At 75.2% G+C, this 112,736-nt stretch carries 112 protein-coding genes, 2 tRNA genes, 2 pseudogenes and 1 riboswitch (1 of these 117 running past the window's edge); of the genes and pseudogenes, 76 read left to right on the top strand and 40 right to left on the bottom strand.

Features of this window, described 5'->3' with window-relative positions:
- Window positions 1-460: the 3' portion of an oxidoreductase gene (locus DQ241_RS19655; protein ID WP_113831895.1), read on the top strand. Its footprint begins 329 nt before the window's first position; 460 of the gene's 789 nt are visible here — the last part of the coding sequence; the start codon falls outside the window, past its left edge; it ends in the stop codon at window positions 458-460.
- Between the two features lie 13 nt (window positions 461-473).
- Here the strand turns inward: DQ241_RS19655 and DQ241_RS19650 are convergent, their stop codons facing one another.
- Complete coding sequence (locus tag DQ241_RS19650; protein ID WP_113831894.1) at window positions 474-746, bottom strand: hypothetical protein; 273 nt, start codon at window positions 744-746, stop codon at window positions 474-476.
- A gap of 57 nt (window positions 747-803) precedes the next feature.
- Complete coding sequence (locus DQ241_RS19645) at window positions 804-1,658, bottom strand: HAD family phosphatase (RefSeq protein WP_113831893.1); 855 nt, start codon at window positions 1,656-1,658, stop codon at window positions 804-806.
- A gap of 126 nt (window positions 1,659-1,784) precedes the next feature.
- On the opposite strand from DQ241_RS19645, the gene ssd reads away from it, so the two are divergent.
- From ssd to DQ241_RS21400, 7 genes and pseudogenes are all read left to right on the top strand, one after another.
- On the top strand, window positions 1,785-2,861 hold the full coding sequence (ssd, locus tag DQ241_RS19640) for a septum site-determining protein Ssd (protein WP_113831892.1): 1,077 nt from the start codon (window positions 1,785-1,787) through the stop codon (window positions 2,859-2,861).
- Window positions 2,858-3,997, top strand: coding sequence for a TadA family conjugal transfer-associated ATPase (locus DQ241_RS19635; RefSeq protein WP_113831891.1), 1,140 nt, complete (start codon window positions 2,858-2,860; stop codon window positions 3,995-3,997). The genes ssd and DQ241_RS19635 overlap by 4 nt, the downstream gene beginning before the upstream one ends.
- Window positions 3,994-4,776 carry a type II secretion system F family protein gene (locus DQ241_RS19630; protein WP_113831890.1) on the top strand — a complete coding sequence of 261 codons (783 nt, stop codon included), beginning with the start codon at window positions 3,994-3,996 and terminating at the stop codon, window positions 4,774-4,776. The genes DQ241_RS19635 and DQ241_RS19630 overlap by 4 nt, the downstream gene beginning before the upstream one ends.
- Before the next feature lie 4 nt (window positions 4,777-4,780).
- Complete coding sequence (locus DQ241_RS19625) at window positions 4,781-5,512, top strand: type II secretion system F family protein (RefSeq protein WP_233492582.1); 732 nt, start codon at window positions 4,781-4,783, stop codon at window positions 5,510-5,512.
- A 113-nt stretch (window positions 5,513-5,625) separates the two neighbouring features.
- Window positions 5,626-5,886, top strand: coding sequence for a DUF4244 domain-containing protein (locus tag DQ241_RS21215; protein WP_233492581.1), 261 nt, complete (start codon window positions 5,626-5,628; stop codon window positions 5,884-5,886).
- Window positions 5,887-5,930: 44 nt separating this feature from the next.
- The gene (locus tag DQ241_RS19615; RefSeq protein ID WP_113831889.1) at window positions 5,931-6,272 is read left to right on the top strand and encodes a TadE family type IV pilus minor pilin; all 342 of its coding nucleotides are present in this window, start codon (window positions 5,931-5,933) and stop codon (window positions 6,270-6,272) included.
- Window positions 6,269-6,550 (top strand): annotated as a pseudogene (locus tag DQ241_RS21400) (Rv3654c family TadE-like protein); the annotation flags it as partial. The gene DQ241_RS19615 and the pseudogene DQ241_RS21400, both read left to right, overlap by 4 nt.
- A gap of 68 nt (window positions 6,551-6,618) precedes the next feature.
- Here DQ241_RS21400 and DQ241_RS19605 read toward each other — a convergent pair.
- Window positions 6,619-9,027 (bottom strand): DEAD/DEAH box helicase, encoded by a 2,409-nt coding sequence (locus DQ241_RS19605; RefSeq protein WP_233492580.1) that lies wholly within the window; start codon window positions 9,025-9,027, stop codon window positions 6,619-6,621.
- Window positions 9,028-9,218: 191 nt separating this feature from the next.
- On the opposite strand from DQ241_RS19605, the gene DQ241_RS19600 reads away from it, so the two are divergent.
- From DQ241_RS19600 to topA, 4 genes are all read left to right on the top strand, one after another.
- Window positions 9,219-11,483 (top strand): sodium-translocating pyrophosphatase, encoded by a 2,265-nt coding sequence (locus DQ241_RS19600; protein WP_113831888.1) that lies wholly within the window; start codon window positions 9,219-9,221, stop codon window positions 11,481-11,483.
- Between the two features lie 170 nt (window positions 11,484-11,653).
- Window positions 11,654-11,977, top strand: coding sequence for a hypothetical protein (locus DQ241_RS20715; protein WP_158545986.1), 324 nt, complete (start codon window positions 11,654-11,656; stop codon window positions 11,975-11,977).
- Window positions 11,974-13,440, top strand: a complete 1,467-nt coding sequence (locus tag DQ241_RS19595; RefSeq protein WP_158545985.1) for an alpha/beta hydrolase — start codon at window positions 11,974-11,976, stop codon at window positions 13,438-13,440. Before DQ241_RS20715 ends, DQ241_RS19595 begins: the two co-directional genes overlap by 4 nt.
- A 243-nt stretch (window positions 13,441-13,683) precedes the next feature.
- A complete protein-coding gene (topA, locus tag DQ241_RS19590) occupies window positions 13,684-16,569 on the top strand; it encodes a type I DNA topoisomerase (RefSeq protein WP_113831886.1) in 2,886 nt (961 codons plus the stop codon).
- Window positions 16,570-16,630: 61 nt separating this feature from the next.
- On the opposite strand, the gene DQ241_RS19585 is transcribed toward topA, so the two are convergent.
- Window positions 16,631-17,440, bottom strand: a complete 810-nt coding sequence (locus DQ241_RS19585) for a trans-aconitate 2-methyltransferase (RefSeq protein WP_113831885.1) — start codon at window positions 17,438-17,440, stop codon at window positions 16,631-16,633.
- A 230-nt stretch (window positions 17,441-17,670) separates the two neighbouring features.
- Here DQ241_RS19585 and tmk point away from each other — a divergent pair, with 230 nt between their 5' ends.
- The 3 genes from tmk to DQ241_RS19570 all read left to right on the top strand — a co-directional run bounded on the left by tmk (window position 17,671) and on the right by DQ241_RS19570 (window position 21,179).
- Entirely contained in the window at window positions 17,671-19,872 is a 2,202-nt protein-coding gene (tmk, locus tag DQ241_RS19580; RefSeq protein WP_113831884.1) for a dTMP kinase, read from the top strand.
- A complete protein-coding gene (locus DQ241_RS19575; protein ID WP_113831883.1) occupies window positions 19,869-21,047 on the top strand; it encodes a DNA polymerase III subunit delta' in 1,179 nt (392 codons plus the stop codon). The genes tmk and DQ241_RS19575 overlap by 4 nt, the downstream gene beginning before the upstream one ends.
- 59 nt (window positions 21,048-21,106) lie before the next feature.
- Window positions 21,107-21,179: transfer RNA gene (locus DQ241_RS19570), tRNA-Thr, on the top strand.
- Window positions 21,180-21,337: 158 nt separating this feature from the next.
- On the opposite strand, the gene DQ241_RS19565 is transcribed toward DQ241_RS19570, so the two are convergent.
- Window positions 21,338-21,832 (bottom strand): inorganic diphosphatase, encoded by a 495-nt coding sequence (locus DQ241_RS19565; protein ID WP_113831882.1) that lies wholly within the window; start codon window positions 21,830-21,832, stop codon window positions 21,338-21,340.
- Window positions 21,833-21,889: 57 nt separating this feature from the next.
- Here DQ241_RS19565 and dacB point away from each other — a divergent pair, with 57 nt between their 5' ends.
- The 10 genes from dacB to DQ241_RS19515 all read left to right on the top strand — a co-directional run bounded on the left by dacB (window position 21,890) and on the right by DQ241_RS19515 (window position 31,264).
- Window positions 21,890-23,305, top strand: a complete 1,416-nt coding sequence (gene dacB, locus DQ241_RS19560) for a D-alanyl-D-alanine carboxypeptidase/D-alanyl-D-alanine-endopeptidase (RefSeq protein ID WP_113831881.1) — start codon at window positions 21,890-21,892, stop codon at window positions 23,303-23,305.
- Between the two features lie 101 nt (window positions 23,306-23,406).
- The gene (locus DQ241_RS19555; RefSeq protein ID WP_113831880.1) at window positions 23,407-24,492 is read left to right on the top strand and encodes a zinc-dependent metalloprotease; all 1,086 of its coding nucleotides are present in this window, start codon (window positions 23,407-23,409) and stop codon (window positions 24,490-24,492) included.
- A 5-nt stretch (window positions 24,493-24,497) separates the two neighbouring features.
- Window positions 24,498-25,499: a tRNA lysidine(34) synthetase TilS gene (gene tilS, locus DQ241_RS19550; protein ID WP_233492579.1), complete on the top strand. Its 1,002-nt coding sequence runs from the start codon at window positions 24,498-24,500 to the stop codon at window positions 25,497-25,499.
- Window positions 25,496-26,080, top strand: coding sequence for a hypoxanthine phosphoribosyltransferase (gene hpt, locus DQ241_RS19545; protein ID WP_113831879.1), 585 nt, complete (start codon window positions 25,496-25,498; stop codon window positions 26,078-26,080). Before tilS ends, hpt begins: the two co-directional genes overlap by 4 nt.
- A gap of 322 nt (window positions 26,081-26,402) precedes the next feature.
- Window positions 26,403-28,391 (top strand): ATP-dependent zinc metalloprotease FtsH, encoded by a 1,989-nt coding sequence (ftsH, locus tag DQ241_RS19540; RefSeq protein ID WP_113831878.1) that lies wholly within the window; start codon window positions 26,403-26,405, stop codon window positions 28,389-28,391.
- 10 nt (window positions 28,392-28,401) lie between these two features.
- The gene (gene folE, locus DQ241_RS19535) at window positions 28,402-29,019 is read left to right on the top strand and encodes a GTP cyclohydrolase I FolE (protein WP_113831926.1); all 618 of its coding nucleotides are present in this window, start codon (window positions 28,402-28,404) and stop codon (window positions 29,017-29,019) included.
- On the top strand, window positions 29,016-29,864 hold the full coding sequence (folP, locus tag DQ241_RS19530) for a dihydropteroate synthase (protein WP_233492578.1): 849 nt from the start codon (window positions 29,016-29,018) through the stop codon (window positions 29,862-29,864). Before folE ends, folP begins: the two co-directional genes overlap by 4 nt.
- Window positions 29,857-30,243 (top strand): dihydroneopterin aldolase, encoded by a 387-nt coding sequence (gene folB / locus DQ241_RS19525; protein ID WP_113831877.1) that lies wholly within the window; start codon window positions 29,857-29,859, stop codon window positions 30,241-30,243. Before folP ends, folB begins: the two co-directional genes overlap by 8 nt.
- Window positions 30,240-30,746, top strand: coding sequence for a 2-amino-4-hydroxy-6-hydroxymethyldihydropteridine diphosphokinase (gene folK, locus DQ241_RS19520; protein WP_113831876.1), 507 nt, complete (start codon window positions 30,240-30,242; stop codon window positions 30,744-30,746). The genes folB and folK overlap by 4 nt, the downstream gene beginning before the upstream one ends.
- A gap of 8 nt (window positions 30,747-30,754) precedes the next feature.
- Window positions 30,755-31,264 (top strand): DUF3180 domain-containing protein, encoded by a 510-nt coding sequence (locus DQ241_RS19515; protein ID WP_113831875.1) that lies wholly within the window; start codon window positions 30,755-30,757, stop codon window positions 31,262-31,264.
- On the opposite strand, the gene DQ241_RS19510 is transcribed toward DQ241_RS19515, so the two are convergent.
- Complete coding sequence (locus DQ241_RS19510) at window positions 31,265-32,452, bottom strand: ABC transporter ATP-binding protein (RefSeq protein ID WP_199584770.1); 1,188 nt, start codon at window positions 32,450-32,452, stop codon at window positions 31,265-31,267. It abuts the gene before it with no gap.
- 26 nt (window positions 32,453-32,478) lie between these two features.
- Here DQ241_RS19510 and DQ241_RS19505 point away from each other — a divergent pair, with 26 nt between their 5' ends.
- The 3 genes from DQ241_RS19505 to DQ241_RS19495 all read left to right on the top strand — a co-directional run bounded on the left by DQ241_RS19505 (window position 32,479) and on the right by DQ241_RS19495 (window position 35,023).
- Window positions 32,479-33,168, top strand: coding sequence for an ABC transporter permease (locus tag DQ241_RS19505; protein ID WP_199584766.1), 690 nt, complete (start codon window positions 32,479-32,481; stop codon window positions 33,166-33,168).
- Window positions 33,165-33,893, top strand: a complete 729-nt coding sequence (locus DQ241_RS19500; RefSeq protein ID WP_199584764.1) for an ABC transporter permease — start codon at window positions 33,165-33,167, stop codon at window positions 33,891-33,893. The genes DQ241_RS19505 and DQ241_RS19500 overlap by 4 nt, the downstream gene beginning before the upstream one ends.
- 137 nt (window positions 33,894-34,030) lie before the next feature.
- A complete protein-coding gene (locus tag DQ241_RS19495) occupies window positions 34,031-35,023 on the top strand; it encodes a glycine betaine ABC transporter substrate-binding protein (RefSeq protein ID WP_113831874.1) in 993 nt (330 codons plus the stop codon).
- Between the two features lie 4 nt (window positions 35,024-35,027).
- Here the strand turns inward: DQ241_RS19495 and DQ241_RS19490 are convergent, their stop codons facing one another.
- Window positions 35,028-35,624, bottom strand: a complete 597-nt coding sequence (locus tag DQ241_RS19490) for a DUF1684 domain-containing protein (RefSeq protein WP_113831873.1) — start codon at window positions 35,622-35,624, stop codon at window positions 35,028-35,030.
- Window positions 35,625-35,713: 89 nt separating this feature from the next.
- Between DQ241_RS19490 and DQ241_RS19485 the strand changes: the two genes are divergently transcribed.
- Window positions 35,714-37,081 carry a DUF6779 domain-containing protein gene (locus DQ241_RS19485; RefSeq protein ID WP_113831872.1) on the top strand — a complete coding sequence of 456 codons (1,368 nt, stop codon included), beginning with the start codon at window positions 35,714-35,716 and terminating at the stop codon, window positions 37,079-37,081.
- Between the two features lie 46 nt (window positions 37,082-37,127).
- Window positions 37,128-37,658 (top strand): hypothetical protein, encoded by a 531-nt coding sequence (locus DQ241_RS19480; RefSeq protein ID WP_147252415.1) that lies wholly within the window; start codon window positions 37,128-37,130, stop codon window positions 37,656-37,658.
- On the opposite strand, the gene DQ241_RS19475 is transcribed toward DQ241_RS19480, so the two are convergent.
- Window positions 37,603-38,355 carry an SDR family oxidoreductase gene (locus DQ241_RS19475; protein WP_113831870.1) on the bottom strand — a complete coding sequence of 251 codons (753 nt, stop codon included), beginning with the start codon at window positions 38,353-38,355 and terminating at the stop codon, window positions 37,603-37,605. The two genes, DQ241_RS19480 and DQ241_RS19475, sit on opposite strands and share 56 nt — an antisense overlap.
- 279 nt (window positions 38,356-38,634) lie before the next feature.
- Here DQ241_RS19475 and DQ241_RS19470 point away from each other — a divergent pair, with 279 nt between their 5' ends.
- The 7 genes from DQ241_RS19470 to DQ241_RS19440 all read left to right on the top strand — a co-directional run bounded on the left by DQ241_RS19470 (window position 38,635) and on the right by DQ241_RS19440 (window position 46,585).
- The gene (locus tag DQ241_RS19470) at window positions 38,635-39,579 is read left to right on the top strand and encodes a Rossmann-like and DUF2520 domain-containing protein (RefSeq protein ID WP_113831869.1); all 945 of its coding nucleotides are present in this window, start codon (window positions 38,635-38,637) and stop codon (window positions 39,577-39,579) included.
- The gene (gene panC / locus DQ241_RS19465; RefSeq protein ID WP_113831868.1) at window positions 39,576-40,424 is read left to right on the top strand and encodes a pantoate--beta-alanine ligase; all 849 of its coding nucleotides are present in this window, start codon (window positions 39,576-39,578) and stop codon (window positions 40,422-40,424) included. Before DQ241_RS19470 ends, panC begins: the two co-directional genes overlap by 4 nt.
- Window positions 40,421-40,846: an aspartate 1-decarboxylase gene (panD, locus tag DQ241_RS19460; RefSeq protein ID WP_113831867.1), complete on the top strand. Its 426-nt coding sequence runs from the start codon at window positions 40,421-40,423 to the stop codon at window positions 40,844-40,846. Before panC ends, panD begins: the two co-directional genes overlap by 4 nt.
- A complete protein-coding gene (locus DQ241_RS19455) occupies window positions 40,843-41,652 on the top strand; it encodes a type III pantothenate kinase (RefSeq protein ID WP_233492577.1) in 810 nt (269 codons plus the stop codon). Before panD ends, DQ241_RS19455 begins: the two co-directional genes overlap by 4 nt.
- Window positions 41,653-41,729: 77 nt before the next feature.
- Complete coding sequence (gene lysS / locus DQ241_RS19450; protein WP_113831921.1) at window positions 41,730-43,187, top strand: lysine--tRNA ligase; 1,458 nt, start codon at window positions 41,730-41,732, stop codon at window positions 43,185-43,187.
- Window positions 43,188-43,339: 152 nt separating this feature from the next.
- Window positions 43,340-43,687: an Lsr2 family protein gene (locus DQ241_RS19445; protein WP_113831866.1), complete on the top strand. Its 348-nt coding sequence runs from the start codon at window positions 43,340-43,342 to the stop codon at window positions 43,685-43,687.
- A gap of 375 nt (window positions 43,688-44,062) precedes the next feature.
- Window positions 44,063-46,585 (top strand): ATP-dependent Clp protease ATP-binding subunit, encoded by a 2,523-nt coding sequence (locus tag DQ241_RS19440; RefSeq protein WP_113831865.1) that lies wholly within the window; start codon window positions 44,063-44,065, stop codon window positions 46,583-46,585.
- Window positions 46,586-46,651: 66 nt separating this feature from the next.
- On the opposite strand, the gene DQ241_RS19435 is transcribed toward DQ241_RS19440, so the two are convergent.
- Entirely contained in the window at window positions 46,652-47,557 is a 906-nt protein-coding gene (locus DQ241_RS19435) for an A/G-specific adenine glycosylase (RefSeq protein ID WP_113831864.1), read from the bottom strand.
- Between the two features lie 75 nt (window positions 47,558-47,632).
- Here DQ241_RS19435 and DQ241_RS19430 point away from each other — a divergent pair, with 75 nt between their 5' ends.
- Window positions 47,633-48,313: a MucR family transcriptional regulator gene (locus DQ241_RS19430; protein ID WP_113831863.1), complete on the top strand. Its 681-nt coding sequence runs from the start codon at window positions 47,633-47,635 to the stop codon at window positions 48,311-48,313.
- Here the strand turns inward: DQ241_RS19430 and disA are convergent.
- The 3 genes from disA to DQ241_RS19415 form a co-directional block, all read right to left on the bottom strand.
- Complete coding sequence (gene disA / locus DQ241_RS19425) at window positions 48,310-49,395, bottom strand: DNA integrity scanning diadenylate cyclase DisA (protein WP_113831862.1); 1,086 nt, start codon at window positions 49,393-49,395, stop codon at window positions 48,310-48,312. The two genes, DQ241_RS19430 and disA, sit on opposite strands and share 4 nt — an antisense overlap.
- A gap of 115 nt (window positions 49,396-49,510) precedes the next feature.
- Window positions 49,511-50,878: a DNA repair protein RadA gene (radA, locus tag DQ241_RS19420; protein ID WP_233492575.1), complete on the bottom strand. Its 1,368-nt coding sequence runs from the start codon at window positions 50,876-50,878 to the stop codon at window positions 49,511-49,513.
- Between the two features lie 56 nt (window positions 50,879-50,934).
- Window positions 50,935-51,576, bottom strand: coding sequence for a copper chaperone PCu(A)C (locus tag DQ241_RS19415; protein ID WP_113831860.1), 642 nt, complete (start codon window positions 51,574-51,576; stop codon window positions 50,935-50,937).
- 235 nt (window positions 51,577-51,811) lie between these two features.
- Here DQ241_RS19415 and DQ241_RS19410 point away from each other — a divergent pair, with 235 nt between their 5' ends.
- Window positions 51,812-52,531, top strand: a complete 720-nt coding sequence (locus DQ241_RS19410) for a hypothetical protein (RefSeq protein ID WP_113831859.1) — start codon at window positions 51,812-51,814, stop codon at window positions 52,529-52,531.
- Window positions 52,532-52,540: 9 nt separating this feature from the next.
- Here DQ241_RS19410 and DQ241_RS19405 read toward each other — a convergent pair whose 3' ends face one another.
- On the bottom strand, window positions 52,541-53,311 hold the full coding sequence (locus DQ241_RS19405) for a UbiA family prenyltransferase (protein WP_233492574.1): 771 nt from the start codon (window positions 53,309-53,311) through the stop codon (window positions 52,541-52,543).
- A gap of 207 nt (window positions 53,312-53,518) precedes the next feature.
- Between DQ241_RS19405 and DQ241_RS19400 the strand changes: the two genes are divergently transcribed.
- Genes DQ241_RS19400 through DQ241_RS19375 form a run of 6 tightly spaced genes read left to right on the top strand, consistent with a single transcriptional unit; the run spans window position 53,519 to window position 58,004 of the window.
- A complete protein-coding gene (locus tag DQ241_RS19400) occupies window positions 53,519-54,001 on the top strand; it encodes a CarD family transcriptional regulator (protein ID WP_091929357.1) in 483 nt (160 codons plus the stop codon).
- A gap of 53 nt (window positions 54,002-54,054) precedes the next feature.
- Window positions 54,055-54,717 carry a 2-C-methyl-D-erythritol 4-phosphate cytidylyltransferase gene (ispD, locus tag DQ241_RS19395; protein WP_113831857.1) on the top strand — a complete coding sequence of 221 codons (663 nt, stop codon included), beginning with the start codon at window positions 54,055-54,057 and terminating at the stop codon, window positions 54,715-54,717.
- Complete coding sequence (gene ispF / locus DQ241_RS19390) at window positions 54,714-55,214, top strand: 2-C-methyl-D-erythritol 2,4-cyclodiphosphate synthase (RefSeq protein ID WP_113831856.1); 501 nt, start codon at window positions 54,714-54,716, stop codon at window positions 55,212-55,214. The genes ispD and ispF overlap by 4 nt, the downstream gene beginning before the upstream one ends.
- Window positions 55,215-55,245: 31 nt before the next feature.
- Window positions 55,246-56,646, top strand: a complete 1,401-nt coding sequence (gene cysS / locus DQ241_RS19385; RefSeq protein ID WP_113831855.1) for a cysteine--tRNA ligase — start codon at window positions 55,246-55,248, stop codon at window positions 56,644-56,646.
- A complete protein-coding gene (rlmB, locus tag DQ241_RS19380; RefSeq protein WP_233492573.1) occupies window positions 56,628-57,605 on the top strand; it encodes a 23S rRNA (guanosine(2251)-2'-O)-methyltransferase RlmB in 978 nt (325 codons plus the stop codon). The genes cysS and rlmB overlap by 19 nt, the downstream gene beginning before the upstream one ends.
- 42 nt (window positions 57,606-57,647) lie before the next feature.
- Entirely contained in the window at window positions 57,648-58,004 is a 357-nt protein-coding gene (locus DQ241_RS19375; RefSeq protein WP_113831853.1) for a hypothetical protein, read from the top strand.
- Here DQ241_RS19375 and DQ241_RS19370 read toward each other — a convergent pair whose 3' ends face one another.
- The 4 genes from DQ241_RS19370 to DQ241_RS19355 all read right to left on the bottom strand — a co-directional run bounded on the left by DQ241_RS19370 (window position 58,005) and on the right by DQ241_RS19355 (window position 62,566).
- Entirely contained in the window at window positions 58,005-59,285 is a 1,281-nt protein-coding gene (locus tag DQ241_RS19370; protein WP_233492572.1) for a DUF445 domain-containing protein, read from the bottom strand. It lies immediately after the preceding gene.
- 39 nt (window positions 59,286-59,324) lie between these two features.
- Complete coding sequence (locus DQ241_RS19365; RefSeq protein WP_233492571.1) at window positions 59,325-60,734, bottom strand: trypsin-like peptidase domain-containing protein; 1,410 nt, start codon at window positions 60,732-60,734, stop codon at window positions 59,325-59,327.
- 106 nt (window positions 60,735-60,840) lie between these two features.
- Window positions 60,841-61,617: an ABC transporter permease gene (locus tag DQ241_RS19360; RefSeq protein WP_113831852.1), complete on the bottom strand. Its 777-nt coding sequence runs from the start codon at window positions 61,615-61,617 to the stop codon at window positions 60,841-60,843.
- A gap of 43 nt (window positions 61,618-61,660) precedes the next feature.
- Complete coding sequence (locus tag DQ241_RS19355) at window positions 61,661-62,566, bottom strand: universal stress protein (protein WP_113831851.1); 906 nt, start codon at window positions 62,564-62,566, stop codon at window positions 61,661-61,663.
- 184 nt (window positions 62,567-62,750) lie between these two features.
- On the opposite strand from DQ241_RS19355, the gene DQ241_RS19350 reads away from it, so the two are divergent.
- The 4 genes from DQ241_RS19350 to DQ241_RS19335 all read left to right on the top strand — a co-directional run bounded on the left by DQ241_RS19350 (window position 62,751) and on the right by DQ241_RS19335 (window position 66,575).
- Entirely contained in the window at window positions 62,751-63,416 is a 666-nt protein-coding gene (locus DQ241_RS19350; protein WP_147252414.1) for a hypothetical protein, read from the top strand.
- 46 nt (window positions 63,417-63,462) lie between these two features.
- Window positions 63,463-63,535 (top strand) — tRNA-Thr (locus DQ241_RS19345).
- A gap of 67 nt (window positions 63,536-63,602) precedes the next feature.
- A complete protein-coding gene (locus DQ241_RS19340; RefSeq protein WP_113831849.1) occupies window positions 63,603-66,356 on the top strand; it encodes a LuxR family transcriptional regulator in 2,754 nt (917 codons plus the stop codon).
- Window positions 66,357-66,395: 39 nt separating this feature from the next.
- Complete coding sequence (locus tag DQ241_RS19335) at window positions 66,396-66,575, top strand: hypothetical protein (RefSeq protein ID WP_147252412.1); 180 nt, start codon at window positions 66,396-66,398, stop codon at window positions 66,573-66,575.
- Between the two features lie 6 nt (window positions 66,576-66,581).
- Here the strand turns inward: DQ241_RS19335 and DQ241_RS19330 are convergent, their stop codons facing one another.
- Window positions 66,582-67,157: an RNA polymerase sigma factor gene (locus DQ241_RS19330; protein WP_113831847.1), complete on the bottom strand. Its 576-nt coding sequence runs from the start codon at window positions 67,155-67,157 to the stop codon at window positions 66,582-66,584.
- A gap of 164 nt (window positions 67,158-67,321) precedes the next feature.
- Between DQ241_RS19330 and DQ241_RS19325 the strand changes: the two genes are divergently transcribed.
- Window positions 67,322-67,528: a dodecin gene (locus DQ241_RS19325; protein ID WP_113831846.1), complete on the top strand. Its 207-nt coding sequence runs from the start codon at window positions 67,322-67,324 to the stop codon at window positions 67,526-67,528.
- A gap of 1 nt (window position 67,529) precedes the next feature.
- Here DQ241_RS19325 and DQ241_RS19320 read toward each other — a convergent pair whose 3' ends face one another.
- The gene (locus DQ241_RS19320) at window positions 67,530-67,928 is read right to left on the bottom strand and encodes a DUF5313 family protein (protein ID WP_113831845.1); all 399 of its coding nucleotides are present in this window, start codon (window positions 67,926-67,928) and stop codon (window positions 67,530-67,532) included.
- Window positions 67,929-67,988: 60 nt separating this feature from the next.
- Here DQ241_RS19320 and DQ241_RS19315 point away from each other — a divergent pair, with 60 nt between their 5' ends.
- From DQ241_RS19315 to DQ241_RS19290, 6 genes are all read left to right on the top strand, one after another.
- Window positions 67,989-68,420: a CBS domain-containing protein gene (locus DQ241_RS19315; RefSeq protein WP_113831844.1), complete on the top strand. Its 432-nt coding sequence runs from the start codon at window positions 67,989-67,991 to the stop codon at window positions 68,418-68,420.
- Between the two features lie 44 nt (window positions 68,421-68,464).
- A complete protein-coding gene (gene rarD, locus DQ241_RS19310) occupies window positions 68,465-69,382 on the top strand; it encodes an EamA family transporter RarD (RefSeq protein ID WP_113831843.1) in 918 nt (305 codons plus the stop codon).
- 137 nt (window positions 69,383-69,519) lie between these two features.
- A complete protein-coding gene (locus tag DQ241_RS19305; RefSeq protein WP_113831842.1) occupies window positions 69,520-69,843 on the top strand; it encodes a DUF3263 domain-containing protein in 324 nt (107 codons plus the stop codon).
- A 279-nt stretch (window positions 69,844-70,122) separates the two neighbouring features.
- Window positions 70,123-71,160, top strand: coding sequence for a LytR C-terminal domain-containing protein (locus DQ241_RS19300; RefSeq protein WP_113831841.1), 1,038 nt, complete (start codon window positions 70,123-70,125; stop codon window positions 71,158-71,160).
- 65 nt (window positions 71,161-71,225) lie between these two features.
- Window positions 71,226-74,081, top strand: coding sequence for an alpha/beta fold hydrolase (locus tag DQ241_RS19295; protein WP_113831840.1), 2,856 nt, complete (start codon window positions 71,226-71,228; stop codon window positions 74,079-74,081).
- Window positions 74,078-74,941 carry an ABC transporter permease gene (locus DQ241_RS19290; RefSeq protein ID WP_199584758.1) on the top strand — a complete coding sequence of 288 codons (864 nt, stop codon included), beginning with the start codon at window positions 74,078-74,080 and terminating at the stop codon, window positions 74,939-74,941. Before DQ241_RS19295 ends, DQ241_RS19290 begins: the two co-directional genes overlap by 4 nt.
- Before the next feature lie 3 nt (window positions 74,942-74,944).
- Here the strand turns inward: DQ241_RS19290 and DQ241_RS19285 are convergent, their stop codons facing one another.
- On the bottom strand, window positions 74,945-75,769 hold the full coding sequence (locus DQ241_RS19285) for an HAD family hydrolase (protein ID WP_113831839.1): 825 nt from the start codon (window positions 75,767-75,769) through the stop codon (window positions 74,945-74,947).
- 59 nt (window positions 75,770-75,828) lie between these two features.
- Window positions 75,829-75,956: riboswitch (SAM riboswitch) on the top strand.
- A 12-nt stretch (window positions 75,957-75,968) separates the two neighbouring features.
- Between DQ241_RS19285 and thrC the strand changes: the two genes are divergently transcribed.
- From thrC to DQ241_RS19265, 4 genes are all read left to right on the top strand, one after another.
- Window positions 75,969-77,270: a threonine synthase gene (gene thrC / locus DQ241_RS19280; protein WP_113831838.1), complete on the top strand. Its 1,302-nt coding sequence runs from the start codon at window positions 75,969-75,971 to the stop codon at window positions 77,268-77,270.
- A 208-nt stretch (window positions 77,271-77,478) separates the two neighbouring features.
- A complete protein-coding gene (locus DQ241_RS19275; RefSeq protein WP_012946987.1) occupies window positions 77,479-77,679 on the top strand; it encodes a cold-shock protein in 201 nt (66 codons plus the stop codon).
- 269 nt (window positions 77,680-77,948) lie between these two features.
- The gene (groL, locus tag DQ241_RS19270; RefSeq protein WP_113831837.1) at window positions 77,949-79,577 is read left to right on the top strand and encodes a chaperonin GroEL; all 1,629 of its coding nucleotides are present in this window, start codon (window positions 77,949-77,951) and stop codon (window positions 79,575-79,577) included.
- A 199-nt stretch (window positions 79,578-79,776) separates the two neighbouring features.
- Window positions 79,777-80,574, top strand: a complete 798-nt coding sequence (locus DQ241_RS19265; protein WP_113831836.1) for a DUF72 domain-containing protein — start codon at window positions 79,777-79,779, stop codon at window positions 80,572-80,574.
- Here DQ241_RS19265 and DQ241_RS19260 read toward each other — a convergent pair.
- Window positions 80,571-81,566: a Gfo/Idh/MocA family protein gene (locus tag DQ241_RS19260; protein ID WP_113831835.1), complete on the bottom strand. Its 996-nt coding sequence runs from the start codon at window positions 81,564-81,566 to the stop codon at window positions 80,571-80,573. The two genes, DQ241_RS19265 and DQ241_RS19260, sit on opposite strands and share 4 nt — an antisense overlap.
- Before the next feature lie 36 nt (window positions 81,567-81,602).
- On the opposite strand from DQ241_RS19260, the gene DQ241_RS19255 reads away from it, so the two are divergent.
- Window positions 81,603-81,872 carry a DUF4031 domain-containing protein gene (locus DQ241_RS19255; RefSeq protein WP_113831834.1) on the top strand — a complete coding sequence of 90 codons (270 nt, stop codon included), beginning with the start codon at window positions 81,603-81,605 and terminating at the stop codon, window positions 81,870-81,872.
- Here DQ241_RS19255 and DQ241_RS19250 read toward each other — a convergent pair.
- The 3 genes from DQ241_RS19250 to DQ241_RS19240 form a co-directional block, all read right to left on the bottom strand.
- The gene (locus DQ241_RS19250; protein ID WP_233492570.1) at window positions 81,820-82,476 is read right to left on the bottom strand and encodes a metal-dependent phosphohydrolase; all 657 of its coding nucleotides are present in this window, start codon (window positions 82,474-82,476) and stop codon (window positions 81,820-81,822) included. The genes DQ241_RS19255 and DQ241_RS19250 overlap by 53 nt on opposite strands.
- Window positions 82,473-83,744 (bottom strand): ArgE/DapE family deacylase, encoded by a 1,272-nt coding sequence (locus DQ241_RS19245; protein WP_113831832.1) that lies wholly within the window; start codon window positions 83,742-83,744, stop codon window positions 82,473-82,475. The genes DQ241_RS19250 and DQ241_RS19245 overlap by 4 nt, the downstream gene beginning before the upstream one ends.
- A gap of 247 nt (window positions 83,745-83,991) precedes the next feature.
- Entirely contained in the window at window positions 83,992-84,240 is a 249-nt protein-coding gene (locus DQ241_RS19240; RefSeq protein ID WP_199584754.1) for a DUF6458 family protein, read from the bottom strand.
- Window positions 84,241-84,479: 239 nt separating this feature from the next.
- Between DQ241_RS19240 and DQ241_RS21325 the strand changes: the two genes are divergently transcribed.
- Both DQ241_RS21325 and DQ241_RS21395 read left to right on the top strand, forming a co-directional pair.
- Entirely contained in the window at window positions 84,480-84,611 is a 132-nt protein-coding gene (locus tag DQ241_RS21325) for a hypothetical protein (RefSeq protein ID WP_255411005.1), read from the top strand.
- A gap of 62 nt (window positions 84,612-84,673) precedes the next feature.
- Window positions 84,674-87,667: a helix-turn-helix transcriptional regulator gene (locus DQ241_RS21395; protein WP_113831917.1), complete on the top strand. Its 2,994-nt coding sequence runs from the start codon at window positions 84,674-84,676 to the stop codon at window positions 87,665-87,667.
- A gap of 22 nt (window positions 87,668-87,689) precedes the next feature.
- Here the strand turns inward: DQ241_RS21395 and DQ241_RS19230 are convergent, their stop codons facing one another.
- The 5 genes from DQ241_RS19230 to DQ241_RS19210 form a co-directional block, all read right to left on the bottom strand.
- The gene (locus DQ241_RS19230; RefSeq protein WP_233492569.1) at window positions 87,690-89,441 is read right to left on the bottom strand and encodes a DEAD/DEAH box helicase; all 1,752 of its coding nucleotides are present in this window, start codon (window positions 89,439-89,441) and stop codon (window positions 87,690-87,692) included.
- Between the two features lie 420 nt (window positions 89,442-89,861).
- Complete coding sequence (locus DQ241_RS19225) at window positions 89,862-91,547, bottom strand: DNA repair helicase XPB (protein WP_113831830.1); 1,686 nt, start codon at window positions 91,545-91,547, stop codon at window positions 89,862-89,864.
- Between the two features lie 90 nt (window positions 91,548-91,637).
- Window positions 91,638-92,090, bottom strand: coding sequence for a PaaI family thioesterase (locus tag DQ241_RS19220; protein WP_113831829.1), 453 nt, complete (start codon window positions 92,088-92,090; stop codon window positions 91,638-91,640).
- A gap of 49 nt (window positions 92,091-92,139) precedes the next feature.
- Window positions 92,140-92,448: a DUF1905 domain-containing protein gene (locus tag DQ241_RS20710; RefSeq protein ID WP_158545983.1), complete on the bottom strand. Its 309-nt coding sequence runs from the start codon at window positions 92,446-92,448 to the stop codon at window positions 92,140-92,142.
- Window positions 92,449-92,492: 44 nt separating this feature from the next.
- Entirely contained in the window at window positions 92,493-94,745 is a 2,253-nt protein-coding gene (locus DQ241_RS19210; RefSeq protein WP_113831916.1) for a helicase C-terminal domain-containing protein, read from the bottom strand.
- Window positions 94,746-94,924: 179 nt separating this feature from the next.
- Here DQ241_RS19210 and DQ241_RS19205 point away from each other — a divergent pair, with 179 nt between their 5' ends.
- The 3 genes from DQ241_RS19205 to DQ241_RS19195 are packed head-to-tail and all read left to right on the top strand — an operon-like array spanning window position 94,925 to window position 97,226.
- Complete coding sequence (locus DQ241_RS19205; RefSeq protein WP_113831827.1) at window positions 94,925-95,152, top strand: hypothetical protein; 228 nt, start codon at window positions 94,925-94,927, stop codon at window positions 95,150-95,152.
- Complete coding sequence (locus DQ241_RS19200; protein ID WP_113831826.1) at window positions 95,149-96,804, top strand: AMP-binding protein; 1,656 nt, start codon at window positions 95,149-95,151, stop codon at window positions 96,802-96,804. The genes DQ241_RS19205 and DQ241_RS19200 overlap by 4 nt, the downstream gene beginning before the upstream one ends.
- A 47-nt stretch (window positions 96,805-96,851) precedes the next feature.
- Window positions 96,852-97,226, top strand: coding sequence for a VOC family protein (locus DQ241_RS19195; protein WP_113831825.1), 375 nt, complete (start codon window positions 96,852-96,854; stop codon window positions 97,224-97,226).
- A gap of 18 nt (window positions 97,227-97,244) precedes the next feature.
- Here DQ241_RS19195 and DQ241_RS19190 read toward each other — a convergent pair whose 3' ends face one another.
- Both DQ241_RS19190 and DQ241_RS19185 read right to left on the bottom strand, forming a co-directional pair.
- The gene (locus DQ241_RS19190; protein WP_113831824.1) at window positions 97,245-97,565 is read right to left on the bottom strand and encodes a hypothetical protein; all 321 of its coding nucleotides are present in this window, start codon (window positions 97,563-97,565) and stop codon (window positions 97,245-97,247) included.
- A 52-nt stretch (window positions 97,566-97,617) separates the two neighbouring features.
- On the bottom strand, window positions 97,618-98,385 hold the full coding sequence (locus DQ241_RS19185) for an endonuclease/exonuclease/phosphatase family protein (protein WP_113831823.1): 768 nt from the start codon (window positions 98,383-98,385) through the stop codon (window positions 97,618-97,620).
- Window positions 98,386-98,455: 70 nt separating this feature from the next.
- Here DQ241_RS19185 and DQ241_RS19180 point away from each other — a divergent pair, with 70 nt between their 5' ends.
- On the top strand, window positions 98,456-99,028 hold the full coding sequence (locus DQ241_RS19180) for a hypothetical protein (RefSeq protein ID WP_113831822.1): 573 nt from the start codon (window positions 98,456-98,458) through the stop codon (window positions 99,026-99,028).
- Here the strand turns inward: DQ241_RS19180 and DQ241_RS19175 are convergent.
- On the bottom strand, window positions 99,015-99,323 hold the full coding sequence (locus DQ241_RS19175) for a DUF202 domain-containing protein (protein ID WP_113831821.1): 309 nt from the start codon (window positions 99,321-99,323) through the stop codon (window positions 99,015-99,017). The genes DQ241_RS19180 and DQ241_RS19175 overlap by 14 nt on opposite strands.
- Entirely contained in the window at window positions 99,320-99,670 is a 351-nt protein-coding gene (locus DQ241_RS19170; RefSeq protein WP_113831820.1) for a YidH family protein, read from the bottom strand. Before DQ241_RS19170 ends, DQ241_RS19175 begins: the two co-directional genes overlap by 4 nt.
- Window positions 99,671-99,809: 139 nt before the next feature.
- Here DQ241_RS19170 and DQ241_RS21200 point away from each other — a divergent pair.
- A pseudogene (locus DQ241_RS21200) lies at window positions 99,810-99,995 on the top strand (cold-shock protein); the annotation flags it as partial.
- 219 nt (window positions 99,996-100,214) lie between these two features.
- Here the strand turns inward: DQ241_RS21200 and DQ241_RS19160 are convergent.
- Both DQ241_RS19160 and DQ241_RS19155 read right to left on the bottom strand, forming a co-directional pair.
- Window positions 100,215-100,661 carry a DUF2771 family protein gene (locus tag DQ241_RS19160; RefSeq protein ID WP_199584751.1) on the bottom strand — a complete coding sequence of 149 codons (447 nt, stop codon included), beginning with the start codon at window positions 100,659-100,661 and terminating at the stop codon, window positions 100,215-100,217.
- Window positions 100,658-102,097: an MFS transporter gene (locus DQ241_RS19155; RefSeq protein ID WP_233492568.1), complete on the bottom strand. Its 1,440-nt coding sequence runs from the start codon at window positions 102,095-102,097 to the stop codon at window positions 100,658-100,660. The genes DQ241_RS19160 and DQ241_RS19155 overlap by 4 nt, the downstream gene beginning before the upstream one ends.
- Before the next feature lie 89 nt (window positions 102,098-102,186).
- Here DQ241_RS19155 and DQ241_RS19150 point away from each other — a divergent pair, with 89 nt between their 5' ends.
- A complete protein-coding gene (locus DQ241_RS19150) occupies window positions 102,187-103,014 on the top strand; it encodes a DUF3027 domain-containing protein (RefSeq protein ID WP_113831817.1) in 828 nt (275 codons plus the stop codon).
- On the opposite strand, the gene DQ241_RS19145 is transcribed toward DQ241_RS19150, so the two are convergent.
- Window positions 103,011-103,232, bottom strand: coding sequence for a DUF2530 domain-containing protein (locus tag DQ241_RS19145; RefSeq protein WP_113831816.1), 222 nt, complete (start codon window positions 103,230-103,232; stop codon window positions 103,011-103,013). The genes DQ241_RS19150 and DQ241_RS19145 overlap by 4 nt on opposite strands.
- 116 nt (window positions 103,233-103,348) lie before the next feature.
- Here DQ241_RS19145 and DQ241_RS19140 point away from each other — a divergent pair, with 116 nt between their 5' ends.
- The 5 genes from DQ241_RS19140 to thpR all read left to right on the top strand — a co-directional run bounded on the left by DQ241_RS19140 (window position 103,349) and on the right by thpR (window position 107,732).
- Window positions 103,349-104,845 carry an NCS2 family permease gene (locus tag DQ241_RS19140; protein WP_113831815.1) on the top strand — a complete coding sequence of 499 codons (1,497 nt, stop codon included), beginning with the start codon at window positions 103,349-103,351 and terminating at the stop codon, window positions 104,843-104,845.
- Between the two features lie 27 nt (window positions 104,846-104,872).
- Window positions 104,873-105,307, top strand: coding sequence for a MarR family winged helix-turn-helix transcriptional regulator (locus DQ241_RS19135; protein ID WP_113831814.1), 435 nt, complete (start codon window positions 104,873-104,875; stop codon window positions 105,305-105,307).
- The gene (locus DQ241_RS19130; protein ID WP_233492566.1) at window positions 105,304-106,692 is read left to right on the top strand and encodes an MFS transporter; all 1,389 of its coding nucleotides are present in this window, start codon (window positions 105,304-105,306) and stop codon (window positions 106,690-106,692) included. The genes DQ241_RS19135 and DQ241_RS19130 overlap by 4 nt, the downstream gene beginning before the upstream one ends.
- A gap of 66 nt (window positions 106,693-106,758) precedes the next feature.
- Entirely contained in the window at window positions 106,759-107,133 is a 375-nt protein-coding gene (locus tag DQ241_RS19125) for a hypothetical protein (protein ID WP_113831813.1), read from the top strand.
- Window positions 107,130-107,732, top strand: a complete 603-nt coding sequence (gene thpR / locus DQ241_RS19120) for an RNA 2',3'-cyclic phosphodiesterase (protein ID WP_113831914.1) — start codon at window positions 107,130-107,132, stop codon at window positions 107,730-107,732. Before DQ241_RS19125 ends, thpR begins: the two co-directional genes overlap by 4 nt.
- 21 nt (window positions 107,733-107,753) lie before the next feature.
- Here thpR and DQ241_RS19115 read toward each other — a convergent pair whose 3' ends face one another.
- Window positions 107,754-108,722: an aldo/keto reductase gene (locus tag DQ241_RS19115; RefSeq protein WP_113831812.1), complete on the bottom strand. Its 969-nt coding sequence runs from the start codon at window positions 108,720-108,722 to the stop codon at window positions 107,754-107,756.
- Window positions 108,723-108,749: 27 nt separating this feature from the next.
- Between DQ241_RS19115 and DQ241_RS19110 the strand changes: the two genes are divergently transcribed.
- On the top strand, window positions 108,750-109,580 hold the full coding sequence (locus DQ241_RS19110) for an acyl-CoA thioesterase II (RefSeq protein ID WP_113831811.1): 831 nt from the start codon (window positions 108,750-108,752) through the stop codon (window positions 109,578-109,580).
- Here DQ241_RS19110 and DQ241_RS19105 read toward each other — a convergent pair.
- From DQ241_RS19105 to DQ241_RS19095, 3 genes are all read right to left on the bottom strand, one after another.
- A complete protein-coding gene (locus tag DQ241_RS19105; protein WP_113831810.1) occupies window positions 109,577-110,128 on the bottom strand; it encodes a TetR family transcriptional regulator in 552 nt (183 codons plus the stop codon). The two genes, DQ241_RS19110 and DQ241_RS19105, sit on opposite strands and share 4 nt — an antisense overlap.
- Window positions 110,129-110,196: 68 nt before the next feature.
- Window positions 110,197-110,988 carry an ABC transporter permease gene (locus tag DQ241_RS19100; protein WP_199584750.1) on the bottom strand — a complete coding sequence of 264 codons (792 nt, stop codon included), beginning with the start codon at window positions 110,986-110,988 and terminating at the stop codon, window positions 110,197-110,199.
- On the bottom strand, window positions 110,985-111,704 hold the full coding sequence (locus DQ241_RS19095) for an ABC transporter ATP-binding protein (protein WP_113831809.1): 720 nt from the start codon (window positions 111,702-111,704) through the stop codon (window positions 110,985-110,987). Before DQ241_RS19095 ends, DQ241_RS19100 begins: the two co-directional genes overlap by 4 nt.
- Window positions 111,705-111,801: 97 nt before the next feature.
- On the opposite strand from DQ241_RS19095, the gene DQ241_RS19090 reads away from it, so the two are divergent.
- Complete coding sequence (locus DQ241_RS19090; protein WP_233492565.1) at window positions 111,802-112,608, top strand: RNA methyltransferase; 807 nt, start codon at window positions 111,802-111,804, stop codon at window positions 112,606-112,608.
- Window positions 112,609-112,736 lie beyond the last annotated feature (128 nt).

Raw genomic sequence — 112,736 nt, 5'->3', positions numbered from 1 at the left:
GCCCAAGGCCCCGGGGCAGGTGCTGGCCCGGCTCCACGTGCTGGCCGCGGCCGACCTGGTGGACCGCGCGGACCTCGGCCGGCCGACCCCGCACGCTGGCCCCCGGCTGTCGGGGCTGTTCTCCCTGGTCACCGGCACGACGACGGCACCCGCGGTGATCGTGGCGGCCCTGGTGCACGGAGAGCTCGCCGCGCTGGCGCCCTTCGGGTCCGCCGACGGGGTGGTGGCCCGCGGGGCGGCCCGGCTGACCGGGATCGTCCGGGGCCTGGACCCGAAGGCGGTGTCGGTGCCCGAGGTCGGCTTCGCCGAGCTGGGCCGCGACGAGCACGCCCGCGCGCTGGCCGGGTACGCGTCCGGCTCCCCGGAGGGTGTCGCCGGCTGGCTGGTGCACTGCTGCCGGGCCACCGAGCACGGCGCGCTGGAGGGTCTGGCCATCTGCGAGAGCCTGCTGCGCGGCTGAGGCCGGCCGGCGGTCAGCGCGGGGCGAGCCCCAGCCCGACCGCCGCGACGACGGTGACCGCCAGCGCTCCGCCCGCTGCCGCCTGCAGCCATGCCCCGGTGGCCGCGCCGGCCGCCACCGCCCCGGCGAACGCCAGCCACGGGCCCGACAGCGACAGGAACAGGCCGACCCTGGCCGCCCTGCGCCGGCGTCTGCGCCGCGGCGCCGTGCGCGCCACCTGACCGAAGACGACCGCGGCGACGCAGACGGCGGCGGCCGCCAGCCACGCGAGGAGCACGGTCAGCACGACCGCAGGATGGACGAACCGGCCCGGGATCGGCCGGAGCCCCGCCGGGGAGCGGGGTCAGGCGCCGCGGCGGCGCCGGCGTCCGGACAGCGGCCCCGGGGCGTCGTCGCCCGCGGGCAGGGCCGCGCGCAGCGCCCGGTGCCGGGCGTACCAGGCCAGTCCCACCACGGCCGCACCCACGCCCATCGCCGCCGCTCCGGTGACCACCGGGGTGGGTGCCGTGGCGAACCGGGAGCGCATGCTCACCGGCCGCTCGAACCGCAGCACCGGCCACCCGTGCTGCAGGGCCGCCTTGCGCAGCCCTCGGTCGGGGTTGACCGCCGTGGGGTGGCCGACGGCCGACAGCATCGGCAGGTCGGTGATCGAGTCGCTGTAGGCGTAGCAGTCGGCCAGGTCGTAGCCACCCTCGGCGGCGACCTCGCGCATCGCGGCGGCCTTGTTCTCGGCGTAGGCGTAGAACTCGATCTCGCCGGTGTAGCGCCCGTCGACCGCCACCATCCGGGTGGCCACCACCCGGTCGGCACCCAGCATCTCGCCGATCGGCTCGACCATCTCCGCGCCGCTGCTCGACACGATGACGATCTCCCGCCCGGCGGCGCGGTGCTCCTCGATGAGGTCGGCCGCCTCGGCGTAGATCAGCGGGTCCACGATCTCGTGCAGGGTCTCCCGGACGATCTCGTGCACGGTGGCGACGTCCCAGCCGGTGCACATGGCGGTGATCTGCGCGCGCAGCCGCTCCATCTGCTGGGCGTCGGCGCCGGCGAGGGAGAAGACGAACTGGGCGTACGCGGTCTTGAGGACCGTGCGCCGGTTGATCAGCCCGCCCTGGAAGAAGGGACGGCCGAAGGCCAGGGTGCTGGACTTGGCGATGATCGTCTTGTCCAGATCGAAGAACGCCGCGGCGCGGGTCACGGTTCACGAGGGTAATCAGGCCAGGTCGCGCCGACGGTCCGCGCTCGCCGTCCACACCCGAAGGAGTCATCCACAGTTCGGCCGCCGGACTGGCACTGTCTGCCGAGGGTCGGCTGGCATCGACCCGTGCCACTCGAAGCGCTCCCCGTCCCCCGTCCGCTCGTCGTCAGCACCGACGAGGACCTCCTCGACGAGGTGCTGCGGCTCCTGGCTGCCGCCGGGTGCGAGCCGGAACTGGCCCGCGGGGGTCCCGCGCTCCGCCGCGGGCACCGGGACGCGCCGCTGGTCCTGCTGGGCGCGGACGCGCTGGGCGGCGCCCAGGTGCGGGAGCTGCCCCGCCGGCCCGGGGTGGTGGTGGTCACCCGGGGCCAGCTGCCCGCCCCGGAGTGGGCGGCCGCGGTCGAGGTGGGCGCGGAGCGGGTCGTCGCGCTGCCGGACGACGAGGCGTGGCTGCTGGCTCGGGTGGCGGACGCCCTGCGCGGCACCGCCGAGCGGGGCCGGGTGCTCGCCGTCGGCGGGGCGTGCGGCGGTGCGGGCGCCAGCACGCTGGCCACCGCGCTGGCGCTGACCGCAGGTCCTGGATCGGTGCTGGTCGACGCGGACCGCTGGGGCGGGGGGCTCGACCTGCTGCTCGGCGCCGAGCGGACGGACGGCGTGCGCTGGCCCGAGCTCGGTGGTCTGCGCGGCCGGGTGGCCGGCGACGCCCTGCGGGCAGCCCTCCCGGAGGTGTCCGGCGTGCACGTCGTGTCGGCGTCGCGGACCGACGGCCCTCCGGTGCCCGAAGAGGCGGTGAGGGCGGTGGTCGCTGCCGCCCGCGACGACGGCTGCCCCGTCGTCGTCGACCTGCCGCGGCCGGGCACCGACGGCATCTGCGGCACCACGCACGCCGTGCTCGCCGAGGCCGACCTGGCCCTGCTCGTCGTCCCCGCCCGGCTCCGCGCGGCCACCGCGGCCCGGCTCATGGTGGCCGCCGAGAGGTCGCCCTGGGCGGACGCGCAGCTGGTCCTGCGCCGGGTACCGGGAGGTCTGCTCGCCGACGAGGTCGCCGACGCGGTGGGCCGCCCCGTCCTCGCCGAACTGGCGCACGACCGCAGCGCCGTCGCGCGGGGTGAGCGCGGCGAGCCGCCCGGCGTGACCCCCCGGGCACCGCTCGGCGCGGTCGCCCGCGTCGTGCTCGACCGGCTCGGCGGTGGTCGGGCGTGAGCCCTCCTGAGCTGCTCGACCGCGTCCGCAGCCGGCTCGCGCTGGAACCGGGACGGCCCACCCGGGCGGCGGTCGCCGCGCTCGTGCGCGAGGAGAGCGGCGGCCTGCTGGGCGACGACGCCGTGCTGCGGGCGGTGCGGGACGCGGTGGACGAGCTGGCCGGCGCCGGACCGCTGGAGCCGCTGCTGCGCCTGCCGGGCGTCACCGACGTCCTGGTCGCCGCGCCCGACCGGGTCTGGATCGACCGCGGGAGCGGCCTGGAGCTGACCGACGTGCGCTTCGCCGACGACGAGGCGGTCCGCCGGCTGGCCGTCCGCATGGCGGCGGGGGCCGGACGGCGGCTCGACGACGCCGCGCCGTGGGTGGACGTCGGGCTCCCGGAGGGCATCCGGCTGCACGCGGTGCTGGCGCCGGTCGCGGCGTCCACCTGCCTGTCGCTGCGCGTGCTGCGCCGGTGCTCGCGCAGCCTCGCCGATCTGGCTGCCCTGGGCACGCTGCCCGGCGCCAGCGAGGAGCTGCTGCGGGGGCTGGTCCACGCGCGGCGGGCCTTCCTCGTCACCGGCGGGACCGGGTCGGGCAAGACCACCGTGCTCTCCGCGCTGCTGGGCGAGGTGGACCCGGCGGAGCGCGTCGTCACCTGCGAGGACGCGCCGGAGCTGGCCCCGGCCCACCCGCACGTCGTCGCGCTCGTCGCCCGCCCGCCCAACGTCGAGGGCGTCGGGCAGGTGACGCTGCGCGATCTGGTGCGCCAGGCCCTGCGGATGCGCCCCGACCGGCTCGTGGTCGGCGAGGTGCGCGGCGCGGAGGTGGGCGATCTTCTCGCTGCGCTGAACACCGGGCACGAGGGCGGCTGCGGCACCCTGCACGCCAACCGTCCTGCCGAGGTGCCGGCCCGCCTGGAGGCGCTGGCGGTGCACGCGGGGCTGGACCGCGCGGCGGTGCACAGCCAGGCGGCCGCGGCGCTCGACGTCGTCGTCCACCTGCGGCGGGGGCCCGGCGGGCGCCGGGTGGAGGAGCTCGGTGTCGTGCAGCGCTCCGGGGACCTCGTCGTCGTGGAGCCGGGGTGGCGGGCCGACGGCGGCCCGTGCCCCGCGGGCGACCGGCTGCGCGCCCTCGTCGCGGGGAGCTCCCCGTGATCCTGGCGCTCCTCGCGGCGGCCGGGGCGCTGCTGGCCTGGCCCGACCGGCGGAGCGGCCGCCCGCTGGGCAGCGCTGCCGGCCCGTCCCCGCGGGCGGTGGTGGAACGTGCGCTCCGCTCGCCGCTGTGGGTGGCGGTGCCCGCGGCGGGGGTCGCCGCGGTGCTCAGCACCCCGCTGGTCGCCGCGCTGGCCGGGGTGGGGGCCGCGCTCGCGGTGCGCAGCGTGTCCGCACGCCGGGCGGCGGCCCGGGACGACGCCCGGCTGGCCGGACTGGCCGACGGGCTGGGCGCGCTCGCCGCCGACCTGCGCAGTGGCCGGTCGCTGGAATCGGCCACGGCCTCGGCGGCGGCCGCCTGCGGGGAGGTGGTCACTGGCGGTCTGCTCACCGGAGCGCTGCGGGCTCCGGACGCCTCCCGCGGGGACGACGCCCCGGGTGAACTGGGAACGGCGCTCGGCCGGATCGCGGCAGGGGTGCGGCTCAGTGCCCGCACCGGGTGCTCGCTGGCCGCGGTGGTGGGCGCGGTCGAGGACGACCTGCGCGCCCGTGCCCGCCAGCGCGCCGAGCTGCGTGCGGCGACCGCCGGCCCGCGGGCCAGCGCGCTGGTGCTCGCCGGGTTGCCGGTGCTGGGGCTGGCCATGGGCAGCGGGGTCGGGGCCGACCCGTGGCGGGTGCTGACCACCACCCCGACCGGTCAGCTGCTGCTCGTCGGCGGGGCGGCGCTCGAGGCGGCCGGCGTCGTCTGGTCGCGGCGCCTCGTCGACCGGGCCGTGCGGTGACCGGGTGAGCGTCGATCCGCCGGTGGCGGCCCTGCTCCTGGTGGCCGCCGCGCTGTGGACCTGGCCCTCGACGGGCCGTGGCACGGCCCGCCTCCGCGCGCTGACCACGGGCCCGGAACCGGCGGCCGCCGTCGACCCGGTCGCGGCACGGCGACGCCGGTGGGGCGTCGCCGCCGCTGCCGGGCTGGGCGTCGGCGTGCTGCTCGGCGGCTCGCCGGGGGTGCCGGCCGCGGTGGCCGTCGCGGTGCTCGCCGACCGGGTGCTGCGGCGCAGCGCGCCGGACGCGGGGCTGGACGCGCGGGCGGCCGTCCGGCGGGAGCTGCCCGCGGCCTGCGACCTGCTGGGCGTGTGCCTGTCCGCCGGGCTCCCCGTGGGCGGGGCCCTGGCTGCCGTCGGCGCGGCGGTCCCGGACCCGCTCGGGGCGCACCTGGGCGCGGTGGCCGGCCTCTACCGGCTGGGCGCCGAGCCCCGCCGCGCCTGGGCCGGCGTGCCGGCCGAGCTCGCCGGGCTGGGCCGGGTGCTCGTGCGGGCAGGGGAGTCGGGGGCCGCGGTGGCCGACGGCTTGCGCGCGCTGGCGGAGGACGGGCGCACCCGGGCGCGCACGGAGACCGAGGCGGCGATGCGGCGTGCCGGCGTCTGGGTGCTGGCGCCCCTGGGGCTGTGCTTCCTGCCCGCGTTCGTCTGCCTGGGCGTCGCACCGCTGGTGCTGGGCATCGCCGGGGAGGTGTTCCGGTGATCCACAGCCGCGCACGGCGTCCACAGATCGTTCCGCGGACCGCATGCGGGACCTCCGCGCCGCGAGGCTCGAGGCCCGGCCCGACCAGCGGGCCTCGACGCCAGGAGGCGACCGTGACACCGACACCCGACCGCACGCCCGAGCAGGCCGGCACCCCGGACGAGCCCCCGGCCCGCGGCTGGCGGGCTGCCCTCGCCCGCCGGCTGGTGCTCCTCCGCGAGGAGGCCGAAGCGGGGATGAGCACCGCGGAGTACGCGGTCGGCACGGTGGCCGCGTGCGCCTTCGCGGCGGTGCTGTACCGGGTGGTCACCGGCGACTCGATCGTCGGCGGGCTGACCGACCTGGTCGACCGGGCCCTGGCCACCCTCTCCTGACCGTGCGCCCCGCCCGGCGGTCCCGGACAGGGGAGGAGGACGGCATGGTCACCGCCGAGACCGCCCTGGTGCTGCCCGTCCTGCTGCTGGTCCTCGTCGCCGCCGTGGCCGTGGTGACCGTCGTCGGGGCGCAGCTGCGCTGCGTGGACGCCGCACGCGAGGGTGCCCGGGCCGCGGCCCGAGGGGAGGACGGCGCGGTGGTGGCCGAGCTGGCCGGAGCGGCCGCCCCCGACGGGGCCCGGACCGGCGTCGTCGCGGACGGCCCGCGGGTGCGCGTGGTGGTGCGGGCGGAGGTCGCCCCGCTGGGGCCGTTGCCGCTGCGGTTCACCGTGTCCGCGGAGGCGGTCGCGGTCCGGGAGCCGGCCGCCGGGCACACCGCGCCGTGAGCGACGGCGAGCGCGGGTCGGCCACCGTCTGGGTGCTGGCGCTGGCCGGTGCCCTGGCGGTGGTCGCCCTGGCGGCCGTGCTGGTGGGCGGTGCGGTGGTGGCCCGGCACCGCGCGGGGTCGGCGGCGGACCTCGCGGCGCTGGCCGCGGCCAGCCGGGCGGTCCTCGGCGACCCCGGGGCGTGCGCGGTGGCCGAGGAGGTGGCGGCGGCCAACGGTGCCGTCCTCGAGCGCTGCACCGTCCGGGCCGGAGCTGTCGTGGAGGTCGAGGTGGCCGTGCCCTTCCGGCTCGGTCCGCTGGGCCGGCGCGACGCCGCGGGGCGGGCGCGCGCGGGCCCGGTCGGGGCTCAGCCGGTCGTGCCCGGTCCTTCCGCGGCGGCCAGCTCGTCGAGGACGACGTCGAGCACCCGGACGGCGCCGGCCTTGTCCAGCGGGTCGTTGCCGTTGCCGCACTTCGGTGACTGGACGCACGAGGGGCAGCCGCTCTCGCACTCGCAGCTGGCCACCGTCGCCCGGGTGGCCTGCAGCCACTCGCGGAGCACGGCGTACCCGCGCTCGGCGAAGCCCGCCCCGCCGGGGTGCCCGTCGTAGACGAAGATCGCCGCCGTCCCGGTGTCGGGGTGCAGCGCGGTGGACAGCCCGCCGAGATCCCACCGGTCGCACGTCGCCAGCAGCGGCAGGATGCCGATGCCGGCGTGCTCGGCCGCGTGCAGCGAGCCGGGCACCTCGGTGTCGTCCAGCTCGGCCCGCTCGACCGCGCGGTCGCTCAGCGTCAGCCACACCGCGCGGGTGCGCAGCTGGCGGGGCGGGAGGTCGAGCGGGAACTCCGCCAGGACCTCCCCGGTGCCCAGCCGCCGCCGTTGGTAGGCCACCACCTGGTTGGTCACGTCGACGACGCCGGTGTGCGCCGTCACCGCGCCGAGCGCCCTGGTCTGCTCGACCGAGACGATCGACAGGTCGGTGACGTCGCGCGCCACCGTCGTCCACTCGGGGCTCTCCGCGTGCACGACCGCGCAGGCGTCGTCCACGTCGAACTCGTCGACGACGAAGGTGTCGCCGCGGTGCACGTACAGGGCGCCCTCGTGCACCGTGGAGTGCGCGGCACCGCCGTCGACGGTGCCCAGCAGCCGCCCGGTGCCGGCCTCGATGATCGCCACCGGCTCGTCGCCGCTGCCCCGGATGTCCACGTCGGGCCGCCCGCGCCCGGCCCAGTACCAGCCGGTCGGACGCCGCCGCAGCTGGCCGTCGGTGACCAGCTGCTCGATCGCGACCTCGGCGGCCGGCCCGCCGAAGTCGGCCAGGTCGTCGGGCCGCAGCGGCAGCTCGGCTGCCGCGCAGCACAGCTGCGGGCCGAGCACGTAGGGGTTGGTGGGGTCGGTGACCGTCGCCTCGATGGGCCGGCCGAACACCGCGGCCGGGTGGTGGGCGAGGTAGTGGTCCAGCGGGTCGTCGCGGGCCACGAAGACCACCAGCGACTCCCGCTGGGCGCGGCCGGCGCGGCCGGCCTGCTGCCAGAGCGAGGCGAGCGTGCCGGGGTAGCCGGCCAGCACCACCGCGTCCAGGCCGGCGATGTCGATGCCGAGCTCGAGGGCGTTGGTGGTCGCGACGCCCAGGAGGTCGCCGGCCGAGAGCGCGCGCTCCAGCTCCCGCCGCTCCTCCGGCAGGTAGCCGCCGCGGTAGGAGTCCACCCGCCGCACCAGGTCCGACCGCCCGCGGTCGTGCAGCAGCCGGCGTGCCTGCTCGGCGACCGACTCGGCGCTCCGCCGCGAGCGCACGAAGGCCAGCGTGCGGGCGCCGCGTTCCACCAGGTCGGCGAGCAGCCCGGCGGCGTCGGCGGCGGCCGAACGCCGCAGCGGGGCGCCGTGCTCGCCGGTGTGCTCGGTGAGCGGCGGCTCCCACAGGGCGAAGGTCGCACCGGGGCGGGGGGAGCCGTCCTCGGTCACCGCGGCCACCGGCTCACCGACCAGCCGGGTGGCCGCGCCGGCCGGATCGGCCACCGTCGCCGAGGCGAGCACGAAGACCGGGTCCGCGCCGTAGCGCCGGCAGATCCGCCGCAGCCGGCGCAGGACGTGGCCGACGTGCGAGCCGAACACCCCGCGGTAGGCGTGGCACTCGTCGATGACGACGTAGGCGACCCGCCGCAGCGTGCTCGACCACCTCTGGTGGGCCGGCAGGATCCCGCGGTGCAGCATGTCTGGGTTGGTCACGATCCACCGGGAGTGGCGGCGCACCCAGTCCCGCTCCTCGCCCGCGGTGTCGCCGTCGTACGCGGCCGGGCGCACCGACGGGTCGGCCAGCGCGGCCACCGAGGCCAGCTGGTCGCGGGCCAGCGCCTTGGTCGGCGCCAGGTAGAGCACGCAGGCGCGGGGGTCCTCGGCCAGCCGGGTCAGCGCGGGCAGCTGGTAGGCCAGCGACTTGCCCGACGCCGTCCCGGTGGCGACGACGACGTGCCGGCCGTCGCGGGCCAGCTGGGCCGCCTCGACCTGGTGCCCGTAGGGCGCGACGACGCCGCGTTCCTCGAGCCGCTCGCGCAGCGGCGTGCTCACCCACTCCGGCCACGGTGTGGTGCTGCGTTCCCGCACCGGGACCTCGTGCACGTGGGTGACCGGGCGCTCCTCCTCGGGGGTCCCGGAGAGCAGGGCGGCCAGCAGCTCCGCGCCCGGCGGCGGGCCCGCGGGAGCGGGGGACGCGTCGCCCCCCGGGGGAAGGTCCGTGCCGGGAGGGGGAGTCGACCGGACCGGGTGGAGCGTGGTCACCCCTCCACTGTCACACCCGGGGGCAAGCCGCGCGCCGGCGGAAAGACGGAACGTCGAACCCGGATGCACAACGTGTGATCTCCCTTACACTTCCGCGCACCGCGGCGCGCGGGAACGGCGTCGTGGCGGTACCTCCGTCGACCCGGGGAGCACCGGCGCCTCCCGGGCGGCAACCGAGCTGGGAGGAACGCATGCCCGAGGAGTCGCTCTCCGGCGGGGACACGGCCCTGGTCGCCGTCGTACTCGTCATCTCCCTGGCCGCACTGGGCTTCGCCGCCTACCTGGTCCGCGCGGTGATGGCCGCCGACCAGGGCACCGCGAAGATGCGCGAGATCGCCCGGGCCGTCCAGGAGGGGGCGGCGGCCTACCTGCAACGGCAGTTCCGCACCCTCGGCGTCTTCGCCGTCATCGTGTTCCTCCTGCTCCTGGTCCTCCCCGTCGCCGACGGCGGCTGGGGCACCCGCGTCGGGCGCGCGCTGTTCTTCCTGGTCGGTGCCTTCTTCTCCGCGGCGGTCGGCTTCATCGGCATGACCCTGGCCACACGGGGCAACGTCCGTGTCGCCGCCGCGGCCAACGCCGGCGGCTACCGCCCCGCCTTCCGCCTGGCCTACCGCACCGGCGGTGTCGTCGGGATGATTACCGTGGGGCTCGGGTTGTTCGGCGCGGCGCTGGCGCTGCTGCTGTTCGACGACACCGCCCCGGTCGTGCTCGAGGGCTTCGGCTTCGGCGGCGCGCTCCTGGCCATGTTCATGCGCGTCGGCGGCGGCATCTTCACCAAGGCGGCCGACGTCGGCGCCGACCTCGTGGGCAAGGTCGAGGCGGGCATCCCCGAGGACGACCCGCGCAACGCCGCGACCATCGCCGACAACGTGGGCGACAACGTCGGGGACTGCGCCGGCATGGCCGCCGACCTGTTCGAGTCCTACGCGGTCACGCTCGTGGCCGCGCTCATCCTGGGGCAGGTCTTCTTCGGCCCCGTCGGCATGGTGTTCCCGCTGGTGATCGCCGCGGTGGGCGTCATCGCCTCGGTCGTCGGCATCCTCGCCAGCAACCCCGGGAAGGAGGACGCCAGCGGCCTGGCGCCGATCAACCGCGGGTTCTTCACCTCCGCCGCGGTCTCCCTGGTGCTCGTGGCCGCCGCGTCGTTCACGGTCCTGCCCAGCGTCGCCGACATCGAGGACCTGTCGGTCAGCCCGCAGGTGCTCGGCTTCCTGTCCGTCCTCGTCGGCGTCGTCCTCGCGGCGGCCATCCAGCAGCTGACCGGCTACTTCACCGAGACGAGCCGCAAGCCGGTCCAGGACGTCGGGCGCAGCTCGCTCACCGGCCCGGCGACGGTGATCCTCTCCGGCATCTCCCTCGGCCTGGAGTCGGCGGTCTACGCGGCCCTGCTCATCGGCAGCGCCGTCTACGGAGCGTTCCTCGTCGGCGGCGGTGCGGCGCTCTACGCCGTGGCGCTGGCCGGCTGCGGCCTGCTGACCACCGCCGGCGTCATCGTCTCCATGGACACGTTCGGCCCGGTCAGCGACAACGCCCAGGGCATCGCCGAGATGTCGGGCGACATCGACGAGGAGGGCGCCCGGGTCCTCACCGACCTCGACGCCGTCGGCAACACCACCAAGGCCATCACCAAGGGCATCGCGATCGCGACCGCCGTCCTCGCCGCGACCGCGCTGTTCGGCTCGTACAACGCCCAGATCGGGGTGGCGCTGGACGAGGCCGGCGACACCCTCGGCGACGCGTTCAGCCTGGTCAACCCGAACAACGTCGTGGGCGCCGTGCTCGGCGCGGCCGTCGTGTTCCTCTTCTCCGGGCTGGCGATCAGCGCCGTGTCCCGGGCGGCCGGCCGTGTCGTGTTCGAGGTGCGGGAGCAGTTCCGCACCCACCCCGGGATCATGGACTTCAGCGAGCGGCCGGACTACAGCCGGGTCGTGGACATCTGCACCAAGGACTCCCTGCGCGAGCTGGCCACGCCCGGCCTGCTGGCCGTGCTGGCGCCGGTCGCCGTCGGGTTCGGCCTCGGCTTCGGACCGCTGGCGGCCTACCTCGTGGGGGCGATCGCGGCGGGCACGCTCATGGCGGTGTTCCTCGCCAACTCCGGCGGCGCCTGGGACAACGCCAAGAAGATGGTCGAGGACGGCTCGTACGGCGGGAAGGGCAGCGAGGCGCACGCCGCCACGGTCATCGGCGACACCGTCGGCGACCCGTTCAAGGACACCGCCGGCCCGGCCATCAACCCGCTGATCAAGGTCATGAACCTGGTGGCGCTGCTCATCGCCCCTGCCGTGGTCAGCCTCTCGGTGGGGGAGGACGCCAACACCGCGCTGCGGATCGGCATCGCGCTGCTGGCCGTCGCGGTCATCGTCGCCGCGGTGGTCGTGTCCAAGCGCCGGTCGGTGGTCGTGGGCGGTGCCCCGTCGGACGCCACGCCGGGGACGCTCACCACGTCGGCTCCCTGATCCCGGCACGCCCTCGAGGATCGGCCGGCCGGGCTCCGGGAGGGGCGCCCGCCGGCCGGTTGTGGACGCCGCCGTCCGCTGTGGACGGCGGGGCCGCACCCGTCGTCCGGGCCACCTAGCGTCGCCGCCCTCCCCTCCGATCCGGGCGGGGACGACGCCGGGAGGCACCGATGCAGGGGCGGATCGAGGTCCAGCTGGACGCGGTCGCCGCACTCGCCGACGAGCTGGCCACCCTGGCCAGGGAGTTCGACGAGGACGCGGCGGACTGCCGGGGCGCGGCCGAGCGGATGGCGGCGGCGCTGGACGGCGACGAGGGCGCGACCGCGGCGGGCGTCGCCACGTCCTGGGCCTCGATCGCCGGAGCCGTCGCCCAGCACGTCGCGACGCTGGCCGCGGTGCTGCGAGCCGCCGTGGCCGGCTACCGGGAGCTGGACCGGGCCCTCGCCCAGCAGCTGGGCCAGCCCCGGCGCGGCGCCGTGGCGGTGGCGTGGTGACCGACGTCGACGAGCACCGGCTGGCCCGGGTGGCGGGGTGGAACGCGGCGGCGCTGGCCGGCGCGGTCACCGGCCTCGCCGGGGTGGCCGACCGGCTGACGTCGTGGCGCGCGCGGCTCGACGCCCTGGGCCGGGCCCTGGACGGTGCGGAGTGCTGGTCCGGGCCGGCTGCCCGGGAGGCGGCCGCCGGTCTGCTCGAGGTGTCGGCGGTGGCCGCCGCGGTCGAGGCCGGCTTCGGCCGGTCGCTCGAGGACCTGCGCCCGGTGGTCCGCTCCGCCGGCTCCGCCGCGGCCGACGCCCGCACAGCGCTGGCCCTGGCCCGCGCGGCCGGCGTCCCGCTCGGCGGGCTGCCCGACGACGAGGCAGGCGCGGCCGGGGCCGCCGCGGCCCTCGCCCGGGAGGCGCTCGACGCGGCTGCCGCCACGCACCGGGGCGCCGCCGCGGCCGGCGAGGCGCTGCTCGCCCTGGGCGTCCGGGACGGGGCGGCACCCGGTGACTTCGGCGGGCTGGCGACGCTGGTCGCCCCGGTGCACGCCGCGGTCCCCTCGAGCCCCGGGCCGGCGGAGGTGGCGCGCTGGTGGGCCTCCCTGCCGGCCGGGGCGCAGCACGAGCTGGTCGAGCGGCGCCCGGCGACCGTCGGCGGGCTGGACGGCCTGCCGGCGTGGGCGCGCGACCGCGCCAACCGGCTGCTGCTGGAGCGCGAGCTCGCCGACCCGCTGCTGCCCGAGGAGCACCGGGCGGCCGCTCGCGCGGTGGCCGACGTCCTGGCCGCCGAGGAGGCCGCCGGTCGGCCGGCGCAGCTGCAGCTGCTGGACCTGGCGGGGAAGCGGGCGGCGGTGGCGTTCGGCGACCTCGACACCGCCGACGCCGTCGCGCTCCTCGTGCCCGGCCTCGGCATCACCCCGGACGACGACCTCGGGCGCCTGGCCGGCGACGCCCGCGACCTCGCCGCCGCCGCGACCGTGGCCGCGCCCGGTCTCGCGGTGACGGCGGTGGCCTGGATCGGCTACCGCACGCCGCACGACGTCGGGACCGTCGCCACCCGGAGCGCGGCCGCGCGCGGGGGAGCGGTGCTGACCGCGGTCCTGGACGGGCTCGGCGCGGCCCGGGCCGCCGCGGGCGCTGCGCTGCCGCGCACCACCGTGGTCGCGCACAGCTACGGCACCGTCGTCGTCGACGAGGCGGCCGACCGGCCGGGCCGGCTCGCCGCCGACGCCGTCGTGCTCCTCGGCAGCCCGGGGATGGAGGACGACGCCGCTGCCCTCGAGGTCCCGGAGGTGTACGACGCGGCGCCGCCGGGGGACCCGGTCGCCCAGCTCGGCTGGTTCGGCACGCCCACCTGGTGGCCGCCGTTCGGCTCCGAGGGGCTGCCCGCGGACAGCGGTACCGGCCACTCCGGCTACTACGACCCCGACCGGCCCACGCTGGCCGCGATGGGGGAGGTGGTCGCCGGCCGGTCCTGACCCCATCGCGGGAGCCCGCTTCCCAGGCACGGGAACAGCCGCGCACCATGCACGTTCGTCAGGGAGGAGCGGCACGCCCGGAAGGGTCGTCCGCAACCCGATGTCGCCGGGGTGGCTTACCGTGGCCCGCCGAGGGGGCTGCCACGGCGGCTCCCGGGCCGGACCCGGCGTCCGGGCCCACCGCACCACCGCCCGGGGCGGCGAGCCGCGCCGAGCACCACCGGCACCACCGACAGGAGCACCGTGCCCACCAGGACCACGCAGGACGGCAGCGCGACCACCGAGACGACCGCCGGCGGCACCAAGGCGCCCGCCAAGCGGGGCTCGGCCGCGTCCGGGGGGCGGCCGCTGGTCATCGTGGAGTCGCCGACCAAGGCCAACAAGATCGCGGGCTACCTCGGCAGCGGGTACGTCGTCGAGGCGTCGGTGGGCCACATCCGCGACCTGCCGCGCAACGCCGCCGACGTCCCCGCCGAGCACAAGGGCGCCGCCTGGGCGCGCCTGGGCGTCGACGTCGACAACTCCTTCGAGCCGCTCTACGTGGTCAGCCCCGACCGCAAGCAGCAGGTCACCCGGCTCAAGCAGCTGGTCAAGAACGCCAGCGAGGTCTACCTCGCGACAGACGAGGACCGCGAGGGCGAGGCGATCGCCTGGCACCTGGTCGACACCCTCAAGCCGCGCGTTCCCGTGCACCGCATGGTGTTCCACGAGATCACCCCCGAGGCGATCGCCCGCGCCGTCGCCAACCCGCGCGAGCTCGACACCGCCCTGGTCGACGCCCAGGAGACCCGCCGGATCCTCGACCGCCTCTACGGCTACGAGGTCTCGCCGGTGCTGTGGAAGAAGGTGCTGCCGAAGCTGTCGGCCGGCCGCGTCCAGTCGGTGGCGACCCGGATCGTGGTCGAGCGCGAGCGCGAGCGCATGGCCTTCCACGCCGCCGACTACTGGTCGCTGGAGGGCACCTTCGCCGTCCCGCGCCCGGGCGCGGCCACCGACGAGGGCGAACCGACGACGGTCCGCGCCAAGCTGGTCAGCGTCGACGACAGCCGGGTGGCCACCGGCCGTGACTTCGACCCGGCCACCGGCCGGGTGACCGGCGACGTCGTGCACCTCGACGAGGCCGGCGCCCGCGGGCTGGCCGCGCGCCTCGAGGGGCGGCAGGTCCGGGTCAGCCGGGTCGACGAGAAGCCCTACCGCCGTCGCCCGTACGCCCCCTTCACCACCTCGACGCTGCAGATGGACGCCGGCCGCAAGCTCGGCTGGTCGTCGGCGCAGACCATGCGGGTGGCGCAGCGGCTGTACGAGAACGGCCACATCACCTACATGCGCACCGACTCGACGAACCTGTCGCAGGAGGCCATCAACGCCGCCCGCCAGCAGGCCCGCGAGCTGTACGGCGACGCCTACGTCCCGGCCGAGGCGCGCCGCTACAAGAGCAAGGCCAAGGGCGCGCAGGAGGCGCACGAGGCGATCCGCCCGGCAGGTGACAACTTCCGCACGCCGGGGCAGCTCGCCCCGCAGCTGGCCCGCGACGAGTTCCGCCTCTACGAGCTCATCTGGCAGCGCACCGTGGCCTCGCAGATGGCCGACGCCGTGGGGCAGACCGTCAGCATCCGGCTGGCCGGGCGCAGCGCCACCGACGAGGCCGTCGAGTTCACCGCCAGCGGGCGGACGATCACCTTCCCCGGCTTCCTCAAGGCCTACGTCGAGTCCCGCGACGAGACGCCGGCCGACGGCGACGGCGGCGACGACGACGCCGAGCGCCGGCTGCCCCGCCTGGAGCGCGGGCAGGACCTCGACACCCAGCAGCTGGACGCCAAGGGGCACACCACGAGCCCGCCGGCCCGCTACACCGAGCCCAGCCTGGTCGCCCGCCTCGAGGAGCTCGGCATCGGCCGCCCCTCCACCTACGCGTCGATCATGCAGACCATCCAGGACCGCGGGTACGTGTGGAAGAAGGGCAACTCGCTCGTGCCCTCGTTCATCGCCTTCGCCGTGGTGAACCTGCTCGAGCAGCACTTCGCCCAGCTGGTCGACTACGACTTCACCGCCTCCCTCGAGGAGGAGCTCGACGAGATCGCCGACGGCAACCTGCAGCGGGTCGACTGGCTGACCGAGTTCTACTTCGGCGGCTCCGGCCGGCACAGCGGCGGCATCGCCGAGTCCGGCGGGCTCAAGCAGATCGTCGGCCAGCGGCTCGAGGAGATCGACGCCCGCGGGGTGAACTCCATCCCGCTGCGGGCCACCGACCCCGAGGGGCGGCCGGTCGTCGTGCGCGTCGGCCGCTACGGCCCGTACCTGCAGGCCGGCGGGGAGGACGGCGCCCGCGTCAGCATCCCCGAGGACCTCGCGCCCGACGAGCTCAGCACCGAGAAGGTCCGCGAGCTGCTCGAGGCCCCGTCCGGTGACCGCGAGCTGGGCACCGACCCCGAGTCCGGGCACCCGGTCGTGGTCAAGGCCGGCCGGTACGGCCCGTACGTGACGACGGTCGTCCCCGAGGGCAGCAAGGACGCCCCGCGCACCGCCAGCCTGTTCTCGTCCATGTCGCCGGAGACGGTGACCATCGACGACGCCCTCAAGCTGCTGACCCTCCCGCGCACCGTCGGCACCGCACCCGACGGCGAGGAGATCCAGGCGCTCAACGGCCGCTATGGGCCCTACCTCAAGAAGGGCACCGATTCCCGGTCGCTCGACAGCGAGGAGAAGCTCTTCACGACCACGCTCGACGAGGCGCTGGCGATCTTCGCCCAGCCCAAGCAGCGCGGTCGCGCCGCGGCGAAGGCCCCGCTCAAGGAGCTGGGTCCCGACCCGGTCACGGAGGGCGTGGTCACCGTGCGCGAGGGCCGGTTCGGGCCCTACGTGACCGACGGCGAGACGAACGCCAGCCTGCGCAAGGGCGACGACGTCGAGTCGATCACCATCGAGCGGGCCGCCGAGCTCCTCGCCGACCGGCGCGCCCGCGGGCCGGCGACCAAGAAGAAGGCCGCGAAGAAGACCACCGCCAAGAAGACGGCCGCGAAGAAGACGGCCGCGAAGAAGACGACGGCGAAGAAGACGACGGCGAAGAAGACGACGGCCACGAAGACCGCCGCGAAGAAGGCGCCCGCCGAGCCGGTCGTCACCAGCTGAGGGTGGCCCCGCTGCGGGGACCCGCCGCGAGCGTGCGGGCGGTCGGCGGCAGCGGGGTCCTTCAGCAGCCAGGCCGGGAGCCGACGGCGAACACCCGGCGGAAGGGCAGCACGGTGCGCCCGTCGGCGCGCGGCGGGTAGGCGGCCCGCAGCGCCGCGGCGTACTCGCCGGTGAAGGTCGCCGCGTCCGCGTCGTCCAGCCGGGCGAGCACCGGCCGGAGCACGGTGCTGCGCACCCACTCCAGCACCGGGTCGGGACCGGGCAGCACGTGCAGGTACGTCGTCTCCCAGACGTCGGCCGTCAGACCGGCCTCGGTGAGCACGCCGAGGTAGCCCGCGGGCTCCGGGACGGCGTCCTCCGGCGGGGCGACGTCGGCGACGAGCGAGGCCCAGCGCGGGGAGCGGCACAGCCGCGCCAGCAGGGTGTGCGTGGGCGCGCGGAAGTTGCCCGGCACCTGGACGGCGAGCCAGCCGCCGGGGGAGAGGTGCCCGGCCCAGCGGGCCAGCAGCCGGTCGTGCCCCGGCACCCAGTGCAGGACGGCGTTGGAGACGAGCACGTCCACCGGCTCCTCGGGCGCCCAGTCGCGCACGTCGCCGAGGGCGAACCCGAGCCCGGGACGGGCGCGCGCGGCGGCGGAGGCGAGCATCGACGCCGACGAGTCGATGCCGAGCACCCGCGCACCCGGCCACCGGTCGGCCAGCGCGGCGGTGAGCGAGCCCTCGCCGCAGCCGAGGTCGACGACCGTCCGCGGGTCCACCGCGCCGATCCGCGCGGTCAGCTCGGCGAACGGGCGCGCGCGTTCGCCGGCGAAGCGCAGGTAGCGGCCCGGGTCCCACGCCCCGGACCCGCTCGACCGCCCGGGATCCGCCACCGGTGCCGAACCTAGCCGTCCGGCCGGTGAACGGCGCGGGACGCTTCGCCGGTGCGGGACCCGTCCGGGCGCGATCCGTCCGGGAACGTCCGCCGCGGCCGGTACCGTGAGCCCGCTGAGGACCAGCCCCGTCCCTCGACCCACGACCCCGGGGAGCCCCGATCCCGACCGACCCGACGCCGCCGGAGCCGTCGCGCGCGCAGCCGACCGGCCCGGTCGAGCGGACCCCCGTGCCGGCCGACGGCCTGCCGTCGGCGGGCACGCCGGTGCCGCCTGACGGCGAGCGCTCGGACCCGCCCGGCACGCAGCCGGAGAGCGTCGGCGGGGTGGGCGCGGCCGCGAGGATCCGCGCGGTCCTGCGGGTGCGCGACTTCCGCAAGCTGTGGCTGTCGATGTCGCTGTCCAGCTTCGGCGACTGGCTGGGCCTGCTGGCGATCACCGCCACCGCGACGTCGCTGTTCGACGACTTCGCCGCGAAGAACTACGCCCTGGGCGGGGTGCTGCTGTTCCGGCTGCTGCCGGCGATCGTCCTCGGCCCGCTGGCCGGCGTCTTCGCCGACCGGTTCGACCGGCGCAAGACGATGGTCGTCACCGACGTCATCCGGTTCGGCCTGTTCGCCTCGATCCCGATCGTCGACAACCTGCTCTGGCTGCTCGTCGCCCAGTTCCTCATCGAGGCGTTCAGCCTGTTCTGGATCCCGGCCAAGGACGCGTCGGTGCCGAACATGCTGCGCAAGGACCAGCTGGAGTCGGCCAACCAGCTGTCCCTGGTCACCACCTACGGGCTGACCCCGGTGCTCGCCGCGATCGTCTACGCGCTGCTCAACAGCGCCGGCGGGCACATCAGCGACGTCATCCCCGGCGTCGACCAGGTCGACCTGGCGCTGTACCTGAACGCGCTCACCTTCCTCGTCGCCGCGTTCGTGATCTGGAACCTGCCCTCGATCAGCGGCCGCCGCGCCGCCGGCACCGTGGTGCAGCAGGAGAGCTTCTTCGCCTCCCTGGTCAAGGGTTTCTCCTTCGCCGGGCACACCCGGCTGGTCCGCGGGCTGGTCGTCGGCATCACCGGTGCCTTCGCCGCGGCCGGCGCGATCATCGCCACCGGCCAGGCGTTCGTGAACGCGCTGGGCGGCGGGCAGGCGGCCTACGGGCTGCTGTTCGGCGCGGTCTTCGTCGGGCTGGGTCTGGGCATCGGCCTGGGCCCGAGCATCGCCCGCGACCTGGCCCGCGAGCGGATCTTCGGCGTCGCCATCGTCGGCGCGGGGGTGGTGGTGCTGCTGCTCGCCTGGACGCCGGCGCTGTGGATCGCGCTGCTGCTGGTCGTGGTGATGGGCTTCTTCGCCGGCATCGCCTACCTGGCCGGCTTCACCCTCATCGGCACCGAGGTCGACGACGCGATCCGGGGCCGCACGTTCGCGATCGTGCAGTCGCTGGTCCGCGCCGCGCTGATCCTGTCCCTCGGCCTGGTGCCGTTCGGGGTGGGCGCCATCGGGCGGCACTCGCTGGCCGTCGGCTCGCTCAGCGTGCCGCTGTCCGGAGAGCGGCTGATGCTCTTCGCGGCCGGTCTGCTCGCCGTCGGCGTGGGTCTGGTCGCCTACCGGCAGATGGACGACGGCCGCCCCGTCCCGTTGCTGGCCGACGTCGTCACCGCGCTGCGCCGCGACACCACCGCCCGCCGCCGGCTCGCCGGGGGTGGCGTCTTCATCGCCTTCGAGGGCGGCGAGGGCGCGGGCAAGTCCACCCAGGTGCGCCGGCTGCAGGAGTGGCTGACCAACGAGGGCCTGGTGGCCCGCTCCACCTTCGAGCCGGGGGCCACGCCGTCGGGTGCGGCGATCCGCGCGATCGTCCTCGACCGCGCGCACACCGGCATCTCCCCGCGGTCGGAGGCGCTGCTCTACGCCGCCGACCGCGCCCAGCACGTGCACGACGTGCTCCGCCCCGCCCTGGACGCCGGGGAGGTGGTCATCACCGACCGGTTCATCGACAGCTCGCTGGCCTACCAGGGTGCCGGCCGCACCATCCCGCTCGACGACGTCCGGATGCTGTCGCGCTGGGCGACCGAGGGGCTGCGGCCCGACCTGACGATCCTGCTCGACCTCCCGCCCGAGGTGGGCCTCGCCCGGGCGCGCGGGCGCGCCGCCGCCGACCGGATCGAATCGGAGTCGCTGGACTTCCACCAGCGGGTCCGGGCGACGTTCCTCGGGCTGGCCGAGAGCGACCCCGACCGCTACCTCGTGGTCGACGCCCGGCTGAGCCCCGACGAGATCTCGGCGGCGATCCGCGTGCGGGTGGCCGAGCTGCTCTCCGGCCTGCCGCTGCAGACCCTCCCGCAGCAGCCGCCGGCACCCGCAGAGCCCTCCGGTGTCCCGCACCAGCACGGCCCGCACCACCCGCACGCCCAGACCGGCCCGACCCCTCAACTGCACCCGTGACCGGCCAGGGGAGCGCGCCCGGGGTCTGGGCGCAGGTGATCGGCCAGCCGGCGGTGGTGGAGGAGCTGCAGGCGGCGGTCGCCGAACCGGGTGCCATGACCCACGCCTGGCTGTTCACCGGGCCGCCGGGATCCGGCCGCTCCGTGGCCGCCCGCGCCTTCGCCGCCGCGCTGCAGTGCCCCGACGGGGGCGACGGCACCTGCCACGCCTGCCGCACGGTGCTCGCCGGAACCCACGCCGACGTGCAGACCGTCGTGCCGGAGGGCTTGTCGATCGGCGTCGCGGAGGTGCGCGAGATCGTGCGCATCGCCGGCCGGGCGCCGTCCCAGGGCCGCTGGCAGGTCGTGCTCGTCGAGGACGCCGACCGGATGACCGAGCAGGCGTCCAACACCGTCCTGAAGATGCTGGAGGAACCGCCGCCGCGCACGGTCTTCCTGCTCTGCGCCCCGAGCCTGCACCCCGACGACGTCCCGGTCACCATCCGCTCCCGCTGCCGCGTGGTCGGCCTGCGCACGCCGTCGGTGGAGGCGATCGCCGAGGTCCTGGAGCACCGCGACGGCGTCGACCCGGCGCTGGCGGCGTGGTCGGCGGCCGCCTCGGGCGGGCACGTCGGCCGGGCCCGCAGGCTGGCCCGCGACGAGGACGCGCGGCTGGCCCGCAAGGCGGTGCTGGACATCCCGCTGCGGCTGGTCTCGCTGGGCGCCTGCCTGGACGCCGCGGACGACCTCGTGGGCGCCGCCAAGGAGGAGGCCGACCAGGCGTCGGCCGCCCTCGACGGCGCCGAGACCGAGGCCGTGAAGGCCAGCCTCGGCGTGGGTGCGCGCGGGCCGGGCGTGGCCGCCGCCAGCCGCGGCGCCGGGCAGCTCAAGGAGCTGGAGAAGCGGCAGAAGTCGCGGGCCACCCGGCTGGGCCGCGACTCGCTGGACCGCGCGCTGGTCGACCTCGCCGGCCTCTACCGCGACGCGCTGGTGCTCGCCGCCGCCGGCGAGCGGGCGCCCGTCCTCAACCACCCCGACCGCCGCGCGGACGCCGAGGACCTCGGCCGGCGGATCGGCCCGGAGGGCGCGCTGCGGCGGATCGACGCGATCCTGGAGTGCCGGCTGGCGCTGGAGCAGAACGTGAAGCCGCAGATCGCGCTGGAGGCGCTCACCGTGGCGCTGCGGCTGCCCGCCTGAGGCACCCGCCCCTGCGCGGGAGGACGTCGGCCGTGCCGTAGTCTGTCTCCCGCACGTCCGCCGCCTTAGCTCAGTCGGTAGAGCATCTCACTCGTAATGAGAAGGTCGTCGGTTCGATTCCGACAGGCGGCTCTCGCAGCACGCGGGCCCGTCCACCAGGACGGGCCCGCTGCGTCGTTCCGGGGCCGATCGGCGGAGCAGGCCCGGGAATCTCGGACGGCGGCACACCCCGGGAGGGGTGTGCCGCCGTCGGGTGCGCTCGGCGACCGGGCGGGGCCAGGAAGCCAGGGTCAGTGGGCGGGGGACTCGTTCTTGGCGCGCTCCAGCGAGGCGCGGATCTCGGCCTCGGCCTCTTCGCGGCCGACCCACTCGGCGCCCTCGACCGACTTGCCCGGCTCCAGGTCCTTGTAGGTCTCGAAGAAGTGCTGGATCTCCAGGCGGTCGAACTCCGACACGTCGGTGATGTCCTTGAGGTGCGACATCCGCGGGTCGGTCGCCGGCACGGTGAGGACCTTGTCGTCCCCGCCCGCCTCGTCGGTCATGCGGAACATGCCGATCGCCCGGCAGGTGATCAGGCACCCGGGGAACGTCGGCTCCTCGAGCAGCACCAGGGCGTCGAGCGGGTCGCCGTCCTGCCCCAGGGTGCTCTCGATGTAGCCGTAGTCCGCCGGATAGCGGGTGGAGGTGAACAGCATCCGGTCCAAGCGGATGCGTCCGGTGGCGTGGTCCAGCTCGTACTTGTTTCGCTGGCCCTTCGGGATTTCTACCGTCACGTCGAACTGCACCCGCCTAGTGTGGCGCACGGTGACCCCGTGCGATCTGCGGAGGTCACCTTTTGGGGGGTGGGCACCATCGCGTCGAGCGGCTCGACGGTCATCACGGCGAACTACGGGCGGTTCCGCAAACGGCTGGCCATGGGCGTCATCGCCCTCGTCCTGATCCTCGTCGGCGGTGGCATCGCCGTGTTCGGCATGGGCGGCGGCGAGGACACCAGCGCCGACGGCGCGGTCACCGTCCCCGACGCCGAGCTGCCCGAGCTCGGCGAGTTCTCGCCCGTCCTCGCCTCGCTGTCCAGCGACGCCCCCGCGCCCGACCCGGACACGCTGGCCGCGGTGCTGGGCCCGCTCCTGCAGAGCCCCGGGCTCGGTTCCGGCGCGTCGGCCGAGGTCGTGGACGTCGCCACCGGTGACGTGCTGCTGGACCTCGACGCCGACGACCCGGCGATCCCGGCCTCCACCGCCAAGCTCCTCACCGCCGTCGCCGCGCTGACCACGCTCGACCCGGCCGACACCCTGGCGACGACGGTCGTGCAGGGCGCCACCCCGGGCGAGGTCGTGCTCGTGGGGGGCGGCGACCCGACCCTCTCGCGCACGGCGCCCTCGCAGTCCTACCCCGGCGCGCCCACCGTCGCCGACCTCGCCGCGCAGGTGGTCGCATCGCTGCCCAGCGGCACCGCGGTCACGCGGGTCGTCGTCGACAGCTCGCTGTTCAGCGGCCCGCTGACCGCCAGCGGCTGGGGACCCGGGGACGCCCCGTCCAGCTACGCGGCGCCGATCACCGCCACCGCCGTCGACGGCGCCCGCGTCAGCCCGGGCGCGGTCGCCCGCAGCGGCCAGCCCGGGCTCGACGCCGGCTCCGCCCTCGCCGACGCGCTCGGCGCCCCCGGCGCCAGCGTGGCCCTGGGTGAGGCGCCGGCCGGCGCCACGACGCTCGCGACGGTGCAGTCGGCGCCGATCGCCCGGCTGGTCGAGCAGATGCTCTCCATGTCGGACAACGTGCTGGCCGAATCGCTGGCCCGGCACGTGGCCCTGGCCCGCGACCTCCCCGCCACCTTCGCCGGTGCCGCGCAGGCGGTCACCGAGGCGGTCTCGGAGGCCGGCATCGACGCCGGTGGCGTCAGCCTGTCCGACGGCAGCGGGCTCTCCCAGCAGGACCTGGTCCCCGCCGGGGTCCTCACCGAGGTGGTCGCCGGGGCGGCCGACGGCAGCATCGAGGGCGCGTCCGCCCTGCTCTCCGGGCTGCCGGTCGCGGGCTACGACGGCACGCTCTTCGACCGCGGCGACGCGGGGGCCGCCCCCGGCGTCGTGCGCGCCAAGACCGGCACGCTCGCCGGGGTGCACGCCCTCGCCGGCACCGTGGTAACCGCCGACGGCCGGCTGCTGGCCTTCGCGGTGATCGCCGACCAGTCGGGCAGCGAGGCCGCCGCCGAGGCCGCGCTCGACGACGTCGCCGCCGCGCTGGCCGCCTGCGGCTGCTGAAGGACCGCCGGTCCTCCCACGCCTCGCACGCTGGCGCGGGTCCCTGGACGGCGGCCGTTCCAGCACGTCACGTCGGGCGGGCGCCCGCGTACGGTGAGGCGATGCCGAGCGCCTCCTCGATGGTCGACTGGGACCTCGCCGCCCGCACCGCCCGCCGCCTCTCGGGCAGCGGCCCGAGCACCACGCGCGAGGACGCCGCCGCCGTCGTCCGGGAGCTGCACGAGGCCGCCGCCACCGCGGTCGCGCACGTCGAGGGGCTGACCGGGCTCTCGCCGGTCCCCGGCGGGCCCGTACCCGAGGTCGCGGTCGTGGACCGCCCGGGCTGGGTCGACGCGAACACCCGCGGCATGGCGGCCCTGCTGGACCCGCTGGTCGACGCGCTGGCCGAGCAGCAGGACAGCCGGCCCGGGCCGCTGGCCACCGCGATCGGCTCCCGCGCCACGGGGGTGCAGGCCGGCGGCGTCCTCGCCTACCTGAGCTCGCGGGTGCTGGGGCAGTACGAGGTCTTCGGCACCGGCGGGCGGCTGCTGCTGGTCGCACCGAACATCGTCGCCACCGAGGAGAAGCTCGGCGTCGACCCCTCGGACTTCCGGCTGTGGGTCTGCCTGCACGAGGTCACCCACCAGCTGCAGTTCACCGCCGTCCCCTGGCTCAAGCCGCACCTCGAGGCGCAGATCGCCGAGTTCGTCGAGGCCAGCGACCTGAGCACCGACGTGCTGCGGGAACGGCTGCAGGACGTCCTGCGCAGCATCGGCGGCGCCCTCCGGGGGGACGACGACGGCGACGCCGAGGGCCTGATGGCGCTGATCCGCGACCCCCGCCAGCGCGCCGTGCTCGACCGGGTCACCGCGGTCATGAGCCTGGTGGAGGGGCACGCCGAGTTCGTGATGGACGGCGTCGGCCCCGACGTCGTCCCCTCGGTCCGCACCCTGCGCAAGCGGTTCGCGCAGCGGCGCAAGGGCCGCGGCCCGCTGGACCGGGTGCTGCGCCGCCTGCTCGGCCTGGAGCAGAAGATGAAGCAGTACGCCGACGGGCGGGTCTTCGTCGGCGGCGTCGTCGACCTGGTCGGCATGGAGGGCTTCAACCAGGTCTGGGCGCGGCCGGAGAACCTGCCCCTGATCGACGAGCTGACCGCGCCGGAGCGGTGGGTGGAGCGGGTGCTGGGCCGGCCGGCCATCGGCGCCTGACCGTGGTGGGCCCCGATCCGGCGGTGGCCCGGATCCGCTCGGCGGTCCGCCCGGGGCTGACCGGCGACGACCGCCCCGTGCTGGTCGCCTGCAGCGGTGGAGCGGACTCCCTCGCCCTGGCCGCCGCGATCGCCTTCGAGGCGCCACGCGCCGGGGTCCCGGCCGGGGCGGTGACCGTCGACCACGGGCTGCAGCCCGGTTCCGCGCAGCGGGCCGGCGAGACCGCCGACCTGCTGCGCCGCATGGGCCTGGACCCGGTCCGGGTGCTGGCCGTCGACGTCGGCCGCGCCGGCGGGCCCGAGGCCGCCGCCCGCGGCGCGCGCTACGCCGCGCTGGCCGCGGCCGCGGGGGAGCGCGGCGCCCGGGTGGCCCTGGGGCACACCCTCGACGACCAGGCCGAGACCGTGCTGCTGGGCCTCGGCCGCGGCTCGGGACCGCGCTCGGTCGCGGGCATGGTCGAGCTGCGCGAGTGCTGGTGGCGGCCGCTGCTGGGCGTCCGCCGGGTGACCACCCGGGCCGCCTGCGCGGCGCTGGAGCTGCCGGTGTGGGACGACCCGTGGAACACCGACCCGGCCTACACCCGCGTGCGGCTGCGCGCCGAGGTGCTGCCGCTGCTCGAGGAGGTCCTCGGCGGCGGCGTCGCCCCGGCGCTGGCGCGGACCGCCGAGCTGCTGCGCGAGGACCTGGACACCCTGGACGCGCTGGCCGCGGTCGAGCGCGCCCGGCTCGCGGTCGACGGCGGGCTGGAGGCGACCGGGACGGCGGCGCTGCCCGACGGCCTGCGCCGACGCGTGCTGCGCGGCTGGCTGCGGGATGCCGGCGTCGCCGACCTGCAGGCCGTCCACCTGGCCGCCGTCGACGCGCTGCTGGTCCGCTGGCGCGGGCAGGGACGGGTCGACCTACCCGGCGGCGCAGGCGTCGTCCGGGCGTCTGGCACCCTGGTTCTGCTGCCCGCCCCGGCACGGGACGGTGCACACGAACCCGAGCACGAGGAGCCAACAGCGTGAGCGACGCCGTCCGCACCACCGGGGCCCTCGGCCCCGACCACGGCTACGGCCCCGACATCGAGTCGGTCCTCCTCTCCGAGGCCCAGATCCAGGAGAAGATCGCCGAGCTGGCGGCGCGGATCGCCGACGACTACGCCGGCAAGGAGGTGCTGCTGGTCGGCGTCCTCAAGGGCGCCGTGTTGTTCATGAGCGACTTCGCCCGTGCCCTCCAGCTGCCGACCCAGATGGAGTTCATGGCCGTCTCGTCGTACGGCTCCGCCACCAGCTCCTCGGGCGTCGTCCGCATCCTCAAGGACCTCGACCGGGACATCACCGGCAAGCACGTCCTGGTGCTCGAGGACATCATCGACTCCGGCCTCACGCTGTCGTGGCTGCTGAAGAACCTCGGCGGCCGCCAGCCGGCGTCCCTGGAGGTCTGCGCGCTGCTGCGCAAGCCCGACGCGGTGAAGGTCGAGGTGCCGGTGAAGTACATCGGCTTCGACATCCCGAACGAGTTCGTCATCGGCTACGGCCTCGACTACGCCGAGCGCTACCGCGACCTGCCCTACATCGCCACGCTCAAGCCCGAGGTCTATGCCTGACTGCCGGCCCTCCGGGCCGGCACCGCGGCCAGGTGCCGTCCCCCAGCTGCGCTGAGCCGCTGCGTCGCACCGTGCGGGGAGCCTCCGGCTCCACCGCTCGGCACGACCCTCGCAGGGGCGGCTCACCACGGCCCGTCCTCGGGGACCCTGCGGGCCCCACTCCTCCGGGCGCAACCAGGGATCTCGCAGGTTCGCCGGTGTACCGTCGGACCCGACGACGCTGCGCCGAGCGCCGGGATCCCCGCCCGGGTCGCAGGCGGCGTCCCCGGAGCGATCAGGAGGGTCGACGGGCAGGCCGCACCCCGGCGCCCGGTATCGATGTATGGAACGTAAGAAGTTCTTCCGCTCCGTGTGGTTCTGGGTCGTGATCGTCGTCGTCCTGGCGCTCACGTTCTCCTCGCTGTTCCGCGGCAGCGGCAGCTACCAGGAGGTCCCGACCGGCGTGGCGCTCGAGCAGCTGCGCGAGGGCAACGTCGACAAGGTCACGATCAACGACCGCGAGCAGACCGTCGACCTCGACCTGACCGACGCCGTCGACGGCGAGACCCAGGTCCGGGCCTTCTACCCGATCGGGGCCGAGGACGAGATCTTCGACCTCGCCGCCGAGGCCGGTTCCTCCGACGCCGAGTTCGACACCAACGTCACCCAGGACAGCCTCCTGGTCAGCCTGCTGGTCAGCTTCCTGCCGTTCCTGATCCTGCTGCTGCTGCTGTTCTGGCTGTTCAACTCCATGCAGGGCGGCGGCCGCGGCGTCATGCAGTTCGGCAAGTCCAAGGCCAAGACGGTCAGCAAGGACATGCCCAAGACGACGTTCGCCGACGTCGCCGGCGCCGACGAGGCCGTCGAGGAGCTGCACGAGATCAAGGACTTCCTGCAGAACCCGGTCAAGTTCCAGGCCGTGGGCGCCAAGATCCCGAAGGGCGTGCTGCTGTTCGGCCCGCCCGGGACCGGCAAGACCCTGCTCGCCCGCGCCGTCGCCGGCGAGGCCGGGGTGCCGTTCTACTCGATCTCCGGCTCGGACTTCGTCGAGATGTTCGTCGGCGTCGGCGCCAGCCGGGTGCGCGACCTGTTCAACCAGGCCAAGGAGAACGCCCCGGCGATCATCTTCATCGACGAGATCGACGCCGTCGGCCGGCACCGCGGCGCCGGCATGGGCGGCGGCCACGACGAGCGCGAGCAGACGCTCAACCAGATGCTCGTCGAGATGGACGGCTTCGACGTCAAGGGCGGCGTCATCCTCATCGCCGCCACCAACCGGCCCGACATCCTCGACCCGGCGCTGCTGCGCCCGGGGCGCTTCGACCGGCAGATCGCCGTCGACCGGCCCGACCTCGAGGGCCGCAAGGCGATCCTCTCGGTGCACGCCAAGGGCAAGCCGCTCGCGCCGGACGTCGACATCGAGACCGTCGCCCGCCGCACCCCGGGCTTCACCGGCGCCGACCTGGCCAACGTGCTCAACGAGGCCGCGCTGCTCACCGCGCGGCACAACGGCTCGCTGATCACCGACGCGACCCTCGAGGAGGCGATCGACCGCGTCATCGCCGGCCCCGAGCGGAAGACGCGGGCGATGAGCGAGAAGGAGAAGAAGGTCACCGCCTACCACGAGGGCGGGCACGCCCTGGTGGCGCACGCGCTGCCCAACCTGGACCCCGTGCACAAGGTGACGATCCTGCCGCGCGGCCGCTCCCTCGGGCACACGCTCGTCCTCCCGACCGAGGACAAGTACACCCAGACCCGGTCGGAGATGATCGACACCCTCGCCTACGCCCTCGGCGGGCGGGCGGCCGAGGAGCTGGTCTTCCACGAGCCGACCACCGGTGCCGGCAACGACATCGAGAAGGCCACCGCGATGGCCCGCGCGATGGTCACCCAGTACGGCATGAGCGCCAAGCTGGGCGCGGTGAAGTACGGCAGCAGCGACTCCGAGCCCTTCCTCGGCCGCGACATGGGCTCGCGCCCGGACTACTCCGAGGCCGTGGCCGCCGACATCGACGCCGAGATCCGGGCGCTGATCGAGGCGGCGCACGACGAGGCCTGGGAGATCCTGGTCGAGTACCGCGCCGTCCTCGACCAGCTCGTCCTCGAGCTGATGGAGAAGGAGACGCTGTCCAAGGAGGACATGGCCCGCATCTGCGCGCCGGTCGCCAAGCGTCCCTCGCTGGCCCCGTACAGCGGCTTCGGCAAGCGCACCCCCTCGGACCAGCCGCCGGTGCTGACGCCGGCCGAGCGGGCCGCGCAGAACGGCGGCGTCACCGACGGCGGCCGGCCGACGACCCCGGTCGGTGACGTCGGCGCGCCCGTCCAGCGGTGAGCGCCGGTCGATGAGCGAGATCCCCGTCGAGCCCGAGGACCGGGTCGAGCCGGCGTTCGACCGGGTCGACCAGTCCCGGGCCGCGGCGGCTGTCCGCGAGCTGCTGCTCGCGGTGGGGGAGGACCCCGACCGCCCGGGGCTGCAGGACACCCCCGGGCGGGTGGCCCGCGCCTACGCGGAGACCTTCGCGGGTCTCTGGCAGGACCCGTACGAGATCCTCGCGACGACGTTCGACGAGAACCACGACGAGCTCGTGCTGGTCAAGGACATCCCGATGTACTCGACCTGCGAGCACCACCTGGTGCCCTTCCACGGCGTGGCGCACGTCGGCTACATCCCCGGCGAGGACGGCAAGGTCACCGGCCTGTCGAAGATCGCCCGGCTGGTCGAGGTCTACGCCCGCCGCCCGCAGGTGCAGGAGCGGATGACCCGCCAGATCGCCGACGCGATGAACGACGTGCTCAAGCCGCGCGGGGTGATCGTGGTGATCGAGGCCGAGCACCTGTGCATGGCCATGCGCGGCATCCGCAAGCCGGGGTCGACGACGGTCACCTCCGCCGTCCGCGGCATGTTCCGCGACAACCCCGCCACGCGGGCCGAGGCGATGAGCCTGGTGCTGGGCAGGTGATCGCGCTCCCGCGCCCCGGCCGGTGCGTGGTCATGGGCGTCCTCAACGTCACCCCCGACTCGTTCTCCGACGGCGGCTGCTTCGCCGACCCCGAGGTCGCGGTCGGGCACGGGCTGGCGATGCACGCCGCCGGCGCCGACTACGTGGACGTGGGCGGGGAGTCCACCCGTCCCGGCGCCGACCGGGTGGACGCCGACGAGGAGTGCCGCCGCGTCGTCCCGGTGGTCCGCGAGCTGTCCGCCGCGGGGGTGCGCACCAGCGTCGACACCACCCGCGCCGAGGTCGCCGAGGCCGCGCTGGAGGCGGGGGCCCAGCTGGTCAACGACGTGAGCGGCGGGCTGGCCGACAAGAACATGGCCGAGCTGGTCGCCGAGGCCGGCGTGCCGTGGGTGCTCATGCACTGGCGGGGGCACAGCCGCGAGATGTACGCCGCCGCCCAGTACGGCGACGTCGTCACCGAGGTCTGCGCCGAGCTGACGGCCCGGGTGGAGGACGTCGTCGCCGCGGGCGTGGCCCCCGAGCAGCTGGTCCTCGACCCCGGGCTGGGGTTCGCCAAGAACGGCGAGCACAACTGGGCGCTGCTGGCCGGTCTCGACCGGCTGGTCGGGCTCGGCCTGCCGGTGCTCGTCGGCTCCTCCCGCAAGACCTTCCTCGGCCGGTTGCTGGCCGGTCCCGACGGCCGGCCGCGCCCGGCCGAGCAGCGGGACGCCGCCACGCTGGCCACCACCGTCCTGGCCGCGGAGGCCGGCGCCTGGGGGGTGCGCGTGCACGACGCGGCCGCCTCGGTCGACGCGGTCCGCACCGTCGAGGCCGTCCGCGCCGCCCGGAGGAGCAACCGTGGCTGACCCGCACCCGTCCGGCGGGACCGACCGCATCGTCCTGCGCGGGATCCGCGCGCACGCCCACCACGGCGTCTACGCCTTCGAGCGCGAGCAGGGGCAGCTGTTCGTGGTGGACGCGTCGCTCGAGCTGGACACCGCGCCGGCGGCCGCCGGCGACGACCTGGAGCTGACGGTGAACTACGCCGAGCTGGCGCAGCAGCTGCGCGCGGTCGTCGTGGGAGAGCCGGTGAACCTGCTGGAGACGCTGGCCCAGCGGCTGGCCGACGCCTGCCTGGCGCACCAGCTGGTGCAGGCCGTCGAGATCACGGTGCACAAGCCCGAGGCCCAGCTGGGCGTGCCGTTCGACGACGTCACGGTGGCCATCCGCCGCGAACGCGCATGAGCCGCGCGGTGCTGTCGCTGGGCGCCAACCTCGGGGACCGCGCCGGCACGCTGCGCGCGGCCCTGACGGCGCTCAAGGACGACGGCGTGCTGGTGGCGCGCTCGACGCTGTACGAGACCCCGCCGTGGGGCCCGGTCGAGCAGCCGCCGTACCTGAACGCGATCGCCGTCGTGCGCGGGGACCGCGACGCCCCCGGCTGGCTGGACCGTGCGCACGAGCTGGAGCAGGCGGCCGGCCGCACCCGGGAGGTCCGCTGGGGGGCGCGCACCCTGGACGTCGACGTCGTCACGGTCACCGGCGACGACGGGCAGCCGGTCGTGTCCGACGACCCCGAGCTGACCCTGCCGCACCCGCGGGCCCACGAGCGGGCGTTCGTCCTGGTGCCGTGGGCGGCTCTCGACCCCCGCGCCGTACTGCCCGGGAAGGGCCCGGTCCGCGAGCTGCTCGCCGACCTGGACCCGGCCGACGTCGCCGCCGTCGTGCGGTGGGACCACCTGCACTGAGGACGCCGATGACCCCCGTGCGCCGCCGCGACCTGCTCGTCCTCGCCGTCGGGCTGGCCGTCGCCGCCTGGCTGCTGGTCCGCGCCTGGTACGGCGAGCTGCCCGCCTTCGACTGGTGGCTGCCCACGCCGCTGGCCGTCCTGGCCGTCGCCGAGGCGCTCGGCGCGCGCACCCTCCGGGCCCGGCTGTCCGCGCTGCGCGAGGCACGGGCCGGCCGCGGTCCCACGGGCCGGGACGCCGCGGCGCTCCGGCCGGTGGAGCCGATGCTGGTGGCCCGCTTGGCGGTGCTCGCCCAGGCCAGCGCCTACGTGGGCGCGGTCTTCGCCGGGCTCTGGGCCGGGGTGCTGCTGCACGTCGCCCCCGCCGTGAACCGCCTGCAGGCAGCGGGGGACGACACCGTCACCGCCGTGATCGGCGTCGTCAGCTCGGCCGCCCTGGTGGCCGCCGCGCTGTGGCTGGAGAGCGCCTGCCGGGTGCCGCCGGACAGCGACGGCGACGACGAGGCCCTGCGCGCCTGATCAGGCCCGCAGCGCGCCGGCGGTCTCCGGGACGCTGCCCTCGACCGAGCGGCGCAGCGCGGCGTGCAGCGACTCCGGGGTCAGCACGCCGAGGAACCGGTCTCCGTCCAGCACCGCGACCCACCCCGCCTCCTGCTGGAGCATCGTGGCGAAGGCCGTCTTGAGCGAGGCGTCGACCGGGACCCACGCCTCCATCCGGCGGCAGGAGTCGCGGACGGTGCCGGGCCCCGTGGCGCGCTCGGCCGACAGCCAGCCGTGCAGCTGGTCGCGGTCGTCGAGGACGACGGCCCAGCGGGCACCCACCCGCTGCAGGGCGCTGCGGGCGTCGGCCAGCCCGTCGTCGACGTGCACCACCGGCGGCTGCTCGAGGTCGGTGGCGTCGATCGGGGTGACCGCCAGGCGCTTGAGACCGCGGTCGGCGCCCACGAAGTCGGCGACGAAGTCGGTGGCCGGGCGGCCGAGCAGGTCCGCGGGGGTGGCGAACTGCTCCACCCGCCCGCCGGCGCTCATCACCGCGATCCGGTCGCCGAGGCGCACCGCCTCCTCGATGTCGTGGGTGACGAAGACGATCGTCTTGCGGACGGCCCGCTGCAGCCGCAGGAACTCCGACTGCAGCCGCTCGCGGACCACCGGGTCGACCGCGGAGAACGGCTCGTCCATGAGCAGCACGGGCGGGTCGGCGGCCAGCGCCCGGGCGACGCCGGCGCGCTGGCGCTGACCACCGGAGAGCTGGTGCGGGTAGCGGTCGGCGTGCACGGCGGGGTCGAGGCCGACGAGGGCCAGCAGCTCCTCCACGCGCTCCCGGGTGCGCGCCCGGTCCCAGCCCAGCAGCCGCGGCACGGTGCCCACGTTGGCCCGGACGGTCTGGTGCGGGAAGAGGCCCACGTTCTGGATGACGTAGCCGATCCGGCGGCGCAGCCGCACCGGGTCGACCCCGGTGACGTCCTCGCCGCCCAGCAGGAGGCGCCCGGTCGTGGGCTCGATGATCCGGTTGATCATCTTCATCGTGGTGGTCTTGCCGCACCCGGACGGGCCGACCAGGACGGTCAGCTCGCCGGCGGCGAAGGTGAGGTCCAGCTCGGCCACGCCGACGGTCCCGTCGTCGTACACCTTGCTGACGCCCTCGAGGCGGATCTCCTCGGCGCCGCCGGGCGGTGCGGGCGGTGGGGGTGGCGCAGTAGCGTCCACGAGGTGCCCTTCCTGGTGTGCGCCCGGTGCTGAGCGCAGCGGTGCTCGCGGTTGATGCGGCGCCGAACCCGTGGTTCGACCCGTCCTACGTGATCGACAACTGGAGCTCCATCATGGGGTATCTGGGCGAGCACGTGCGGCTCACGGTCGGCGCGGTGGTCCTCGGCTCGCTCCTGGCGCTGCCGATGGCGGTGCTGGCCCGCCGGAGCCGGTACCTGGCCGCGCCGGTCCTCGGCCTGTCCACGCTGGTCTACACGATCCCGTCGCTGGCCATGTTCGCCTTCGTCGCGCCGATCACCGGGCTGACCGCGACCACGGTGCTCGTCGGCCTGGTGCTCTACTCGCTGGTCATCCTCGTGCGCAACTTCCTGGCCGGCCTCCAGGGCGTCCCCGAGGACGTGCGCGAGGCCGCCCGCGGGATGGGCTACGGGCCGGTCCGGCTGTTCTGGCAGGTGGAGCTGCCGCTCGCGCTGCCGGCGTTCATGGCCGGCATCCGCGTCGCCACGGTCTCCACGGTGGCGCTGACCACGGTGGGGGTCATCGTCGGGCACGGTGGGCTCGGGCAGCTCATCACCGGCGGGTTCAACGCCAACTTCTACCGGGCCGAGATCGTCACCGGCGCGCTCGGCTGCGTGCTCCTCGCGTTGCTGGCCGACCTCCTGCTGGCCGGTGTCGAGCGGCTGCTCACGCCCTGGACCCGGCGGGCCGTCGCGTGAACCTGCTGGGGGAGGCGTTCCGCTACCTGAACGACCCGTTCAACTGGACCCGGCGCGGCGGGATCCTGGAACTGCTCGGCGAGCACCTGCGCATCTCGGCGCTGGCCGTCCTGGCGGCGATGCTGGTCGCGCTGCCGGTCGGCGTCCTGCTCGGGCACACCGGCCGGGGCGGTGGCTTCACGGTGGCGCTGTCCAACGTCTCCCGCGCCGTCCCGACGCTGGCCCTGCTCACGATCTTCGCGGTCACCCCGATCGGCTTCGGCCCGACGGCGACCACCATCGCGCTGGCCGTCTTCGCCGTCCCGCCGATCCTCACCAACACCTACGTGGGCTTCCGGTCCGTGGACCGGGACGTCGTCGAGGCGGCGCGGGCCATGGGCATGAGCGGGCGGCAGGTGGTGCTGCGCGCCGAGCTGCCGCTGGCCGCGCCGCTGCTCATGACCGGTGTCCGCACCGCGGCGGTGCAGGTGGTGGCGACGGCGACGCTGGCCGCCCTGGTCGCCGGCGGGGGGCTCGGCCGGATCATCACGCTGGCCTTCGCCCAGCAGGACTACGGGGCCGTGCTGGCCGGCGCCATCCTGGTCGCCGCCCTCGCCGTGCTCACCGAGCTGGTGCTGGTGCTGCTGTCGTGGCTTCTCACGCCGGGGGAGAAGCGGCTGCCGTTCCTCTCCGCCCGGCGGTCCGGCCCGGTGCCCGAGACCACCGCGTCCGGGGTCCCGCTGTAACCCCGGTCACGGATCCGCCACGGATGCATCCACCGGTTGATCTCGCACCGAACGACGAGTTGCATATCGGTGCGGGATCCCTCCCGCCAGACACGCGTGGTCCAACACGGGGCCACGGGACACAGAAGGCGGGGCACATGCGCGCGCGCACCCGGTACATCGTTCCTCTCGCCCTGGCCGCCCTGGTGACGGCGGCCTGCGGGGAGTCCGGCTCCTCCGGCACCGGCGGAGACGACGGCGGCACCCAGGCCTCGGGCGAGGCCTGCGCGCCGGTCGCCGGCGAGCAGCTCGTGGTGCTCGAGGACGACCAGGAGCTGCAGAACGCCGACAACATCATCCCGGCGGTCAACGCCGCGGCCGCGCAGGCCAACCCGGCGCTGCTGCCGGCGTTGAACGCGGTCTCGGCGGAGCTCACCACCGACGAGCTGATCGAGATGAACGCCGCCGTCGACGTCGAGCGGCAGAGCGCCGAGGACGTCGCCGCGGCGTGGGTCGAGGAGAACGGCGTCACGGAGGGCCTGGAGCAGGGCAGCGGCCCGATCGTCGTCGGCGGGGCCAACTTCACCGAATCGACCGTGCTGGCCACCGTCTACGCCGACGTGCTGCAGGCGGCCGGCTTCGACGCCACCGTCCAGGAGGTCGGCAACCGCGAGCTGTACCTGCCGGCCCTGCAGCGCGGCGAGATCCAGGTGTTCCCCGAGTACCTGTCGACGTTGACCGAGTTCCTGGAGGGCGACGACGCCAACCAGGTGGCCTCCGGCGACGTCCAGGCCACCGTCGAGGTGCTCCGGCCGCTGGCCGAGGAGGGCGGGCTGGCCATCGGCGAGCCGGCCGAGGCCGCCGACCAGAACGCCTTCGCCGTCACCCAGGAGTTCGCCGACGAGCTGGGCGTCAGCACGCTGTCGGAGCTGGCCGAGGCCTGCGGCGACGGCTCGCTGGTCCTGGGCGGCCCCGGTGAGTGCCCGACCCGGCCGTTCTGCCAGCCGGGCCTGGAGGAGACCTACGGCCTGGAGTTCGCCTCCTTCGAGGAGTACGACACCGGGGGCCCGCTGACCAAGGCGGCCATCCAGCAGGGCGAGGTCTCCATCGGCCTGGTGTTCAGCTCCGACGGCGCTCTCGCGCAGGGCTGATCGGTCAGTACCAGGAGCCGCCGGGGGGCAGCTGCTCCCCGGCGGCGACCGGCGCCTCGATCCGGTTGCCCTCCGGCGCCAGCGGGCACGACCAGCGCGGGTCGTAGGCGCACGACGGGTGGTAGGCGAAGTTGAGGTCGACGACCAGCTGCCCGCCCAGGTCGGCGCCCTTCACCGTGTCCAGCAGGTAGCGGCCCCCGCCGTAGGTGCTCGCCCCGGCGCTGCCGTCGCGCAGCGGCAGGAAGACGCCGCCGCCGTAGACGGCGACCCACCACACGTCCAGCGGGCCGAGCGGCAGCACCACCCGGCCGATCCGCTCGAGCGGGACGACGCCGTCGCCCGCCGTCGCCACCTCGAGCCGCGCGGGGGGAGCGACCTCCAGCGGCACGTCGAACCGGAGCGCCGGGTCGTACGGCGCGAACGGCAGACCCGCGAACCGGTCCCGGGCGGCGGCGTCGAGCGGTGAGTCGGGGTGCGTGGCGAACAGGTCGTCCCGGCCGTCCCGCCACGTCCGCCAGCCCTGCTCCGGGTCGGTGGCCGCCCGGGCGGCTGCGTAGAGGGCGGTCGTGCGGCGGCGCCAGTCGAGCAACGACGAGGTCATCGGCCCACTCTCCCAGCGCCGCCACGCGGCACCGATCCGTCCGTTCCGGGGAGGTGAGCGGAAGGCCCTCGCGCCGCTACTCTTGGTGCATGCCCCGCCGCCCGGACGACGCCGCCGCGCGGGGTGCTGCCGGTCCGAACCCGCGCACGCTCGCGCTCGCCGGCGGGTTCGTCCTGGCGCTCGGCGCCACCGCCGCGGTCTTCCTCACCGACAACCCCCGGTACCTGCGGGTCGCCGTCGTCGCCGTGGCCTGGGCGTTCGTGCTCGCCACCGTCGCCGCCGGCCGCCTGCGCGGGGACCGCGCGGCCGCCGCCGCCCGCGAGACCGAGCTGCGGCTGGCCTACGAGTACGAGCTCGACCGGGAGGTCGCCGCCCGCCGCGAGTACGAGCTCGAGGTCGAGAACGAGGTCCGCCGCGACACCGAGGACGCCATGCGCGTGGAGCTCGACGCGCTGCGCGGCGAGCTCGCCCAGCTGTCCGGCCTCCGCGAGGAGGTCTCGCGGGTCGCGGCGCTCGGCACCGACCTGGCCGGCCTCGCCGCCCTGCGCGAGGAGGTCGCCCGCGTCGCGGCCCTGCGCGACGACGTCGCCGCGCTCACCTCGCTGCGCCAGGAGCTGGGGCAGCTGGCCGAGCTGCGCGCCGACATGGGCCGGTTGCGCGCCGAGCTCACCGAGCAGCTGTCCAGCGAGATGCTGGTCGAGCGGATCGTGATGCGGACCCAGGCCAGCCGCCTGCCCGGGGAGCCGCCCCGGCTGGACGGCCCCCCGACCCGCACCCTGGAGAGCTGGACCGAGCAGGCCCCCCGCGAGCTGACCGGCGGCTGGCCGGCCATCCGTCTCGACGAGCCGCGCGAGACCCAGCAGTTCGAGCAGGTCCGCGTCGAGCGGTCGGTTCCCGCCCCGCAGCCGACCTACCGGCCGGAGCCGACCTACCGCGCCGAGCCGGTCGCCCCGGCCGGGCCGGCCACCACCGCCTTCCCGCTGGGTCCTTCGTCGCCGGCGCCCAGGGTGCCGGTGGCGCCGCCGCCGCCCGCCGCGCCCGCGGAGCCCACGCCGTCCCCGGTGGACTGGCTGGCGGCGCGCTCGCTGCTCGACGTCCCCCCGCCGGCCCACGACCGGTCCCCGGGGCCGCCGCCCGTCCCCCCGAGGCCCTCGCCCCGCCGCCGGCGCGGCGACGACCCGCTCCCGCCGGCATCCGTGGCCGAGGCGCCCACGGCCGAGACCCGGGCGCCGTCGACCGACCGGGTGCGCATCGAGGACCGCGGCGGTTACCGCGTGCGGACCCCGGCTCCTGAGCCCGCGCCCGAGCCGGCCCGCGGTCCCGACACCGCCGACCGGCTGGCCGAGATCCTCGCCGAGAACGGGGTCACCCCCGCGGGCGGTGGGCGTCGCCGGCGGCGCTACCGCGAGGACGGCGACTCCGACGACGTGCTGTCCCGGGTGCTCGGCCGGAGCTGAGCCGGCGAAAAGCGCTGGACCACGGGGGGAGGCTGACCCCGTGCGGGTGACCTTCACGCGGATGGGCGACCGGCGGCCGGTGGAGACCGTGGTCGAGCGGGACGACGGCGTCGTCTACGCGATGCGCGGTGCCGGCGGCGGCCCGGATCTTCCGCACGACCTGGTGCACCTGCTCGTCGAGACCGAGCTGGGCATCGCCGACGGGGTGTGGGGTTGCGTCTCCGACGGCGTGGTGTGGGGCAGCATGCGGCACGTCTCCGGCCGTCGCCCGCCGCACGCCGGGGAGCGGTCCGACGCGCTCAAGCGGGAGCGCGGTGCGGCGGTGATGCACGCCGAGGGCGTGGCCGACCTCGTCGAACGGCTCGCGGCCGGGGCGGAGGTCCTGCCCGGCCAGGTGCCCGCCTCGGGGATCCCGCGGGAGCGGCTCGACGCCGCGGCCGCCGTTCTCCGGGAGGCGACGGCCCGGTGGGCGGCCGCCGCCCCCGGCGACACCTGGGTGCTCGAGTGGCCCGCCCGGGCCGCTACCCGCGACCGCGGGAGAGCACCCCGCCGTCCAGCACGAGCGTCTGGCCGGTGACCCAGCCCGCCTCGTCCGACAGCAGGTAGGCCGCGGCCTCGCCGACGTCCTCCGGGACGCCGAGCCGACCGGCCGGGTACGTGGCGGCGAGCTCGGCCTCGCGGCCCTCGAACAGCGCACCGGCGAACTTCGTCTTCACCACCGCCGGCGCGACGGCGTTGACCCGCACCTTCGGGCCCAGCTCCACCGCCAGCTGGGTGGTCATGTTGACGACGGCGGCCTTGCTGACGCCGTAGCCGCCGATGTTCTCCGACGAGCGCAGGCCGGCCACCGAGGCGACGAACAGCACGGAGCCGCCGTGCTCGCTCATCCACGCGCGCCACGCCTGCTGCACCAGGTCGAGGGTGCCGACGACGTTCGTGTCGAGGATCTTGCGGAAGGCGCCGAGGTCGAGGTCGACCATCGGCCCGTACACCGGGTTGATGCCGACGTTGCCGACCAGGACGTCGAGGCTGCCGAAGGTGTCCACCGCCGTCCGGACCGCCTCGGCCCGGTGCTCGGGGTCGCCGGCGTTCCCGGCGACGGCCACCGCGACGTCCGGGCCGCCGAGGGCCTCGACCGCCTCCGCCAGGGCGTCGGGCTTGCGCGCGGTGAGCACCACGCGGGCGCCCCGCCGGACCAGGCTCTGCGCGATCGCCAGCCCGATGCCGCGGCTGCCGCCGGTGACCAGTGCGGTCCGTCCCTCGAAGGTGCTCACGCCGTCTCCCGTTCGTCGCTGGGGTGTCCGCCGTCACGGTAGGGGGCGGCGTGCGGCGATCCGGCACCACCCGGGTGAGCCACGACACAGCTCCCAGGCGTTGCGACCCGCCGGAACCCGTCCCACACTCGCGGTCGGCACACCGCCCGCGCGGCACCTCCGGGGTCGCAGCGAGCAGCCGCCCGCACCACCGCACGACCCACACCGGCGATCTGCAACGGGGCAGGTCGCGAACCGACGTCCGGTACCCGCACGGGACTGGAACGAGAGGTGCACACCATGCCTGCTGCCCGCAGGACCGTCCGGGCTCCCGGGCTGCTCCCGGCAGCCGATGCGCCCGCGCGGCTGCGCGTGGGGATCATCGGCGCCGGCCGCGTCGGCGCCGTCCTCGGTGCCGCCCTCGCCGCCGCCGGCCACGACGTGGTCGCCGCCTCCGGCCTCTCCACCGCCTCCGCCGAGCGGGCCGCGCGCCTGCTGCCCGGCGTCCCGCTGCTGCCCGCCGACCAGGTCGTGGCCGCGGCCGACCTCGTCGTCCTCGCCGTCCCCGACGACACCCTGCCGGGACTCGTCGCCGGCCTCGCCGAGACCGGCGCCTGGCGGGCCGGCCAGCTGGCCTTCCACACCTCCGGTGCGCACGGCCTGGCCGTGCTCGCGCCGGCCGCCCGCGCCGGCGTGCTGCCGCTCGCGCTGCACCCGGCCATGACCTTCACCGGCGCCCCCGAGGACGCCGACCGGCTGGCCGCCGCCCCCTTCGGGGTGACTTCCGACCCGGCCTACCGCCCGGTCGCCGAGACGCTGGTGCTGGAGATGGGTGGCGAGCCGTTCTTCGTCGCCGAGGCCGACCGGGGGCTCTACCACGCGGCGCTGGTCACCGGTGCCAACCACCTGGTCACCCTCGTCGCCGAGGCGGCGGACCTGCTGCGGGAGGCCGGGGTGACCGACCCCGCCCGCGTGCTCACCCCGCTGCTGACCGCTGCGCTGGACAACGGCCTGCGCCGCGGCGACCGCGGGCTCACCGGCCCGGTCAGCCGGGGCGACGTCGGCACCGTCCGCGACCACCTCGAGACGCTCACCGAGCGGGCGCCGGACGCGGTCGCCGCCTACGTCGCCATGGCGCACCGGACGACGGAGCGCGCGCTGACCGCCGGCCGGCTCAAGCCGCACGAGGGCGCACCGCTGCTCGACCTCCTGAGCGGCGCGCACGACGAGACCCCCCTCCGGTGAGCGGCCGCCCGGCCGTCGCCGAGACGGTCGCCGAGCTGCGGGAGCTGGTCGCCGGGCTGCCCGGCCCCGTGGCGCTGGTGCCCACGATGGGCGCGCTGCACGAGGGCCACCGCACGCTGGTCCGCGCGGCCCGCGAGCGCGCCGGCAGCGTCGTCGTCTCGGTCTTCGTCAACCCCACCCAGTTCGGCCCGGGCGAGGACTTCGACCGCTATCCCCGCACCTGGGACGCCGACCTCGCCGCGCTGGCCGAGGAGGGCGCCGACGTCGTCTTCCACCCGCCGGTCGAGGAGGTCTACCCGCCGTCCGGGGTCGGCGTGACCGTCGACCCCGGCCCGCTGGGCGACGTCCTCGAGGGGGCGGTGCGCCCCGGCCACTTCGCCGGCGTGCTCACCGTCGTCGCCAAGCTCTTCGGGCTGGCCCGGCCCGACCTGGCGTTCTTCGGCGAGAAGGACTACCAGCAGCTCACGCTGATCCGGGCCATGGCCCGCGAGCTGGCCCTCGGCGTCGAGGTGGTCGGCGTCCCCACCGTCCGGGAGGACGACGGCCTGGCGCTGTCCAGCCGCAACCGCTACCTCGATGCGGAGCAGCGGGCCGCCGCCGCCACCGTCTCCGCCGCGCTGCGCGCCGGCGCCGCCGCGGGGCCGCAGGGCGCCGACGCCGTCCTGACCGCCGCGCGGGCGGTGCTCGCGCAGCGCCCCGACCTGCTCCAGGACTACCTCGAACTCACCGATACCGATCTGGGACCGGCGCCCGCCGCCGGTGCCGCCCGCCTGCTGGTCGCCGTCTGCGCCGGCAGCACCCGACTCCTCGACAACGTCGCCGTGACCCTGGGAGGGCCCCGATGATGCGCACGATGCTCAAGTCCAAGATCCACCGGGCCACCGTCACCCAGGCCGACCTGCACTACGTGGGCTCGGTGACCGTCGACGAGGACCTGCTCGACGCCGCCGACCTGCTGCCCGGGGAGCAGGTCGCGATCGTCGACATCACCAACGGCGCCCGCCTGGAGACCTACGTGATCCCCGGGGAGCGCGGCAGCCGCGTCATCGGCATCAACGGCGCGGCCGCGCACCTCGTGCACCCCGGCGACATGGTGATCCTCATCAGCTACGGGCTCATGGACGAGACCGAGGCGAAGAGCTACATCCCGAAGGTGGTGCACGTCGACGCCGAGAACCGCGTCGTGGAGCTCGGCGGCGACCCGTCGGCCCCCGTGCCCGGCGCGACCGACCAGCAGCGCAGCGACCTGGGCGTCCCGGTCCGGTGACCCTGCTGACGGTCGACGTCGGCAACAGCCAGACCGTCCTCGCCACCTTCGACGGCGCGACGCGGGTCGGCTGCTGGCGGGTGACCACCGCTCCGCGGGCCACTGCCGACGAGCTGCGCCTGGTGTGGCGCGGCCTGCTGCGCGACACCGAGGTCACCGGGGTCGCGGCGTGCTCCACGGTGCCGGCGCTGCTGCCCGCGCTGCGCCAGCTCCTGGACTCCCTCGAGGTGCCGGTCGTGATGATCGGCCCCGGGGTGCGCACCGGCGTCCCGCTGCACGTCGACAACCCGCGGGAGGTGGGGGCCGACCGCGTGGTCACCGCCCTGGCCGCCCACGAGCTCTTCGGTCGCCGGCCCGACGGCCGCGGCCGGCCGGTGGTCGTCGTCGACTTCGGCACCTCCACCAACGTCGACGCCGTGGGGCCGGACGGGCAGTTCCTCGGGGGCGCGCTCGCCCCTGGCGTCGAGGTGAGCCTGGACGCGCTGGCCGCCCGCGCCGCGCAGCTGCGCTCGGTGGAGCTGACCGTCCCGCCGCAGGCGATCGGCAAGAACACCGTGGCCGCGCTGCAGTCGGGTCTGGTGCTGGGCTTCGCGGGCCTGGTCGACGGCCTGGTGGCCCGGATCGCCGCCGAGCTGGTCGCCCAGTTCGGCGCCGCGCCGGTCGTCGTCGCCACCGGTGGGCTCGCGCCGCTGGTCGCCGACAGCTGCCGCTCGATCTCCGAGCGGGAGCCCGATCTGACCGTGCACGGCCTGCGGCTGGCCTTCGAGCGGCAGCAGGCGGCGAATCGGCGCAGCACCGCCCCGTAGGCTGGGCTGCCGTGAGCGAAGGACCCCACGGCCCGGCCGACGGCGACGACGGCGGAATCGACGAACTCCCCGAGCAGATGCGCGTCCGCCGCGCCAAGCTCGACCGGCTGCGGGATTCCGGCGTCGACCCCTTCCCGGTGGTGGTGCCGCGCACCACCACGTTGGCCGCCGTGCGCGCGGCCCACCCGGACCTCGAGCCGGACACGATGACCGGCGAGCAGGTCGGCGTCACCGGCCGGGTCATCTTCTCCCGCAACACCGGCAAGCTCGCCTTCGCGACGCTGCGCGAGGGCGACGCCGAGCTGCAGGTCATGCTCTCCCGCGACCGCGTCGGCGAGGAGGCGCTGGCCGCCTGGAAGGCCGACGTCGACCTGGGCGACCACGTCTTCGTGGCCGGCGAGGTGGGGACCTCGCGCCGCGGCGAGCTCTCGGTGTTCGCCGACTCCTGGCAGCTGACCGCCAAGGCGCTGCGCCCGCTGCCGGTCGCGCACAAGCCGATGAGCGAGGAGCTGCGGGTCCGCCGCCGCTACGTCGACCTCATCGTCCGCGACGAGGCGCGCCGCACGGTGCGCCAGCGCGCCACGGTCATGGCCTCGCTGCGCGCCGGGCTGGTCGCGCGCGGCTACCTCGAGGTCGAGACGCCGATGCTGCAGACGGTGCACGGCGGTGCCACCGCCCGTCCCTTCCGCACGCACATGAACGCCTTCGACCTCGACCTGTACCTGCGGATCGCGCCGGAGCTGTTCCTCAAGCGGTGCATCGTCGGCGGGCTGGACCGGGTGTTCGAGATCAACCGGAACTTCCGCAACGAGGGCGCCGACAGCTCGCACTCGCCGGAGTTCGCGATGCTGGAGGCCTACCAGGCCTACGCCGACTACCAGGTGATGGCCACGCTCACCCGCGAGCTGATCCAGGACGCCTCGGTGGCGTTGTTCGGCGACCACACCGCCCGGCACCACGACGGCACCGAGGTGGACCTGTCGGGGGAGTGGCCGCAGGTGCCGCTGTACTCGGTGGTCTCCGACGCGGTCGGCGAGGAGATCACCCCGGAGACACCGCCGGAGACGCTGCGCGCGATCGCCGAGAAGCACGACGTCGGCGTGGACCCGGCGTGGGTGCCCGGCAAGGTGGTCGAGGAGATCTTCGAGGCGCTCGTGCAGCACACCCTCCAGGCGCCGACCTTCGTCGTCGACTACCCGGTGGACACCTCGCCGCTGACCCGGGCGCACCGCTCGACGCCGGGCCTGGCCGAGAAGTGGGACCTGTACATCGGCGGGATCGAGCGGGCCACCGCCTACTCGGAGCTCGTGGACCCGGTCGCGCAGCGCGAGCGGTTCACCGCCCAGGCGGCCCTGGCCGCCGCGGGCGATCCCGAGGCGATGGTCGTCGACGAGGACTTCCTCGAGGCGCTCGAGTACGGGATGCCGCCGACCGGTGGCATGGGCATGGGCATGGACCGGTTGATGATGACGCTCACCGGCCTCGGTATTCGCGAGACGATCCTCTTTCCACTGGTACGACCGATCAACCAGTGAAATAGAACTCGCCGGTAACGGGTCATCAGAAAGAGGCGCACCGCGAAGTAGTGGTGGAATTGCATCGGACCATGGTGCAATGATGCGGTGGTCGCCCCTACGGGCGGCATTTCCGTTCGGCTCCGCAGCCGCTGCGAAAAGTGAGGAACCAAATGGCGCGCAAGGTCCAGGTCATCCTGAGCGACGACCTCGACGAGAACCTCTCCGCCGACGAGACCGTCAGCTTCTCGCTCGACGGCACGTCCTACGAGATCGACCTGGCGGAGAAGAACGCCAAGGAGATGCGCGACGTCTTCTCGCGGTACGTGCAGGCCGCCCGCAAGGTCGGCCGCGGTTCGCGCGGCGCCTCCGGCGGCGGGCGCTCCCGGGCCACCGGCGGTCGCATGGACCGCGAGCAGGCCGGCGCCATCCGCGACTGGGCCCGCAAGAACGGCCACCAGGTGAGCGACCGCGGCCGCATCCCGGCCAGCGTGGTCGAGGCCTACGAAGCCGCTCACTGATGTAAGGACCCCGTCGCCCCCCACCCCTCGCTCCGCTCGGGGCGGGGCCCTGCGACGGGGCCGTTCCAGCACGTCACCGGTGGCCCGGTTCCCCTCTGGGGAGCCGGGCCGTCGTGCGTCCTGGGGCGCCCGCCACGCCCGGGAGAAGCCGCCGCCCGCCGTCCGCTGTCGGCGTAACCGGGGCGGAACACCTGTTCGGCACCATCGGTTGGAACGGGCAGCCACCCACAACCCCCGTCGTCCGCCGACGGGACGGCGTGGTCCGCGACTACAGTGGAAAGACCGGTGCCCCAGCGCGCCGACGGATGTCGGGTGCTCCTCCCCGTTCCCCCGGGGAGGCCGTGCCGGACCAGCCGGTCGAAGGAGAAGCAGCAGATGTTCGAACGGTTCACCGACCGAGCCCGACGGGTGGTCGTCCTGGCGCAGGAAGAAGCCAGGATGCTCAACCACAACTACATCGGCACCGAGCACATCCTCCTGGGTCTGATCCACGAGGGTGAGGGCGTCGCGGCCAAGGCGCTGGAGTCCCTCGGCATCTCGCTCGAGGGTGTCCGGCAGCAGGTCGAGGAGATCATCGGCCAGGGCCAGCAGGCCCCGTCCGGTCACATCCCCTTCACGCCCCGCGCCAAGAAGGTCCTCGAGCTCTCGCTGCGCGAGGCGCTCCAGCTCGGCCACAACTACATCGGCACCGAGCACATCCTGCTCGGCCTGATCCGCGAGGGCGAGGGCGTCGCCGCCCAGGTCCTGGTGAAGCTCGGCGCCGACCTCAACCGCGTCCGCCAGCAGGTCATCCAGCTGCTGTCGGGTTACCAGGGCAAGGAGCCGGCCGCGGCCGGCGGCCCGGCCGAGGGCACCCCCTCGACCTCCCTGGTCCTCGACCAGTTCGGCCGCAACCTGACCCAGGCCGCGCGCGACTCCAAGCTCGACCCGGTCATCGGGCGGGCCAAGGAGATCGAGCGGGTCATGCAGGTCCTGTCGCGGCGGACCAAGAACAACCCGGTCCTCATCGGCGAGCCCGGCGTCGGCAAGACCGCCGTCGTCGAGGGCCTGGCCCAGGCCATCGTCAAGGGCGAGGTGCCCGAGACGCTGAAGGACAAGCAGCTCTACACGCTGGACCTCGGCGCACTGGTCGCCGGTTCCCGCTACCGCGGTGACTTCGAGGAGCGCCTCAAGAAGGTGCTCAAGGAGATCCGCACCCGCGGCGACATCATCCTGTTCATCGACGAGATCCACACCCTCGTGGGTGCGGGTGCCGCCGAGGGCGCGATCGACGCCGCCAGCATCCTCAAGCCGATGCTGGCCCGCGGTGAGCTGCAGACCATCGGCGCCACGACGCTCGACGAGTACCGCAAGCACCTGGAGAAGGACGCCGCTCTCGAGCGCCGCTTCCAGCCGATCCAGGTGGGCGAGCCGACGCTCACCCACACGATCGAGATCCTCAAGGGGCTGCGCGACCGCTACGAGGCGCACCACCGGATCAGCATCACCGACGGTGCGCTCGTGGCCGCCGCGACGCTGGCCGACCGGTACATCTCCGACCGCTTCCTGCCGGACAAGGCGATCGACCTGATCGACGAGGCCGGCGCCCGGATGCGGATCAAGCGGATGACCGCCCCGCCGGACCTGCGCGAGTTCGACGACCGGATCGCCGGCATCCGCCGCGAGAAGGAGTCGGCGATCGACGCGCAGGACTTCGAGAAGGCCGCGTCGCTGCGCGACAAGGAGAAGACCCTCCTGGGCGAGAAGGCCGAGCGCGAGAAGCAGTGGAAGGCCGGCGACATGGACGTCGTCGCCGAGGTCGACGACGAGCAGATCGCCGAGGTGCTGGCCAACTGGACCGGCATCCCCGTCTTCAAGCTGACCGAGGAGGAGACCACCCGTCTGCTCCGCATGGAGGACGAGCTCCACAAGCGGATCATCGGGCAGGAAGAGGCCATCAAGAGCGTCTCGCAGGCGATCCGTCGCACGCGGGCCGGTCTGAAGGACCCGCGCCGTCCGGGTGGCTCGTTCATCTTCGCCGGCCCCTCGGGTGTCGGTAAGACGGAGCTGGCCAAGGCCCTGGCGAACTTCCTGTTCGGCGAGGACGACGCGCTCATCCAGATCGACATGGGCGAGTTCCACGACCGGTTCACCGTGTCGCGGCTGGTCGGTGCCCCTCCCGGTTACGTCGGTTACGACGAGGGCGGTCAGCTGACCGAGAAGGTGCGGCGCAAGCCGTTCTCGGTGGTCCTCTTCGACGAGATCGAGAAGGCGCACGCGGACGTGTTCAACACGCTCCTGCAGGTGCTGGAGGACGGCCGGCTCACCGACGGTCAGGGCCGGATCGTGGACTTCAAGAACACGATCCTGATCCTCACGACCAACCTCGGTACCCGCGACATCTCCAAGGCCGTGGGGCTGGGCTTCCAGGCCGGGAACGACGACCAGTCGAACTACGACCGGATGAAGCTCAAGGTCAACGAGGAGCTCAAGCAGCACTTCCGGCCGGAGTTCCTCAACCGCATCGACGACATCGTCGTGTTCCACCAGCTGACCGAGAACGAGATCATCGAGATCGTCGATCTGATGGTCGCCCGCGTCGAGAGCCAGCTGGCGAACAAGGACATGGCGCTGGAGATCACGCCGGCGGCGAAGAAGCTGCTCGCCGCTCGTGGCTTCGACCCGGTCCTGGGGGCCCGGCCGCTGCGCCGGACCATTCAGCGCGAGATCGAGGACGCGCTGTCGGAGAAGATCCTCTACGGCGAGCTGACCGCTGGTCAGATCATCGTGGTGGACGTCGACGACGCCGAGGGCGCCGCGCAGAAGTTCACCTTCCGCGGCGAGGCCAAGCCGATCGACCTGCCCGACACGCCCCCGGTGGCGTTGTCCGGCGGTGACGACGAGGCCCAGGCCGAGTAAGCACCGCAGCAGGAAGGCCCCTCCGCCCCACGGGCGGAGGGGCCTTCCTGCGTCTTCCCCCGGTGATCAACCGCGGGGGAGGGTGAACCGGCCGTCCTCGGTCTGCTCGACCAGCCCGTCGGCGAGCAGCGAGTCCAGGCACCGGGACCGCTGGACGGCGTCGTCCCAGGCGGCGTCCAGCTCGGCGGCCGGCACCGGGTGCTCGGCGGCCCGGAGCACGTCGAGCAGCCGGCCGCGCACCTGCCGGTCCGTGCCGGCGAACTTCTGCACCCGCCGGGCCGGCCCGGCGGAGGCGGGGGAGCCGGTCAGCCGCCAGGCGCAGCGGTCGCGTACCGGGCACGCGGGGCAGCGGGGCGTCCCGGCGACGCAGACCAGCGCGCCCAGCTCCATGATCGCCACCGAGAAGCGCACCGCGCGGGCGTCGTCCTCCGGGGCCAGCGCGGCGACGTCGGCCAGGTCGGCTGCGCGCGCGGTGCCCGCCTCGGCCCGCCCGTGCACCAGCCGGGCGACGACCCGGCGCACGTTGGTGTCCACCACCGGCTGCCGGCGGCCGTACCCGAAGCAGGCGACCGCGCGGGCGGTGTAGGTGCCGACGCCGGGCAGCGCCTCGAGCGCCGCCACGTCGGCCGGGACGACGTCCCCGTGCCGTTCGGCGATCGCGCCGGCGGCCTCGCGCAGCCGCAGCGCCCGCCGCGGGTAGCCGAGCTTCCCCCAGGCGCGGATGACCTCGGCCGGGCTGGCTGCCGCCAGCGCCGACGGCGTGGGCCAGCGGTCCAGCCACGCGCGCCAGACCGGCTCCACGCGGGCCACCGGGGTCTGCTGGAGCATCACCTCGCTGACCAGCACCGCCCAGGCGTCGACGCCGGCCCGGCGCCAGGGCAGGTCGCGGGCCGCGGTGGCGTACCAGTCGACGATCGCCTCGCCGGTGGCCGGTTCCGAGGGAGCGGGGAGACGGGTGGGAACGCTGGTCACAGGGGTCCAGTGTGCCGTCCCGGTGCAGCGGCGTGCCGGTGCGGGGCGGTCCGATCGGGCCGTTACCGTTCCCGCGTGCTCCACCCGGTCGGTCCCCTCCCCGCGCGGGTGTACTGGCGCCGCCGGCTGGTGCTGCTGGCCGTGCTCCTGGCGTTCGGAGGCGGCGGCTGGCTCGGCGTGGTGTTGCAGAGCCGGGTCGACGCACGGGCCGGCGCCGAGGCCGCCGCGCCGACGAGCAGCGCGCCCCGGGAGCCCGCTCTGGCGCGCGTGGTGCCTTCGGTGGCCGCGGTCCGCACTCCGAGCGCCCCGGCCGTCCCCGACGACGTCCAGGCGGCGACGACGGCCGTCGCTCCCGTCGCCGGCGGTCCGTGCACCGACGACATGCTCGCGCTCGAGGTGCGCACGCCGGGTGCCGCCGCCGTCGGCAGCAAGCCGACCTTCGAGCTGGTGGTCACGAACGCCGCCGCCGTGCCCTGCACGCGGGCGCTGGACAAGGGGCTGCAGGAGCTGATCCTGCTCGACGCCGCCGGCAACCGGGTGTGGGGCAGCAACGACTGCTTTCCGGAGGCCACCAGCGACACCCGCACCCTGGCCCCGGGCGAGGCGGTGTCGTTCCCGGTCCTCTGGGGCGGGCTCACCAGCGAGCCGACGTGCACCGTGGCGCGCACCAGCCCGCCGGCGGGGAACTACCTGGTGCGCGGCCGGCTGGACACCAAGAGCTCGCCGGACGCCCCGCTGACGCTGGGCCAGGCCTAGCTGTACCGGTCGAGGATCGAGGTCTCGGCCAGCCGGGACAGGCCCTCGCGGATACCGCGGGCGCGCGCCTCGCCGACACCTTCCACGGCCAGCAGGTCCTCGATGGTGGCGGCGAGCAGCTTCTGCAGGCCCCCGAAGTGGTCGACGAGCCGGTCGATGATGCCCGAGGGGAGCCGGGGGACGCGGTTGAGCAGCCGGTAGCCGCGGGGGCTGACCGGCGAGTCCAGCGCGTCGGGCGAGGTGGGCAGCCCGTAGCAGCGGGCGACCGCGGAGAGGTCGAGCAGTTCGGTGGCCGACAGCGCGCGCAGGTCGGTGAGCACCTGGTCGATCGTCTTCGGCCGGCGGCCGCCGCCGGGCAGGTAGTCGCGGACCAGCAGCCCGCGGTCCTCCTCGACCCCAGCCAGCATCTCGTCGAGCTGGAGCGCGAGCAGCCGGCCGTCGGTGCCCAGCTCGACGACGAAGCCCTCGATCTCGTCGGCGATCCGCCGGACCATCTCCAGCCGCTGGCTGACGCTCATCGCGTCGCGGACGGTGACCAGGTCCTCGATCTCCAGGGCCGACAGCGTGCTGGCGACCTCGTCGAGGCGCAGCTTGTAGCGCTCCAGCGCCGCCAGAGCCTGGTTGGCGCGCGCCAGGATGGTGGTCGGGTGCTCGAGGGTGTAGCGGCGCCCGGCGACGTAGACGCTGATGATGTGCATCGACTGGCTGACCGAGATGACCGGGAACCCGGTCTGGATCGCGACCCGCTCGGCGGTGCGGTGGCGGGTGCCGGACTCCTCGGTGGGGACGCCCGGGTCGGGCATGAGGTGCACGCCGGCGCGGACGATGCGGGTGCCGTCGTAGGAGACGATCACCGCGCCGTCCATCTTGGCCAGCTCGCGCAGCCGGGTGGCGGACAGGGCCACGTCGAGGGCGAAGCCGCCGGTGCAGATGGACTCGACCACGCGGTCGTAGCCCAGCACGATCAGCGCGCCGGTGCGCCCGGCGAGGATGCGCTCGAGGCCGTCGCGCAGCGCGGTCCCGGGGGCGATGCGGCCGAGGAGCTCGCGCAGGGCGATCTCGGGGTCCACGGCGGCGGGCACGAGCGCTCCTGACGGTCGAGTGGTACGGCGGCTGAGTCTACGTGCCCGAGAACCCCCGGGGTCCGTCTCGGGTTCCCGGGCCGGAACAGCATGCCAGATGCGGAACCGGCCGGGATCAGAAGAGGCGGTGGAACGCGGTGCCCAGGTCGGGCACCTCGACCAGCCGCATCCCGGGCGGCGCGTTGCCGGCGTCCGGTGGCACGAGCGCGACGCGGTACCCCTGGCGGGCCGCCTCGGCCAGCCGGCGCCCGGTGCCGCCGACCCGGCGGATCTCGCCGGACAGCCCCACCTCGCCCAGCGCCACGACGCCGTCGGGCAGCGGGCGGTCGTTGGCGGCCGACGCGATGGCCAGCGCCAGCGCGAGGTCCGCCGCCGGCTCGGCGATGCGCACCCCGCCCACCGAGGCCGCGAAGACGTCGGCGTCGGCCAGCTTCACCCCACCGCGGCGCTCGACGACGGCGTTGACCATCGCCACCCGCTGCGAGTCCAGGCCGCTGACCGCCCTCCGGGGCGAGCCGCCGCCGGTGGAGCTCGCGACGAGGGCCTGCACCTCGGCGAGCAGCGGGCGGCTTCCTTCCATCGTCACGGTGACGCAGCTGCCGGGCACCGGGGCGCTGCGCCGGGAGACGAACAGCGCGGAGGGGTCGGGGACGCCCACGACCCCGGCGTCGCCGATCTCGAAGCAGCCGATCTCGTCGGCCGGGCCGAAGCGGTTCTTGGTGGCCCGGATGAGCCGCAGGGTGGAGTGCCGTTCGCCGTCGAAGGCCACCACGACGTCGACCAGGTGCTCGAGCGTGCGCGGCCCGGCGATGGCGCCGTCCTTGGTGACGTGGCCGACCAGGATGGTGGTCATGCCGCGGCTCTTCGCCACGCCGGTCAGCGCGCTGGCGACCGCGCGCACCTGGGTCGAGCCGCCGTCGGTGCCCTCGACGGCGGGGGAGCGGACGGTCTGCACCGAGTCGAGCACCAGCAGGGAGGGGTTGACCTCCTCGACGTGCGCGAGGACGGCCGACAGCTCCGTCTCGGCGGCCAGGTAGAGCCGGTCGTGCAGCGCGCCGATCCGCTCGGCGCGCAGCCGCACCTGCCCCGCCGACTCCTCGCCGGAGACCACCAGCGCCGGGCCGTTGCCGGCGGCGACGCGGTGCGCCACCTCGAGCAGCAGCGTGGACTTGCCGACGCCGGGCTCCCCGGCCACGAGGAGGACCGCACCCGGCACGAGCCCGCCGCCCAGGACGCGGTCGAACTCGGCGATGCCCGTCGGCACCGCGCGGGCGCCGGTGAGCTCGACCTGCGCGATCGGGCGAGCGGGGGCGGTCACGGGGCCGGCGGAGACGGCGCGCAGGCCGGTGGCGGGTGCCCCGGCCTCCTGCAGCGTGCCCCACGCCTGGCACTCGGGGCAGCGCCCGACCCACTTGGGCGAGGCGTAGCCGCACTCGGTGCAGCGGTGGGCGGGACGGGCGGACTTCACTCCGGACGGTGGCACGACGGCGACGCTAACCGCCGGGTACGACGGTTCCGGGGAGGAGCGGGCGGGAGGCCCTACTCGTCGCTGCCCGCGCCCGAGGCGACCTCGGTGTTGGCCTCGTCGCCCTCGTTCGTGCCCTCCTCGTGGTGGAAGTCGAAGCCCTCCTCGCGCTCGAGGGCGCGGGACGGGGTGGCGACCGTGGCCTGGACGGTGATCTCGCCGGCGTTCTCGAAGGTGAGCACCAGGGTCACGTACTGGCCGGTGGTGAGCCCCTCGTCGAGGTCGGTGAGCGTGATGGAGGCGTCGGAGTCCGGCCCGATGAACACGGTGGTGTCGGGCGCGCACTCGATCTCGCCGGAGCCGCCGACGGTCGCGGTGCCGGCGGGCAGTCCGGAGGCGTTGACGGGGGCGGTGCCCGGGTCGAGCTCCGCGTCGCCGAAGCCCTCGCCCTCGACGCTGACGAGGGTGTCGGTCTCCTGCCCGGTGTTGACGATCGCCATCTGCAGCTCGGCGTCGTCACCGGCCTCGTAGGCGCCGCCGCGGGGGTAGGCGAGCTGCACCTGGCGCAGCGTGATGTCGCCGACCTGGGCCATCGAGCCGGTCTTGTCGCGCTCCTGGGTGGCGGTCTGGGTGACCTGCCCGGCGCTGCACGCGGAGAGCGCGACGGGGGAGAGCAGCAACACGCCCATGGTGGCGGCGCGCAGGGCGCGGTTCACAGCCGACGACCTCCAGCAGTACGGACCGGCCACCGCGGGATCGGCGGCACGGGGGTCGACCGCAGCCTATCGGTCGCCCACGGGCCCCCGCCCGCAGGGAAGGGTGTGCCCGCCGTTCCGCGTCGCTACGCGCACGTGCGCGATGCCCCGTCCGGGCGACAGGTCTCAGGTGCGCGGGCGGAGCTGCCGAGAACCCCTGTGCACGACGCCTCACGGAGAACGGAGCCCCACCCCCATGCTCATCACGACCGCGCTCGCCAAGGTCATGTCCGCCGGCGTCCTCGCCAAGACGACCGCCGGTGCCGCGCTCGCGGTCACGGCGGTGACCGGCGCCGGAGCGGCCGGCGTGCTGCCGGACCCCGTGCAGGACCCGGTCGCGGCGGTCGTCGAGGGCGTGTCGCCGCTGGACCTGCCCGATTCCGGCGACGTCCTCGCCGAGGCCGTGGAGCCGGCGCCGGAGCAGCCGGCCGACGAGCCCGCCACGGGCGAGGAGCCGGTCGCCGCGGACCCGGTTGCCGAGGACCCGGTCGCCGAGGAGGAGGCGCCGGCGGACCCGGCCGCCTTCGACGCCACGGCCTGGGCGGCCGCGGGCCCGGAGGGCTACGCCTCGTTCGGCGCCTGGGTGAGCGAGGGTGCCCGGAACGGCGCGTTCCGGGGCGAGGGCGTGCGGTTCGGCGAGGTCGTGCGTGACTGGGCCGGCCGCAAGCACCTCGACGAGGCGGATCTCGCGGCGGAGGGCGTGGACCTCGCGGCCCTGCCGGTCGCGGAGGGGCCCGCGCAGCCCGTCGCGGAGGTCGCGGAGGTCGCGGAGGTGCCGGCGCAGGCACCGACCGCCGCGGCGACCCGCGGCAGCGACCGCCCGAAGGCCACCGGTGGCGCCACCACCCGCGGCAACGGCAACGGCAACGGCAACGGCGGCGGCAACGGCAACGGCAAGGGCGGCGGTCGGGGCTGACGCCCGCGCTCAGGTGAGGGACGCCCCGCCCAGCAGGAGCAGGACGACGTCGAGCACGGTCAGCAGCATCACCGCGGGGAAGGCGGCCCGCCGGAAGCGGGGGCTGCCGGCGAGCGCGGCCAGCGCGACGGCGGGGAGCGCGACGACCAGCACGCCCCACTCCGCCGCGGTGGGGGCGCCGTCCGGCCCGAGGACCAGCGCGAGGGACGCCGCGCCGAGCAGCAGCGCACCGGTTCCCGCGGACACCCCCGCGCCGAGGCGGTGGGGCAGGCCCCGGACCCCGGTGGCGAGGTCCTCCTCGATGTCGGGCGCGACGTTGGCGAGGTGCGCGGCGGCGCCGAGCGCACCGCCGGCGGCCATCAGCCACCACGGCGCGACGGGCGTCCCCGGTGCGGCGGCGACCACGCCGGCCGGCAGCGCCCCGAAGCCGGTCACGTACGGCACGACGGAGACCGCGGTCCGCTTGAGCCCGGCGTTGTAGGCCCACCCGCTGGCCACCAGGACGAGCAGCAGAAGACCCGGTACGGCACCGAGGAGCAGCGAGAGGACGACGGCCAGCGCGGCCGAGGCGCACGCCAGCGCGCGCAGCATCGGGGGGCGGACCGCGCCCTGCACCACCGGCTTGTCGGGCCGGGCGACGGCGCGGTCGCGGTCGGCGTCCAGCCAGTCGTTGCTCCAGCCGATGGACGCCTGACCTGCGAGGACGGCGAGGCAGACGAGGACGACGCGGGGTCCGTCCACGCCCGCGGCCACGGCGAGGAGGGTCGCCACGGTGGTCACCGCCACAGCCGGACCCGGGTGCGTGGCGCGCGCGAGGGCGGCCGCGAGAGCCGCAGGGGAGGCCGTCGAAGGCACACCGACCATCCGTCTGTCAACCCCCTGTCGGGAACGAACGTGCCTTCTGACCTGCGGATTTGCTGATCGGCTCCGATCCGTTGGGTCAGTCTGCCGTGGTAACCTGGGGACAGCGAAAGGGGTCACATTCACATGGGCTTCACTGTCGGCGAGACCGTCGTCTACCCGCACCACGGCGCTGCTCTGATCGAAGCGATCGAGAAGCGGACCATCAAGGGCGAAGAGAAGGCCTACCTCGTGCTGAAGGTCGCCCAGGGCGACCTCACCGTGCGCGTGCCGGCCGACAACGCAGAGATCGTCGGCGTCCGTGACGTCGTCGGTCAGGAGGGCCTGAACCGGGTCTTCGAGGTCCTGCGTGCCCCCCACACCGAAGAGCCGACCAACTGGTCGCGCCGCTACAAGGCCAACCTCGAGAAGCTGGCCTCCGGCGACGTGAACAAGGTGGCCGAGGTCGTCCGCGACCTCTGGCGCCGCGACAAGGACCGGGGCCTCTCGGCCGGCGAGAAGCGGATGCTCTCCAAGGCCCGCCAGATCCTGGTCAGCGAGCTCGCGCTCGCCGAGGGCACCAACGAGGACAAGGCGGAGGTCCTCCTCGACGAGGTCCTCGCCAGCTGAGCTCGGGTCTCCCGAGCTGAGCCGTTCCACCGAAAGACACCCGGACCGCTCCCGTGCACGCTGTCGGCATCGTCGCAGCGGCCGGGAGCGGTTCGCGTCTGGGCGCAGATCTGCCGAAGGCGCTGGTCGCGCTGGCCGGCCGGCCCCTCGTCGCCTGGTCGGTCGACGCCCTCCGGGCCGGGGGCGTCGCGGAGGTCGTGGTCGCCGTCCCGGCGGCGCAGCGCGACGCGTTCGCCGCCGTCCTGCCCGCCGACGTGCACCTGGTCGACGGCGGCGCCAGCCGGACCGGCTCGGTCCGCGCCTGCCTGGCCGCCGCGACCGCCGGTGCCGACGTCGTCCTGGTGCACGACGCGGCCCGCCCGCTGACCCCGCCGGACCTGGTCCGCCGGGTCCTGGCCGCGCTCGCCGACGGCCACCCCGGCGTCGTCCCGGTGCTGCCGGTCGTCGACACCACCGTGGTCGTGGACGATGCCGGCGTGATCACCGACGCCCTACCGCGTGCCACCCTCCGCCGGGTGCAGACCCCGCAGGGCTTCGACCGCGCCGTCCTCGCCGCGGCCTACGCGGACCTCCCGCCGGACGCCGACCTCACCGACGACGCGGCCGTGCTCCGCGCCGCCGGCATCCCGGTCGTGACGGTCGCCGGCGACGAGCGCGCGGCCAAGGTGACGGTCGCGCACGACCTGACCCTCGCGGAAGCCCAGGTGACCCGGTGATCGGGCTGCCCCGCGTCGGCACCGGTACCGACGTGCACCCGGTGGAGCCCGGGCGCCCCTGCTGGCTGGCCGGCCTGGAGTGGCCGGACGCCGACGGCTGCGCCGGGCACTCCGACGGCGACGTCGTCGCGCACGCCCTCACCGACGCCGTCCTCTCCGCGGCCGGGCTGGGGGACATCGGCGGTCTGCTCGGCACCGACGACCCCCGCTGGGCCGGGGCCCGCGGCGCCGACGTCCTCGGTCACGTGCGCGAGGTGCTCGACGCGGCCGGCTGGCGGGTCGGCAACGCCTCGGTGCAGCTGATCGGCAACAGCCCGCGGATCGGCACGCGCCGCGGCGAGGCCGAGGCGGTGCTGACCGCCGCGCTGGGGGCGCCGGTGAGCCTCACCGCCACCACCACGGACGGGCTCGGGCTGACCGGCCGCGGCGAGGGCCGGGCGGCGATCGCCACCGCGCTGGTGGTCCGGACGGGGGAGGGGACCTCTCCGCAGGCGTGAGAGCGCGCCGGGACTCCGTAGACTCCCGGCAGTGAGCCTCCGCCTGTACGACACGGCCGCCCGCGCGGTCCGCGACTTCACGCCCCTGCGTGCCGGTCAGGCGTCCGTCTACGTCTGCGGGCTCACCGTGCAGGGCCCGCCGCACGTCGGCCACATCCGGGCGGCCGTCTCCTTCGACGTGCTGCGCCGCTGGCTGGCCGCGAGCGGGCTCGAGGTCACCTACGTCCGCAACGTCACCGACATCGACGACAAGATCCTCGCGAAGGCCGCGGAGCACGACGTCCCCTGGTGGGCGTGGGCCTACCTCAACGAGCGCGCCTGCACCCGCGCCTACGACGTCCTCGGCGTGCTGCCCCCGTCCTACGAGCCGCGGGCGACCGGGCACGTCCCGGAGATGGTCGAGCTGATGCAGCGGTTGATCGACCGCGGGCACGCCTACGCCGTCGACGGCGACGTCTACTTCGACGTCCGCTCCTTCCCCGGGTACGGCGCGCTGACCGGCCAGAAGCTGGACAACCTCGAGCCGGCCGCCGACACCGACAGCGACGAGCGCAAGCGCGACCCCCGTGACTTCGCGCTGTGGAAGGCGCACAAGCCGGGGGAGCCGGCCACGGCGTCCTGGCCCACGCCGTGGGGCCCCGGGCGGCCCGGCTGGCACCTGGAGTGCTCGGCGATGGCCGGGAAGTACCTCGGCGCGGAGTTCGACATCCACGGCGGCGGCCTGGACCTGCGCTTCCCGCACCACGAGAACGAGCAGGCCCAGTCGCGGGCGGCCGGTGACGGCTTCGCGCAGTACTGGCTGCACAACGGCTGGGTGACCCTCGGCGGCGAGAAGATGAGCAAGTCGCTGGGCAACACCGCGCTGGTCGACGAGGTGGTCCGCCGGGTACGCCCGGTGGAGCTGCGCTACTACCTCGTCGCCCCGCACTACCGCTCGACGATCGAGTTCACCGACGCGGCGCTGGAGGAGGCCGGCTCGGCCTACCGGCGCATCGAGTCCTTCGTGCAGCGGGCCGCCGAGCGCGTGGGGGTGGACGCCGGGAAGCCGGAGCTGCCCGCGGAGTTCCGCGCCGCGCTCGACGACGACCTGTCCACCCCGGCCGCGGTCGCGGCCGTGCACGAGGCCGTCCGCCAGGGCAACACCGCGCTCGCCGACGGCGACGACGAGGCCGCGGCCGCCGCCCTCGGCGCGGTGCGCGCGATGCTCGGCGTGCTCGGCCTCGACCCGCTCGACCCGCAGTGGGCCACCGGTTCCGACGACCGCCTGGCCCAGGCCACCGACGGCCTGGTCGTGCTCGCGCTCGAGCAGCGCCAGGCCGCCCGGGCCCGCAAGGACTTCGCCGCCGCGGACGCGATCCGCGACCAGCTCGCCGCGCTCGGGGTCGCGGTCGAGGACACCCCGCAGGGACCCCGATGGGAGTTGATCCGCTGATGGCCGGCAACAGCCAGCGCCGAGGCCGCACGACCGGAGCGCACAAGAAGGGCGCCCCCGGCGGCACGGGCGGCAAGAACCGGCGCTCGCTGGCCGGCCGGGGGGCGACCCCGCCGGCCGAGGCACGCTACGGGCACCCCGCGCAGCGCAAGGCCCAGGCGCAGGAGCGCCAGCGGGCCGACCGCGCCCGGGCCCGCCAGAAGCAGGAGGAGGCGCCGGAGCTGCTGCTCGGGCGCAACCCCGTCGTCGAGGCGCTGCGGGCGCGCATCCCGGCCACCGCGCTGTACGTCGTCACCGGCGACACCACCCGGATGACCGACGAGCGGATCACCGAGGCGCTGGCGCTGGCCAACGACCGCGGGCTGCCGCTGCTCGAGGTGGGCAAGGGCGAGTTCGACCGGATGTCCGGCGGCGCCCTGCACCAGGGCATCGGCCTGCAGGTCCCGCCGTACGAGTACGCCCACCCCGACGACCTGCTCGACGTCGCCCGCGACTCCGGCCGCCCGGCGCTGCTGGTGGCGCTGGACGGGGTGACCGACCCGCGCAACCTCGGCGCCGTCGTCCGCTCGGCGGCCGCCTTCGACGCGCACGGCGTCGTCGTGCCGCAGCGGCGGGCGGTGGGCATGACCGCGTCCGCGTGGCGCACCAGCGCCGGCGCCGCCGCCCGGCTGCAGGTGGCCCGCGCGGTCAACCTGCCGCGGGCGCTGGCGTCCTACCAGGACGCCGGCCTGCAGACGGTCGGCCTGGCCGGCGACGGGGACGTCGACCTGCACGACTACGACGGCTTCGCCGACCCGGTGGCGCTCGTCGTCGGCGCCGAGGGGACCGGCCTGTCCCGGCTCGTGCGCGAGAAGTGCGACGTCGTCGTCCGCATCCCGATCTCCCGGGAGACCGAGTCGCTCAACGTGAGCGTCGCCGCCGGCATCGCGCTCTACGCCGCGGCGGCCGCCCGGCGCTGAATTGGGCCTGGCGCGCCCGGCGCCCGGCTGCTCGGATGGGGCATGGGCTCCCTGACCTCGCTCGCCGGGCTGGCAACCGCCGTCGGTTCGGCGGTGCTGGTGGCCGGACCGGCGGCGCTGCTCCGCCCGGCCGGCCCGGTCGACACCGCGGCGACCCGCGCGCTGGTCCGTTCGCTGGCCGCGCGCGACATCGGCATCGGCGTGGCCATGGCGGTGGCCCCGCCGGGTCCTGCCCGACGGCTGGCCGTCGCGGCGCGGGTGCTCGGCGACGTGACCGACGCGCTCGCGCTGCCCGCGGCCGGCGCTCGACGGCGGGCCGCGCTGGTGGCCCCGGCGGCCGCGACGTGGGGTGCCCTGTCGCTGGCGGCGCTGCTGCTGGACGAGCGCGCCGGCCGCTGATCAGCCGATGAGCTGGGCGACGGTGTAGATCACCAGCCCGGCGAGGCCACCGACGACGGTGCCGTTCACCCGGATCCACTGCAGGTCGCGGCCCACCTGCAGCTCGATGCGGTTGCTCGTCTCCTCGGTGTCCCACCGGGCGACGGTGCTGCTGACCAGGTCGGCGAGGTCGCCGGAGAAGCGCTCGACGAGGTGGCCGGCGATGCCGTGCGCGTGCCGCTGCACCAGCTCGCGGACGGTGTGGTCGGTGCGCAGCAGGCGGGCGGCGTCGAGGATCAGCCCGGTCACCCGTGCCCGCAGCTCCGAGTCGGGGTCGGCGGCGGCGGTGAGGACCGCGGTCTTCGCGTTGGACCACAGCGAGCCCGACCAGGTGCGCACCGCGGGGTGCTCGAGCAGCTCCTTCTTGAGCGCCTCGACCCGGGCGGCGGTCTCCGGATCGGTGCGCAGCGCGTGCACGTAGGCCCGGAGCCGGTTGTCGTAGGACCGGCGCAGCTCGTGCCGCGGATCGGCGCCGACCTCGTCGAGGAAGCGCTGGATGCCGGCGAAGGCCCGGTCGAAGACGCGGTCGTCGACCCAGTCGGGGACCCACGCGGGGGAGGCGTCGCCGAGCTGGGCCCGGAACACCACGCGGTTCTCCTGCAGGAAGCGGGAGAGCAGCCGCAGCGCGGCGGAGAGCACCTCCTGGTGGCGGTCGCCGTCGACGACGAGCTCCAGCACCCGCGCCAGCACCGGCGCGGCGGGGGTGGCGTGCAGCTTGCGCTCGACGATCGCGGCCACCGCGGGCTCGAGGTCCTCGTCCCGCAGCAGGTCGGTCAGCGCGGTGAGGGCGGCGCCGGCGTCGCCGGCCAGCCGCTCGGCGCGGCCGGGTGCGTCGAGGAAGTTGCCCAGCCGGGTGGGGACGTCGATGGTGGTGAGCTTCTCCTCGACCACGGCGCGGGTCAGGAAGTTCTCCTGCACGAAGGTGCCCAGGCTCTCGCCGATCTGGTCCTTCTTGCGCGGGATGATCGCGGTGTGCGGGATGGGCAGCCCCAGCGGGTGCCGGAAGAGCGCGGTCACCGCGAACCAGTCGGCCAGCGCACCCACCATGGACGCCTCAGCGGTGGCCCGCACGTAGCCCACCCAGGCCCCGGTCTCCTCGCCGAGCAGCACGCAGGCGAGGAACACGGCGGCGGCCAGCAGGAAGAGCCCGGTCGCCAGCCGCTTCATGCGGGCCAGGTCGCGGGCTCGGGCCGGGTCGTCGAGGGAGCCAGCCAGCAGGGCGGTCGATCGGGTCTCCGGCACGGTCCGAGCCTAAGGACCGATCGACCGCCCCCGCTCGGGTCAGCTGGTGGAGCCGAGCGTGACCTCGATCTGCTGCTCCCCGGTGCCGCGCCGCACGGTGAGCGTGACCTCGTCGCCGGGGGCCAGGCTGCGCACGGCCGCGGTGAGCTCGGTCGAGGTGGTCACCGGGCGCTCGCCGACGGCGGTGACGACGTCGCCCTCGCGCAGCCCGGCGTCGGCGGCCGCGCTGTCGGGCTCCACGGAGACGATCTGCGCCCCGTTGCCGACCCCGCTGTTCTGACCGCCGGCCGCCGTCTGCGCCCGCACACCGAGGTAGGCGCGGGTGGCCTCGCCCGTGTCCACGATCTCGTCGGCGATCCGCTTGGCGGTGTTGCTGGGGATCGCGAAGCCGACGCCGATGTTGCCGCTCTGCGAGTCGGCGCCGGGAGCACCGGACGCGACGGTCGCGATGGCGGTGTTGATGCCGATCACCTCGCCGGCGCCGTTCACCAGTGCCCCACCGGAGTTGCCCGGGTTGATCGCGGCGTCGGTCTGCAGGGCGTCGATGACCGTGGCCTCGTCCTGGCTGGACCCGGTCTGCACCGCGCGGTCGGTCGCGCTGACGATGCCGTCGGTGACGGTGTTGGACAGGCCGAGCGGGGCACCGATGGCCACCGCGACGTCGCCGACCTGGACGTCGTCGGAGTCGGCGAAGGTGGCCGGCGTCAGGTCCGAGGCGCCGTCGAGCTTCACCACGGCGATGTCGGAGGAGGGGTCGGTGCCCACGACCTCGGCGTCGTAGAGCGTGCCGTCCGCGGTCCGCACCTGGACGGTGCCGCCCTCGGCCACGACGTGGTTGTTGGTGAGCACGTAGCCGTCGTCGGTGAGGATGACGCCGGATCCGCTGCCGGAGCTCGATCCGCTGCTCACGTAGATGGTGACCACGCTGGGCGCGGCCTTCGCGGCGGCCGCCGTGGCGGTGGTCGCGGTCTCCGGGTTGGTGATGGTCACCGCCTGCGCGGCGGCGGGGGAGCTGCCGGTGATCGAGCCGTCGTCCACCAGGGCGGCCACCCCGGCGCCGGCGCCGCCGCCGATGAGGGCGCCGGCGACCAGGCCGGCGATCCCGATCCGCAGCCGGCCGGACCTCCGCGACGGCGCTGCGGCGTCGTCGCCCGCGGGTGCGCCGGCGACCGGCGGCACCGGGGTGGTGGGCTGGCGCGGCGGACCCCAGTACGGGGCGCCGGAGGGCTGGCCCTGGCCGTAGGGCTGCTGCGGGGCGTACGGCTGGTGCTGGCCGTACGGCTGGTGCCCGCCGGCGTAGGACCCGTAGGACGGGGCCGGCCCGTAGGCGGGCTGCGGCGTCGTGGGGTGGCGGTCGGCCGGGGGCGCGTCGGAGGCCGCCGGCGCGGGGCCCTGCTGCGGCTCGCCGCCGGTGGAGCCGGTGGGGGCCGGGTGCTCGTGTTCGCTCACTGCTCGAATCCTCCTCGTGCGCGGCCGTCCGGCCGCTGCGACGTCCCCACTGTCCGGTGCCGCGCTGGCGCGGCGCTGGAGGTCCGCTGTGAGGTTCCTGGACGGGTCAACGCGGCACGTCGTCCAGCAATGCCCCGCGCGCGATCGTCTCGGTGACCACCCAGATCGCCAGGACCTCCGCCGCGAGCAGGCCCACGAGCACCAGCAGCTGCGCGGCGCCGGCCTCCACCGGGCTGCCGCCGCCGAGCAGCACGCCGACGAACGCGCCGGGCAGGGTGACCAGGCCGACCGTGCGGGTCTGGTCCAGCGGCGGCACCAGCGCGGTCGCGGCCACCGGGCGGGCCAGGAGCAGGACGGCGTCGCGGGGGAGGAGGCCCAGGGCCAGCGCTGCCTCGACCTCTCCCCGCCGCTGGGTCAGCTCGTCGCGCACCCGGCGGCCGGCCAGCGACGTCGCCGTCATCGCGCCGCCGACGAGGATCCCGGCGATCGGGACGACCGCCTCACCGCTCAGGGGGACGGCACCGCTGGCCAGCACCAGCGCCACCACGGGCCCGGCGCCGACGACGACCGGCAGCGCCGCGAGCGCCACGCGACGGGAGGCGCCGGACGAGCGCAGCGGGCGCGCGGTCACCCGCCCGGCGGCCGTGACGGCGGCGACGGCCACCATGAGGACGACGAACGCCGCCGACCCCCACAGCGAGCCGACGACGGCGAGCAGGACGGCGGAGACCGCCGCGAGCTGCAGCGTGGCCCGCACCGCGGCGACGAGGACGGAGCGCTGCTCGCCCAGCCCGGACACCCGGGCGCCCGCCGCGGCCAGCGCGGCGAGGACGACCAGCACGACGGCCAGCCGCGGCCCGAGGTCGACGACCGAGGTTCCCACGGGCGCCGATCCTGCCGGGCGCCCGGACGGCGCGCGGAGGTGGTCAGCCGACGGCGACGATCTCCTCGCGCGGATCGAGCTCGGGGCGGTGCACCGGCGGCACCATGGCCAGCGGTGAGGTGCAGTGCCGGAGCAGCCACCGGTGCGGGCCGTCGAGCCCGCGGTGCAGCAGGCCCAGGTGCCCGGCGCTCACGACGACCAGCGGGGTGGGGCAGACGGCGGAGAGCAGCTGCCGTCCGGTCGCGCCCGGGACGGTGACGTGCTCCACCGCCAGCCCCGGGTTGCGGCGCCCCCACTCCTCCTCGTCGTCGGCCCAGGTCAGCGGCTGCGGCCGGGTCTGCACGACCCGCAGCGTCGCGCCGGACCGGCGGGCGGAGGCGGCGGCGAAGGCGGCGACCGCCTCGTCGTCCCCGGGGTCGCCGATGCCCAGGACGGCGGTCAGCGGACCGGTCGCGGGCTGGTGGGACCGCGGCACCACGACCACCGGCTGCGGTGCGCGGGCGGCCACCCGGGAGGTCACCGGGGCGATCACCCACTCGTCGAGCACGCCGGTCGTCGAGCTGCCGAGCACGAGGAGCTGCCCGGCCGCCGCGGCGCGCAGCAGCGCCGTCGTCGGGTCGCCGGGGACGATCTCGGTGCTCACCTGCAGCTCGCGGTCGGCGCGCCGGGCCACGGTGTACGCGCGGCCGGTGATCTGCCGGGCCCGGTGCAGCTCGTGCGGCACCGCACCGCCGACGCGGTGCCGGGTGAGGTAGGGCGCCGCGTGCACGATGCGCAGTGGCGCACCGCGGCGCAGGGCCTCCTCGGCCGCCCAGCGGACGGCGGCCAGGGCGCACTCGCTGCCGTCGACGCCGACCACCACCTCGCGGACGGGCCGGTCGTCGGCGGCCGGGCCGGGCTCGGCGCGGTCGGCGCCGCGGCCGGGGTCGAGGGGAGCGGTCGTCGTCACGGTGCACCTCCGCAGCACGGTGGACCCCCGTCGTGGCCCAGGGTCCTCGGACCTCGCTCGAGTGGGAAGGGCCGAAGGTCCGTGCGCGTGTGACCGAGCGGTTCCCCGGGGTACTGGACGCCCGGAGGGGCGGGGGGAGACGACCGTCCCGGTCGTCGTGTCCTGGTGTGCCTGGAGGCTGCACGTGCCCGTGCCTCGTTCTCTTCCCCGGTGGGTGGTCCTCCTGGCGTCGGCCGCCGCCGGTGTGCTGGCGGTGATCGGCTGCCTGGCGGTGCGCGGCCCCGGGCTGGTGGCCGTCGCGGTCGGCGGGATGTTCGCCGCCTGCGTCGCGGCCGGCATCGCCCGCGAGTCCGCAGGGAGCGCGCGGACGGCGGTCGACGCAGCCGTCTCGGCCGCCGGGTGGACCGTCGGGAGCCTGCTGGTGCTGGCCGGCGTCGCCGCAGTGGCCGGTGGGGCGGTCACGGTGCTGCTGGCGGCGACGGTCGGCGGTGCCGTCCTCGTGCGCAGGCTGCGCCGCGCGCACCGGATCGGCCCGGGGTTGGCGGCGGTGCCGCCCGCAGGGGCTGCGCCCCGCGCGGTGCCGACCCCGACCCTGCTGCGCCCGCCGGTGCGCAGCCTCGGGACGGCCGACCTCGGCCAGGAGTGGGTGCGGACGACGGCGCTGCTGGCCGGCCGTCTCGAGCCGGCCTGGCGGCGGGCGGTCGTGGGCCGGCGCGGAGAGGTGCTCGACGAGCTGGAGCGCCGCGACCCGACCGGGTTCGCGCGCTGGCTGGCCGACGGGCCGGTGCCGGGCAGCGACCCGGCGGCCTACGTGCGCGACCTGCCGGCGGCCGGCACCGGCGCCGCCTGACCGGCGACCCGCACCTACGATCGACGGGGCCGCCGCGGTGGCCGCCGCCGACGTGGCGCAATTGGTAGCGCACCCGACTTGTAATCGGGCGGTTAGGGGTTCAAGTCCCCTCGTCGGCTCCGCGCGCCCGTCCCGGGCCGGTGGGCCCTGGACGGACGCGGTCGCGCCGGTCACCATGTCGGGGTGATGGGGGCGTCGACGGTTCCCTATGTCGGGCGGGCACCCCAGCGAGCGGTGGTGGCGGCTGCCTTCGCCGAACCCGGGCACGTCGTCCTGGTCCGCGGCGAGGCCGGCGTCGGGAAGTCATCGCTGGTGGCCGCCGAGCGGGCCGGTGCGACGACCGACGTCGTCAGCGGCGGGTGCCTGCAGCTGGCGGGGGAGCCGCTGCCGCTCGCCGCGCTCGAGCAGATCTTCGACGCGCGCGGCGGCTGGCCGGAGAACGAGGACCCCGAGCAGCAGTCGGCCGAGCAGCGGCTGAGGTCGATCCGACGCTGGGCCGATGCCCTCGCTCCGGCCGGTCCTGCGGCCATCCCCACCACCCTGGTCGTCGAGGACCTGCACTGGGCCGACGAGACCACCTGCGACGTCCTGGTCTACCTGGCCTCCACGGCGGGCCGCCGGAAGCTGAGCATCGTCGCCACGCTGCGGGACGACGAGACGCCGCGGGTGGGCCGGGTGCGCCAGGCGCTGGCCGATCTCGCCCGGCTGCCGGGCACCGTCGACGTCACGATCCAGCGGCTCGACCGTGACGAGGCGCGGGAACTGGTCGCCGCGCTCACCGGCGGGGCAGAGGTCGACCTCGACGCCTGGTACGAGCAGTCGCAGGGCAACCCCTACCTGCTGGGCGAGCTGGTGAAGGACCCCGCCGCGCGGCGGCTGCACGACGTGCTCCTGGCCCGGGTGCACGAGCTCGGGTCCGACGCCACCGAGCTGGTGCGGCTGGCCGCGGTGTTCGGCCTCTGGGTCCGCGACGCCCACCTGCACGCCGCCTCTCCGCTGCCCCCCGAGCGCTACGCGCCCGCCGTCCGCGAGGCGATCGCGGCGGGCGTGCTGGTGGTCGACGGCGAGGACTACGCCTTCCGGCACAGCCTCATGTGCGAGGCGGTGCTCTCCCAGCTGCTGCCGATCGAGCGGCGGGAGCTGCACGACCGCGCGGCACGGGCGCTGGCCGCCGACGCCGGCGACGACATCGTCACCGCGGCCTCGGTGAGCACCCACTGGTCGGCGGCCGGCGCCGCCGACCAGGCCGCCGAGTGGAGCCTGCGCGCGGCGCGCAAGGCCCGGTCGCTGGACGCCTACGCCGAGGCGTGGGGCTACTACCAGCGCGCGCTCGACGCCGGCCGCAAGGCGGGACCGCCCTCGCTCGAGCTCGCCCAGGAAGCCGCTGGTGCCGCCCGGCTGGCCGGCGACCCGGCCACCGCCGCCGCGATCATCGAGGACGCGCTGGCCCACGACCCGGGCGACGGCGCCGAGCGGGCCTGCGCCCTGGAGCGGCTCGGCTGCTTCCGGTGGGAGGCGGGCCAGACCGACAAGAGCCTGGCCGCCTACGCCGAGGCCACGGCCGCGCTGGACGACGACGTCAGCGCCGTGCACGCGCAGGTGTGGGGCGCCCAGGCACGGGCCTCGTTCATCATGGCCGCGTTCGAGGACGCCGCCCGCGACGCCGACCGGGCCGTCACCGCTGCCCGCGAGCACGGCAGCGCCGCGGTGCTCGCCGACGCCCTGATCACCCACGGGACCGTGCGGGCGCTGGACGGCGACGGCGGTGGCATCGCCGAGCTGCGCGAAGCCGCGGCGCTGGCACGGGGATCCGGTGAGTACGCCGTCCTGTGCCGGGCCTACGCGAACCTGGTCCTCGCGCTCGAGCTCAGCGGTCATCCTCGCGAGGCGGGCGAGGCCGCCGCCGAGGGCCTGGCCGTGATGCCGGAGTACGGGATCGAGCTGGCGGTGGGCGCCGCCCTCGCCTGCAACGCCGTGAACACGATGCGGCGGCGGGGTCGGTACGGGCAGTGCACCGAACTGCTCGGCCGGCTGCTCGACGGGAGGCGCGTCCAGGGCCAGGCGCTCCACCTGCACCTGGAACGCGCGGAGCTGCAGCTGGCCGTGGGGGATCTCCCGGGCGCGCGAGCCAGCCTGGAAGCGGCGGCGCCCCTGGCGGAGGTCGACGAGCCGACGGTCGTGGCGGCGATCGCCGCCGTGCGGGCGGAGCTGCTCTCCCGGGCCGGTGACCACGACGGTTGCCAGCGCGTGGTGGACGAGGCCCTGCGCCGGCTGGCGACCACCGAGGACCGCCGCTTCCGGACCGAGCTGCTCGTCATCGGGTTGCGGGACGCAGCCGACACCGTCCCGCAGCGCGGCGCCGTGGTGAGCGCGCGGCTGGAGCGGCTGGCCGGAGAGCTCGACGTGCTCGTAGCGGACGACGACGACGTCGACCACCACGCGCACCACCTCACGGCGGCGACCGAGCTGCTCCGCGCCCGCGGCACGGCGACCGCGGAGGCGTGGGCCGGTGCCGCCGACGCGTGGCGCCGCGCCGCGAGGCCGCGCGAGGAGGCATATGCCCTCTTCCGTCAGGCCGAGTGCCACGTCGACGCGAAGCAGCGGGCGAAGGCCGCCGCCTCCGCCGCGGCCGCACGAGCGATCGCCGCGGGCATCGGGGCCGTGCCGCTGGTGACCGCCGTCGACGAGCTGGTGCGGCGCACGCGGCTCGCGCCGGCGCCCGCGCCCAGGGCGCCCGTGGAGGACCGTCCGCACGGGTTGACCGCGCGGGAGGCCGAGGTGCTCGCCCTGCTGGGGACCGGGGCCACCAACCGGCAGATCGCGAGGAAATTGTTCATCAGCGAGCGCACGGTGGGTGTTCACGTGTCCCGCGTCCTCCATAAGCTCCAGGTCGCGAACCGGGCGCAGGCAGCGGCAATGGCGGCGTCGGTTCTCCGCTAGCCACGCGAACTGCTGTCGAAGGGATCTCGGATGTCGCCGATGAAGTTCTCCCTCATGAACCCCTGGGACGACCGGGAGGAGACGGTGGAGCTCGACGACGACCTGGCGGGGAAGGTCCAGGAGACCGTCGACAACGACCCGGATCTCACCCTCGCCGAGGTGCTCCGGCAGGGGCTGCAGCGGATCGTCGAGGAGCGGTCGGGCGGCGGCCGGGCCTGATCGCGCTCAGCGCAGGCTCGGCTCGAGCTGCGCGCGCAGGGCGCGGATCGCCCGGCCGCGCAGCGGGCCGAGGCTGCCGCGCGGGATCCGCAGCTCGCGGCTGAGGTCGTCGTAGGACCGCTGCTCGCGCAGCATCGCCTGGACGACCCGCCGCTGGCTGTCCGGCAGCGTCTCCACCGCGCGGTGCAGCGCCTGCCGCAGCTCGTCGTCCATCAGGCGGGCGGCGTGGTCCTCCTCCACCGGCGGCACCTTGTCCGCGACGTCGTCGCTCGGGACGGCGCGCTGCTGGCTGCGCAGCACGGCCAGCGCCTCGCGGCGGGCCGTCGTCGCCAACCACCCGGGCAGGCAGCGCACGTCCTGGATGGCGCCCGCGTGCCGCAGCAGCAGCACCCAGGTGCGCTGCACGGCCTCGTCGACGTCGGCGTCGCTGCGCAGCACGACGCGCGCCGAGGAGCGCAGCAGCGAGCCGAAGCGGTCGACCGTCGCCTGCCAGGCGCGCTCGTCGCCGGCGGCCAGCGCGTCCAGCACGCTGCGGTCGGCCGCGTCGGCGGTCGCGGGGCTGGGGGCGAGCAGAGCGGGCATCGGGGGGTCCTCCCGTCGTCGTGATCTGACGGGGAGGAGCCTCTGGCGGTGCGGGCCGGCAGAAATCCGCCGAACGACGTATCCGGGCCGCCCGGAACTACGTACGTACGGCGCCCGGCGTGCCAGGGTCGTGCGCACACCCGCCGTCAGGACGAGGAGGCGCCGTGAGCGACCACGTGTACAGCCTGAGCGAGATCGTGGGCAGCAGCCCGAACAGCATCGACGAGGCCATCCGCAACGCCATCGCCAAGGCGTCCCGCACGGTCCGCAACGTCGAGTGGTTCCAGACCCAGGAGATCCGCGGCCAGGTCGTCGACGGCCAGGTCGCCCACTACCAGGTGACGCTGAAGATCGGCTTCCGCGTCGACTGAGCTAGTCGAAGCTCCCGGCGCCGTCGCGGCGGTAGGGCGAGAGCCGCTCGACCCGCTCGCGCTCCTGCCGCTCGGCGCGCACCCTCGCGGCGGTGCCGGGCGGGTACCCGGCCTTGACCACCCGGTGCTCGATCGTCTCGGTCATGAAGGCCGTCGAGAAGACCAACCCGAGCAGCAGCCCGCCGAACGCGGCCGACAGCCGGTAGGCCAGCGGCACCGGGACGGCGAGGACGCAGACGGCCATCACGGGCGCCAGCTGCACGAGCGCCCGGGCGAGGTGCCGCCAGATCCAGGTGCGCCGGGTCGTGTCCGCGAGCACCCAGGGCGCGAGCTCGCGGGGGAGCCCGCCGCCGAGGGCGTACCAGACCCACTGCACGGGGTTCGGGCGCTGCACGGGCACCTCTCGACGGTAGGCCCGATCCGGAGGACACTGCGCCGCACCGTCGCCGAGGAGGCCGCCGTGCAGATCAGCCAGCTGTTGCGCCGCAAGGGCCACGACGTCGCCACCGTGCCGGGGACGGTGAGCGTCCGCGACGCGCTCGCGGTGCTGGCCCGGCACGGCATCGGCGCCCTCGTGGTGTCACCCGACGGGCGGCAGGTCGAGGGCATCGTGTCCGAGCGGGACGTCGCCCGCGGGCTGCACGAGCGGGGCGCCGGCCTGCTGGCGGAGCCCGTGTCGGCGGTGATGACCGCCCAGGTGCACACCTGCACGCCGCACGCCGGCGTGCAGGACCTCGCGCGGACCATGACCGACCACCGGGTGCGGCACGTCCCGGTGGTCGAGGACGGCGCCCTGGTCGGCATCGTCTCGATCGGCGACGTCGTCAAGGCCCGGCTCGACGAGCTCGAGGCCGAGCGGGAGCAGCTGGTCGACTACATCCAGTCGCCCTGACGTCCCCGCCTCGCGCCGCGGCCGCGCGCGTACGGTGACCGCTCGTGGACGAGCGTCGCCTGGGGGTCGCCTCCGGGCTGGCCGCCTACGCCCTGTGGGGGCTGTTCCCCCTGTACTTCCCGCTGCTGGAGCCGGCCGGCGGGCTGGAGATCGTCGCGCACCGGGTGCTCTGGTCGCTGCTCTTCGTCGGCCTGCTGCTCACCGCGGTGCGGCGCTGGGGGAACGTGCGGGCGGCGGTCACCGACCGGCGCACCGTTCTGGTGCTGGCCGGCGCCGCGGTCCTGATCGCCGCGAACTGGCTGATCTTCGTCTACGGGGTCAACTCCGGGCACGTCGTCGAGACCTCGCTCGGCTACTTCATCAACCCGCTGGTCAGCGTGCTGCTGGGCGTCGTCGTCTTCGCGGAGCGGCTGCGACCGCTGCAGTGGCTGGCGGTCGCGATCGCGGCGGTCGCCGTGGGCGTGCTGACCGTCGACTACGGACGTCCGCCGTGGATCGCGCTCAGCCTGGCCGCCACCTTCGGCCTCTACGGGCTGATGAAGAAGGTGGTGCGGGTCGAGGCGGCCCCGGGGTTGTTCGTCGAGACCGCCCTGGTGTCGCTGCCCGCGGTGGCGGTGCTGGCGTTCCTGCAGGCCGACGGCAGCGCCACGTTCGGCGCCGAGGGCGCGGGGCACGTGGCGCTGCTGCTGAGCTCGGGGGTGGCCACGGCGGTACCGCTGCTGCTGTTCGCCGCCGCTGCCCGCCGCATCCCGCTGTCGACGGTCGGGCTGCTCCAGTACCTGACCCCGCTGATGCAGCTGGCCATCGGGGTCTTCGTATACGACGAGCCGATGCCGCCGGCCCGGCTGGCCGGGTTCGCGATCGTGTGGCTGGCGTTGGCGGTGTTCACCGCGGACAGCCTGCGACACGCCCGGGGGCTGGCGCGCCGCCCTGTGACGGAGCCCCTACCGGCCGGCCTGTGACCGGATCCCGCGGGAACCAGCCGTCACAGCCGTCACCGGCCGGTCGGAACGCGGAAACGTCGGACGGCGGCGCTACCGTCGCTCCCGAGCCGGTGGGCACGCCCGCCGGTGCGAGCCCGGCAGGAGATGAACCGACGATGAGCAGCGACCCCACCCCGGCGGTCTCCCCGCCCCGGGCCGACGGGTCCCCGGAGGAATCCGCGCAGGTCGTGAGCCTGGGGCTGTCCCGGCGGGAGCACGAGATGCTCGCCTTCGAGCGCCAGTGGTGGCGGTCGGCCGGCGCCAAGGAGACGGCGATCCGCGACCGTTTCGAGGTCTCGCCGACCCGCTACTACCAAGCGCTGCACGCCCTGGTCGACCGTCCCGAGGCCCTCGCCCTGGATCCGCTGCTCGTCCGGCGGCTCCGGAGGGTCCGTGCGGCGCGGCAACGAACGCGTTCGTCTCAGGGTCCTGGGCATTGAGAGTTACAAGCATTAGATTCAGTCACCGTGGGCAGGCACGCCGAATCAGGCAGTGACGGATCGGACTGGGGCAACCCCCCGGTCGCGGCTGGCCGTCGTCGTACCGACATCCCCGATGCGCTCTGGCACGGGGCGCCGGATGCCGCGCTGAGCGACCATCCGACGGCGCCCGGCCGCGACCGCGGCCGGGTCGACGCCGCGCCGTCCCGGCGCAGCACCCCGGCCCCCGCCGGGCGAGCTCCGGTCGCCGCCGGTCGGGCGCCGGAGGCCGGCCGCGCGATGCCGAAGTCGCGCCTCCCGCTGCCCCCCGTCCCGGCCGCCTCGGCCCGCGCGCCGATGGCTCCCGCCCCCGCGGCGGGCAAGGCGGCTCCGGCGCCCGTGCTGTCCCGCCCGGCCCGCACCTGGCCCGAGGACGCCGAGCCCGAGAGCACCGGCCCGGCCGGTCTGCGCGGCGCCGCTCCGCGGGTGCCCCGCCAGGCCACCGCCTCCGGCGCCTCCGCGCCGGTCTACGGCGACTGGACCAAGCCCTCCCGCGAGCTCCCGTCCGAGGAGGAGATGCGCGCGTTCCTCGCCGGCGCTGCTCCGGCCCCGGAGACCAGCGCCATCCCCGAGCGCTCGCTCGCCGGCCGCGGCCGCGACGCCGAGCCGGTGGGCGACGACGAGGAGCTGCCGGCCGCCCGCGGTTCCCGCGCCCCGGTCGGTGGGCGCGCCGCGCTGCGCGCCGAGCGCCAGGCCGCCGAGGTCGCGCGCAAGAAGTCCGGCAAGCGCAGCGGCTCCACCGCGCTGCTCGACGAGGGGCAGACGCCGCGCAAGCCGCGCCGCGTCGCCGCCGGCCTCGTGGCGATGGCCGTCGTCGCCCTCGGTGTGCTGGGCGTCTACCAGCTCACCGCGCCGGGCACCGACGAGGCCGGCGCCACCGGCCCGGCCACCAGCAGCGCCGCCCCTTCGCCGTCGCTGGCCCCGCTCCCGTCGCTGCCGTCGGAGACCGCCCCGGTCGAGGAGGTCGTGAGCACGCCGGTGCGCGTGCCGGTCGTCGTCCTCAACGCCACCGACGTGAACGGCCTCGCGGCCAAGATCTCCGGTGCCGTCGTGGGTGGCGGCTGGGAGTCGCCCGCGGTCGGCGCCTACTCCGGCGGCGACATCGCCGCGACCACGGTCTACTTCACCGAGGGCGACGAGAACCAGCGCCAGGCCGCGATCCAGCTGGTGGACCAGTTCCCGCAGCTGCAGGGCCCCGCGCCGCGCTTCTTCGAGATGCCGGCCGAGATCACCACGCCCGGCCTGGTCATCGTGGCCGCCGGCGACTGGCAGCCCTGACCTCGACCAGCGCTGAGACGACGGCCGGGCGGAACACCGCCCGGCCGTCGTCCGTTGGCCCCGACGTGCGCGCTGCCCGCGGGCCCGTCCGTCGCCGCCCGCGCTCCCGCGCCCGCGCCTCGTTCGGCCTCCTCCTCGCCCCGCTGCTCGGCGCCGGCCTCGTCGCCCTGGCGCCGCCGGCCGGCGCGGCCGACGACGTGCGCGTCGAGGAGGCCCTCGTCCCGTCGGGGACGGGTGACCTCGCCGTCGAGCTGGACACCTCGCTCTACCTGCCGGACGCCGACGGGCCGGCGCCGGCCGTGGTCCTCGCGCACGGGTTCGGCGGGAGCAAGGACTCGGTCGCCGACGACGCGCGCGACCTGGCCGGCCGCGGCTTCGTGGTCCTGACCTTCTCGGCGCGCGGGTTCGGCGAGAGCACCGGGCAGATCGGGCTGAACGACCCCGCGGCCGAGGTGGCCGACGTCACCACGCTGATCGACCGGCTCGCCGAGCGCGACGACGTGCTGCTCGACGCCGACGGGAACCCCCGGGTCGGCGTCGCCGGCGGCTCCTACGGCGGCGCGCTCGCGCTGCTGGCCGCGGCCTACGACGAGCGCGTCGACGCCATCGCCCCGCAGATCACCTGGAACTCGCTCACCGCGGCGCTCTTCCCCTCGCAGACCGGTCCGGTCGACGGGGCCACCCCGGCGGCCACCTCGCAGGATCCCGACCGCGGCGTCTACAAGCGGCTGTGGTCGGGGCTCTTCTTCGGCATCGGCTCATCGCCGTCCGGCGGGCTGCTCGACGCGCTGGGCGGGGACGACGGCCAGGCGCCGGACCTGACCGAGCTCGACCCCGGCTCGCTCGACCCCGTCGCGGTGGAGGAGGCGCTCACCTGCGGCCGCTTCCGCGCCGACGTCTGCGCCGCGTACCAGTCCGCCGCCTCGACCGGCACGCTCACGCCCGAGGTGGCCGCGGTGCTCGACCGGGGCAGCCCGGACCGGGTGCTGGACCGCATCACGGCGCCCACCCTGCTCGTGCAGGGCACCCAGGACTCGCTCTTCGGGCTCGGCCAGGCCGACGCCAACGCCCGCGGGATCGCCGCGAACGGCACGCCGGTGAAGGTGGTCTGGTTCGACGGCGGGCACGATGCCCAGGCCTCCGAGCGCGAGACCGGCGAGCTGCGCGACCTGGTGGCCGGCTGGTTCGACCTCCACCTGCGGGGCGAGGGCGACGCCGGGCCGGGCTTCCAGTACCCGGCACCCACCGGGCTGGGCAGCGTCGGCAGCGTGCAGGGCGGCACGCAGACCGTCGTCGCCGACGCCTACCCGGGGCTCGACGGCGCGGGAGCGGTCGAGCGGACCGGCATCGCCGTCAGCGGCCCCGTCCAGCCGGTGGTGACCCCGGCCGGCGGCACTCCCGCCGCGCTCACCACGCTGCCCGGCCTCGGCGGCCTCGCCTCGGCGCTGTCCGGCACCGCGGTCGAGATCCCGGGGCAGTTCGCCGCCTTCGACAGCGAGCCGCTCGACGAGGCCGTCGAGGTGGTCGGCGCACCGACGGTCACCCTCGCCGTCGCCGCACCGGGTGGCTCGGCCACGCTCTTCGCCAAGCTCTACGACGTCGCCCCCGGGGGCGGGCTCACCCTGCCCTCCGGTCTGGTCGCGCCGCTCGCGCTCACCGGCCTGTCGGCCGACCCGGCCGACCCCACCGAGGTCCGGGCGACCCTGCCGGCGATCGTGCACCGGTTCGAGGCGGGGCACCGGATGCGCCTGGTGGTCTCCTCGACCGACCAGTCCTTCGCGCTCCCGTCCCAGGCCGCGGTCTACTCCGTCGGCCTGCCGGGCGGTCTCGCCGCCGCCACCGCCGAGGTGGCCGTCCCCGAGGTCGACGGCACGACGCAGGCGACCGCGGGCTCGGCCCGCTGGTGGGTGCTGCTCGGCGTGCTGGCGGCGCTGGGGCTGCTGGCGTGGGTGGGCACCCTGCTCTGGCGGCGGCGTCGCGACCGCCGGCTCGCGGACGTGGAGCCGGACGGCGAGGACGTCCCGCTGCGCTTCGAGGGCGTGACCAAGGCGTACAAGGACGGCTTCGTCGCTGTCCGCGACCTCTCGTTCGAGGTGCGCCGCGGCCAGGTGCTCGGCCTGCTCGGCCCGAACGGCGCGGGCAAGACCACCTCGTTGCGGATGCTGATGGGGCTGATCCGGCCGACCCAGGGGCGGATCAGCATCTTCGGTCACGCCGCGGGGCCGGGTGCCCCGGTGCTCTCCCGGCTGGGGTCCTTCGTCGAGGGCACCGGCCTGCAACCCCACCTGTCCGGCCGCGACAACCTGCGGCTGTACTGGGCGGCGACCGGCCGGCCGGCCGAGGACGCGCACATGGAGGAGGCGATCGAGGTCGCCGGGCTCGGCGCGGCGCTCGACCGGCCGGTGCGCCGGTACAGCCAGGGCATGCGCCAGCGGGTCGCCATCGCCCAGGCGATGCTCGGGCTGCCCGACCTCCTGGTGCTCGACGAGCCCACCAACGGGCTGGACCCGCCGCAGATCCACGCCATGCGCGAGGTGCTGCGCTCCTACGCGGCGACCGGTCGCACGGTCATCGTCTCCAGCCACCTGCTCAGCGAGATCGAGCAGACCTGCAGCCACGTGGTCGTCATGGCCAAGGGGCAGAAGATCGCGCAGGGGACGGTCGAGCAGATCGTCGGCACCGGGGGAGCGGTGCTCGTCGGGGTCGCCGACGTCGACGCCGAACGCGCTGCCGCGGTCCTCACGGCGCTGCCCGGGGTCGCCGTCGAGCGCACCGACGAGGGCCTGGTGGCCGACCTGGACGGCACCAGCCGGGCCCGGGCGCTGCAGGCGCTGGTGGAGGCCGGCATCGCGGTGGACCAGTTCACGCCGCGCCGCCGGCTCGAGGACGCCTTCCTGGCGCTGGTGGGGGAGAGCTCGTGAGCACCGTGCAGCCGACCGGCGCCGTCGCCGGCTACCGCCCGGAGCGCACGCTCCGGCTGGCCGTGGAGCTGCGCCGGCAGTTCAAGCGGCGCCGCACCCTCGGCGTGCTCGCGCTCATGGTGGCGCTGCCGCTGATCCTCATCGCGGCGCTGCAGCTCGGTGGCGCGGAGGAGGCGGCGGAGGAGTCCCGCGTCAACCTGGTCGACGTCGCCACCGCGAGCGGGCTCAACCTGACCCTGTTCACGCTCTTCGCCACGACCGGCTTCTTCCTCGTCGTCGTCTTCGCGCTGTTCTTCGGCGACACCGTGGCCAGCGAGGCGCAGTGGGGCTCGCTGCGGTACGCGCTGGCCACGCCGGTGCCCCGCGCTCGGTTGCTCCGGCAGAAGTGGCTGGCGGCGCTCGTCCTGTCGGTGCTGTCGATGGTCGTGCTGGTCGCGACCGCGATGGTCGCCGGCGGCATCGCCTTCGGCTTCGGGGACCTGCGGACGCCGGTCGGTGTCGCCCTCGACCAGCAGACGGCGATCGTGCGGTTGCTCGGGATGCTGGCCTACCTCAGCGTCCACCTGCTCGTGGTCGGGACCCTGGCGTTCTGGCTGAGCACCGTCACCGACGCCCCGCTGGCAGCCGTCGGTGGCGCGGTCTTCACCACCGTCGTGTTCGCGGTGCTGGAGCAGGTCGAGCAGCTCGGCGGCGTCCGCGACTGGTTCCCGACGGCGTTCAACTACGCCTGGACCGACCTGCTGCAGACGCCGGTGGACTCGGGCGACCTGTTCCGGGGCGTGATCCAGGGCCTGGCGTACTCGGCGGTGTTCACGGCGCTGGCCGTGCGCAGCTTCGCCCGCAAGGACGTGACCAGCTAGCGGTCAGCGGAGGCTGGCGAGCACGGCCTGGGCCCAGCCCTCGCCCATGGGCGCCTCGGTGGCGGTCGCGTTGGGGACGGCGGCCAACCGCTGCGCCATCCCGTCGACGGCGGCCCCGTTCGCGGTGATGAACAGCCGGCCGACCGCGGGCGCCATCTCCAGGTCGCTGACGCTGTCGCCGATCGCCACGGCGTCCTCCGGCGCCAGCCCGCGGCGCTGCAGGTCCCAGGCGATCGCCGCGCCCTTGGAGATGCCGCGCGGCATCAGGTGGTAGACGTGCGGTGGCGCCGGATCCGGGGCCAGCGTCATGCGCGACGTGGCCGCGATCGCCCCGTTGTCGTTGAGGGTCAGCCAGCCGAGGCCCCGTTCGGCGAGCCAGGCGTCGACGGCGACGGGGTCGACCCGGCCCCGCAGCAGCGCGTCGGTGTCGTGGGTGGTGTGCCAGGGGGCGTGCCACTCCAGCTGCCCCGGGTGCTCGGCGACCAGTCGCTCCACGATGCCGAGCTCGGCCATGACCGACATCGGCGTCCGGCCGGCGTGCTCCTCGGGCAGCTCGCCGGGAAGCCGGTGGCGCTCCCGGCCGCCGTCCCAGCTGACGACGGCGCCCAGCTCGGCGATGGCGCCGTCGGCGGCGAAGATCCGCGCCGCCTCCACGACCTGGTCGAGGGTGCGGCCGCTGACCAGCACCAGGTGCACACCGGCCCGGTGCAGCTCCAGCAGCGCGGCGGCGGGCGTGTGCGTCAGGTCGCGCCCGGCGGTGTGCCAGAACGACCCCCGCGGACCGACCATCGTGCCGTCGAGATCGGTGTAGACGACACGCGCTGCCACCTCCCCATCCTGTCCCGCCGTCGCGCGGGCGGGCGCACTGGGTAGAGTCGGCGGCGTTCCACTCATCCAGAGGGGCAGAGGGACACGGCCCGATGAAGCCCCGGCAACCGCCGCCGCGCGCCTGCGCGGCGGGAGGTGCCAATTCCGTCCCGCGCGGCTCGACGGCCCGACGCGGGGAAGATGAGGAGGTAGTCGTCGCATGACCCTGACCGCTCCCGGATCCCTCCAGGCCGACTCCTCGGCCGGCGGCCCCGTCGCCCCCAACCCCGCGCGCGGGCTGATCTGCCGCAACTGCGGGGCCACCTTCGGGCTGATCGCCGAGCACGCCTGCGCCGAGTGCTTCGGCCCGCTGGAGGTCGACTACGACCCCGAGCTGATGAAGGCCGTGACCCGCGAGCAGATCGAGGCCGGCCCGCAGAACATCTGGCGGTACGCGCCGCTGCTGCCGGTGGGCCAGGACCCCGCGGCCCGCGTCTCCCTCGACCCCGGCATGACCCCGCTGGTGCGGGCCGACCGGCTGGCCGAGGAGCTGGGCCTCACCGGCGGGCTGTGGGTGAAGGACGACTCGGCCAACCCCACCCACTCGTTCAAGGACCGCGTGGTGTCCCTGGCAGCGACCGCCGCCAAGGGGCTCGGCTACGCCAAGATCGCCTGCGCCTCGACCGGCAACCTGGCCAACTCGGTGGCCGCGCACGCCGCCCGCGTCGGCATCCCGTCCTACGTCTTCATCCCCAGCGACCTGGAGCCCGGGAAGGTCGTGCAGTCGGCGGTCTACGGCCAGACGCTGGTCGCCGTCGACGGGTCCTACGACGACGTCAACCGGCTGACCAGCGAGCTCGCCGAGACCGACGAGTTCGAGGACGCCGCGTTCGTCAACCAGAACGTGCGGCCCTACTACGCCGAGGGCTCCAAGACGATGGGCTACGAGATCGCCGAGCAGCTGGGCTGGCGGATCCCGGCGCAGGTGGTCATCCCGATGGCGTCGGGCTCGCTGCTCACCAAGGTGGACAAGGCGTTCCGCGAGCTCGTGGCCGCCGGCATCGTCGAGGCGACCGGGTGGACGATCTTCGGCGCCCAGTCGGCCGGGTGCGACCCGATCGCCACCGCCTTCGACAACGGCTGGGACGTCGTCCGGCCGGTCAAGCCGACCGGCATCGCCAAGTCGCTGAACATCGGCAACCCGGCCGACGGGCCCTACGCCCTCGACGCGATCCGGCGCACCGGCGGGGCCGTGGCGCGGGTGGGCGACGACGAGATCGTCCAGGGCATCCGCGACCTCGCCCGCACCACCGGCGTCTTCGCCGAGACCGCCGGCGGCGTCACCGTCGCCGTGCTGCGGAAGCTGGTCGAGGGCGGGCAGCTGGACCCGGCGCAGGAGACCGTCGTCCTCAACACCGGCGAGGGTCTCAAGACCCTCGCCCCGCTGGAGCCGGTCGTCGGGTTCACCCACCGCGTGGAGCCGTCGCTGAGGTCGGTCCGGGCTGCGGGTCTCATCGGCTGAGGCGTAGGCTCCTCGCAGTTCCCCGGTCCGGGCGACGCAGGTCGCCGGATCCGGGTATGAGTCGTACGCGAAAGTGCTGCCACCTGCGCTTTTCTGCTGTACCTTCTCCCGCGGTTCGAGTTCCACGCGCGTGTTGACGGGCGGAAGAGCTAGACCCGGACCCTCGGAGTCGAGGGCCCGTCCGCACGCACGAAACGTGGGAGCACACGTGGCACAGGGCACCGTGAAGTGGTTCAACGCCGAGAAGGGCTTCGGCTTCATCGCCGTCGACGGCGGCCAGGACGTCTTCGTCCACTACTCGGCCATCCAGATGGACGGGTACAAGTCCCTCGACGAGGGGCAGCGGGTGACCTTCGAGGTCGTCCAGGGCGAGAAGGGCCCGCAGGCGGACGCCGTCCGCAGCGCCTGAGTCCAGCTCGAAACCGAGGCCCGGTCCCCTGCGAAAGGGGCCGGGCCTCGGTGCGTCTGCGGCCGGGAACAGCGGGGTGGGGTACCCCGTTCTTGCACTCGCAGGGGTCGAGTGCCAGACTCGTTTCTGGCACTCGGGTCTCCTGAGTGCCAATCAGGTCGGTCGGTGAGGCACCGGCTGGCGGGCTAAGGGGCTCGTGCAGCAGGTGTCGTCCGTCGCGGGCGCCGCACCCGGCCGTGCAGCGATCAATGCATGGAGGACATCACCACATGGCCAAGATGATCGCCTTCGAGGAAGAGGCGCGCCGCGGCCTCGAGCGGGGCATGAACACCCTCGCCGACGCCGTCAAGGTGACCCTCGGCCCCAAGGGCCGGAACGTCGTTCTGGAGAAGAAGTGGGGCGCCCCCACGATCACCAACGACGGTGTGAGCATCGCCAAGGAGATCGAGCTCGAGGACCCGTGGGAGAAGATCGGGGCCGAGCTGGTCAAGGAGGTCGCGAAGAAGACCGACGACGTCGCGGGTGACGGCACCACCACCGCCACCGTGCTGGCCCAGGCGCTCGTCCGCGAGGGTCTGCGCAACGTCGCCGCCGGCGCCAACCCGATGGCCCTGAAGAAGGGCATCGAGAAGGCCGTCGAGTCGGTCAGCGAGTACCTGCTCTCGACCGCCAAGGACGTCGAGACCAAGGAGCAGATCGCCGCCACCGCCTCGATCTCCGCCGCTGACCCCGCCATCGGTGAGCTCATCGCCGAGGCCATGGACAAGGTCGGCAAGGAAGGTGTCATCACCGTCGAGGAGAGCAACACCTTCGGCCTCGAGCTCGAGCTCACCGAGGGCATGCGCTTCGACAAGGGCTACATCTCGCCCTACTTCGTCACCGACACCGAGCGCATGGAGGCCGTCCTCGACGACCCGTACGTGCTCGTCGTCAACTCGAAGATCAGCTCGGTCAAGGACCTGCTCCCGCTGCTGGAGAAGGTCATGCAGTCGGGCAAGCCGCTGGCCATCATCGCCGAGGACGTCGAGGGCGAGGCCCTCGCGACCCTGGTCGTGAACAAGATCCGCGGCACCTTCAAGTCCGTCGCCGTCAAGGCCCCGGGCTTCGGCGACCGCCGCAAGGCCATGCTGACCGACATCGCCATCCTCACCGGTGGCCAGGTCATCAGCGAGGAGGTCGGCCTCAAGCTCGACAACGCCGACGTCTCCCTCCTGGGCCGCGCCCGCAAGGTCGTCGTCACCAAGGACGAGACCACGATCGTCGAGGGTGCCGGTGACGCCGACCAGATCCAGGGTCGCGTCAACCAGATCCGCGCCGAGATCGAGAAGTCGGACTCCGACTACGACCGCGAGAAGCTGCAGGAGCGCCTGGCCAAGCTGGCCGGTGGCGTCGCCGTCATCAAGGCCGGCGCCGCGACCGAGGTCGAGCTCAAGGAGCGCAAGCACCGCATCGAGGACGCGGTGCGCAACGCCAAGGCCGCCGTCGAGGAGGGCATCGTCGCCGGTGGTGGCGTCGCGCTCGCGCAGGCGACCACCGTCGCGTTCGAGAAGCTCGAGCTCGAGGGTGACGAGGCGACCGGTGCCAACATCGTGCGCGTCGCGCTCGAGGCGCCGCTGAAGCAGATCGCCGTCAACGCCGGCCTCGAGGGCGGCGTCGTCGCGGAGAAGGTGCGCAACTCGGAGACCGGCTGGGGCCTCAACGCCGCCACCGGCGAGTACGTGGACCTGGTCGCCAACGGGATCATCGACCCCGCCAAGGTGACCCGCTCGGCGCTGCAGAACGCCGCCTCCATCGCGGCGCTCTTCCTCACCACCGAGGCCGTGATCGCCGACAAGCCCGAGAAGGCCGCTCCGGCCATGCCGGGTGCCGACGGCGGCATGGGCGGCATGGACTTCTGAGTCCAGCCACCTCGTAGCACCAGCAACGCCCGGCAGGGGCGGTCCCGCATCGCGCGGGGCCGCCCCTGTCGGCGTTCTGCGGTGTCGAGCGGGTGCCCTCGTGCGGGGAAGCAGGGGCCTCGAGCGCTCGCCGGAGCCCTCGTACCCCGAACGTGGGCCTCGGTTTCCACCCGAGCGCCGGCCGGGTAGGCGCTCCGGCGTGGCGGTGATCATCGGGACGTCGGGGTGGCAGTACCGCGACTGGCGCGGTGCCTTCTACCCGCCCAAGCTCGCCCAGCGGCTGTGGCTCGAGCACTACGTCCAGCACTTCGCCACCGTCGAGAGCAACAACGCCTTCTACCGGCTGCCCGAGCTGGAGACCTTCCAGAAGTGGCGCGACCGCACGCCCGACGACTTCCGGTGGGCGGTCAAGGCCAGCCGGTTCCTCACCCACATCAAGCGGCTGCGCGAACCCGAGGAGCCGGTCGGCCGGCTGATGGAGCGCGCCGCCGGGCTCGGCACCAAGCTCGACACGATCCTGCTGCAGCTCCCGCCCACCCTGAAGGCCGATCCCGACCTGCTCCGCGAGTGCCTGGCGCAGTTCCCCGCCGGCACCCGCGTCGCCGTGGAGCCGCGGCACGACTCGTGGTGGACCGACGAGGTCCGCGCACTGCTGGAGCGCTACGGGGCCGCGCTCTGCTGGGCCGACCGCGACGAGCAGCCCGTGGCCCCGCTGTGGCGCACCGCCGACTGGGGCTACCTGCGGTTCCACCACGGCTTCGAGGGCTGGGGCTATCGCGGCGAGACGCTGCAGCTCTGGGCCGACCGGGTCGTGGCGGCGTACGGCGCCGAGGACGTCCTCGTCTACTTCAACAACGACCCGGGTTGCAACGCCGTCATCGACGCCGTCCGCTTCGCCGACGCCGTCCGCCGGGCGGGCGGGACGCCGACCCGCGTGCCGACCGCCGACCAGGCGACCGGCCGCGCCTGGCCCGCGCCGGAGCCCGCGGCGCGCTAGAGGACGTCGACCGCCTCGGTGTGCCGCACGCCGAGCTGGTCGGCCGCCTGCCCGAGGACGTCCTGCACGGCGAGGGTGTCGGCCAGCGGCATCACCGCGCTCTCCGTGCGGCCGGCCCGCAGGCACCCGGTCACCTCGATCAGCTCGTGGGCGTATCCGGAGCCGATCGGCGGGCGGGTGATCTCCTCGGGCTCGGCGCCCTGGCGGTGCAGGACGATCGACACCGGGTGGTGGAACCGCGGCGGCACGTCGATCCAGCCCGTCGTCCCGACGACCCGCGCCGTCCCCGGCAACGCGTACTTCAGCGACGTGGTCAGGGCGGCGTTGCGGCCGTCGTCGTAGCCGAGCAGGATCGCCGCCTCGGCGTCGGCGCCGGAGGGGAACAGCGAGCCGGTGGCGACGACGCGGTCCGGCGTGCCGAGGAGCATCTGCGCGAAGGAGACCACGTAGACGCCCAGGTCGAGCAGCGCGCCCCCGCCCAGCTCCAGGGCGAACAGCCGGTCGACGGGGTCGTACTCGCGGGCGACGCCGAGGTCGGCCTGCACCGAGCGCACCTCGCCGATCGCGCCGTCGGCGACCAGCTCGTTCAGGGCGACGACGGCCGGCTGGAAGCGCGTCCACATCGCCTCCATCACGAAGGTGCCGGTCTCCCGGGCCAGGTCCACGACCTCCCGGGCCCCTGGCGTCGTGGCGGTGAACGCCTTCTCCACCAGCAGCGCCTTGCCCGCCTTCAGCGCGCCCAGCGCGATCGCGTGGTGCTGCGGGTGCGGGGTGGCGACGTAGAGGACGTCGACGTCGGGGTCCTCCAGGATCGCGGCGTAGGAGCCGTGCGCCCGGTCCAGGCCGTGCCGCTCGGCGAAGGCGTCGGCGCGCTCCTGCGACCGCGACGCGACCGCCACCGGGCGGGCGCCGTCGACCACGGCGAAGTCCTCCACCACCTTCTCGGCGATGCGGCCCGGCCCGACGATGCCCCAGCGGATCTCTGCGCTCACCCCGTCAACGCTAGCCGGGCCGGGCAGACTGCTCGCGTGGCCGTCCTGATCGACACCCCCGTGTGGCCGTGGCGCGGCCGGCTCTGGTCGCACCTGGTCAGCGACGTCTCCTACGACGAGCTGCACGCCTTCGTCGCCGCGGAGCTCGGCATCCCGCGCCGGGCGTTCCAGGGCGACCACTACGACGTCCCCGCGGACCTGTACGACATCGCCGTCGCGGCCGGAGCGCAGCCGGTGGGCTCTCGCGAGCTGCTCAGCAGGCTGCTGGCGGCGGGGCTCCGCCTGCGGAAGACGCGCGCCTCCTGAGCAGCGCGATCTCCGCGGCGACGTTGGCCCGTGCCCGCGGCTCCCACTCGCCGGCGACGGCCGGCAGCCGGTAGAGCCGGGGCAGCGCGAGCAGCTGCTCGAGGACGGCGATCCGCCCGGCGGTGAACACGTCGTCGTCCAGGTGGCCGTACTCCTCGCGGACCGCCGACGCGTAGGCGGCGTAGGCCTCGGGCGGCGCGGCGAGGACGGCGAGGTCGGCGTCGCAGAGCACCGCCCCGTTCGCGTCGCCGGGTTCGGCGGCGTGCCCGGCGGTGAGCAGCACCAGCCGCTCGACCTCGGCGATCCGCTCGTCGGGGACCAGCCCGCGCAGGCCGGCCCGGGCGCGCGCGGCGCTGACCTCCTCGTTGTCGGAGCGCTGGGGGTCGTAGACGGCGTCGTGGTACCAGGCGGCCAGCCGGACGGCGTCGGGATCGGTCGCGTCGGCCGCGAGCCCGTCGACGATGCCGAGGACGGCCGCCAGGTGGCCCAGGTCGTGGTACCGCCGGTGCGGTTCGCTCCAGGCGGCGACCAGCGCGGCCCACTCGGTGCGGGAGGTGGGGGAGTCGCCGGCCAGCTGCGCCCACGCCTCGAACGCGACGCTCACCGGACCCCGCAGCTGCGCAGGGCCAGCAGGGCGAAGGCGCGGGCGGCGGTGACCACCTCGGCGACCGGCACCCGCTCCTCGGGGCCGTGCGCCAGGTTCAGGTCGCCCGGGCCGAAGTGCAGGGTCGGGACGCCGGCCGCCGCGTACAGCCGCAGGTCGGTGCCGGCGGCGACCGCGCGCTCGGGTGGCACGCCGCCACCGGCGTCCGCGACGGCGTCGCGCACCGCGGGCAGCAGCGGGTGCCCCGGGGGCAGCTGCCCGCTGGCGAACGCGCCGCCTTCCCAGGTCAGGCGCACCGGGTGGGCGGCCAGCCAGGGGTGGCCGGCGCAGATCTCGGTCAGCCGCGTCTCGAGGGCCTGCCGCGCCGCCTCGACCGGTTCACCGATCCGGACGCCGTACCGGCCGGCGGCGACCAGCCGGTCGGGGACCGAGCTGGCCCAGTCGCCGGCCCGCACCGTGCCGATCGAGAGGCCGTGCGGGAACCGGGCGTCGCCGAAGCGCGGATCGGCGTCGCGCTGCCGCTCCGCCTCGAACGCCCGCAGCCCGTCGTGCACGTGCGCGAACAGCTCGACCGCGCTGACCCCCCGGTCGCGCATCGCGGCGTGCGCGGCGTGGCCGGTGACCTCCAGCCGGAAGGTGAGGGCTCCACCGTGCGCGGTGACGACGGCGCCGGCGGTCGGCTCGGGGATGACGCACACGTCGCCGCGGTGCCCGCGCCGGAGGGTGACCCAGGCACCGAGCCCGCCGTCCTCCTCGCCGACGACGGCGTGCACCGCCAGCGGACGGCGCAGCCGCACCCCGGCCGTCCGGAGCGCCGCGACGGCACCGAGCACCGCAGCGACCCCGCCCTTCATGTCGCAGGCCCCACGGCCGTGCAGCGCGCCGCCGGCGAGGCGGGGGAGGAACGGGTCGGCCGGCCACAGCGACCGCTCGCCGGGCGGGACGACGTCGGTGTGCCCGGCGAGCACCAGCGCCGGGTCGCCGTCCTCGCCGCCGGGAACGGTGCCGACGACGCCCCACGCCTCGGTGCGCTCGACCTCCTGGCCGGGCGCGTCCTCGGCGGTGGCCGCCTCGGGGAGGTCGATCGGCCACAGGTCGACGTCGCAGCCGAGCTCGGTGAGCCACTCGGCGACCAGGTGCTGGACCTCGCTCTCCGCCGGGCTCCCGCCGACGGAGGGGACGGCGACCAGGGCCTGCAACCGCCCGACCAGGGCCTGCTCGTCGACGGCGGTGAGCACCCGGGCCTCGGGATCGGTGAGGTCGGCCACGGCCCGGAGTCTGGCACGCCTCTCGCGCGTGTCGGCCCTGGAGCGGGGGTAGCCTCGGAAGCGTCCGGGCCGGGTGCATCGTGCCCCCGGGTGCCATTTGGTTACGCCTTCGCGGACTACCGCCCCGACCTCGGTCGGGGGCTGGAGCCGCGTTGTGCTTTTCGCCGCGAGGCGGCCGTCATCCGGTCCGGACCCCAGCAGCACGAGAGCCCCGTCCCACCCGGGACGGGGCTCTCGTCTGCTCGGGTCAGTAGCGCTCGTCGGTGGTCGTCCGGCGGACCGGCGTCCCGTCCGGCGCGGCGCCGTACGCGTCGGTGCTGGTCACCCGGCGGGACCGCGGCCCCCACACGGCCAGCTCCAGCACGATGCCCAGGGCGCCGGCGGCCATCAGGATCCAGCCGACCACCTGGAGGTCCACGCCGCTGACGTCGACCTGGAGCGCGAACGTGAGGATCGCACCCAGCGCGAGCAGGACGATGGCGGTTCCGAGGCGCATGACGTCTCCCTTCGTCGAGGCCGGGCGCGCACGACGGTGGGCGGGCCCAGCCAGCGGCGTCCGCCGCGGTCCGGGGAGTTCCCTGGTCAGCGCGCCGCGAACCGCACCTGACCCGATCGGGTGGCCCGTCTGAGGGGCCTTAGGCACCGACCCGGTCGAGGACTGCGCGGTCGCCCGATGCCGGCGCCACCCCCTCAGCACGAACGTTCCCCTCGTCCGAACCGACGAAGGAGAACACCATGTCCGTCCACTACCCCAGCCCCGGCCTCGAGGCCGAGCTCGCCTACCGCCGCGAGGTCCTGCAGCAGATCGGCCGCAGCGCCAGCACCCGCCGGGGTCCGTGGCTGCGCGGACGGCGGAAGGCGCGCTGAGCACGTCCGCCCTCGGAGGAAGCGTGCACGGCCCGTCGGCCCCGCGTGCCACGATCGGCGGCATGCCACGCTGGGACGACGCACCGCTCGTCGGCCGGGCCGAGGAGCTCGGCCGGCTGCTGGCGCACGTCGAGCGCGCCGCGGCCGGTCGCTCCTCCGCCGTCCTGCTGGCCGGTGACGCCGGGGTGGGCAAGACCCGCCTGCTCGACGAGCTCACCGCCCGGGCCACCGGGCGCGGCGTGCGGGTGCTCACCGGCCACTGCGTCGACCTCGGTGACGTCGGCCTGCCGTACCTGCCGTTCGTCGACCTGCTGCGCCCGGTCGCCACCGATCCCGAGCTCGCGCCGCACGCCCGGCAGAACCCCGTCCTGACCGCGCTGCTCGCGGGCCGGCCGGGCGACGTCGCGCCGGTGCGCCCGCCCGGGGAGGGGCAGGAGCTCGGCCGCCCGCTGCCGAGCCGGGCGGCACCGCAGCCGGTGGACGACGGCCGGCTGCAGTTGTTCGAGTCGGTGGCCGCCCTCCTCTGCGAGCTGGCGTCGACCGCACCGCTCCTCGTCGTCCTCGAGGACCTGCACTGGGCCGACCGGTCCAGCCGCGACCTGCTGCGCTACCTGCTCGCCCGCCTGGTCGACGACCCGGTCACCGTGGTCGCGTCCTACCGCGCCGACGACCTGCACCGCCGGCACCCGCTGCGCCCGTTGCTGGCCGAGCTGGTGCGGCTGCCCGGCGTCGAGCGCCTCGACGTCCAGCCCCTGCCCCCGGCCGCCGTCCGCGAGCTCGTCCGGGGCCTGGCCGGCGGGACCGGGGGTGTCCCCGAGAGCACCGTGGAGGACGTCGTCGCCCGGGCCGAGGGCAACGCGTTCTACGCCGAGGAGCTCGTCGCCGCCGGGCTGCAGGGCGAGGCGCTGCCCTGGGCGCTGGCCGACGTCCTGCTGGCCCGGGTGGAGCAGCGCTCGTCGGCGGCGCAGCAGGTGCTGCGCGTGGCCGCCGTCGCCGGTCGCCGGGTGCGGCACGAGTGGCTGGCCGCCCTGGGGGAGTGGGCGCCGGCCGAGCTGGAGCAGGCGCTCGCCGAGGTCGTGCACCACCACCTGCTCGTCGTCTCCGACGACGGGCGCTACCGCTTCCGGCACGCGCTGCTGCGCGAGGCGGTGCTGGCCGACCTGCTGCCGGGGGAAGCGGTGCGGCTGCACGCGGCGATCGCCGGCTACCTCGCGGCGCACCCCGGGGCCGGCACCGCGGCCGAGCGGGCGCACCACGCGCGCGGGAGCAACGACCTACCGGGGGCCTTCTCGGCATCGCTGGAGGCCGCGGTCGAGGCGTGCCGCGTCGGCGCGCCCGCCGAGCAGCTGCAGCACCTCGAGGCCGCGCTGTCGCTGTGGTCGGCCGTGCCGGACGCGGCCGCGCGGGCGGGGCGCGACCAGGCGGCGCTGCTGTTCGAGACGGCGACCGTGGCCCGCACCGTCGGCGAGCTGCACCGCGCCGTCGCGCTGCAGCGGGCGGCGCTGGAGCAGCTGGGCCCGGACGGCGACCCGGTGCTGCGTGCCCGGCTGCACTACACGCTGGCCCAGGCCATGGTGCGCGTCGAGACCTTCGAGTCCGGCTACCGCGAGAGCTCGGCGGCGATGGCCCTGGTGCCGGCCGATCCGCCGTCGGAGGTCCGCACCTGGGCCGCGGCCACCCACGCCCGGATGAGCTACGACGTCGGCCGGTCCGAGGAGGCTGAGGCCGCGGCGGCCGAGGCGCTGGCCGCGGCGGACGCGCTGGGCTTGGACGCCGCCTGGGCCGACATCGCCGTCACCCAGCTGCGGGCCACCCCCGGCACCCTCTCGGCCGAGTCCCGGGCGCGGCTCGACGAGGCGCTGGCCCGCGCGCGGCGCTCCGGCGACGTCGACGTCGAGCTGCGGGTGCTCTACAACCTGGCCTACCTCGCGCTCGAGTCGGGACGGCTGGAGGAGGCCCTGGAGTGGACCGGCCAGGGCACCGGGCGGTCCCGCGACCTGGGCGTGGAGTGGTCCTACTACGCAGCCGAGCTGCGTCACCTGCAGGTGACGGCGCTGTACATGCTGGGCGACTGGGACCGCAGCCTCGCCGAGGCCGACGTCCTGTCGCGGGTGCCGGAGATGTCGGCGCACATCCGGGCCGACGGGTTGCTGGTGCTCGTGGGCCGTGGCGACCCGTCCGCGCAGACCCGGATCGAGTGGGCCCGTGGGCTGATCCCGCGGCTGGACGCGCACGTGCTGCTGGGGCTGGTCACGGCCGGGTCCGAGATCGACCTCGCCGTGTGGCAGGGCGACACGCGGGCGGCCGTGGACCTCGCGCTCGCCGCGTCCCGGCGGCTGCAGGAGAAGTGGCCGGACGACCACCTCGGGGTGCTGCGGCTGGTCGGCACGGCGCTGGCCGCGGTCGGGGACGCCGTCGCGACCGCGCGGCGGGAGGGCGACGCCGGGGCGGCCGAGCAGTGGGTGGCGGCCGGGGACGAGCTCGTCGCGCACGCGCACGAGGCGGTCGAGAGCTACCGCTGCAACTACGGCGAGACCAGCGGGGTGGAGGCGGCGGCCTGGCTGGCCCGGGTGGAGGCGGAGGCCTCGCGGCTGCGCGGGCGGGCCGAACCAGCGCTGTGGCGCGCTGCCGTGGACGCGTTCGGCTTCGGGCACGTCTACGAGCAGGCGCGGTCGCGCCGACGGCTGGCCGAGGCGCTGCTGGCCACCGGCGACCGGGTCGGTGCCGCCGAGGAGGCGCGGCTCGCGCACGAGGTCGCCGTCCGGCTCGGGGCGCGGCCGCTGCGCGAGGCGGTCGAGGCGCTGGTCCGCCGCGGGCGGCTGGACGTCGACCTCCCCGGGGTCCGCGTGGCGGCACCGGAGGCCGTCCTCACCCCGCGCGAGCAGGCGGTCCTAGCGCTGCTCGCGCAGGGACGCACCAACCGGCAGATCGGCGCGGAGCTCTACATCAGCGAGAAGACCGCGAGCGTGCACGTCAGCAACATCCTGGCCAAGCTCGGGGTCGGCGGCCGCACCGAGGCGGTCGCCGTGGCCGGGCAGCGGGGGCTTCTCGTCTGACCCGGTCCGGAGGACCGCCGTGTCAGAGCATCGTGCGGAGGCGCTCCCGCCGGGCGCGGAGCACGTCGACCGACGCCGACGCCGACGGCGGGCCGGGCACCGACTGGCGCAGCTGCGTGTGCACCACGGCCTGCGGGGTGGACGTCTTCGCCGACACCCGGTTGACCAGCCGGTTGATCTCCCGGCGCAGCTCCGCGGCGTCGCGCCACGAGCGGCCGGCCTCGTCCTCGTCGGGGTGGTCCTCGACCAGCATGAAGTCGCCGTCGTCGGCCCGGTGGCTCTGCGCGATGCGCAGCCGCAGCTCGTCGTCCCGCTTGGCCAGCAGCTCCGCCGTCTGCGCGGGCGTCAGCAGACCGGGGATGCCGAGGAACTCCTCGTCCTCCTCGCCGACGACCACGGTGGAGCCGGAGCCCTCACCGGTGTGCGCCGTCCCGCTGTGCAGCACGTGCGCGAACCGGGCGTCGGCCTCCAGCGCCTCCCACTGCTTCATCTCGCCCTCGCGCGGCTCGCGCGGCGGCAGGTCGAGCGCCTCCAGCTCCTCGTCGGGCTGGCTCTTCGGCGGGGGCATGACGTGGTTGCGCTGCTCCTCCATCGAGGCGGCGAGCGACAGCAGCGGCCGGACGGCGGGGAGGAAGACGGTCGCCGACTCGTGCGGCGACCGGGAGCGGACGACGCGGCCGACGGCCTGGGCGAAGAACAGCGGCGTCCGGTAGGAGGTCATCCAGGCCAGGACGGCGGCGCGGGGGACGTCGACGCCCTCGGAGATCATGCGGACGCAGACGGCGATCCGGGCCGATCCGGTGGCGAAGCGCTCGATCTTCTTCGACGCCTTGGGGTCGTCGGACAGGATCAGCTCGGCGGCCTTGCCGGTCACCCGGCGGACGATCTTGGCGTAGGCGCGGGCGTCGTCCTGGTCGCTGGCGAGGATCAGGCCGGCGGCGTCGGGCATGCCGCCCTCCTCGCGCAGGTGCGTGATCCGGTCGTCCATCGCGGCGATGACGTGCGGCACCCACTGGCCCTTGGGGTCCAGGGCGGTGCGCCACGCCTGCATCTCGACCGACTTGGTCCCGGCCTCCGAGAGCGAGGCGGCGACCACCTCGCCGGCGGAGTTCCGCCAGCGCGAGGTGCCGGTGTACGCGGCGAAGACGACCGGGCGGACGACGTTGTCGGCCAGCGCCTCCTTGTAGCCGTAGGTGTAGTCGGCACGGCTGACCAGGCCGCCCGCCTCGCCCTCGAACGTGTCCTCCTCGTACCGGACGAAGGGGATGCGCTCGTCGGGCTTGGTCCGGAAGGGCGTCCCGGTCAGGCAGAGCCGGCGGGCGGCCATGCCGTAGGCCTCCTCCACCGCCTCGCCCCAGGAGAGGCCGTCGCCGGCGTGGTGCACCTCGTCGAGGATGACCAGCGACTTGACGGCGGTGGCCCGGGCGGCGTGCAGCATCGGCTTGCCGGCGACCTGGGCGTAGGTGGTCACGTAGCCCTGGGTGCCGGCGCGGACCGGGCCCACGGCGTTGGTCAGGTTCGGGTCGAGGACGATGCCCATCCGGTCGGCGGCCTCGGCCCACTGCAGGCGCAGGTGGTCGGTCGGGGCGACGACGACGACGCGGGCGACCTCGCGGCGGGACAGCAGCCGGGCGGCCAGCGTCAGCGCGAACGTCGTCTTCCCGGCGCCGGGCGTCGCGGTGACGAGGAAGTCCTTGGGGGACTGCTCCTCGTACTGGGTGAGCGCGGCCTGCTGCCACGCTCGGAGCGGTCGGCCGGTGGTCTGCGGGCTCAAGGCTTCCGCTCGCAATGCACTCCCCATGACCGGTCCATCTTCGCTGGCGGAGGGCCAACACGCCCAACCGGTCCCCTCCCGCGCGCCTCGCCCCCGACGACGTATAGGAGGGCTCCGTACCGCTGCTGACCTGCGCGTTCGTCGCGTCGACGGCTGTCGCCTGTGGGGATCCTCATGCCGTGAGGGACCGGATCGTCACTCCCCCCCGGTCCCGTCTTCCCCACGAGCCTCCGGCCACCCACGGTCGGCCGGAATGGAGCGGTCATCACCTCTCCGCGGACGCTTGTGCTCTGCCCCGCCCAGCGGGGCAGAGCACAAGCGTCGGGCGTGCGGAACAGCTCCGACGGCTTCCCGACGCAGCGGCATGCCGGCGAGCCGACCGTGTCCGTCGAGCAGCTCGGGCGGGCTGCTGTCGCGGGGTCAGTCGGCGGGCTCGTCCACCCAGTCGGGGCCGTTGACCTCGCCCGGGCCGGCCAGGTCGGCGGCGTCGACGATCGTGTACGCGTACCCCTGCTCGGCGAGGAACCGCTGCCGGTGGGCGGCGTACTCGCTGTCCAGGGTGTCGCGGCTGACCACCGTGTAGAAGTGCGCCTGCCGGCCGTCGGCCTTCGGCCGCAGCACCCGGCCGAGCCGCTGCGCCTCCTCCTGCCGCGACCCGAACGTCCCCGACACCTGCACCGCGACCGCGGCCTCGGGCAGGTCGATGGAGAAGTTGGCGACCTTGGAGACCACCAGCGTCTTGATCTCGCCGGAGCGGAAGGCGTCGAACAGCCGCTCGCGCTCCTTGTTCGTCGTCGACCCCTGGATCACCGGGGCGTCGAGCGCCGTCCCGAGCTCCTCGAGCTGGTCGAGGTAGGCGCCGATGACCAGCTTCTGCTCCTCGGGGTGCCGCTCCAGCACCCGCCGGATCACCGGCAGCTTCGACTTCGCCGTCGCCGCGATGCGGTAGCGCTCCTCGGGCTCGGCGACCGCGTAGGTCATCCGCTCCTCGTCGTCGAGCGAGACCCGCACCTCGACGCACTCCGCCGGGGCGATGTAGCCCTGCTGCTCGATGTCCTTCCACGGGGCGTCGTAGCGCTTGGGCCCGATGAGGGAGAAGACGTCGTCCTCGCGGCCGTCCTCGCGCACCAGCGTCGCGGTCAGCCCGAGCCGGCGGCGGGACTGCAGGTCGGCGGTGAGCCGGAAGATCGGGGCGGGGAGCAGGTGCACCTCGTCGTAGACGATCAGGCCCCAGTCCTGCGCGTCGAACAGGTCCAGGTGCCGGTACTCGCCCTTCCGGCGGGTGGTGATCACCTGGTAGGTCGCGATCGTGACCGGGCGGATCTCCTTGCGCTCGCCGGAGTACTCGCCGATCTCGTCCTCGGTCAGGGTCGTGCGGGCGAGCAGCTCGCGCTTCCACTGCCGCCCCGAGACGGTGTTGGTCACCAGGATCAGCGTGGTCGCCTTGGCCTCGGCCATCGCCGCGGCGCCGACCAGGGTCTTGCCCGCACCGCAGGGGAGGACGACGACGCCGGACCCGCCGGCCCAGAAGCCGTCGACGGCCTCCTGCTGGTAGTCGCGCAGGTGCCAGCCGTCCTGCTCCAGGAAGATCGGGTGCGCCTGCCCGTCGACGTAGCCGGCGAGGTCCTCGGCCGGCCAGCCCACCTTCAGCAGCGCCTGCTTGAGCCGCCCACGTTCCGAGGGGTGGACGACGACGCTGTCCTCGTCGATGCGGGCGCCGAGCATCGGTGCGACCTTCTTGGACCGGACGACCTCCTCCAGCACCGCGCGGTCCGACGAGCTGAGGACCAGCCCGTGCACCGGGTGGTTCTGCAGGGTCAGCCGCCCGAACCGGTCCATGGTGTCGGCGACGTCGACCAGCAGCGCGTGCGGCACCGGGTAGCGCGAGTAGCGCACCAGCGCGTCGACGACCTGCTCCGCGTCGTGCCCGGCGGCGCGGGCGTTCCACAGCGCCAGCGGGGTGACCCGGTAGGTGTGCACGTGCTCGGGGGAGCGCTCCAGCTCCGCGAACGGCGCGATCGCCGCCCGGCACTCCCGGGCCAGCGGGTGGTCGACCTCCAGCAGCAGGGTCTTGTCCGACTGGACGATCAGGGGGCCGTCGCTCACGCGCACGCATCCTTCGCTCGGGAACTGCGGCGCGGGCGAGCGCGCCGGACTGTCCACGGTAACGTCGCGGGACGACGCCCCCTTCCCTCCTCAGGTGCGCGGGCGCCAGCGCTTCCAGAGCGCCGTGGCGGCGGCCCGGGGCTTGCCGTCCCAGTGCAGCGAGACGTCCACCGTCATCTGCGCCTCGGACGCCTCGGTGACGACGGCGAGCAGCTCCACCGGCTCGGTGAGCGGGGCGGGGCGCAGGTACCGGACGTCGAGACCCGCCGTCACGTACGCCAGCGCCGCGCCGGGCAGCGCGGTCCAGCCCCGGGTGTCCGCCTCGTGCATGACCGCCGCCGCGCTGTGGCAGTCGAGCACCGTCCCGATGATCCCGCCGTTGAGGTAGCCCAGGCCGTTGTCGTGCTCCGGCCACGGCGTGAACGTGGCCGTGACGCCGTCCTCGCCCGGGTAGCTGCGCAGCCGCAGGCCGCGCTCGTTGGCCGGGCCGCAGCCGAAGCAGGTCAGCGTCGGGAACAGCCGTTCCTGGATGCTCGAGGTCACCCCGCCAGCTTGCCCGAACCCGGTGGCGGGTCCGGCCGTGGTGGGGTTCCTACCTCCCGGCCGCCGTCACATCCACCGTGAGCTCCACCCGCACGCGGTCCCCGGCCCGCAGCCCCTCGGCGGTCCGGACCGGCTTCTTCACCGGGAGCAGGTAGGAGCGGGTCTTCGCGTCCGGGAACAGCGACGTCTGCCACGAGGTGCTCCCCACCCTGGCGGTGACCCGCACGGAGCCGAACCCGGTGCGGGCACCCGCACCGCGCTCCCGCACGTCGTCGGCGAGCTCCGGGGGCAGGGCGAGGAAGTGCCACGGCGCCGGGCCGACGTGCTCCCGCAGGACGGCGGTGAACGTCTCGGTCACACCGGCACGGTAGGGCGTCCCACCGACGGGAACGGTGCCCGAGGTCAGCCGGCGGCGTCCTCCTCCTCGACCAGGGCCACCGAGGTGATCCGGTGGACGGCGAACGTGCGGTTCTCGCCGCGCCGCTCGTCGTAGCCCTGCAGGAACCCGCCGACCAGCGACACCGGCTGCACCACCCGCTGGCTGCCGCTGCCCTGCGCGTCCACGTAGCCCAGCCACACCGGGACGCCCTCCCGCACGGCGCGCGAGAGCAGCTCCAGCGTCGACGCCGTCGTCACCCCGGGCACCTGGCGCACGGCCTCGCCGCGGCGGGCGGCGACCGCGGCGTCGCCGGCGCGGATCTCCCGCACGGTCGCGGCCAGCTCGTCGCCCGACAGCGGCCGGGCGGCCGGCTGCGACTCGCTGCCGGGACGGCGGCCGGCGGCCCGCGGCCGGGCCGGGGGACGGGTGAGGACTGCGCCGCCCGGGTTCTCGCCGGCCGGGGCGTACCCGGCCTCGCGGAGGACCGTGAGCACCTCGTCGGCACCCAGCCCGCTGACCAGCACGCCCGGCGCGAGCCGGCGCAGCTCGGCGGCGGCCGTGCGCCTGTCGCTGAGCACCTGCGCGAGCAGCCCGTGGTCGTCGGAGCGGACGTAGGACTCGATCGCGCCGACCCGCAGCCGCCCGTGCTGGCGGGCGACGTCGTCCACCAGGTAGTCCAGCGCCTGCGGCACGGGGGTGCGCGAGGCGCGGGCGAAGAACTGGTGCAGGTCGTCGGCCGACCACCCGGCGTCGAGCGCCCGGCGCACGCTGGCCTCCGACACCCGGAACACCGTCGCCCCGCCGGAGGACTCGACGTCGGCGACGACGGCGAGGGTGTCGGCCAGCCCGCTGACCAGCGGGCCCGGCGCGATCAGCGACAGGTCCGGCTGGGCCAGCACGTGGTCGACCGGTTCCGGCAGCAGGCCGCGCATCCCGTCGGCGGCGCCGTCCTCGCCGCGGGCCAGCAGCCCGCGACCGCCGGAGGAGAGCACCCCGCCGCCGACGACGCCCAGCCGCGCGGCCTCGTCGAGCATCCCCGGAACCGGGGCCAGCCGGTCGGCGCGCCGGGGCGTGCGCCAGCGCAGCAGCGCCACCAGCTCGTCGGGCGCCACGCCGCTGCCGGCCGGGTGCTCGGCGAGCGTGGCCAGCACCGAGCGGCGGATCGCCGGGGCGGTGTGCCGCACGAGGTCGGGGGAGAGCGGGTTGGCCGCCTTGCCGGCGACGTCGCGCTGACCCACGAGCGACGGCAGCCGCACGCTGCCCAGCCAGCCGCTCGCGAGCAGCGCCCACCGGTCGGCCAGGTCCTGCTCGCGCCAGACGTCGTAGCCGCGGGTGGGCAGCCACTCGTCGCGGTGCGGGCCGCCGACGTCGAGCAGCCCGGCCGCCGAGGCCAGCTCCAGCAGCCAGGCGGCCTCCGGCTCGGGCACGTGCAGCGCCCGCGCCAGCCGCTTCTGGTCGCGCACGCCCACCCCGCCGCTGCGCAGCAGCCCGGCCGGCTCCTCCTCGAGCAGGGTGAGCAGCTCGCCGACGCGGCCGACCGCCTCCAGCGCGGCACCGGCCGCCTGCCGGTCGACCACCTCCGGGTCGCGGCTGGTCACCGCGGGCTCCGGGCGCAGCCGCGGCGGGCCGTACGGCCGGTCGCCGCGCAGCAGCAGCCCGATCTCGCGCGGCAGCTCCACGTTCAGCGCGTCGATGCGGGCCAGCAGCCCGCGCTGCAGCAGCCGGCGGGCCGGCGTGCTCGCGGTACCGGTGGTGTCGGGGAGGTGGCCCACCGGGCGGTCGCCGGCCAGCCGGTCGAGCACCTCGCGCTCCTCCGGCGCCAGCTCGGCCAGGACGGCGGGCAGGTCGGCGGGCAGCTGCACCCGCAGGTCGAGCGCCCGGCGACCGAGCCCGGCCGGGTGCCGGACCGCGCGGCGGACCGGGTCGGGCGCGTGGAGGACGTCGTCGCCCCACAGCAGCGCCCGGGTGGTGAGCGTCCCCAGGGCCCGCTGCAGCACGTCGTCCGGCACCTCGGGCAGCGCGGCGGGCAGGTCCTCGGGCGGCAGGCCGTCGGTCGGCGCCAGGAGGACGACGTCGAGCACCTGCAGCGTGGCGGCGTCCAGCTCGTCCAGCGCGCGGTCCACCGACACCGGCACCGCCAGCCGGCTGGCCAGGGCGACGACGTCCGAGGGGGCCGGGCGCGCGACGTCGGGCCGGGCGGCCAGCAGCGCGGCGAGCTGCTCGTCGCTGCGGGTGCGCAGCCAGGCGGCGAGCGTCGCCGGGGGATCGGTGGGCATCCGCTCCACGCTACGACGCCCTCCGGTCGCACGCCGTCGTCGCTGCGGCGGTGCACCCGGCCAGGTGAGACGCGACTTCCCCCGCCGGGAGGGGTGGCGCCGTGCATCCGGGGTACCGCGTCGGCGAAGATGGGCACGACGGTGCACCGGGCGGTGCACGCCGAGCACACGGAGGCGACATGGCCAAGCGCAACCCGAAGAACGCGCACCTGGTGGAGCCCACCTGGGGCGAGTCGGAGGACGGTGGCCCGCCGCTGACCGAGCTCTCCGCATCCGTCGCGGGTGGCCTCTCGCCGTTCGGGCAGGACCACGGCTTCCCGATCCCGGTCGAGTACGTCCGCTACGCCCACCCGACGGACAAGCCGAACCGGGCGGGCGTCCAGCTGGCGGAGAACCGGAAGCGGTGACCACGCCCGCGCTGCCGTCCTACAGCAGCGGGACCTCGACGGTCCCCCTGCTGGGGGACACGATCGGGGCCAACCTGGCCCGGACGGCAGCGCGGGTCGGCGACGCCGAGGCGCTCGTCGAGTGCGCCACCGGCCGTCGCTGGACCTACGCGGAGCTCGTCGCCGACGTCGGGGCCTGCGCGCTCGGGCTCGACGCCCTGGGCGTGGCCAAGGGCGACCGGGTCGGCATCTGGGCGCCCAACTGCGCGGAGTGGGTGTTCGTCCAGTACGCGACCGCCGAGCTCGGCGCGATCCTGGTCAACATCAACCCGGCGTACCGCACCCACGAGCTGGCCTACGTGCTGCGCCAGGCCGGCATCTCGGTGCTGGTGAGCGCCCCGGAGTTCAGGACCAGCGACTACCGCGCGATGGTGGCCGAGGTGCGGCCGGACTGCCCCGACCTGCGCGAGGTCGTCTTCCTCGGCTCACCGGAGTGGGAGCACCTCCTGGCCACCGGGCGGGCGGGCGACCGCGGGCTGCTGGCCGAGCGCGAGACGCAGCTCTCGGCCGACGACCCGATCAACATCCAGTACACGTCGGGGACGACGGGCTTCCCGAAGGGCGCCACCCTCACCCACCACAACCTGCTCAACAACGGGTTCTTCGTGGGCGAGGGGTGCGGCTACACCGAGGCCGACCGGATCTGCATCCCGGTGCCCTACTACCACTGCTTCGGCATGGGCATGGGCAACCTCGCGGCCACCTCGCACGGCGCCACCATGGTCATCCCCGCGCCCGGGTTCGACCCGGCGGCGACGCTGCGCGCCGTGCAGGAGGAGCGCTGCACCTCGCTCTACGGCGTCCCGACGATGTTCATCGCCGAGCTGGCGCTGCCCGACTTCGCCGACTACGACCTCACCACCCTGCGCACCGGCATCATGGCCGGCTCACCCTGCCCGGTGGAGGTGATGAAGCGGGTGGTCGCCGAGATGGGCATGACCGAGGTGACCATCTGCTACGGCATGACCGAGACCTCGCCGGTCTCCACCCAGACCGGTGCCGACGACGACCTCGAGCGGCGCACCTCCACGGTCGGCCGGGTGCACCCGCACCTCGAGGTCAAGGTCGTCGACCCCGAGACCGGGCTGACCGTGCCGCGCGGGACGCCGGGGGAGTTCTGCACCCGCGGCTACTCGGTGATGCTCGGCTACTGGGACGAGCCGGAGAAGACGGCCGAGGTGATCGACGCCGCGCGCTGGATGCACACCGGCGACCTCGCCGTCATGGACGACGCCGGCTACCTCAACATCGTCGGCCGGATCAAGGACATGGTGATCCGCGGCGGGGAGAACGTGTACCCGCGGGAGATCGAGGAGTTCCTCTACACCCACCCCGACGTCGTCGACGCCCAGGTCATCGGCGTCCCCGACGAGCGGTACGGCGAGGAGCTCATGGCCTGGGTGCGGCTGCGCGAGGGCGCCGAGCCGCTCACCGCCGAGGCGCTGCGGGCCTTCTGCACCGGCAAGCTGGCGCACTACAAGGTGCCCCGGTACGTGAAGGTCGTCGACGCCTTCCCGATGACGGTCACCGGCAAGGTGCGCAAGGTGGAGATGCGCGAGACGTCGGTCGTGGAGCTGGGCCTGCAGCAGGCCGCCGGCATCCGGAACGCCTAGGTCTTCGACCGGTTGCGCCCCGGGGCGCCGCTGCCAGGATGTCCGCCGTGAGGATCGATCACCGCGTCGTCGTCTTCGACGCCGCCGACCTGGACACGGAGAGCCGCTTCTGGGCAGGCGTGCTGGGCGGCACGGTCGACGCCGAGGACGACTGGCACATGGTGCTGGTCGACGGCAGGCCGAGCGTCGGCGTCCAGCTCGCGCCGGACCACGTCCCGCCCGTGTGGCCGGACGGGCAGCCACCGCAGCAGATCCACCTCGACCTGTGGGTCCCGGACATCGAGGAGGCTCGGGCCACCGTCACCGCGCTGGGCGCGACGGTGCTCGCCTCGGCCGACGACGGGGTCTCGGCCGACGCGTTCGAGGTCTACGCCGATCCCGCGGGGCACCCGTTCTGCCTGTGCTGGGTCACCGGCAGGTGACGCCCGCAGGGGGAGTGGTCAGGCCCTGGCGCTGGAGGTGGGCGCCAGCCGCACGATCAGCTTCGACACGAAGCTGCCGACGACGACCCAGATCAGCGCGGCCAGCCCGTCGTTGATCGCCTCGCCGATCTTCGGGTCCGACGGCTGGAACAGGTCCTCGGTGAACCAGCCGAAGGTGTCGCGGACGCTCGCCGTGAACTCGACCAGGGCGTTGGCCGGGTTGGCCTCGAAGAGCACGAACACGGCGTGCGCGACGATCAGCCCGCCGATCACCGACGCGACCACGCGCACGACGGTGGCGAGCAGGGTGAACAGGCGGGTCGCACCGGCGCTGGCCATGGCGTGATCATGCCCGGGACGACCCGGCGCCGCGACCCGTCGCGGGTTCGGCTCAGGCGCTCTCGCACGCCACCACGAGCGCCCGGTGGTCGCTCAGCGGCAGCTGCACCGCCTGCGCGGGACCGGACGCCCGCAGCGGCCCGCGGACCAGCACGTGGTCGAGCTGGCGCATCGGCCGCCCGGTCGGGAACGTGGGCGCCGACGCGATCGACTGCAGCCCGCTGTGCCGCGTGGCCGGTCCGCGCTGCATGTTCAGGTCCCCGATGAGCACCAGCGGCTCGGGGGAGCCGTCGACCGCGCGCACCAGCTGGCGCAGCTGCCGCTTGTTCCACCCGGGGATGAACGACAGGTGGGTGTTGCAGACGGTGAACCGGCCGAGCGGGCCGTCGACGACCGCGGCCACCGCGACCCGTGGCTCGTCGCGCGCGAGGAAGGGGCGGTTGGTCTGCTGCGACCACAGCGGCACGCTGGCCCGCATCGCCGGCAGCCGGACCACCCGCCAGGAGACCACCGGCCAGCGGGACAGCAGCGCGATGCCGTAGCTCGCCGAACCGGGCTGCTCGTCCCCGGTCGCGGCCATCCAGGTGCCCCCGGGCGTCCCGGAGAGGGCGGCGACGAACTGCGAGTCGACCGCGCCCATCGCCTCGGCCGCGACGGCGGTCAGGTCCGCGTTCATCGACCGCGGCTGGTCCCGGTCCACCTCCTGCAGCCCCAGGACGTCGGCGTCGAGGTCCTTGACGGCGGCGGCGAGCCGGTCGACGTCGACCGAGCCGTCGTCCAGCGAGCGCCCGTGCAGGATGTTGAAGGTCGCGATGCGCACGGGCCCTCCATAGCCGCTCGGCCGCGGGATACACGGTGCGTATCCCGCCCGATGCGGGTAGCAGCAGCTCGTGCCGCCGTCTGACGACCTCCGTGAGAACGTCCGCGACCTGCTCAAGCGCACCGCCGTGGCGCTCAAGGAGGCCGGGGTGCCGTTCGCCCTCTGCGGTGGCTACGCCGCCTGGGTGCGCGGTGCACCCGAACCGGACCACGACGCCGACTTCCTCGTGCCCGCGGCCGAGTCCGAGCGGGCGGCCAAGGCGCTGGCCGACGCCGGCCTGCAGGTCCTCGACCCCGCGGAGGACTGGCTGCTCAAGGTGGTGCGCGACGACGTGTTCGTCGACGTCCTCTGGCGCACGTGCGGCGTCCCGGTCGAGTCCGACCTGGTCGACCGCGCCGAGGTGCTGCCCGTGCTGTCGGTGCAGATGCCGGTGCTCGCGGCCACCGACGTCGTCGTCACCAAGCTGATGGCCCTCGACGAGCACTACTGCGATTTCTCCCGGATGCTGCCGGTCGCCCGGGCGCTGCGGGAGCAGGTCGACTGGGCGGTGGTGGAGCGGCAGGTGGCGGGCAACGACTTCGCCGTCGTCTTCCTGCAGCTGCTCGGCCGGCTCGGCATCGTGGAGCGGTTCAGCCCCGCGTGAGGACGGCGGCCGCGGCGACCAGCGCGACGAGGGCGACCACGGCCGTGACGGCGGCGACGAGCCGCGGCTCGGCGACGCGCCCGCGGCGGTCCTCCAGCCGGCGGTAGCGCCGCGGCGCCAGCCCGCCGAGCACGGCCAGCCCCAGCAGCGCGACGGCGCCCGCGAGCACCAGCACGACGGCCGACCGGTCCTCGACCGCACGGTGACCGAGCAGCCCGGCGACGGCGAGCACGCCCAGCCCGGTGCGCTGCCAGGCCAGCGCCGTGCGCTCGGGCTGGGTCTCGACCTCGCTCACCGCTGGACCAGCTCGACGCCGACCAGGACGGCGACCACCACGACCACCGCGGCGACGGCGGCGCTGATCGCCGGCGCGAGCCAGCTGGCCGGCAGCCGGCGGCCGTCCTCGATCGCCGCCTCGTTGGCCCGCCAGCGCCGGTAGCCGGCCAGCGCCACCCCGAGGCCGAGCAGCACCAGGGCCAGGGCCACCGCCGCGCTGCCCCAGCGGGCACCCAGATCGGGGGCGTAGGTGGCCACCGCGACGCCGCCGGCGACCAGCGCGAGCGCGGTGCGCAGCCAGGCCAGCAGCGTCCGCTCGTTGGCGAGGGTGAACCGGTAGTCGGGGTGGCTGTCGGGAGCGGGCACCGGGCCAGTGTCCGGGCGGTGCGGGAAAAAGGCAGGTCCGGGTGGGCGCGGGCGGCGGCTAACCTTGACGCCGAGCGGCACCGAGCCGCCGTCGTCCCGGCTGCCAGCCGCACCACAGCGAGGAACTGAGGGATCCAACGTGCCCACCGGCAAGGTCAAGTGGTTCAACCCGGAGAAGGGTTTCGGCTTCCTCGCCCGCGAGGACGGTCCCGACGTCTTCGTGCACAAGGACGCACTGCCCGCCGGCACCTCGGAGCTGAAGCCCGGCCAGCGGGTGGAGTTCGGCATCGTCGCCGGCCGGCGCGGTGACCAGGCGCTGCAGGTGCGGATCCTCGACCCGCTGCCCTCGGTCTCGGCGGCCGCGCGCGCGGCGACCCGCAAGAAGCCCGACGAGCTGGTCCCGATCATCGAGGACCTCATCAAGCTGCTCGACGACGTCGGCGAGGGCCTGCGCCACGGCCGGCACCCCGACCGCGCGGAGTCCCGCAAGGTCGCCTCGGTGCTGCGCGCCGTGGCCGCCGACCTCGAGGCCTGACGCCGGGGCTCAGCCGCCGGCGCGGATGAAGCCGATCGGCCAGGCCCGCGACCACACGCCGCAGTCGCCGCCCTTGTCCTCGACGACCAGGAGGTAGAAGGCCGGCGGGACGACGTCGGAGCTGTTGATCCCGCTGAACCGCCCCTCTCCCTCGGGGACCTCGACCGTGCCGAGCTTCTCCTGGAGCTGGTCGTCGAAGACCTGCACGCCCCAGCCGCGGTCGGCGACCGAGTCGGGCACGGTCAGCGTGATCTCCGCGTCGGGGGAGACCTCGACGACCGGCGGCGTGCTGTCGTAGCGCACCTCCTCGCCGTCCTCGCAGCCCTGGACGGCGCGGGCGTTCACGTCCTGCCCGCCGACCTGCACCCGCACCTCGCCGGGTCCCTCCTCGCTCGAGCAGCCGGCCAGCAGCAGGGCCACGGCGGGCAGGAGGGCGGTGGTGCGACGGAGGTTCACTGCGTTCCCATGGGTGTCGTCGGGGCGTCCGGTCGGACCGGCGCGGGGGAGGGGCGGCCGGCCACCAGGCTCCACACCACCAGGCCGACGGCGAGCACCAGCAGCGCCGCGGCGACGGTGAAGCCGATCCAGCCCGTGGTGGGCAGGGCGATGCCGAGGCCGCCGCCGGCGACCCAGGCCAGCTGCAGCACGGTCTCGGAGCGGGCGAACGCCGAGGCGCGCAGCCGCTCGGGCACCTCGCGCTGGATGATCGCGTCGAGCGCCACCTTGCCCAGCGCGTTGGTGATCGCGGCGACGAGCGCCACCACGGCCGCCATGGCGAAGCTGTAGAACACCGCGGCCAGCACCGTGACGGCCGCGGCGGTGGTCGCGGAGAGCAGCACCACGCGGTCCGGCGCCGCGGTCTGCAGGCGGGAACCGGCCGCGGTCCCGGCGAAGCTGCCCACCCCGGCCGCGGCGGCGACCGTGCCCAGGGCGAGCGTCGCCTCCCACCCGCCGGTGTACGTCGCCTGGACGAGGAACGCCAGGAAGATGGTGAGGAAGCCGGTCAGCCCGCGCAGCGCCGCGCTGGCCCGCAGCGCCAGCACCACGTGCGGGCTGACCCGGGTCCGGCGGCGCCCGGGCACGGGGATCTCGGCGGTGCGCAGCACGTCGGCCGGCAGCTCACCCGCGGGGACGTCGACGTGCCGGGGCAGCCGGACGGCCAGCACCCCGGCGACGGTGAACACCGCGGCGGTCAGCCACAGCTCCGGGGCGAAGCCGAGCGCCCACGCGACACCGGCGGCCACCGCCCCCGCCGCACCGGAGGTGGCCAGCCCGAACACCGACAGCCGCGCGTTGGCCGAGGTGAGTGACATGGCCGCCGGCAGCACCCGCGGGACGACGGCGGCGCGCAGCACGTTGTGCGCCTTGGAGAGCACCAGGACCCCGAGCGCCGCGGGGTAGAGCAGCAGGTCGTCGAAGTGCGTCGCCATGACCAGCGCCAGCGCCGCGCGACCCAGCGAGCTGGCGCCCAGGGCCCACCGGCGGCCGCGCTGCAGCTTGTCGAGCAGCGGCCCGATGACCGGCGCCAGCACCGCGAACGGCGCCATGGTCACCAGCAGGTAGAGGGCGACGTTGCCGCGCTGGGCGTCGGTCGTGGCCGCGAAGAACAGGGTGCCCGCCAGCGAGACGGCGATCATCGCGTCGCCGGCCATGTGCAGGGCGTTGACCCACAGCAGCTGGGTGAGCCCGGTGGCCTCGGCCCCGTCCGCCCGGCTGGCCGCCTGCACCCGGCGGGCGGCGGCCCGGCTGAGCTGCCGCGTCCGGGCGACGGCGACGCGGGTGACCGTGACCTTCCCCGGTGCCTGCGGCAGCGGCGCCGTCGACGGCCGGGTCAGCGGCGTCGTGTCGGCCCGGTCCGGCGGGATCGGCCCGGGGTGGCGGGAGGCGGGCACCTCCCCATGGTGCCGCACCCACCTGGGAGGACGGTCCGTTGCCTCGCCCGGGGGATCCGCCCCACCACCGCCGGCCCCCCTCAGGGATGATGGGGGACGTGCCCGATGCCCACGCCTCCTCCTCCCGGTCCGCTGCCTCCGGCCCGCTCGCCGGGGCGGTCGAGCAGGCACGCGCCGCCGCCGTGGAGACCGCCGGCGACCCGGACCTGGTGGGCGAGCACCTCGGGGCGTCCCCCGAGGTGTTCCGGCCGACCGCCGACGACGTCCCGGCCGAGGCGCTCGGCTCCGTCGTCACCCACACCTTCGCCAGCCGGCTGCCCGGCTACGTCGGGTGGCACTGGGCGGTGACGGTCGCCGGCGTGCCCGGCGAGGACACCGTGACCGTCGACGAGGTCGTGCTGCTGCCCGGTGACTCGGCGCTGCTGGCGCCGGCCTGGGTGCCCTGGCACGAGCGGCTCCGCCCCGGCGACCTCTCCGTCGGCGACGTGCTGCCCTCCACGGAGGACGACCCCCGGCTGGTCCCCACCTGGACGGCGTCCGACGACTCCGCCGACGACCCCGAGGGCCGGGTCGTCGCCGAGGAGCTCGGCCTGGGCCGCGAGCGGGTGATGTCCGCCGAGGGCCGCGCCGAGGCGGTCGCCCGCTGGAACGCCGGTGACTTCGGGCCCGGGTCGGCCATGGCCCGCTCCGCCCCGGGGCCGTGCGCCACCTGCGGGTTCTGGCTGCCGCTGGCCGGCTCGCTGCGCCAGCGGATCGGCGCCTGCGGCAACGTCTACGCCCCGGCCGACGGCCGGGTCGTCACCGCCGACTACGGCTGCGGGGCGCACAGCCAGGCCACGCTCGTCGTCACCGAGCCCACCGAGGTGGTCAACTCGGCGCGCTACGACACCGGGGCGTTCGACGTCCTGACCGACTAGTCCTTGCGGCCGAGCTGGCCCTGCCAGCGCATGATGCCCAGGCCCAGGAGGGCCAGGCCGATCGCGGCCAGGCAGGTCCAGGTCCAGAGCCGGTCGACGCGGTCGCCCAGGAGCAGCACGACGACCAGGGCGACCGCCCACAGCGCGATGCCGGCGAGGACGACGCGGGCGGTGTCCACGCGCAGCGGCGGGGGAGCCTGCTTGGTCGGTCGGGCCACGCTGCGACTCTAGGTCGAGACCGCACCGTGACCGGGAACGGGTTCGCCCGCACGGGTGCATGAACGATCATGTGGCACGCTGTCGCCGCTCGTCAGCCGATGCCCGGGAGTCCTCGATGTCCGATCCGTCCCGCCCGAACCAGGGCTTGTCCGCCACGGAGCAGGCCACCGCGCCGCGCCGCAGCGAGGGCCCCCGCGTCCGGCCGAGGAACGGTCTCGACCGCTACTTCGAGATCAGCGCCCGGCGGTCCACCGTCACCCGCGAGGTGCGCGGCGGGTTCACGACCTTCTTCACGATGGCCTACATCGTGGTGCTCAACCCGATCATCCTGACCGGCGCGGACATCAGCGGGAACGAGCTGCCGTTCGCCTCGGTCGCCGCGGTCACCGCGCTCATCGCCGGCGTGATGACGATCCTCATGGGGGTCGTCGGCCGGTACCCCTTCGCGCTGGCGACCGGGCTGGGCATCAACGCGATCGTCGCCGTCTACGCCTCCACCCAGCTGTCCTGGCCCGAGATCATGGGCCTGGTCGTGCTCGAGGGCCTGCTCATCACCGTGCTGGTGCTCACCGGCTTCCGGCGGGCGGTGTTCGAGGCCATCCCGCCGCAGCTGAAGACCGCGATCGCCGTCGGCATCGGCTTCTTCCTCACGATCATCGGCCTGGCCGACGCCGGGGTCATCCGCCCGGGCAACCCCCTGATCAGCTTCGGTGTCGGCGGGCAGCTCGCCGGCTGGCCGCTGCTGGTCTTCGTCGTCGGCCTGCTGCTCATGGCCGTCCTCGTGGTGCGCAAGGTCAGGGGCGCGCTGCTCATCGGCATCGTGGCGACCACGGTGCTGGCGATCGTCGTCGAGGCGATCGCCGACATCGGCCCGAAGTTCGGCGCCGACGGCTCGGTCAACGACCGCGGCTGGGCGCTGCAGGTGCCCGAGCTGCCGGACGACGTCGTGAGCAGCCCCGATCTCTCGCTGATCGGCAACTTCTCCCTGTTCGGCGGCTTCGAGCGGATCGGCATCATCGCCGCGCTGCTCATCGTCTTCTCGATCATGATCGCCGACTTCTTCGACACGGTCGGCACCGTGACCGCGGTCGGGGCCGAGGGCGACATGCTGGACGAGAAGGGCAACCTGCCCAAGTCGCAGCCGGTGCTGCTGGTCGACTCGATCGCCGCAGCCGCCGGTGGCGCGGGCAGCGTCTCGTCGAACACCACCTACATCGAGAGCACGGCCGGTGTCGCCGACGGCGCCCGCACCGGCTTCGCCAGCGTCGTCACCGGTGTGCTGTTCCTCGTGGCCATGCTGTTCACGCCGCTGGTCGAGATGGTGCCCTCGGAGGCCGCCGCGCCCGCGCTGGTCATCGTCGGCGCGCTGATGGTCACCCAGATCCGGCACCTGGCCTGGGACGACATGTCCCTGGTCATCCCGGCCTTCCTCACGATCGCCCTGATGCCGTTCACCTACTCGATCACCAACGGCATCGGCGCCGGCGTCATCACCTACGTCCTGCTGCGGACGGCCACCGGCCGGCGTCGCGACGTGCACCCGCTCATGTGGGTCATCGCGGTGCTGTTCCTCGTCTACTTCGCCCTCGAGCCGCTGCAGCAGCTGTTCTGAGCGAACTACTGAGATAGGCTAAAGACTGTGAGCCGGACGACGCTGGACACCGCCGCGCTCGCGCACGACCTGCGCCTGGCGGTCATGCGCTTCTCGCGGCGGCTGCGCAACCAGCGCGTCGACACCTCGGTGACGCTGACCCACCTGGCGGCGCTCTCGACGCTCAAGCGGCACGGTCCGATGAGCCCGGGCGAGCTGGCGGGCCACGAGCGGGTGCAGCCGCCGTCGATGACCCGGGTCGTCGTCGCGCTCGAGGGCATGGGCCTGGTCACCCGCACCCCGCACCCGACCGACGGCCGGCAGGTCGTCATCGACCTCACCCCGGCGGCCGACGAGCTGCTCAACGCCGAGGCGCAGGCGCGGGAGGCGTGGCTGTCCGGCCGGCTGCAGGAGCTCTCGGCCGAGGAGCGGGCGGTGCTGCGCGAGGCGGCCGAGATCATGGACAAGCTGGCCAGTGGGTGACCTCCTCGAGCGCTGACCAGGACACGGAGGGGCGCCGGCGCGGCGGGGGCATGTTCCGCTCGCTGCGGGTGCCCAACTTCCGGCGCTACGCCTCGGCGAACCTGGTCAGCCTCACCGGTACGTGGATGCAGCGCATCGGCCAGGACTGGCTGGTGCTCCAGCTCTCCGACGACAGCGGGATCGCCCTCGGGCTGATCACCGCGCTGCAGTTCGGCCCCACCCTGTTCCTCAGCATGTACGGCGGGGTGCTCGCCGACCGCTACCCCAAGCGCCGGCTGCTGATCGGCACCCAGGTGCTGATGGGCCTCCTGGCGCTGCTGCTCGGGCTGCTCGTCGCCACCGACGCCGTCGACCTGTGGCACGTCTTCGTCCTGGCCGGCGGCCTCGGCGCGGTCTCGGCGATCGACGCGCCGGTGCGCCAGGCGTTCGTCTCGGAGATGGTCGGGCCCGAGCTGCTCACCAACGCGGTGAGCCTGAACTCCACGATCTTCAACGGCGCCCGCCTGGTCGGGCCCTCGGTGGCCGGGCTGCTCATCGGCTGGGCCTCGGGCGACACCGCGCCGGCGTTCTTCGTCAACGCGGCGAGCTTCGCGTTCACCATCGTCGCCCTGGCCTCGATGCGCGCCGACCAGCTGCACCCCAGCCCGCCCGTCGCCCGCGCCAAGGGCCAGCTGCGGGCCGGGCTGGCCTACACCTGGGCGCACCACGACCTGCGGCTGGCCATGGTGCTGGCCTTCGTGATCGGCACCTTCGGCTTCAACTACCAGGTGACGATCGCGCTCATGGCCCGCGAGCAGTTCGGCCTCGGCGCGGAGGCCTTCGGCCTGCTGTCGACGACGTTCGCGATCGGCTCGCTGACCGGCGCCCTGCTGTCCACCCGCCGCAGCGTGCGCCCGCGGCAGCGCTTCCTGATCGGGTCGGCGGTCGTGTTCGGCGTGCTCACCGTCGTGGCGGGGCTCGCGCCCGGGTACGCCGCGTTCGCCGTCCTGCTCGTGCCCACGGGCGCCGCGGCGCTGGTCTTCAGCGTCGCCAACAACAGCTTCGTGCAGCTCGGCGCCGATCCGCAGATGCGCGGGCGCGTGATGGCGCTCTACTTCATGTGCTTCATGGGTGGCACGCCCGTCGGCGCCCCGCTGATCGGCTGGATCTCCGAGCACCTGGGCGCGCCGTGGGGCCTGATCCTGGGCGGCGCCGTCGTGGTCGTCGCGGGCGTGGCCGCCGGGGCGGTGCTCGCACGGGGCCGGTCGGTGCGCCTGGAGGGCTCCCGCCGGAGGCCGTGGCTACGGCTGCGGGTCGGTCCGCGCGGGGTCGCCGCACCGGGCCTGCGGGCCGCGGAGGAGGCCGTCGCGGCGCAGGCGCCCGGGAGCCAGGCGACCGGTCGCTGACCGGCTGCCGGACGGCCGGCCGGCGAGTAGCCTCGCAGCCGCAACGCCCAGCGTCGGGAGTTCGCCATGGCCGGCCCGCTCGTCCAGCTGCTGCTGATCCTGCTGGTGCTCTGCGCCGTCGTCGTCGGTTACCTGCCCGCCGAGCGCTGGCTGGCCGAGCGCCGTGCCCGGCGGCACGTGCGGCCGCCGCACCGCCCGCTGCAGCTGGTCGCCGCGGACATCCGCCGGCTGGCCGGGCAGCTGGCCCGCGTGCCGGCCGGAGCGCCCATGACCCGGCGACGCGCGCTGGAGGCCGCCTACGACGACGTGCTGTGCGAGGCCGCGGAGATGCTGGACGTGCCGCAGGAGCTGCGCGGCCTCCCCGAGGGGAAGCGGCGCGAGGCCGAGCGGCACCGGCTGGTGGCCGCGCTGGCCGCGGCCGGGCTGGCGGTGGGCGGCTGAGCACCGCGCGGCTGTTCTTCGCCGTCGATCCACCGGCGGAGGCGCGTGCGCACCTGGCCGCCGCGGTCGACCCGCTGCGCGCGCTGCCGGGTGCGCCCCGCTGGACCCCTCCGGACCGCTGGCACCTCACGTTGCTGTTCCTCGCGGCGGTGCCGCGGGCGCTCGTGCCCGAGCTGGTCGAGGCCGCGGCGCCCGCCGTCGCGGCCACGCCGCCGATGCGCCTCCGGCTGGCCAGTGGCGGCCGGTTCGGGTCCGCCCGGCGCCCGCAGGTGGCGTGGGCGGGCCTGGACGGCGACGTCGTCCCGCTCACCGAGCTGGCCCGGCGGCTCGGCGTGGTGGCCGGCGGGCTGGGGCTGCCCGTGGAGGACCGGCCGTTCCGCCCGCACCTGACCCTCGGCCGCTGGCGTCCGCGGCAGGCCGCGGACGGCTCGCTGACCGACCGGCTGGCGGGCTACCGGGGCCCGGGGTGGGTCGCCGACGAGGTGCGGCTCTGGGAGAGCCGGCTCGGCGCCGAGTCCCGCTACGAGCGGGTCGCCGCCTGGCCCCTGGTGCCTCGGGCAGAGGAACCGATGCCTACGGAACCCGGGCGGAAACCATAGGCATCGCCTCCTGTGCCCGGGTCACCAGGCGTACTCCACGGGCGCCGGCCGGTAGCCCGGGAAGATCTCGTCGAGGCGGGCCAGCTGGTCGTCGGTCAGCCGGATCTCCAGCGCCCGGAGGCCGCCCTCGAGCTGCTCCATCGTCCGCGGGCCGACGATAGGCGCGGTCACGCCGGCCTGGTGCAGCAGCCAGGCGACGCCGACGTCGGCGGGCTGCTGCCCGAGCTCGCGGCAGAACCCCTCCCACGCCTCCAGCGCTGCGCGGTGCTGCTCGATCCGCTTCCGGTTGCGCTCCTCGCCGCGGCGCCCGCCCTCGGCCTTCTCCAGCGCGCCGGCGAGCAGGCCACCCGCCAGCGGGCTCCAGGGGATCACCCCGATCCCGAGGTGCCGCGCGGCCGGCAGCACCTCCAGCTCCACGTGCCGGGTGAGCAGGTTGTAGTGCGACTGCTCGCTGACCAGACCGAGGAAGTGCCGCCGGGCCGCCGCCGCGTTGGCCGCGACCAGCTGCCAGGCGGCGTGGTTCGACGAGCCGACGTACAGCACCTTGCCCTGGGCGACGAGCGTCTCGCAGGCCTGCCAGATCTCCTCCCACGGCGTGCGCAGGTCGACGTGGTGGAACTGGTAGAGGTCGATCCAGTCGGTGCCCAGCCGGCGCAGCGACGCCTCGCACGCCCGGACGATGTTGCGGGCGGACAGGAAGGTGTCGTTGGGCCAGTCCGACATCCCGCCGTAGACCTTGGTGGCCAGCACCGTCTTCTCCCGGCGCTGCCCGCCCTGGGCGAACCAGCTGCCGAGGACCTCCTCGGTCCGGCCCTTGCCCGCCTCGAAGCCGTAGACGTTGGCGGTGTCGAAGAAGTTGATCCCCTCGGCCAGCGCCCGGTCCATGATCGCGTGGCTGTCGGCCTCCTCTGTCTTCCAGCCGAAGTTCATGGTGCCCAGGCACAGGCGGGAGACCGACAGGCCGCTGCGGCCGAGGTGCGTGTAGTCCACGGGGATCACCCTGGCACCCTGGTCGCCGTGCCGCAGAACGATCAGCCCAGCTCCGCCTTCGACGTCGCGACCGCGGTGCGCCGCGCCGAGGGACCGGTCCTGGTCGCCGACCTCGACCCGACCTGGGAGGTCGGCGGCGGGATCCTCAACGGTGGGTACCTGCTGTCGGTGGCCGGGCGGGCGGCGGTGCTGGACAGCCCGCACGAGCACCCCGTGGCGATGTCGGCCAGCTACCTGCGGGCTGCCTCGGGCGGACCGGCCACCCTCACCGTCACCCCGGGGCCCGCGGGACGGACCCTCGCCCACTCGCTGATCACCCTCGCCGACGACGGCGGGCCGGTCATCACCGTCCAGGCGACGACGGCCACCCTCGGCGACGAGGCGCCGGAGTACTCCGAGCCCGCGCCCGAGGTGGCCGGCCCGGACGAGTGCATCGACATGGCCGAGCACGCCGACAAGGTGCCGGTGCCCGTGCAGCTGCCGGGCCTGACCCGGCACGTGCAGAGCCGGCTCGACCCGGCGACCGCGCTGTGGGCGCTGGGGCAGCCGCAGGAGGAGCCGGTGCTGCGCGCCTGGGTGCGGCTGGCCGACGGCCGCCCGGCCGACCCGCTGGCGCTGCTCACCTTCGCCGACGTGCTCCCGCCCACCGGGTTCGCCCTCGGCCGCACCGGCTGGGCGCCGACCGTCCAGCTGCAGGTGCTGGTGCGCGCGCTGCCCGCGCCGGGCTGGTGCCTGGTCGAGGCGCGCTCCAGCGAGATCGCCGGCGGCTGGGTGGACGAGGACTACCGGGTCTGGGACTCCACCGGCCGCCTGGTCGCGCAGAGCCGGCAGCTGGCCCGGGCGGCGCGGCAGCGCTAGGCGGGCAGCTCGACGTCGCCGGTGAGGTAGCGCTGGACGGTGGGACCGACGGCCGCCACGACCGACTCGGGCGCCGCGGAGGCCAGCGGCTCGACCTTCAGCACGTACCGGGCCATCACCAGGCCGATCAGCTGCGAGGCGGCCAGCGAACCCCGCGCCTCCCGCTCCGCCCTGGGCAGGCCGAGCGTGCCGACGACGTGCCGCAGGATCTGCGAGACCAGGAACTCCCGCAGCAGCCTGGCCGTCCACTCGTGCGCGACGGCGGAGCGGACCAGCGCGAGCGCCGCCGGCCGCATGGGCCCGTCCCACACGCGCAGCAGCAGCCGGACGATGTTCTCGCCCAGGTTCTCCTCGCCGCCGGCGAGCACCTCGGGCAGCAGGTCGCCGGGGTCGGCCGGGGCCTCGATCGCGGCCAGGAACAGCTTGTCCTTGCTGCCGAAGTAGTGGTGCACCAGGGCGGGGTCGACGCCCGCGGCCGCGGCGATGCCCCGGATGGTGGCGCCGTCGAACCCCCGGTCGGCGAACAGCTGACGGGCGGCGGCCAGCACGGCCTCGCGGGTGCCCGGGTTGCCGGGGCGCCGCCCCGACCGCCGGGCGGGAGCCGGTTCGGCAGTGCTCAGCTCGTCCTCCTCCGCAGGGTGCCCGCCGCCAGGGCGAGGGCGAGCACGGCCACGCCGGCCACGATGCCGACGTCAGCCCACATGGTGCCCGTCGCCTCGGCCGAGCGTCCCACCTCCTGGAGTGCCTCCACCGCGTAGGTGAGGGGGAGGACGTCGCTGATCGCCTGCAGCCAGCCGGCCATCTGCTCGCGCGGCACCAGCAGGCCGCACAGGAAGAACTGCGGGAGCACGACCACCGGCATGAACTGCACCGCCTGGAACTCGCTGCGCGCGAAGGCGCTGGCCAGCAGCCCGAGCGCCACCCCGAGCACGGCGTCGACGACGGCGATGAGCACCACGAGGGCCAGCGCCCCGGCGACGTCGAGGTCGTACACCGTGCTGGCCACCGTCACCGTGATCAGCGCCTGCAGCGCCGCCGCGAGCCCGAACGCGGTGCCGTACCCCAGCAGCAGGTCCAGCCGCGACAACGGGGTGGTCAGCAGCCGCTCCAAGGTCCCGGTGGTGCGCTCCCGGAGCATCGCGATGCTGGTCACGAGGAACATGACGACGAACGGGAAGATGCCCAGCATGGTGAGCCCGACCCGGTCGAAGAGGCCGGGCTGACCCGGCGGGGCCGGCAGGTCCTCCCACAGCAGGTAGAGCAGGCCCAGCAGGAGACTCGGGACGACCAGCATCAGGGCGATGGTGCGGTGGTCGTGCCGCAGCTGGCGCAGCACGCGGCCGGCGGTGGCCCCGGTCAGCCGGGGGCTCAGCGCGCCCGGCGTGCGGACCGCGGTGGCGGTGGTCATGCCCGTGCTCCTTCCCGCTCCAGGACCAGCCGGAGGAAGGCCTCCTCCAGGTCCTCGGTACCGGTGCCCGCGCGCAGCTGCGCCGGTGTGGTGTCCGCGAGGAGGTCGCCGTCGCGCAGCAGGAGCAGCCGGTCGCAGCGGGCGGCCTCGTCCATGACGTGGCTGGAGACGATCAGCGTCGTGCCGGCCGCGGCCAGCGCGGCGAACCGGTCCCAGAGGTCGACGCGCAGCACGGGGTCGAGGCCGACCGTCGGCTCGTCCAGCACGAGCAGCTCCGGGTCACCGACCAGGGCGCAGGCCAGCGACGCGCGCCCCGCCTGCCCCCCGGACAGGTCCCCGACGAGCTGGCCGGCGGCGTCGGCGAGACCGACGTCGGCGATGGCGGTGTCGGCCTCGCGGGCGCCGCGGCCCTGCAGCGCGGCGAAGTACCGGGCGTTCTCGCGCACGGTGAGGTCCGGGTACACGCTCGGTGCCTGCGTCACGTAGCCGACCCGGCTGCGCAGCGCCGGGGTCCCGGCGGGTCTCCCGAGCACGGTCACCTCGCCCGAACGCACCTTCTGCACGCCCACCACCGCCCGCATGAGCGTGCTCTTGCCGCTCCCGCTCGGCCCGAGGAGGCCGGTGACGCGGCCCGCGGGCACGGAGCAGCTGAGCCCGTGCAGGACCCGGTTGCGTCCTCGGTCGACCACCAGGTCCCGGACCACCACGGCGTCCATCTCGGCTCCCTGGAACTCATCGGATGATGAACTCAACGCTAGATGAGTTACCGGCCGGCGGTCAACGGTCCGCCGCCCGGCAGGCATGATCGACGTCGTGCCCGCACCCGTCGTCATCACCGATCCGCAGGACCCGCGGGTGGCCGACTTCCGCGACCTCAAGGCGGGGGACCGCCCGGAGGGGGCGCCGAAGGGCACCGCGCCGGTGATCGTGGAGGGCGTCCCCGCGGTCGAGCGGCTGCTCGCCTCTCCCTACCGCGTGCGTGCGGTGTTCGGCGTGCCCGGGCGGGTGGCCGCGCTCGACCTGCCGGAGGGGGTGGCCGCCTTCGAGGCGGACAAGTGGGTGCTCTCGGAGGTGATCGGGTTCCGGCTGACCCGGGGCGTGCTCGCCTCGGCGGACCGCCGCCCACCCGCCGATCTCGACGAGCTGCTCACCGGCCCGGATCCCGCCGCGCCGCGGCGGCTGGCGGTCCTCGAGGCGCTCAACGACGCCGAGAACCTCGGCTCGATCGCGCGCTCCGCGGTGGCGCTCGGCGTCGACGGCCTGCTGCTCGACCCGCGCTGCGCCGATCCGCTGTACCGGCGCTCCGTGCGGGTCTCGATGGGGCACGTGCTCTCGCTGCCGTTCGCCGTCCTGCCCGACTGGCCGGAAGGCCTGGACCGGCTGCACGACGCCGGCTACCTCACCGTGGCGCTCACCCCCGCCGACGACGCCGTCGACCTGGCCGACGTCGATCCGCGCGCCCACCCGCGCACCGCGGTGCTCCTCGGGGCCGAGGGGCCGGGCCTCACGCCGGAGGCGCAGCGGGCCGCCCGGGTGCGTGCCCGGATCCCGATGCGGGCCGGGGTGGACTCCCTGGGCGTCGCGGCCGCGGCCGCGGTGGCGTTCGCGACGATCCGCTAGCTGTACTGACCGGAGACGTTGGTCGAGGAGTTGTGACGACGGGATCTGAGTAGGTCTTGTTCGGGGAGGACCTCCGGACGTGGAGTGGAGCTGCTGAAGGCGACCACTGCACGAACCCGGAGGTCCTC

The sequence above is a fragment of the Blastococcus sp. TF02A-30 genome, assembly GCF_003319185.1.
Classification (GTDB): Bacteria; Actinomycetota; Actinomycetes; order Mycobacteriales; family Geodermatophilaceae; genus Blastococcus.
Note: the sequence above shows the minus strand (reverse complement) of the source record. Positions and strands in the feature narration are given on the sequence as shown.

Bases quoted from the DNA above. Each gene is read 5' to 3' on its own strand.
- DQ241_RS19305 (WP_113831842.1), top strand. From the start codon at position 69,520: ATGAGCAGCGACCCCACCCCGGCGGTCTCCCCGCCCCGGGCCGACGGG.
- DQ241_RS19600 (WP_113831888.1), top strand. From the start codon at position 9,219: ATGCCCGAGGAGTCGCTCTCCGGCGGGGACACGGCCCTGGTCGCCGTC.
- folK (WP_113831876.1), top strand. From the start codon at position 30,240: ATGAGCCGCGCGGTGCTGTCGCTGGGCGCCAACCTCGGGGACCGCGCC.
- DQ241_RS19140 (WP_113831815.1), top strand. From the start codon at position 103,349: ATGTCCGATCCGTCCCGCCCGAACCAGGGCTTGTCCGCCACGGAGCAG.
- DQ241_RS19205 (WP_113831827.1), top strand. From the start codon at position 94,925: ATGGCCAAGCGCAACCCGAAGAACGCGCACCTGGTGGAGCCCACCTGG.
- DQ241_RS19440 (WP_113831865.1), top strand. From the start codon at position 44,063: ATGTTCGAACGGTTCACCGACCGAGCCCGACGGGTGGTCGTCCTGGCG.
- DQ241_RS19190 (WP_113831824.1), bottom strand. From the start codon at position 97,565: ATGGCCAGCGCCGGTGCGACCCGCCTGTTCACCCTGCTCGCCACCGTC.
- DQ241_RS19335 (WP_147252412.1), top strand. From the start codon at position 66,396: ATGAAGTTCTCCCTCATGAACCCCTGGGACGACCGGGAGGAGACGGTG.
- DQ241_RS19375 (WP_113831853.1), top strand. From the start codon at position 57,648: ATGGGCTCCCTGACCTCGCTCGCCGGGCTGGCAACCGCCGTCGGTTCG.
- DQ241_RS19300 (WP_113831841.1), top strand. From the start codon at position 70,123: ATGCCGAAGTCGCGCCTCCCGCTGCCCCCCGTCCCGGCCGCCTCGGCC.
- DQ241_RS19400 (WP_091929357.1), top strand. From the start codon at position 53,519: ATGGGCTTCACTGTCGGCGAGACCGTCGTCTACCCGCACCACGGCGCT.
- ftsH (WP_113831878.1), top strand. From the start codon at position 26,403: ATGGAACGTAAGAAGTTCTTCCGCTCCGTGTGGTTCTGGGTCGTGATC.
- DQ241_RS19100 (WP_199584750.1), bottom strand. From the start codon at position 110,988: ATGACCACCGCCACCGCGGTCCGCACGCCGGGCGCGCTGAGCCCCCGG.
- DQ241_RS19555 (WP_113831880.1), top strand. From the start codon at position 23,407: ATGCCGAGCGCCTCCTCGATGGTCGACTGGGACCTCGCCGCCCGCACC.
- DQ241_RS19330 (WP_113831847.1), bottom strand. From the start codon at position 67,157: ATGCCCGCTCTGCTCGCCCCCAGCCCCGCGACCGCCGACGCGGCCGAC.
- DQ241_RS19240 (WP_199584754.1), bottom strand. From the start codon at position 84,240: ATGCGCCTCGGAACCGCCATCGTCCTGCTCGCGCTGGGTGCGATCCTC.
- DQ241_RS20715 (WP_158545986.1), top strand. From the start codon at position 11,654: ATGCAGGGGCGGATCGAGGTCCAGCTGGACGCGGTCGCCGCACTCGCC.
- DQ241_RS19495 (WP_113831874.1), top strand. From the start codon at position 34,031: ATGCGCGCGCGCACCCGGTACATCGTTCCTCTCGCCCTGGCCGCCCTG.
- lysS (WP_113831921.1), top strand. From the start codon at position 41,730: ATGCGCGTCCGCCGCGCCAAGCTCGACCGGCTGCGGGATTCCGGCGTC.
- folE (WP_113831926.1), top strand. From the start codon at position 28,402: ATGAGCGAGATCCCCGTCGAGCCCGAGGACCGGGTCGAGCCGGCGTTC.
- DQ241_RS19615 (WP_113831889.1), top strand. From the start codon at position 5,931: ATGGTCACCGCCGAGACCGCCCTGGTGCTGCCCGTCCTGCTGCTGGTC.
- panD (WP_113831867.1), top strand. From the start codon at position 40,421: ATGATGCGCACGATGCTCAAGTCCAAGATCCACCGGGCCACCGTCACC.
- DQ241_RS21325 (WP_255411005.1), top strand. From the start codon at position 84,480: ATGTCCGTCCACTACCCCAGCCCCGGCCTCGAGGCCGAGCTCGCCTAC.
- DQ241_RS19125 (WP_113831813.1), top strand. From the start codon at position 106,759: ATGGCCGGCCCGCTCGTCCAGCTGCTGCTGATCCTGCTGGTGCTCTGC.
- thrC (WP_113831838.1), top strand. From the start codon at position 75,969: ATGACCCTGACCGCTCCCGGATCCCTCCAGGCCGACTCCTCGGCCGGC.
- DQ241_RS21395 (WP_113831917.1), top strand. From the start codon at position 84,674: ATGCCACGCTGGGACGACGCACCGCTCGTCGGCCGGGCCGAGGAGCTC.
- DQ241_RS19485 (WP_113831872.1), top strand. From the start codon at position 35,714: ATGCCCCGCCGCCCGGACGACGCCGCCGCGCGGGGTGCTGCCGGTCCG.
- DQ241_RS19340 (WP_113831849.1), top strand. From the start codon at position 63,603: ATGGGGGCGTCGACGGTTCCCTATGTCGGGCGGGCACCCCAGCGAGCG.
- DQ241_RS19470 (WP_113831869.1), top strand. From the start codon at position 38,635: ATGCCTGCTGCCCGCAGGACCGTCCGGGCTCCCGGGCTGCTCCCGGCA.
- rlmB (WP_233492573.1), top strand. From the start codon at position 56,628: ATGGGAGTTGATCCGCTGATGGCCGGCAACAGCCAGCGCCGAGGCCGC.
- groL (WP_113831837.1), top strand. From the start codon at position 77,949: ATGGCCAAGATGATCGCCTTCGAGGAAGAGGCGCGCCGCGGCCTCGAG.
- DQ241_RS19410 (WP_113831859.1), top strand. From the start codon at position 51,812: ATGCTCATCACGACCGCGCTCGCCAAGGTCATGTCCGCCGGCGTCCTC.
- DQ241_RS19490 (WP_113831873.1), bottom strand. From the start codon at position 35,624: ATGACCTCGTCGTTGCTCGACTGGCGCCGCCGCACGACCGCCCTCTAC.
- DQ241_RS19515 (WP_113831875.1), top strand. From the start codon at position 30,755: ATGACCCCCGTGCGCCGCCGCGACCTGCTCGTCCTCGCCGTCGGGCTG.
- DQ241_RS19095 (WP_113831809.1), bottom strand. From the start codon at position 111,704: ATGGACGCCGTGGTGGTCCGGGACCTGGTGGTCGACCGAGGACGCAAC.
- DQ241_RS19150 (WP_113831817.1), top strand. From the start codon at position 102,187: ATGGGGGACGTGCCCGATGCCCACGCCTCCTCCTCCCGGTCCGCTGCC.
- DQ241_RS19210 (WP_113831916.1), bottom strand. From the start codon at position 94,745: ATGCCCACCGATCCCCCGGCGACGCTCGCCGCCTGGCTGCGCACCCGC.
- DQ241_RS19445 (WP_113831866.1), top strand. From the start codon at position 43,340: ATGGCGCGCAAGGTCCAGGTCATCCTGAGCGACGACCTCGACGAGAAC.